This is a genomic window from Exiguobacterium abrahamii (assembly GCF_015645365.1).
Lineage (GTDB): Bacteria > Bacillota > Bacilli > Exiguobacteriales > Exiguobacteriaceae > Exiguobacterium_A > Exiguobacterium_A abrahamii.
The window spans coordinates 1765402-1872748 of the sequence record NZ_JADOYC010000001.1; the positions used below are offsets into that span (position 1 = coordinate 1765402).

At 48.5% G+C, this 107347-nt stretch carries 104 protein-coding genes, 2 pseudogenes and 1 other annotated feature (1 of these 107 cut by a window edge); of the genes and pseudogenes, 25 read left to right on the forward strand and 81 right to left on the reverse strand.

Annotation, left to right across the window (positions count from 1 at the left end; all coding sequences use genetic code 11):
- On the forward strand, positions 1–837 hold the 3' portion of the coding sequence (locus tag ITJ88_RS09170) for an MFS transporter (protein WP_195865436.1). The gene continues 432 nt to the left of window position 1, outside the view; the window shows 837 of its 1269 coding nt (coding positions 433–1269); its start codon lies beyond the left edge, outside the window; the stop codon is at positions 835–837.
- A 19-nt stretch (positions 838–856) separates the two neighbouring features.
- Here the strand turns inward: ITJ88_RS09170 and ITJ88_RS09175 are convergent, their stop codons facing one another.
- Positions 857–1867, reverse strand: a complete 1011-nt coding sequence (locus ITJ88_RS09175; protein ID WP_023467737.1) for an LLM class flavin-dependent oxidoreductase — start codon at positions 1865–1867, stop codon at positions 857–859.
- 163 nt (positions 1868–2030) lie between these two features.
- Between ITJ88_RS09175 and ITJ88_RS09180 the strand changes: the two genes are divergently transcribed.
- The 3 genes from ITJ88_RS09180 (at position 2031) to ITJ88_RS09190 (ending at position 3900) form a co-directional block, all read left to right on the forward strand.
- Complete coding sequence (locus tag ITJ88_RS09180; RefSeq protein WP_023467736.1) at positions 2031–2516, forward strand: pyridoxamine 5'-phosphate oxidase family protein; 486 nt, start codon at positions 2031–2033, stop codon at positions 2514–2516.
- 122 nt (positions 2517–2638) lie between these two features.
- Entirely contained in the window at positions 2639–3607 is a 969-nt protein-coding gene (locus ITJ88_RS09185; RefSeq protein ID WP_195865437.1) for a cation diffusion facilitator family transporter, read from the forward strand.
- Positions 3604–3900, forward strand: a complete 297-nt coding sequence (locus ITJ88_RS09190; protein ID WP_195865438.1) for an MGMT family protein — start codon at positions 3604–3606, stop codon at positions 3898–3900. Before ITJ88_RS09185 ends, ITJ88_RS09190 begins: the two co-directional genes overlap by 4 nt.
- Positions 3901–3963: 63 nt before the next feature.
- Here ITJ88_RS09190 and ITJ88_RS09195 read toward each other — a convergent pair whose 3' ends face one another.
- The 10 genes from ITJ88_RS09195 to ITJ88_RS09240 form a co-directional block, all read right to left on the reverse strand.
- A complete protein-coding gene (locus tag ITJ88_RS09195) occupies positions 3964–4485 on the reverse strand; it encodes a pyrophosphohydrolase domain-containing protein (RefSeq protein ID WP_195865439.1) in 522 nt (173 codons plus the stop codon).
- A gap of 61 nt (positions 4486–4546) precedes the next feature.
- Positions 4547–6196, reverse strand: a complete 1650-nt coding sequence (locus ITJ88_RS09200) for an aromatic amino acid hydroxylase (protein WP_195865440.1) — start codon at positions 6194–6196, stop codon at positions 4547–4549.
- A 60-nt stretch (positions 6197–6256) separates the two neighbouring features.
- Positions 6257–6461, reverse strand: a binding site (T-box leader).
- Positions 6462–6531: 70 nt separating this feature from the next.
- Positions 6532–7677, reverse strand: a complete 1146-nt coding sequence (locus ITJ88_RS09205; RefSeq protein ID WP_195865441.1) for an FUSC family protein — start codon at positions 7675–7677, stop codon at positions 6532–6534.
- Between the two features lie 105 nt (positions 7678–7782).
- Positions 7783–9717 carry a PTS fructose transporter subunit IIABC gene (locus ITJ88_RS09210; RefSeq protein WP_195865442.1) on the reverse strand — a complete coding sequence of 645 codons (1935 nt, stop codon included), beginning with the start codon at positions 9715–9717 and terminating at the stop codon, positions 7783–7785.
- A 17-nt stretch (positions 9718–9734) separates the two neighbouring features.
- Positions 9735–10655, reverse strand: a complete 921-nt coding sequence (gene pfkB, locus ITJ88_RS09215; RefSeq protein WP_195865443.1) for a 1-phosphofructokinase — start codon at positions 10653–10655, stop codon at positions 9735–9737.
- Positions 10652–11398 (reverse strand): DeoR/GlpR family DNA-binding transcription regulator, encoded by a 747-nt coding sequence (locus ITJ88_RS09220; RefSeq protein ID WP_023467728.1) that lies wholly within the window; start codon positions 11396–11398, stop codon positions 10652–10654. Before ITJ88_RS09220 ends, pfkB begins: the two co-directional genes overlap by 4 nt.
- Positions 11399–11685: 287 nt before the next feature.
- A complete protein-coding gene (locus ITJ88_RS09225) occupies positions 11686–12510 on the reverse strand; it encodes a fumarylacetoacetate hydrolase family protein (protein WP_195865444.1) in 825 nt (274 codons plus the stop codon).
- 241 nt (positions 12511–12751) lie between these two features.
- Complete coding sequence (locus tag ITJ88_RS09230) at positions 12752–13204, reverse strand: hypothetical protein (protein WP_195865445.1); 453 nt, start codon at positions 13202–13204, stop codon at positions 12752–12754.
- Between the two features lie 201 nt (positions 13205–13405).
- Positions 13406–14848 carry a SulP family inorganic anion transporter gene (locus ITJ88_RS09235; RefSeq protein ID WP_195865446.1) on the reverse strand — a complete coding sequence of 481 codons (1443 nt, stop codon included), beginning with the start codon at positions 14846–14848 and terminating at the stop codon, positions 13406–13408.
- A 72-nt stretch (positions 14849–14920) separates the two neighbouring features.
- Entirely contained in the window at positions 14921–15829 is a 909-nt protein-coding gene (locus tag ITJ88_RS09240; protein ID WP_035398167.1) for a TetR/AcrR family transcriptional regulator, read from the reverse strand.
- A 169-nt stretch (positions 15830–15998) separates the two neighbouring features.
- Between ITJ88_RS09240 and ITJ88_RS09245 the strand changes: the two genes are divergently transcribed.
- On the forward strand, positions 15999–17471 hold the full coding sequence (locus ITJ88_RS09245; protein WP_029341214.1) for a DHA2 family efflux MFS transporter permease subunit: 1473 nt from the start codon (positions 15999–16001) through the stop codon (positions 17469–17471).
- Positions 17472–17491: 20 nt separating this feature from the next.
- On the opposite strand, the gene ITJ88_RS09250 is transcribed toward ITJ88_RS09245, so the two are convergent.
- The 38 genes from ITJ88_RS09250 to ITJ88_RS09435 form a co-directional block, all read right to left on the reverse strand.
- Complete coding sequence (locus tag ITJ88_RS09250; protein ID WP_195865447.1) at positions 17492–17980, reverse strand: 4Fe-4S single cluster domain-containing protein; 489 nt, start codon at positions 17978–17980, stop codon at positions 17492–17494.
- Positions 17952–19781 (reverse strand): anaerobic ribonucleoside triphosphate reductase, encoded by a 1830-nt coding sequence (locus ITJ88_RS09255; RefSeq protein WP_195865448.1) that lies wholly within the window; start codon positions 19779–19781, stop codon positions 17952–17954. Before ITJ88_RS09255 ends, ITJ88_RS09250 begins: the two co-directional genes overlap by 29 nt.
- A 240-nt stretch (positions 19782–20021) precedes the next feature.
- Positions 20022–22061, reverse strand: a complete 2040-nt coding sequence (locus ITJ88_RS09260; protein ID WP_195865449.1) for an ATP-binding protein — start codon at positions 22059–22061, stop codon at positions 20022–20024.
- 101 nt (positions 22062–22162) lie between these two features.
- A complete protein-coding gene (locus tag ITJ88_RS09265) occupies positions 22163–22687 on the reverse strand; it encodes an AAA family ATPase (protein ID WP_195865450.1) in 525 nt (174 codons plus the stop codon).
- Positions 22688–22787: 100 nt separating this feature from the next.
- Positions 22788–23471 carry an LrgB family protein gene (locus ITJ88_RS09270; RefSeq protein ID WP_195865451.1) on the reverse strand — a complete coding sequence of 228 codons (684 nt, stop codon included), beginning with the start codon at positions 23469–23471 and terminating at the stop codon, positions 22788–22790.
- Entirely contained in the window at positions 23464–23853 is a 390-nt protein-coding gene (locus ITJ88_RS09275) for a CidA/LrgA family protein (RefSeq protein WP_195865452.1), read from the reverse strand. The genes ITJ88_RS09270 and ITJ88_RS09275 overlap by 8 nt, the downstream gene beginning before the upstream one ends.
- Positions 23854–24292: 439 nt before the next feature.
- Entirely contained in the window at positions 24293–26125 is a 1833-nt protein-coding gene (mutL, locus tag ITJ88_RS09280) for a DNA mismatch repair endonuclease MutL (RefSeq protein WP_195865453.1), read from the reverse strand.
- Positions 26126–26135: 10 nt separating this feature from the next.
- Positions 26136–28667 carry a DNA mismatch repair protein MutS gene (mutS, locus tag ITJ88_RS09285; protein ID WP_195865454.1) on the reverse strand — a complete coding sequence of 844 codons (2532 nt, stop codon included), beginning with the start codon at positions 28665–28667 and terminating at the stop codon, positions 26136–26138.
- Positions 28668–28729: 62 nt separating this feature from the next.
- Entirely contained in the window at positions 28730–29167 is a 438-nt protein-coding gene (locus ITJ88_RS09290) for a YlbF/YmcA family competence regulator (RefSeq protein ID WP_023467714.1), read from the reverse strand.
- A 111-nt stretch (positions 29168–29278) separates the two neighbouring features.
- Positions 29279–30106 (reverse strand): DNA-3-methyladenine glycosylase family protein, encoded by an 828-nt coding sequence (locus tag ITJ88_RS09295; RefSeq protein ID WP_195865455.1) that lies wholly within the window; start codon positions 30104–30106, stop codon positions 29279–29281.
- The gene (locus tag ITJ88_RS09300) at positions 30103–31371 is read right to left on the reverse strand and encodes a DUF445 domain-containing protein (protein ID WP_294747432.1); all 1269 of its coding nucleotides are present in this window, start codon (positions 31369–31371) and stop codon (positions 30103–30105) included. The genes ITJ88_RS09295 and ITJ88_RS09300 overlap by 4 nt, the downstream gene beginning before the upstream one ends.
- A gap of 105 nt (positions 31372–31476) precedes the next feature.
- On the reverse strand, positions 31477–31764 hold the full coding sequence (locus ITJ88_RS09305; RefSeq protein WP_029341204.1) for a hypothetical protein: 288 nt from the start codon (positions 31762–31764) through the stop codon (positions 31477–31479).
- A 124-nt stretch (positions 31765–31888) separates the two neighbouring features.
- On the reverse strand, positions 31889–33343 hold the full coding sequence (locus ITJ88_RS09310) for a phytoene desaturase family protein (protein ID WP_195865456.1): 1455 nt from the start codon (positions 33341–33343) through the stop codon (positions 31889–31891).
- Complete coding sequence (locus ITJ88_RS09315) at positions 33340–34956, reverse strand: alpha/beta hydrolase (protein WP_195865548.1); 1617 nt, start codon at positions 34954–34956, stop codon at positions 33340–33342. Before ITJ88_RS09315 ends, ITJ88_RS09310 begins: the two co-directional genes overlap by 4 nt.
- Before the next feature lie 146 nt (positions 34957–35102).
- On the reverse strand, positions 35103–36278 hold the full coding sequence (locus ITJ88_RS09320; RefSeq protein WP_023467709.1) for a glycine C-acetyltransferase: 1176 nt from the start codon (positions 36276–36278) through the stop codon (positions 35103–35105).
- On the reverse strand, positions 36278–37366 hold the full coding sequence (tdh, locus tag ITJ88_RS09325) for an L-threonine 3-dehydrogenase (RefSeq protein ID WP_195865457.1): 1089 nt from the start codon (positions 37364–37366) through the stop codon (positions 36278–36280). Before tdh ends, ITJ88_RS09320 begins: the two co-directional genes overlap by 1 nt.
- Positions 37367–37465: 99 nt before the next feature.
- Positions 37466–38332: a 2-oxoacid:ferredoxin oxidoreductase subunit beta gene (locus ITJ88_RS09330; protein WP_023467707.1), complete on the reverse strand. Its 867-nt coding sequence runs from the start codon at positions 38330–38332 to the stop codon at positions 37466–37468.
- Entirely contained in the window at positions 38319–40067 is a 1749-nt protein-coding gene (locus tag ITJ88_RS09335) for a 2-oxoacid:acceptor oxidoreductase subunit alpha (protein ID WP_035398188.1), read from the reverse strand. Before ITJ88_RS09335 ends, ITJ88_RS09330 begins: the two co-directional genes overlap by 14 nt.
- Positions 40068–40256: 189 nt before the next feature.
- Positions 40257–40517, reverse strand: a complete 261-nt coding sequence (locus ITJ88_RS09340; RefSeq protein ID WP_023467705.1) for a stage V sporulation protein S — start codon at positions 40515–40517, stop codon at positions 40257–40259.
- A 29-nt stretch (positions 40518–40546) separates the two neighbouring features.
- Positions 40547–41341: a TIGR00282 family metallophosphoesterase gene (locus ITJ88_RS09345; protein ID WP_023467704.1), complete on the reverse strand. Its 795-nt coding sequence runs from the start codon at positions 41339–41341 to the stop codon at positions 40547–40549.
- A gap of 49 nt (positions 41342–41390) precedes the next feature.
- Positions 41391–42953, reverse strand: a complete 1563-nt coding sequence (gene rny / locus ITJ88_RS09350; RefSeq protein ID WP_023467703.1) for a ribonuclease Y — start codon at positions 42951–42953, stop codon at positions 41391–41393.
- 193 nt (positions 42954–43146) lie between these two features.
- Positions 43147–44190: a recombinase RecA gene (gene recA / locus ITJ88_RS09355; RefSeq protein ID WP_195865458.1), complete on the reverse strand. Its 1044-nt coding sequence runs from the start codon at positions 44188–44190 to the stop codon at positions 43147–43149.
- Positions 44191–44301: 111 nt separating this feature from the next.
- On the reverse strand, positions 44302–45534 hold the full coding sequence (locus ITJ88_RS09360) for a competence/damage-inducible protein A (protein ID WP_195865459.1): 1233 nt from the start codon (positions 45532–45534) through the stop codon (positions 44302–44304).
- A gap of 71 nt (positions 45535–45605) precedes the next feature.
- A complete protein-coding gene (gene pgsA / locus ITJ88_RS09365) occupies positions 45606–46184 on the reverse strand; it encodes a CDP-diacylglycerol--glycerol-3-phosphate 3-phosphatidyltransferase (RefSeq protein ID WP_023467700.1) in 579 nt (192 codons plus the stop codon).
- A 63-nt stretch (positions 46185–46247) separates the two neighbouring features.
- Positions 46248–47147, reverse strand: a complete 900-nt coding sequence (locus ITJ88_RS09370) for a helix-turn-helix domain-containing protein (RefSeq protein ID WP_050678534.1) — start codon at positions 47145–47147, stop codon at positions 46248–46250.
- A gap of 27 nt (positions 47148–47174) precedes the next feature.
- The gene (locus ITJ88_RS09375; RefSeq protein WP_023467698.1) at positions 47175–47957 is read right to left on the reverse strand and encodes a DUF3388 domain-containing protein; all 783 of its coding nucleotides are present in this window, start codon (positions 47955–47957) and stop codon (positions 47175–47177) included.
- A gap of 94 nt (positions 47958–48051) precedes the next feature.
- Positions 48052–48756 (reverse strand): elongation factor P 5-aminopentanone reductase, encoded by a 705-nt coding sequence (gene ymfI / locus ITJ88_RS09380; RefSeq protein WP_195865460.1) that lies wholly within the window; start codon positions 48754–48756, stop codon positions 48052–48054.
- Positions 48756–50027 carry an EF-P 5-aminopentanol modification-associated protein YfmH gene (yfmH, locus tag ITJ88_RS09385; protein ID WP_230088706.1) on the reverse strand — a complete coding sequence of 424 codons (1272 nt, stop codon included), beginning with the start codon at positions 50025–50027 and terminating at the stop codon, positions 48756–48758. The genes ymfI and yfmH overlap by 1 nt, the downstream gene beginning before the upstream one ends.
- Positions 50024–51277, reverse strand: coding sequence for an EF-P 5-aminopentanol modification-associated protein YfmF (yfmF, locus tag ITJ88_RS09390; protein ID WP_195865461.1), 1254 nt, complete (start codon positions 51275–51277; stop codon positions 50024–50026). The genes yfmH and yfmF overlap by 4 nt, the downstream gene beginning before the upstream one ends.
- Positions 51274–51825, reverse strand: coding sequence for a cob(I)yrinic acid a,c-diamide adenosyltransferase (locus ITJ88_RS09395; RefSeq protein WP_029341191.1), 552 nt, complete (start codon positions 51823–51825; stop codon positions 51274–51276). The genes yfmF and ITJ88_RS09395 overlap by 4 nt, the downstream gene beginning before the upstream one ends.
- A gap of 33 nt (positions 51826–51858) precedes the next feature.
- Positions 51859–53586 carry an ATP-binding protein gene (locus tag ITJ88_RS09400; protein WP_195865462.1) on the reverse strand — a complete coding sequence of 576 codons (1728 nt, stop codon included), beginning with the start codon at positions 53584–53586 and terminating at the stop codon, positions 51859–51861.
- Between the two features lie 2 nt (positions 53587–53588).
- Positions 53589–54305, reverse strand: coding sequence for a response regulator transcription factor (locus ITJ88_RS09405; RefSeq protein ID WP_023467692.1), 717 nt, complete (start codon positions 54303–54305; stop codon positions 53589–53591).
- Positions 54306–54475: 170 nt separating this feature from the next.
- The gene (gene ccsB / locus ITJ88_RS09410; protein WP_304999652.1) at positions 54476–55642 is read right to left on the reverse strand and encodes a c-type cytochrome biogenesis protein CcsB; all 1167 of its coding nucleotides are present in this window, start codon (positions 55640–55642) and stop codon (positions 54476–54478) included.
- Entirely contained in the window at positions 55639–57186 is a 1548-nt protein-coding gene (gene resB, locus ITJ88_RS09415; protein ID WP_082486978.1) for a cytochrome c biogenesis protein ResB, read from the reverse strand. The genes ccsB and resB overlap by 4 nt, the downstream gene beginning before the upstream one ends.
- A gap of 22 nt (positions 57187–57208) precedes the next feature.
- The gene (gene resA / locus ITJ88_RS09420) at positions 57209–57799 is read right to left on the reverse strand and encodes a thiol-disulfide oxidoreductase ResA (RefSeq protein ID WP_023467689.1); all 591 of its coding nucleotides are present in this window, start codon (positions 57797–57799) and stop codon (positions 57209–57211) included.
- 126 nt (positions 57800–57925) lie between these two features.
- Complete coding sequence (locus ITJ88_RS09425; protein WP_023467688.1) at positions 57926–58687, reverse strand: pseudouridine synthase; 762 nt, start codon at positions 58685–58687, stop codon at positions 57926–57928.
- Positions 58687–59259: an SMC-Scp complex subunit ScpB gene (scpB, locus tag ITJ88_RS09430; protein ID WP_023467687.1), complete on the reverse strand. Its 573-nt coding sequence runs from the start codon at positions 59257–59259 to the stop codon at positions 58687–58689. Before scpB ends, ITJ88_RS09425 begins: the two co-directional genes overlap by 1 nt.
- Positions 59249–60004 carry a segregation/condensation protein A gene (locus ITJ88_RS09435; RefSeq protein ID WP_023467686.1) on the reverse strand — a complete coding sequence of 252 codons (756 nt, stop codon included), beginning with the start codon at positions 60002–60004 and terminating at the stop codon, positions 59249–59251. The genes scpB and ITJ88_RS09435 overlap by 11 nt, the downstream gene beginning before the upstream one ends.
- Positions 60005–60096: 92 nt before the next feature.
- On the opposite strand from ITJ88_RS09435, the gene ITJ88_RS09440 reads away from it, so the two are divergent.
- Complete coding sequence (locus ITJ88_RS09440; protein WP_023467685.1) at positions 60097–60561, forward strand: DUF309 domain-containing protein; 465 nt, start codon at positions 60097–60099, stop codon at positions 60559–60561.
- A 17-nt stretch (positions 60562–60578) separates the two neighbouring features.
- Here ITJ88_RS09440 and ITJ88_RS09445 read toward each other — a convergent pair whose 3' ends face one another.
- The 11 genes from ITJ88_RS09445 to ITJ88_RS09495 all read right to left on the reverse strand — a co-directional run bounded on the left by ITJ88_RS09445 (position 60579) and on the right by ITJ88_RS09495 (position 69865).
- A complete protein-coding gene (locus tag ITJ88_RS09445) occupies positions 60579–60926 on the reverse strand; it encodes a GNAT family N-acetyltransferase (RefSeq protein WP_195865463.1) in 348 nt (115 codons plus the stop codon).
- 152 nt (positions 60927–61078) lie between these two features.
- Positions 61079–61606, reverse strand: coding sequence for a type 1 glutamine amidotransferase domain-containing protein (locus ITJ88_RS09450; RefSeq protein ID WP_035398198.1), 528 nt, complete (start codon positions 61604–61606; stop codon positions 61079–61081).
- Between the two features lie 97 nt (positions 61607–61703).
- Complete coding sequence (locus ITJ88_RS09455; protein ID WP_023467682.1) at positions 61704–62141, reverse strand: peptidylprolyl isomerase; 438 nt, start codon at positions 62139–62141, stop codon at positions 61704–61706.
- 103 nt (positions 62142–62244) lie between these two features.
- Positions 62245–63249: a S66 family peptidase gene (locus ITJ88_RS09460; protein ID WP_195865464.1), complete on the reverse strand. Its 1005-nt coding sequence runs from the start codon at positions 63247–63249 to the stop codon at positions 62245–62247.
- An 82-nt stretch (positions 63250–63331) separates the two neighbouring features.
- Positions 63332–63991, reverse strand: a complete 660-nt coding sequence (locus ITJ88_RS09465; RefSeq protein WP_195865465.1) for a hypothetical protein — start codon at positions 63989–63991, stop codon at positions 63332–63334.
- A gap of 279 nt (positions 63992–64270) precedes the next feature.
- A complete protein-coding gene (locus tag ITJ88_RS09470) occupies positions 64271–65572 on the reverse strand; it encodes a pyrimidine-nucleoside phosphorylase (protein ID WP_195865466.1) in 1302 nt (433 codons plus the stop codon).
- Positions 65573–65619: 47 nt separating this feature from the next.
- A complete protein-coding gene (locus tag ITJ88_RS09475; RefSeq protein ID WP_029341181.1) occupies positions 65620–66432 on the reverse strand; it encodes a purine-nucleoside phosphorylase in 813 nt (270 codons plus the stop codon).
- 18 nt (positions 66433–66450) lie between these two features.
- Positions 66451–67623 carry a phosphopentomutase gene (gene deoB, locus ITJ88_RS09480; RefSeq protein WP_023467677.1) on the reverse strand — a complete coding sequence of 391 codons (1173 nt, stop codon included), beginning with the start codon at positions 67621–67623 and terminating at the stop codon, positions 66451–66453.
- 118 nt (positions 67624–67741) lie between these two features.
- Complete coding sequence (xerD, locus tag ITJ88_RS09485) at positions 67742–68626, reverse strand: site-specific tyrosine recombinase XerD (RefSeq protein WP_149427012.1); 885 nt, start codon at positions 68624–68626, stop codon at positions 67742–67744.
- 124 nt (positions 68627–68750) lie between these two features.
- Positions 68751–69233 (reverse strand): ferric iron uptake transcriptional regulator, encoded by a 483-nt coding sequence (fur, locus tag ITJ88_RS09490; protein ID WP_023467675.1) that lies wholly within the window; start codon positions 69231–69233, stop codon positions 68751–68753.
- A 101-nt stretch (positions 69234–69334) separates the two neighbouring features.
- A complete protein-coding gene (locus ITJ88_RS09495; RefSeq protein WP_149427011.1) occupies positions 69335–69865 on the reverse strand; it encodes an NUDIX domain-containing protein in 531 nt (176 codons plus the stop codon).
- A 168-nt stretch (positions 69866–70033) separates the two neighbouring features.
- Here ITJ88_RS09495 and ITJ88_RS09500 point away from each other — a divergent pair, with 168 nt between their 5' ends.
- Positions 70034–70888 (forward strand): aldo/keto reductase, encoded by an 855-nt coding sequence (locus ITJ88_RS09500; protein ID WP_023467673.1) that lies wholly within the window; start codon positions 70034–70036, stop codon positions 70886–70888.
- Between the two features lie 67 nt (positions 70889–70955).
- Positions 70956–71615 (forward strand): type 1 glutamine amidotransferase domain-containing protein, encoded by a 660-nt coding sequence (locus tag ITJ88_RS09505; protein ID WP_023467672.1) that lies wholly within the window; start codon positions 70956–70958, stop codon positions 71613–71615.
- Positions 71616–71680: 65 nt separating this feature from the next.
- Here the strand turns inward: ITJ88_RS09505 and ITJ88_RS09510 are convergent, their stop codons facing one another.
- The 11 genes from ITJ88_RS09510 to ITJ88_RS09560 all read right to left on the reverse strand — a co-directional run bounded on the left by ITJ88_RS09510 (position 71681) and on the right by ITJ88_RS09560 (position 81151).
- Positions 71681–72298, reverse strand: coding sequence for a hypothetical protein (locus ITJ88_RS09510; RefSeq protein WP_195865467.1), 618 nt, complete (start codon positions 72296–72298; stop codon positions 71681–71683).
- Between the two features lie 81 nt (positions 72299–72379).
- Complete coding sequence (locus ITJ88_RS09515) at positions 72380–72916, reverse strand: PadR family transcriptional regulator (protein ID WP_023467670.1); 537 nt, start codon at positions 72914–72916, stop codon at positions 72380–72382.
- A 162-nt stretch (positions 72917–73078) separates the two neighbouring features.
- Entirely contained in the window at positions 73079–73663 is a 585-nt protein-coding gene (locus ITJ88_RS09520; protein ID WP_195865468.1) for an NUDIX hydrolase, read from the reverse strand.
- Positions 73660–74241, reverse strand: coding sequence for a CDP-alcohol phosphatidyltransferase family protein (locus ITJ88_RS09525; RefSeq protein WP_023467668.1), 582 nt, complete (start codon positions 74239–74241; stop codon positions 73660–73662). The genes ITJ88_RS09520 and ITJ88_RS09525 overlap by 4 nt, the downstream gene beginning before the upstream one ends.
- 1 nt (position 74242) lies before the next feature.
- The gene (locus ITJ88_RS09530) at positions 74243–75130 is read right to left on the reverse strand and encodes an ABC transporter ATP-binding protein (protein WP_195865469.1); all 888 of its coding nucleotides are present in this window, start codon (positions 75128–75130) and stop codon (positions 74243–74245) included.
- A complete protein-coding gene (locus tag ITJ88_RS09535; RefSeq protein WP_195865470.1) occupies positions 75102–75851 on the reverse strand; it encodes an ABC transporter permease subunit in 750 nt (249 codons plus the stop codon). Before ITJ88_RS09535 ends, ITJ88_RS09530 begins: the two co-directional genes overlap by 29 nt.
- Positions 75848–76606 carry an ABC transporter permease family protein gene (locus ITJ88_RS09540; RefSeq protein WP_064300243.1) on the reverse strand — a complete coding sequence of 253 codons (759 nt, stop codon included), beginning with the start codon at positions 76604–76606 and terminating at the stop codon, positions 75848–75850. Before ITJ88_RS09540 ends, ITJ88_RS09535 begins: the two co-directional genes overlap by 4 nt.
- On the reverse strand, positions 76593–77789 hold the full coding sequence (locus ITJ88_RS09545; protein WP_195865471.1) for an ABC transporter substrate-binding protein: 1197 nt from the start codon (positions 77787–77789) through the stop codon (positions 76593–76595). Before ITJ88_RS09545 ends, ITJ88_RS09540 begins: the two co-directional genes overlap by 14 nt.
- A gap of 19 nt (positions 77790–77808) precedes the next feature.
- Positions 77809–78567, reverse strand: a complete 759-nt coding sequence (locus tag ITJ88_RS09550; protein WP_195865472.1) for an SDR family NAD(P)-dependent oxidoreductase — start codon at positions 78565–78567, stop codon at positions 77809–77811.
- The gene (locus ITJ88_RS09555; protein WP_195865473.1) at positions 78567–79538 is read right to left on the reverse strand and encodes an MBL fold metallo-hydrolase; all 972 of its coding nucleotides are present in this window, start codon (positions 79536–79538) and stop codon (positions 78567–78569) included. The genes ITJ88_RS09550 and ITJ88_RS09555 overlap by 1 nt, the downstream gene beginning before the upstream one ends.
- Positions 79539–79711: 173 nt before the next feature.
- Positions 79712–81151 carry an NADP-dependent glyceraldehyde-3-phosphate dehydrogenase gene (locus ITJ88_RS09560; protein WP_050678501.1) on the reverse strand — a complete coding sequence of 480 codons (1440 nt, stop codon included), beginning with the start codon at positions 81149–81151 and terminating at the stop codon, positions 79712–79714.
- Between the two features lie 218 nt (positions 81152–81369).
- Between ITJ88_RS09560 and ITJ88_RS09565 the strand changes: the two genes are divergently transcribed.
- Complete coding sequence (locus ITJ88_RS09565) at positions 81370–82248, forward strand: chemotaxis protein CheV (RefSeq protein WP_023467660.1); 879 nt, start codon at positions 81370–81372, stop codon at positions 82246–82248.
- A 46-nt stretch (positions 82249–82294) separates the two neighbouring features.
- Here ITJ88_RS09565 and ITJ88_RS09570 read toward each other — a convergent pair whose 3' ends face one another.
- On the reverse strand, positions 82295–82663 hold the full coding sequence (locus ITJ88_RS09570; RefSeq protein ID WP_023467659.1) for an Hpt domain-containing protein: 369 nt from the start codon (positions 82661–82663) through the stop codon (positions 82295–82297).
- Positions 82664–82785: 122 nt separating this feature from the next.
- Between ITJ88_RS09570 and ITJ88_RS09575 the strand changes: the two genes are divergently transcribed.
- Entirely contained in the window at positions 82786–83721 is a 936-nt protein-coding gene (locus tag ITJ88_RS09575) for a magnesium transporter CorA family protein (RefSeq protein ID WP_023467658.1), read from the forward strand.
- An 80-nt stretch (positions 83722–83801) separates the two neighbouring features.
- On the opposite strand, the gene ITJ88_RS09580 is transcribed toward ITJ88_RS09575, so the two are convergent.
- The gene (locus ITJ88_RS09580; RefSeq protein ID WP_035408959.1) at positions 83802–84905 is read right to left on the reverse strand and encodes a PP2C family protein-serine/threonine phosphatase; all 1104 of its coding nucleotides are present in this window, start codon (positions 84903–84905) and stop codon (positions 83802–83804) included.
- A 126-nt stretch (positions 84906–85031) separates the two neighbouring features.
- Between ITJ88_RS09580 and ytzI the strand changes: the two genes are divergently transcribed.
- Both ytzI and ITJ88_RS09590 read left to right on the forward strand, forming a co-directional pair.
- Positions 85032–85205: a YtzI protein gene (gene ytzI, locus ITJ88_RS09585; protein WP_023467656.1), complete on the forward strand. Its 174-nt coding sequence runs from the start codon at positions 85032–85034 to the stop codon at positions 85203–85205.
- Positions 85206–85339: 134 nt separating this feature from the next.
- A complete protein-coding gene (locus ITJ88_RS09590) occupies positions 85340–85891 on the forward strand; it encodes a hypothetical protein (protein WP_195865474.1) in 552 nt (183 codons plus the stop codon).
- Positions 85892–85943: 52 nt separating this feature from the next.
- Here ITJ88_RS09590 and ITJ88_RS09595 read toward each other — a convergent pair whose 3' ends face one another.
- Together ITJ88_RS09595 and ITJ88_RS09600 are read right to left on the reverse strand one after the other, a co-directional pair.
- Complete coding sequence (locus ITJ88_RS09595) at positions 85944–86528, reverse strand: YdcF family protein (RefSeq protein ID WP_195865475.1); 585 nt, start codon at positions 86526–86528, stop codon at positions 85944–85946.
- 297 nt (positions 86529–86825) lie between these two features.
- A complete protein-coding gene (locus ITJ88_RS09600; RefSeq protein WP_064300249.1) occupies positions 86826–87650 on the reverse strand; it encodes an endonuclease I family protein in 825 nt (274 codons plus the stop codon).
- A gap of 355 nt (positions 87651–88005) precedes the next feature.
- Between ITJ88_RS09600 and amyS the strand changes: the two genes are divergently transcribed.
- On the forward strand, positions 88006–89529 hold the full coding sequence (gene amyS / locus ITJ88_RS09605; RefSeq protein ID WP_370567791.1) for an alpha-amylase: 1524 nt from the start codon (positions 88006–88008) through the stop codon (positions 89527–89529).
- Positions 89530–89789: 260 nt separating this feature from the next.
- Here the strand turns inward: amyS and ITJ88_RS09610 are convergent, their stop codons facing one another.
- Positions 89790–90404 carry an NAD(P)-dependent oxidoreductase gene (locus tag ITJ88_RS09610; RefSeq protein WP_023467651.1) on the reverse strand — a complete coding sequence of 205 codons (615 nt, stop codon included), beginning with the start codon at positions 90402–90404 and terminating at the stop codon, positions 89790–89792.
- Between the two features lie 181 nt (positions 90405–90585).
- Here ITJ88_RS09610 and ITJ88_RS09615 point away from each other — a divergent pair, with 181 nt between their 5' ends.
- From ITJ88_RS09615 to ITJ88_RS09650, 10 genes and pseudogenes are all read left to right on the forward strand, one after another.
- Complete coding sequence (locus ITJ88_RS09615) at positions 90586–91275, forward strand: hypothetical protein (RefSeq protein WP_195865477.1); 690 nt, start codon at positions 90586–90588, stop codon at positions 91273–91275.
- Between the two features lie 17 nt (positions 91276–91292).
- Positions 91293–92216 (forward strand): AAA family ATPase, encoded by a 924-nt coding sequence (locus tag ITJ88_RS09620; RefSeq protein WP_029341157.1) that lies wholly within the window; start codon positions 91293–91295, stop codon positions 92214–92216.
- Between the two features lie 6 nt (positions 92217–92222).
- Positions 92223–93290 (forward strand): DUF58 domain-containing protein, encoded by a 1068-nt coding sequence (locus tag ITJ88_RS09625; protein WP_195865478.1) that lies wholly within the window; start codon positions 92223–92225, stop codon positions 93288–93290.
- A 23-nt stretch (positions 93291–93313) separates the two neighbouring features.
- Positions 93314–94174 carry an ABC transporter permease subunit gene (locus tag ITJ88_RS09630; RefSeq protein ID WP_195865479.1) on the forward strand — a complete coding sequence of 287 codons (861 nt, stop codon included), beginning with the start codon at positions 93314–93316 and terminating at the stop codon, positions 94172–94174.
- Entirely contained in the window at positions 94174–95202 is a 1029-nt protein-coding gene (locus ITJ88_RS09635) for an ABC transporter permease (protein WP_195865480.1), read from the forward strand. Before ITJ88_RS09630 ends, ITJ88_RS09635 begins: the two co-directional genes overlap by 1 nt.
- 101 nt (positions 95203–95303) lie before the next feature.
- Positions 95304–95438 carry a hypothetical protein gene (locus ITJ88_RS16395; protein ID WP_255524868.1) on the forward strand — a complete coding sequence of 45 codons (135 nt, stop codon included), beginning with the start codon at positions 95304–95306 and terminating at the stop codon, positions 95436–95438.
- 33 nt (positions 95439–95471) lie between these two features.
- Complete coding sequence (locus ITJ88_RS16310) at positions 95472–95768, forward strand: hypothetical protein (protein ID WP_230088708.1); 297 nt, start codon at positions 95472–95474, stop codon at positions 95766–95768.
- 18 nt (positions 95769–95786) lie between these two features.
- Positions 95787–96329, forward strand: a pseudogene (locus ITJ88_RS09640) (ABC transporter permease subunit); the annotation flags it as partial.
- A complete protein-coding gene (locus tag ITJ88_RS09645; RefSeq protein ID WP_195865481.1) occupies positions 96329–97357 on the forward strand; it encodes an ABC transporter permease subunit in 1029 nt (342 codons plus the stop codon). The pseudogene ITJ88_RS09640 and the gene ITJ88_RS09645, both read left to right, overlap by 1 nt.
- Before the next feature lie 114 nt (positions 97358–97471).
- Complete coding sequence (locus ITJ88_RS09650; protein WP_195865482.1) at positions 97472–98644, forward strand: MFS transporter; 1173 nt, start codon at positions 97472–97474, stop codon at positions 98642–98644.
- A gap of 52 nt (positions 98645–98696) precedes the next feature.
- Here the strand turns inward: ITJ88_RS09650 and ITJ88_RS09655 are convergent, their stop codons facing one another.
- The 5 genes from ITJ88_RS09655 to ITJ88_RS09675 form a co-directional block, all read right to left on the reverse strand.
- Complete coding sequence (locus tag ITJ88_RS09655; protein ID WP_195865483.1) at positions 98697–99806, reverse strand: MFS transporter; 1110 nt, start codon at positions 99804–99806, stop codon at positions 98697–98699.
- 144 nt (positions 99807–99950) lie between these two features.
- On the reverse strand, positions 99951–102506 hold the full coding sequence (locus ITJ88_RS09660; RefSeq protein ID WP_195865484.1) for an ATP-binding protein: 2556 nt from the start codon (positions 102504–102506) through the stop codon (positions 99951–99953).
- Positions 102507–102713: 207 nt separating this feature from the next.
- A complete protein-coding gene (locus tag ITJ88_RS09665) occupies positions 102714–103166 on the reverse strand; it encodes a hypothetical protein (protein WP_195865485.1) in 453 nt (150 codons plus the stop codon).
- Between the two features lie 71 nt (positions 103167–103237).
- Positions 103238–103657 (reverse strand): hypothetical protein, encoded by a 420-nt coding sequence (locus ITJ88_RS09670; protein ID WP_023467641.1) that lies wholly within the window; start codon positions 103655–103657, stop codon positions 103238–103240.
- Positions 103657–105774 (reverse strand): DNA topoisomerase III, encoded by a 2118-nt coding sequence (locus ITJ88_RS09675; RefSeq protein ID WP_195865486.1) that lies wholly within the window; start codon positions 105772–105774, stop codon positions 103657–103659. The genes ITJ88_RS09670 and ITJ88_RS09675 overlap by 1 nt, the downstream gene beginning before the upstream one ends.
- A gap of 44 nt (positions 105775–105818) precedes the next feature.
- Here ITJ88_RS09675 and ITJ88_RS09680 point away from each other — a divergent pair, with 44 nt between their 5' ends.
- Both ITJ88_RS09680 and ITJ88_RS09685 read left to right on the forward strand, forming a co-directional pair.
- The gene (locus ITJ88_RS09680) at positions 105819–106715 is read left to right on the forward strand and encodes a DMT family transporter (protein ID WP_023467639.1); all 897 of its coding nucleotides are present in this window, start codon (positions 105819–105821) and stop codon (positions 106713–106715) included.
- Positions 106716–107131: 416 nt separating this feature from the next.
- Positions 107132–107347 (forward strand): annotated as a pseudogene (locus ITJ88_RS09685) (RNA-guided endonuclease TnpB family protein); the annotation flags it as partial.

The window sequence follows — 107347 nt, forward strand, 5'->3', positions numbered from 1 at the left end:
ACGATCACTGCACCACTCGTTGCGGGATTGCTTATCGCCGCTGTCTCCATCACGCAATTCTTGGTTTTACCGTTTCTCTTGTTTGCTTCTGCTGCCTGGTGGAATAGCCGCCTCCGCTTTCTTGCAGTGGATACCTCTCCTTCAGCTACTACCGACACTCAGTCTTTCGTCTCGGAGTTTAAAGAAGGCTACCGCTATCTGTTCCGTCAACCGGTATTGACGACACTCGTCCTGATGGCACTCGTCCTGAACTTCTTTTTTGTCGCTTTCGAAATCTTGTTACCGATCATTTTACTCGATCGCCTGCAATTCACACCATTTCGGTTTGGAATGGTCGAGTCCGCACTAGGTGCCGGTCTTCTTGTCGCTTCGTTGCTTCTTGCTTTACCTCGCTTTACGGTAAAACGTCCGTTACGCACGATATTCGAGTCGCTTTTTTTAATCGCCTCTTGTTATGCGCTTCCTGCACTTGCGCTACTCGGCTATGTTCCATCTGCTCTACTACTACCTTTTTTCATGATTCTATTATTCATCGACGGCATGCTCGTCTTACGGATGAACATTCCACTACAGCTCATCGTTCAAAAACAGACCGATCCGGCTTACCTCGGACGTGTCATCGGTGTGCTGGAATCGATCGCAATGGCGATGATGCCGATCGGTACCCTATTGTTTGGTTTACTCAGTGATCATGTATCTATCATCGTGCTACTTGGACTCGGTACAGTCGGCTTATTCGGTGCGGCATCATTCGGATTCCTTCGACTTCGTAAAGACATCTTATCCGAGAGCATTCCTGTAGCAGAAGCAAAAAACACGTCCTCCCTCACTTCGTGAGAAAGGACGTACGTATCGGTCAAACCGTCGCTTTGACGGCATCCATGATTAATTTTAATGATTGTTGTTTTGCTTCCTTGTCAGCGATCATCGAAGCGATCATCACTTCGTCTGTGCCGTAGGAATCAGCGAGCTCTTGCAATTGTTTGGCAACGGATTCCGGGTTACCAACGATCATCCGCTTCCGGTTTTCAGCGATCCGGAATTGGTCTTGGAACGTATACGGATACGCCGCTGCCTCTTCTGGAGTTGGCGTTCCTGTCGACGAGACCCCTTTTTCCAGTAAGAGGAGTGACAGATCCAGGCTTGAAGCTAACCGTTCTGCTTCTTCCGTCGTTTCAGCACACGTCACAAAGATCGAAACGAGCGTTTGTGGTGTCTCATTGAACGACGTCGCCATGAAGTTATGACGGTAGTAGTCCATCACTTCTTGTCCACCTTGTCCATTGATGAAGTGCGCAAAGGCAAATCCGAATCCGCGTTGTGCGGCGTTCAAGGCACTACCACCGCTTGATCCAAGCAACCAGCCTTCTGGTGTCGTATCGACTTCTGGTGTTGCGACGAGTCCCGCAAACCGATGTCCGGCAGGTGCCCCGTCTTTCAAGTAATCAACAAGATCATCGAGTTGTTCGCCGTAATCGGCTCCACCAAAACGTGGCGACGATCCTTCTTGCAACGCACGTGTCGCAAGCGGCATACCGCCCGGTGCCCGACCGAGTCCAAGGTCGATCCGGTTCGGTGCTAGCCCTTCAAGGACACGGAAGTTCTCCGCGACTTTATAGGCACTGTAATGCGGCAACATGACACCGCCTGAACCGAGACGAATCTGTTTCGTCACCGCCGCCATGTAGGCGATCAAGACTTCCGGGCTTGAACCAGCCAGTGTTTTCGCAAAGTGGTGTTCGGATACCCACAGGCGATGGTAGCCGAGTTCGTCCGCGATTTTCGCGAGCTCGACCGTTTCATGTAAGGCATCAGATGGGGATTGTCCTTTAGAGACCGGGGATTGGTCTAAAATACTAAGTTTCATGTATGTCTCTCCTTTTTCTTTCGAATGCGTACCTACACTGTACGCCTCCTCGTTGTATGGTGCAACGAAACTGCTTCTTTCTGTCATGGGGACGTTTTCATTTTGAAATTCAGGGAACAATGCCTAAGTGAGCATAAAAATCTAATGAATGAGGTGGAGTTACATGTCAACCCATACTACGAATCAAGAAGCAGTCGAAACGGTCAAGAAACTGATTGATAAAATCGAAACAGCGATGCTGACGACGATTTCAGCAGAAGGACTCGTATCGCGTCCAATGCAGACACAGGATATCGAATTTGATGGCGACCTCTGGTTCCTCACTTCAAAAGAAACAGACAAGTATCAAGAACTACTTAAGAATCCGAGTGTCAACGTCGCGTATGTCGACAAATCATACGTCTCGATTCGTGGGACAGCAGAACTCGTCGAAGACATCGAACGAAAAAAAGAGCTTTGGAGTCCACGCTATGAAGCATACCTTGGAACGACATACGAAGATCCGAAAGTCGTCCTGATCAAGGTCAACACGGAAGCTGCTGAATACTGGGAAACGGGAAACACGACGAAGTCCGTCAAACAAGTATTGAAGAAAGTCGTCGGCAAAGACGATGAGAACGAAATCAATAAAACAGTCGACTTGTCTTGATCATCTTCTTCCCCCACGTTCTTTGCGTGGGGGTTTTTGTATGTTAAAGTAGTCGCTTTGAAAAAAATAGGATAACATAAGAAAATGAATGAGTATGTAACTTAACTAAAAGGAGTACAATCATGGGAGAATTTTTTACGTTATTACGCCGGGGAAACCGGTCGGCGCTGACGGCAGGCATCGTTAACTCCGTCATCGCCATCATCAAGGCAATTGCCTACGTCCTGACGGGAAATGTCGCGATGTTCGCGGAGATGATGCATACGCTCGGGGACGCTGCCAACCAATTTTTCGTCTTCATCGGTTCTGCCCTCAGTAAAAAGGCACCGACGAAACGTTTCCCGAACGGCTTCGGTCGTCTCGTCAATCTCGTCTTGCTCGGTGCCATCCTCTTCGTCGGTATCATGGCGTACGAGACGATTCATGAAGGGATCGCCCATATCATCGAACCGACGGAATCAACTGGCTTTTGGATCACCTTATCGGTTCTGTTCGTAGGTGTCGTTTTGGAGAGTGGCGTTTTCGTGAAAGCGATGCAAGAAATCGCGCACGATGCGAAGTTAGACTCAAAAGGACCACGCTTGATTCTTGACAGCTTCCGCTCCCTCAAACAAGCGAAACCCGCAACACGCCTTGTGTTCTTGGAAGATTTGGTCGCAACGGCTGGTGGCGTCGTCGCGATGATCGCTGTCATCATCTCGCACGTGACACCGTTCCATCAGGCAGAAGGAATTGCCTCGATCTTAATCGGACTGATGATGTTTTACGTCGTCGGGAATGTCTTTCTGCAAAACGCAGCTGGTGCACTGGGTGAAGCCGATGAGACGATGGCAGCACGTCTCGGTGGACTGATCATGAAGGATCCTGACGTCAAGGACATCAGTAAACTCGAAGTCATTAAGGAAGGCGATCATTTTCACGTCGAAGTCGAGATTGAAGTCGATCCGGCGTTGACGATTGCACAAGCGGACGACATCAAGGACCGTCTCGAACTCCAGATTCGCTTGCAGCAAGGCATCATCGATGTGACGATTGGCTTTGATGAAGACGACAAGATTCAACAGTATGTCGTCGCTTCTGACGAGTCATGACTCCGTTTACGCAAGATGTCTTAGCAATCATCCGTTCGATTCCTGCTGGTCGGGTCATGACGTACGGGCAAGTCGCTCGACTCGCCGGTCATCCGCGTAGCGCCCGACAAGTAGCGCGGATTCTTCACAGTATGAGTAAGACGGAACGTCTACCATGGCACCGCGTGCTTGCTGCTGGCGGAAAACTATCGCTTGAGGGCGATGAACAGCGACTGGCGCTTGAAGCAGAAGGGGTCGATTTCCTGACCGCCCGTCAACTCGATTTATCGCGTTATCAAGTCAAAAGTGAATAGATACAACAAGAGAGGGATGACCGGTTCGCAGACCAGTCATCCCTCTCTTTTTATCGTCATGAATCACGCTTTCGACGTACTCGAAGCTACAGCGATTTGCCGACGTACTTCTGCTTCCAGTTGTGGTTCCGGTGGTTGCCAGCCTTCAGGTTTCATGACCTTTTGGTCCGATTCCCGGAAGATTGGTTTTCCGTCCGGTCCAAGCTTCGCCATGTTCGCATGCTGGACGATCTCGAACAATGGAGCCGGATCAAGCCCGATCTCAACGAAGCTTCCCATGATGAAGTAGAGGGCGTCTGTCAAGGCATCCCCTTGTCCGACGAGCCGTTCGACATCTGTTTCAGGTTGTTTCATCTGGAGCGATTTTTCGACCGCTGTATCAAGCCCTGACTTGAAACGTTCGATCGCTTCGAGAAATTCTGCTTCACTCGTCGCTGATTGATGCAGAAACTCAACGACCGCTTCTTCCGCCGTCCAGGTCGAGCGTTTGATCCCACGATCGACCGTCATAGGTGTTGGCGTCGTTGCGCCAGGGTGTGAAAACACACGGTGGAATTCCTTTACGTCTTGATAATAATTTGTCATAACCGATCATCCCCTTTTACCGAATGTCTCCATTCTAACAGGTTCAGAACCGGAGTTCGACTCATTGATGAACGACGTCGAGTAAGGCCATTCCACGTGTGATCAATTCATCTCGCTGCTCAGACGTTGCTTTTAAGCGCTCGAGATCTGCAATCAGACGTGGTTGATCGACTTCATCCGCTAACTCGAGTAATTCAAGACGGAGTAACCAGGCGTCCGGTAACTGGACGAGTGTCTGGTCGATCAGTTGCGGTAACCGTTCCCGACCGGCACGACCTTCGCGAATCTCGCGGACGACTTCGAAGATCGGATCAGCCGCTGTCAACGGACGTTCGATTCGTTCGAACTCGACCGTTTCCGGAATCGGCTTCAGTGCTTCAACTTCCGTTCCCGGGAATGCTGACGTGATGTCACCGACGATCAATTCCATCCGGTCCATCGTCATCGTTTTCCCGTCGTTCGAGAGCGTCGCTGCATCTAAGACGACGAGCGCCCGGTTTCCATTGACGTTTTGAATCGCTGTGATCTCCCCTGTGACATGAACATTTCCTTCCGCCCAGTCGAGACGTTCACCGACTTTGACTTGCATCAATACTTCGTTCAATTCCTTACCGTGAAGGAGTGTAAAGCCTTCCGGATGATCTGCCAGTCCTTGACCTGTCAACACTTCACCGTTCGCAGCAAGCGCTGTCGGACCTGTTAGTTTGACGAGATGCAGCGAATCGTGAATCTCTTGCGTTTCAGGAACACCGACGAGCGAGAGACCACTGTCGAAGACGAGCGTCGATAGGTTACCTGATTCGACCGCTTTCGTCAGTCCGTGGATACCACCGCGGATGTACGACATCGACTGTGCGAATTCTTCGAGAGCATCGCGGAGCTGTTCGAACGATTCACAAACGAAGAGTTCTTTTTGCATGCTCGTCACGTCATGTTTCGTCGCAAGTGCTTTCTCAAGCGAGAATGGATGTTTAACGACCGCGTCCGTCAAACAGTGGCGACTTTCACCGACGGATGATAGAAGACCTGCACCGTAGATTTGTGGGTTGTCGATATCACCAATCAGACCGAATTCAACCGTCCACCAGAACAGACGTGAGATTTCGTTCGCTTCCGAAATCCCTTTGACGTGTGTCCGTGTCTCCGCGAGTTCAACTTCAGCTTGCTCGATGTCGGCCGGCGTCGAGAACGGGCTCTCTTTGACGATCGTCAATTTCTTTAGTGCCTTGAATACATCATGCTCGGCTTTATGGTTAAAGGCATGTGCCCCGATCTCACCGAAGCGTCGAACGAATTCCGCGTAGACCGGATTCATCAAGATTGGCGCGTGCCCTGCTGCTTCATGCAAGATATCTGGCGCTGGTGTGTAAAGAATGTTATCGACCTTCCGGATGTCAGTCGCGATCGGCAAGAGACCGTGCCCTTGGAAATCGAAGAATGCGACACCAGGAATGAGACCATCAACAGCGACTGTTCCCCAGCCTCCACGGCTTAGATTCGCTGTCATCTCACGCACGTCCGGAATCCGTTCCGGGCTGATACCCGATGCAGCAAGCCCTTCGAGGTATGCCGGATGTGCTGTATCTTGTAATGTATTTAAATTCAGTCGCATGACGTATCTCCAAACGGCATGATCCGTTGGTGTGTAGTCTTCGTAGTGCTGTGGTGCGACGTGTGGACGTAGATGACTTGGAATGATTGGTGTAGACATATGAGTTCCCCCTTGAATGAATGTGAGATAACAAAAAAGCCCCTGCCGAACATATTGTTCGACAGGGGCGACGAAAGCCGCGGTACCACCCTGATTACCCAGTCATCGACTGAGTCACTCATGATTGGGATAACGGTGTGCTCCGCTCGCTTACGCAAGAAGCTCAGAAACTGTAATTCAATACCATCTGTGTACACGTTCGCAGCGCCACGTGCTCTCTGAAACAGGGAGATGGTCTTTACTTCGGTTTCATCATCGCTTAATCTTTCGTTCTGTTATGCTGTTATACTGTTATGCTTTTAGCAAGTAAAGTATCGTTAAGGAGGACTATACGCTTACTTTTTACTTTCGTCAATGGCTTTTTTACGTTTAAATCGATTAAATGTTTTATCACGGACTGACTTTTGTTCGATCGTCAGTGATGTGATATGACGACGAAGCGCACCGTTGAGCCGTTTTTCGAATGCTTCAAGCTCTTGGATCCACTCGTTCATCGAGACAACGATCGGTAAGATTTCCATGATGACTTCTTCCTCGAGTTCGTCGCGGTCAAGGAAAGAGTGCTTAACGAAGGCGATGTTCTCTTTGACGAGATCCTCCATCGCGAGTGGTTCTTCCGTCAACAAGAGATCATATGTCAGCAAGACCTTCTCCTGGCGCTGGGCGATATGCATCAAATGATAAAACAGTTCACTCCGAAGATCGTCCGCAATCGAGTCAAGGGCCTTCTCTCGCTCTCTGAAGCGCTCTGCCGTCGCAACACCACGTTCGAGGCACGATTGCATATGTTTGAGAATCAACAGGTTCCGTAAGAGCGAGGCGTGCTTCTGACGCGTTCCTCGAATCTCTTCCTTGTGTAGGTTGAACAAGTTTTGTGTCTCAAGGATCGAATTTGACATTTTATCAATCGCTGCCCGATATGGAGCAACTTTTCCTTCGAAGGCAATCGCTCGCGTGACGACGAGCAGCTTTTCGAAGAGTTTCGTCGCTTTTTGATAGTAGACATTGCCATAGCGCGGCGGGAAGATCAATGCGTTGATGCCGAGCGCACAGCCGATCCCGAGCATGACGAGCAAGTAACGGATCAAGACGACTTGCCAAAGCGGTTCGGTCGCTGTCGCCACACTTTCGAGAATGACGATGATCATCAAGACAACGTGTGGAATCGTCCGCCCGAAACCAAAGGCTAGCAAAATCGAGATTGCTGCCATGATGACGATTCCGATCGCGAGCGGATTAGCTGGATTATCCCCTAAAATCCAAAGTGCAAGTAACGTCAAAAAGGCACCAATCAAGTTAGCCTCTGCTTCCTCGAGAAATTGTTTCCATGTCTGATAGACCGAAGGCAGGAGTGTCGTCGCTGCCGAGATTGCAGGCAGGATCGGGCTGAGGTTGAACAGATTACTGATCAACAGCGCCAAGATGACCGCAAGACCTGTCTTGATGGTCCGTGGTCCGATTTGTAAGGATTGTCCACCCATGTCCATCCCTCCTTCTTATTCAGTATGCCCTCTATTCTTCACCGTTAGCCGTCAAAATTCAACAAAAAATCCCCTCCGCTTGAAAACGGAGAGGATTTAGATGAATTATGATGCTTTCGTACCGGTTCCTTCTGTCATTTCCGCTTTCGCGACCGATTGGTCAACAAGCGGTTTTTTGAGGAAGGATAGGATTGCCGCACCGACGAGTGAACCGATGAGGATCGCACCCGCGTAACCGACGATTGCCATGACCGTACCTGATGGACCATCAAGTAACGGGAAGACGAAGATACCGCCGTGTGGTGCTGGGAGCAAGACGCCGAAGACGATCGTCAACGCACCAGCGATCGCTGAACCGATGACGCTTGACGGAATGACGCGGAGTGGATCGGCTGCTGCAAATGGAATCGCACCTTCTGTGACGAACGATGCACCCATTGCGTAAGCAGCGATACCTGCTTCACGTTCTTGCGGTGTGAATTTCTTACGTGCGAACAATGTTGATGAGAAAGCCACGATGAGTGGTGGAACCATCCCACCTGCCATGACGGCTGCCATGACTTCTGTGTTACCTGCTGTAAGAGCAGCTGTACCGAAAACATATGCTGTTTTGTTGATTGGACCACCCATGTCGATTGCCATCATACCTGCGACGAGCATACCGAGGAGGATTGCGTTCCCGCCACTGAGTCCGTTCAATGAATCCGTGAGCCATTTCATGAATTGTGCAATCGGCTCATTGATGACGAGTAACATGATCATCCCTGTGATGAATGAACCAAACAATGGATAAAGCAAGACTGGTTTGATTCCTTCAAGTGCTGCCGGAAGACCTTTGAAGACTTTGACGAGCAGAAGAACGACGTAACCAGCAAGGAAACCGGCAATCAATCCGCCAAGGAAACCAGCGCTACCGTTGCTTGCAAGGAAACCAGCGATCAGACCAGGAGCAAGACCTGGTTTATCAGCGATCGACATCGCGATGAATCCAGCGAGGATCGGAATCAAGAGACCGAATGCGGCTTTCCCGATCGTCATCAATTGTGCAGCAAATTCATTGTACGATGGATCATCCGGGTTTGCGGAGTTGATGCCCCAGAAGAAGCTGATCGCGATCAAGAGACCACCAGCGACGACGAGTGGCAACATCGCGGATACCCCACTCATCAAGTGTTTGTAGAATCCACCACGAGCTGGTTTTGAACTTTCGCTTGAACCGCTCGCTTTGTACACAGGTGCGTCTTGCTTGACGGCACGGTTAATTAATTCTTGTGGTTTACGAATTCCTTGTGCGACCGGTACTTCAACGACGTGTTTCCCGTTGAAGCGATCCATCTCAACCGCTTTATCCGCAGCGACGATGATCGCTGTCGCATCGTTGATGTCTTGTTGTGTCAAACCGTTCTTGACGCCTGTCGATCCGTTCGTCTCGACTTTGATGCGGACACCCATCTCTTCTGCTTTTTGACGAAGGGCATCAGCCGCCATATACGTGTGTGCAATCCCTGTCGGACAAGCTGTGACAGCAAGGATATACGGTGCGTCTTGGTCAACGTTGTCGCTTGAGACGTCAACTGGACCTTCTTCTTCACGTTCCTTCGCTTCGATTGCTGCGATGACTTCGTCTTTTGTTTTAGCCGCAAGGATCGTATCGCGGAAGTTCATATCCATCAGATAAACGGATAGTTTCGAAAGTGTTTCAAGATGCGCATTATCTGCGTTCTCACCCGCAGCGATCATGAAGAACAACCGACTTGGTTGACCGTCGAGTGCTTCGTAGTCAACACCTGCCGAACGACCAAAAGCGATCGCTGGTGTTTTGACTGCTGCTGTTTTTGCGTGCGGGATGGCAATGCCTTCCCCTAAACCTGTCGTGCTTTGCGCTTCCCGTGCGAGAATCGCTTCTTTATATGCCGAGCGATCGTTCAGTTTTCCTGCCCGATCGAGGACGTTGACGAGTTCGTCGATGACAGCGGCTTTAGATGATGCTTGTAAATCGAGCTGAATCGTATCACGTGTCAAGAGATCAGTAATTTTCATGAGTAGTCACACTCCTTTTAGGATTGAATGAGTTCAACGACGTTGACGTCTTTGATGAGACGATCGATATCTTCCTTCGTACAAAGGCCAAAGGAATAAGCAGACGCGCTACCAGTCGTCACCGCATAGCGGAACGCTTCTTCTGGTGATTTACCGAGCGCGTGGCTGGCGACGAATCCAGCGACGAGCGAATCTCCGGCACCGACGGAATTGACGAGCTTCCCTGCCGGTGTGTTTGCCGTATAGGCACCTTGACGATTGACGAGCAGTGCTCCGTCTCCTGCAAATGAGATGACGACGTTCTCGGCACCACGCTCGACGAGCTGTTGGGCGTATGGAACGGCCATCTCCTTCGACGTAATTTCGACGTCGAAGATTTCACCGAGTTCATGGTGATTCGGCTTGATTAAAAATGGACCGAGCGGTAAGACTTCAAGCATCGCTTCCTTCGTCGTATCGACTGCGAAGCGGACGTTCCGTTCATTCAGGATCGTCGCGATATGACGATAGAGATCATGCGGCAGACTGCTTGGGATACTACCTGCGAAGACGACGATGTCACCGGCTTGCATCGTCTTGAATCGGGATAATAAATGCTCCAGCTCTTCCGGTTGAATCTTCGGTCCCGCTGCATTCAGCTCGGATTCTTGATCGGCACGAATCTTTACGTTGATCCGCGTCTCATCTTGAATCGGTGTGAAGTCCGTCAACACGCCTCGTTTCTCGAGTTCCGTCCGGATGAATTGTCCGGTACTTCCTCCAAGGAATCCGAGTGCTTGTGTTTCCACCTCATAGTTTTTTAGGACGAGAGAGACGTTGATCCCTTTCCCTCCGGCCACTTTTTCCGCCTGTTCGACACGATTGACTTGTCCTGCCTCAAATACCGGTAACGTGACATAATAGTCGATTGATGGATTGAGTGTCAGTGTATAAATCATTTCGCGTTCACCACCTCTGTGTATTGACTGTATTTCGCTTCTTGCTCACTGGATGTCGTCGTGATGATCGTCGCCGCTTGCAAGGACGCCACCCGACTGAAACTGATTGCATCCAGCTTCGTCTCATCGACGAGTACATACGATTGTTTTGCTAATTCGATCGCTGTCTTCTTTACGAGTGCCTCTTCCGGATCTGGTGTCGTGAAGCCTTGTGCCGGATGAACACCGTTCATCCCAAGGAAAGCGACATCAAAATGGTAAATCAACATTCCTTCACGTGCGTTGTAACCGACGAGTGCCTGCGTTGAATGCTTGAGTTGCCCTCCGACGACGAACGTCGGGATACGGTGATAGAGTAACGTGTTCGCTAGAGGAAGACTGTTCGTTACGACCGTAATCGCCTTCTCTTCGAGATACGGAACGATGGCAAGCGTCGTCGTTCCAGCATCGAGATAGACATACATCCCGTCTTCAATCAGGTCGGCAGCCGCTCGCGCAATCCGTTCCTTCTCTTCGACGTGTTGATCACTCTTCTCGAAATAACTCGGTTCTTCAATTTGCAAATGGTTCGCTGTTGCGCCCCCGTGCACCCGACGCAGATGACCTGCTGTCTCGAGTTGTGATAAATCCCGACGAATCGTGGATTCACTCGCACCGGTTTGTTCGACGATCTTTTGCATCTTGACGACTTCTTCTCGGGCTAAAAGCTCAAGGATGAGTTGATGGCGTTTTTTGGTTAACATAAGGTTTCCCTCCGCATCTTTAATATAAAGCGTTTACATCTAAAAATCAATCAAAAACGTTCAAATTTTATATAAATTCTTTATGAAACGTTCAAAATACGACTTTTTTCGACATTAAACCGTTCTTATAGTTTCATTATACATCAAAAACGGTCATTTGATGACTGTTTTGTTGGTTATAATCAATCATTTTTTAAATTTTTGATGACTTTCACAAAATAAAAAACCACTTTCCAAAGTAATTTGGAAAGCGGTGAATGAAAATCGGTCATTTCAGTCATCTTCGTTCACTGGACTTCATTTTGTAAGCGACCGATTCCTTCAATCGATACTTCAACGACATCCCCTGCCTGAAGATAGACCGGTGGTTTCATACCGTGCCCCACACCAGCTGGAGTGCCTGTCGCAATGATGTCCCCTGCTTCAAGCGTCATCCCGCGTGACACTTCAACTAAAATCGTTACGACATCACGCAACATCAAGGCAGTTGATCCCGATTGACGGAGTTCCCCGTTCACACGCGTCTCGACGAGGACGTCACGCGGATCAAAGCTGTCCGCCGAGACGATGACCGGTCCGAACGGACAGAACCCATCGAGTGATTTGCCACGGAAGAACTGGACGTGTTCTTTTTGCAGATCCCGCGCTGTCACGTCATTGACGATGCTATAACCAAATACGTGATCAAGTGCATTCTCAGGTGTCAGATCACGCCCCGTCGTGCCGATGATGATGGCGAGTTCTCCTTCATAATCGAGTTGCTGCGTCAAATCCGCATGCCGCTCGATTGGTTCAAACGGACTAACGATTGATGTCGGTGCTTTCGTGAACAAGACGAATTTCCCCGCTCCCGCCGTATCCATCTCCTTGATGTGATCGGCGTAGTTCTTGCCGACACAGATGACGTTTCGTGCCGGAACATACGGTGCCAGTTTTCGAACATCTCTTTTAAGTAGTGGCGCGATATCTAAATCAAGATCAACATCGAACTCACGTGAAATCACTTCAAGCAATGAATCCGTATAGACTTGTGCCGTCACATCATATGTAGAGCCATCCCGTTCAACCCCGATCCCTACTTTTCCTTCTTGCTCAAATCGAAACCATTTCATCTTAACTGCCCCCTTTTGTTTTTAGTATAGCGAAACTGAAAGCACGTCGCACTTATCCTCTATAGCACATGTTGAATCCTGAAATCGTTTTACTATTATTTTTAGTGATAAAACATAATTCATACAGGTATTCAGTCATTCTTTGACTTTTAGTTCGTTTCAACAGTTGAAGATCATGTAGATATCTTATAAATCATATCGGACGAGTAATAGGTTTGAATGTTAAAACATCATACTTCATTTATTCTTGTGATAAGAAGCTAAATTTTTCTATAGGAATATGATGAATGTTTATAGGACGGTTGTATTTTTCTAATACATTTTGGAGTAAAGGAAAAATGTCATCCAAATTATTTTTATGTTTAAAATCATCAATAACTTCAATATCCAAATTCCATCGACACTCTTCTTTATCCTCTAAAAAACCACCTGCCACGGTACATAATTCATCATACGTTTCTTGAGTAACTTCCTCAGGTGAAATAATGATTGCTTTTATAAAATTATCATATCCAAAGTCGTCTTCCGAGATTCCATCAATATTTTTTAAATAAGGAAAATCGTCAATAGTGCTAGGACGTTGATAGTCAATGAGTATTAGGCAATACATAGGTGGTGTTAAATAACCATCTCTCAAAAAATATGCTTCGACTGTCTTTAAATTGAGTATTCTATTCAAATGGTAATTTTTCATTTAGTGAACCTCGTTTACTTATTAAAGTGAGTTGAATTAAAGTTTTTAACGTTAGTTCATAATAACTTTCTTTTTTAATAGCTTACACCTTATCACATCATACAATTGTTGGATACATAGTGCGTAAATGACTCGTCGAGACAATAGAAAGAGGTGGCATTCCCAATGTACCTAGGAATGCCACCCCTTTTATAAAATTCGTTACGCAATCCGCTGAGCTAGTCGATCAACAAGAGCCTGCGACTCTTCATTCAATCCAACGAGTTCGACTTTTTTTCCAAGTCGTTCGTATTTCAAGACGACGTTTTCAATCGCTTCGATAGCAGAATCATCAAACAAGTGACACGCTGAGAAATCAAGCGTGATGACAGACGATGGATCAGCCTCGAGCTGGAACTGTTCTGCAAATGCTGTCGTCGATGCGAAGAACAACGGTCCACGAATCGTATAACGGACTCGATCTGTTTGCTCCTTGCGCTCGACTTGAATACGAGAAATTTTAGACGCGAATAATAACGCAGCAAGCAAGATCCCGACAAGAACACCCATTGATAAATCGTTCGTCAATACGGTGACGAGAACGGTTGCGAGCATGACAGCAGAATCACTCTTCGGTGACGTCTTGAGCATCTTAAATGAGCCCCAGTCAAACGTCGCATACGAGACGAAGAACATAACACCGACGAGTGCTCCCATCGGAATCGTCATCAATAGATCATTCATCGTAAACATCAACAGCATTAAAAACACACCCGCTGTCAACGTCGACAAGCGACCACGCCCACCAGACGTGACATTGATGACCGATTGACCGATCATCGCACAACCCGGCATGCCACCGAACATACCCGCGATGATGTTCGCAATCCCTTGTCCGCGTGATTCCATCGCTTTGTTTGACGTCGTATCCGTCATCTCATCAACGATTCGTGCCGTCAGCAACGATTCGATCAAACCGACGAATGCAAGTGACAAAGCATACGGGAAGATGATTTGCAGCGTCTCAAGCGAAAACGGAACATCCGGCAAGAAGAAGCTTGGTAACGCCGCTTCGATTTGTCCCATATCCCCGATGACTCGTGTATCGAGTGAGAAGACGACCGTCAACACTGTCATGATCGTGATCGCAACGAGTGGTGCCGGGATTGCTTTCGTCACGCGTGGGAATAACAAGATGATGGCGAGTGATGCGGCAACCATCGCGTACATGATCCAGTTCTGTCCTTCGAACTGCGGTAGTTGTGCCGAGAAAATCAAAATCGCTAAAGCATTGACGAATCCGACCATGACGGATCGAGGAATGAATCGTAATAACTTAGCAATTCCTAAAAAGCCGAACGCGATTTGTAGAATTCCGGCAAGGATACCGGCAGCTAGCAAATAATCGACACCATGGTCTTTGACGAGCTGGACGACGACGAGTGCCATTGCACCGGTCGCAGCTGAAATCATTCCGGGACGACCGCCGGCAATCGAGATGACGATCGCAATGATGACGGAAGCGTATAACCCGACCATTGGGTTAACGCCAGCGATCAGCGAAAACGCGATTGCTTCCGGAACGAGTGCCAAGGCAACAACGATCCCGGACAGCAAATCCGCTTTTGGTTGCAGGAACCACTCTTTTTTCCATTGAGTAAACATATGATGATTGAGACCCCTTTTCTAACATGAATGGTCTCAGTGTAATCGCCTTAGTTTCAAAAAGCAACCCTTTTAGGAAGTTTTGGTTCGCACACGGGCAATCTCATCGACCATTGCTTTATAGGTCGCCATAATTTCCTGCCCCGCAAAGACCGGATCTTCGTCCATCGTCTCGAGTGCACGCCGCAGAAGATGAATTTTCGGTTTCTTCCGTTCGAGTAGTTCTTCATAGATGAAATCAAGCACCTCTTCATGGGCTTCCTTCGATTCATCGGAAATCGATGACAGAGTAATCAAGCGTTTCATATGCGCACTCGTCTTCTCGAACAAATCCTTCCGAATGACGACTTCATCTTGTGGACGATCGAGCCAAACGGATAGGAAACGCGGCGGAATCAACTGTTCTTCAGTCCGACTGACGTCTTCGACGAGATGCGTCAATCGATTGAATACGTAACGGACGACCCGTTCCGGCTGCGTGTTCGGTTCGGATTGGCGGAAGAAGTACATCGCATATTGCAACATCCCTGTATAAATGACCGCTAAATCTAGAAGATATGGTTCTTTCGTCTGACCGAATAAATCACGTAATCGTTCAAACGTCCATTCGATCTCGAGAAGACGGTTATTCTCCATGAACGTCTTCAGTTCTTTTTCATTTGAAGCAATCGCCTCTTCGAACAACGTATACAATTTATATTTTTGCATCAGTTCCAAGTAACAGTTCCCTTGCTGGATGAACGTCTCATAATCCGAGACATCTCGTCCGACGAGAATTTCCTTGCGCGCCGTCCGCATCTTCTCAAAGACGGTATTGAATACATCGATGAATAATTCATTTTTAGAGGAGAAGTAGTTATAGAACGTTCCTTTGGAAACGTTACTGTGCTCAAGAATGTCCTGGATGGATGTCGATTGATATCCTTTTTCGACGAATAGCTGATAGGCAGCATCTAGAAGTTGTTTCTTTTTTGGATTCATGGTCTTGTCCTTTTCTGTTCAAATGATTGCAATGGTTTAACAATCACTTATTTTAGTGTATGAAGCAAATAATTTGAATTCATTCGACTTAGCCTGGTAAGATAGCCAGGTTAGTCATAGAATTCAAGTCTAACATTTTAGACTCACAGTACAAAAGGAGCATAACGAAATGCAATCAAGCAAGCAATCATCACGACTTTATTTAATTTTAACTGTCCTTATGGCAGGTGCGTTCGTTGCGGTCCTGAACTCAACGTTACTTAATATCGCCTTACCGTCGATCATGGGATCCTTCGGTATTCAGGCAAGCACCGCCCAGTGGTTGACGACGGGCTATATGCTCGTCAACGGAATCATGATTCCGACGTCGGCCTTCCTTGTCCAGAAGTTTTCGACACGTCAACTGTTCTTGACGGCGATGACGCTGTTCTCACTCGGTACGATCATCGCTGGACAAGCACACGTCTTCCCGCTTCTACTCGGTGCGCGGATGATGCAGGCGTCAGGTTCTGCGATCATGATGCCACTATTAATGAACGTTCTTTTGACCGGTTTCCCAATCGAGAAACGCGGACAAGCAATGGGGATCTTCGGACTTGTCATCACATTCGCCCCAGCTATCGGACCTACATTGTCCGGCTGGATTCTTGAACACTATGAATGGCGGATGTTGTTCCATCTCGTCACACCGATTGCATTGCTCGTGCTCTTCACGGGTGCCTTCTTATTGAAGAAAGAGACAGTTCGTAGCACACTCAAACTCGATTTGTTCTCACTCGTTCTCTCAAGCTTTGGTTTCGGTGGTTTGTTGTATGGATTTAGTTCCGCTGGTTCTGCCGGATGGGGATCTTGGACGGTCATCGGATCATTGATCATCGGTGTGATCAGTCTGACTTCCTTCATTATACGTCAATTCATGCTCGAAGAACCGATGCTTGAGTTCGGGATTTTCCGTTATCCGATGTTCGCCTTATCGCAAGGAATTTCGATGGTCTTGAACATGTCGATGTTCTCCGCAATGATCTTGATGCCGATCTACATCCAAACGATTCGCGGTATCTCACCGTTCCACTCTGGTCTTTTGATGTTACCGGGTGCGATCGTCATGGCGATCATGTCACCGATCACGGGTCGTCTGTTTGACCGATTCGGTGCCCGGATTCTTGCCATCATCGGCTTATCACTGACGGTCTTAACGACGTTCTCGTTCAGTCAGCTCGCTGCGGATACGTCATACGCGTTCCTTGTCATCATGTATACGCTACGTTTCCTTGGAATCTCGATGGTCATGATGCCCGTCATGACGAACGGATTGAACCATATTCCGCAACACTTGACGCCCCACGGTACGGCATTGAACAATACGTTGTCACAAGTATCGGGTGCGATTGGTTCAGGTCTGCTCGTAACGATCATGACGTCGCGGACGAAACACCACGTTCCGGAACTCGCTTCACAACCTGAAGCCGCTAATCCGGAATGGTTGCAGATGCAGGCGATGATCGAAGGAATCAATGATACGTTCTTCATCGCGACGTTACTTGCACTCGCGGCATTGATTTTATCGTTCTTCATCAAAAAACGACGGACGACGACACTTGCAGTCGTCGAATCCGTCGATCAAGAACAAAAATATGCATGATTTGCTTCTCCCCTGTCTATTCAGACGGGGGAGTTTTTGTTTTTGTGTAACACTCTTTTTTGCAACTGCTGTCGATCATAAATTCGTTGATTCGTGCTGCCCCGAAAACGTGTCGTTCGGTCGAGTTTCGACAGGATGAACGGACCATCGATGAGTCCTTCTAGTCGCAGTATTAGTGGATGCCAGCGTCGACGTCGTAAGATTTCCTCTAGTTCATAGCCCGTATATAAAATGACGTCATAGTCTGGTCCAAGTCGTTCAAGTAGTTGCACCAGTGCTGTTGCTTGAAGCATCGGCTCCCCGCCGGACAATGTCAAACGACGATTTCCGATTCCCTGAATCCGTTCTACTGTTTCTTCAATCGTCCACTCCACTCCACCTGTCGGGTCCCAGGAGGATGGATTATGACAGCCGATACAGTGATGTGGGCAACCGGCAAGAAACAGAACCGTTCGCAGACCGGGACCGTCGACGACGGAGTCAGGAAGAAGGGAAAGAACGCGTAGCATCGTGCTTCACCCGATTCTGCTCTTCAGTCCGTTTCGCTTCATTCCAGCGGTCCAGCGTACCAACGAGATATCCGGTGATGCGTCGAATCCGTTCGATCGACTTACTCCCGCAAACCGGACACTGATCCTCAATCGTCTGCTCCGTTCGGCAATCAAGACAACGATCGACAGGATGATTGATTGATCCATAGCCGATTCCAGCTTCCGCCATTAAACGAACGATGTCTTCAATCGCTTGCGGATTTCCGGCAAGGGCGCCATCTGTCTCAACATAGGTGATATGTCCACCATTACATAATGCATGAAACGGAGCTTCGAGTTGAATCTTCTCACGGATCGTCACGGGCGCGTCGACAGGGATATGAAAGGAATTCGTGTAATACGGCTGATCGGTCACTCCTTTGATTTCACCGAAGTCACTGGCATCACGACGTGTGAACTTACCCGACAACCCTTCAGCTGGAGTTGCCAGCAAACTAAAGTTTAATCCCGTCATCTCACCATAGTTGTCGACGACCGTTCGCATCGCTTGAATCAATGCAAGACCAATCCGGTGCGCCAGTTCGGAATACCCATGATGACTCCCTGTCAAAACGGTCAAACATTCCGCGAGACCGATGAACCCGACCGCTAACGTCCCGTGCTTGAGGACCGGACCCACAGGATCCGTACTTTTTAGCGTCTCACCGTCTTTCCAGACATGCTGATATAAAAATGGAAACGCGTCAGCTGTTTGGCTTGCCTGGAACTCATAACGCGCGATGAGTTGCCTGCATGCAAGTCTTGTCGTCTCTTGGACCGCTTCGAACATTTGATCGACGGTTTGACATTGAAGCGCCAAACGGACGAGATTGATGCTCGTAAACGATAAGTTCCCTCGCCCTGTAACGGACGGGATATCTCCACGATCTTCAAACACACGGGTCCGGCATCCCATGTACGCGACCTCGGCTCCCCCTGGTTGTTCCTGACGGTTGAATGGTGCATCAAGAAACGCAAAGTTCGGAAACAGTCGTTTTCCTGTCACGCGGGTGGCAAGCTGAAACAAATCGTAATTCGGGTCTGTCGGTGACAGGTTGACGCCTTGTTTGACTTTAAAGATTTGAATCGGAAAGATCGGCGTCTCCCCTCTTCCTAACCCGCGTTCCGTCGCTGTCAGTAAGGCGCGCTGGAAAAGTCGCCCTGTCTGCGTCGTATTCGTTCCATAATTGACGGATAAAAACGGCACTTGTCCCCCTCCGCGTGAATGCATTGAATTCGTATTATGGATGAACGCTTCACATGCCTGAAACGTCTTTTCATACGTCTCCTGCCACGCGCGCCGTTCCCGCTTGCGTCGCTTCCAATGCGGTACAAGGTCATGTAGTTTGGTCCATTCGCGTTGGTAGGTCTTTTCGACGAATGGTGCTAGATCATCGTCAAAGGTCGCAAAGGCTTGTCCGCCATGCTGCATGTTTTGATTCGCCTGGACGATGATTGCTGCAAGAGCAAGGGCCGAACGGATGTCTTGCGCCGGTCGGATTGAACCGTGTGTCGTCTGAAATCCGTTTGAGAGTAGCTGACCGAGCGGAATCTGGGCACAAGTCGTCGTCCCGGTCACGTAATAATCGGCGTCGTGGATATACAAGATGTTGTCGTCAAGCGCCTGCAAGACATCCGCTTCAAGATGTTGTCGCATCATCTGCCGCGCTGCTTCCCCAGCAATCCGCTGTAATTTCGCTAGTGGTGTTTTGCCATCAATGTTTGCATTCTCTTGTTCGATATCTTGCGGTGGTGTGAGTAACGCTTCTAAGCTCTCCATGATTCTTCTTCCTCCCACGTTTTTTTGTAATCACTATAGCGAGAGTTCAGAAACGTTCGCAATCCCTGCACAACTTACGATTTTTTCAACTGTTTCAGTCGTTCTGTCATCAATCTGTTCGATTTATCGTTCAAATGTCTGCATCTTACTCGTTTTAGCCAATCGCAGGAATTTGGACGAATCTCACACGAGGCACGACAAAAAAGAAGAGGCGCATGATATCACCTCTTCTTCGTCTCTTCATTCTGCTTCGAGTAACGCGTCTGTCGCACTCGGCAATTTGACCCGGAAGACCGTTCCTTCTCCAAGGATCGATTCGACTTCGATATTGCCATCATGTGCGCGAACGATTTCCTTACAGATCGATAATCCAAGTCCCGTCCCGCCAATCTTTCGGCTGTCTGAATTGTCGACCCGGTAAAACTTACTGAATAGATGCGGCATCGAATGACTCGGAATCCCGATCCCGAAATCGCGAACGCTGAGTTCGATTTGATTATGCTGGTGGGTCATCGTCACGACGACATCCCCGCCGTCCGGTGAGTACTTCACCGCGTTATTCAAGAGATTACCGAGTAACTGTTTCATGCTGTTCGCATCTGCCTCGACCATGAAGTCCTGTTCATCATTCAAATCAAGCTGCAGACTGTGTTGCTCCGTCGCTGCTTGATAAAACTGAATTTGTTCCTTGACGATTTCCTTCAGGTCAAAGATTTGTTTGTCGTACTCTTGCTTTCCTGACTCCATCCGCTGGACGTTCAAGAAGTCGCTGACGAGATCAGTCAGACGTTTCGATTCATCATGAATCGTCTGCAAGTATCGCTTGTTCCGCTCAGGATCCAAATCCCGTTTCAACATGAGCTCCGTAAAGCCATAAATCGAAGAGAGTGGTGTCCTGAGTTCATGCGAGACCGTCGAGACGAGTTCCGACTTCACGCGGTCGACTTCTGTCTCAGCCGTGACGTCACGGAAGACAAGAATCGTTCCTTTTGAATGTCCTCCGTGCGCGATGGCTTCGGCATAGACTTGAATGAAGTACTCCCCTTGGTCGATCGACAAGGAGAACATGCCCTCCGGAATCTCACCCGATAAGACTTCTTCAAAGTACGCTTCAAACGCTTCCTTCTGATCCATCTGCTCGAACATCGTTTCCGGTCGGACTTCGAGGAAGGTCATCGAATCGTTGTCTTCTTCGACTTGTAACGACTGGAAGATATCAAATAATGCCTGATTTCCTAAGATCGTCTTCTCTTCGTGTTTGATGTAGAGAATCGCTTCCCGAACGGAATTCAGCAGTTGTGCCGTCTCTTTTCGTTCGTATTCCATCTGTTCGTAGAGTGACATGCGCATCAATGAGATCGCAATCTGTTTCGAGAACGATTCCAGTTCCGCTAAATCCTTTTGATTGAATGGTGCGTCAAACCGTGCTAGATAGAGACAGGCAATCAATTCTTCTTTTGCCGGATCCATGATCGGAATGACACCTTCATAGACGTGATACGGATACTTGATCAGATCGTCGTTCGCAACCTTTTTTGAGGAATGTGCGGTTTCCTTTGAGATCATGACGCGCTTTAGTAGTAACGACTCCGTCTTCAGACTCTCTTGTTGTTCTTCTGTCATTTCTTTTGGAACGACTTGCGCGATTTCATTATTCTTAATCAATAACAATGCCCCGAACTCTGTTTTCGTCAACCGGACGATCGTACTGATGACAGACGAGTAATCGAATAAACTCTCCTTTGAAGCAAGCGTTTCGATCAGTTCATTCCGATCCTGTAAATGAAGTTCATTCGTCCGCGTCACTTCAAGAGCACGCTCAAGCTCATTTTGTTTTTGCTTCAATACTTCCTGATTGTGTTCCATTTCTTGATTCTTTGTTGACAATTCCGCATGTTGTGATGAGATCGACCGTGCCATCTGGTAAAACGATGCCGTCAATTGACCGACTTCATTATGGCTGTCGACATCATGTTCGAGCGAAATCGACTTGCCTTCTGCAAGGCGGCGACTCTTGACGTTCAATTCGCGGAGTTGTGACGTCACCCGATGAATTAAGGGACGGACGATGAACAATAGACAAAATAAAAAAATCATCAAGTTCAAGAACCAGAACCATTGTGTCTTTTGTAACTGGTCAAGTACTTGCTCCTTCGTCCGACCGTCTGCATTATCCACGTATAAATAACTGGCAACCGATGTGATGACACTTAGTGCAAAGACACTATAAAAAATCGCCATCAACTGTCTGCCTAATTTCTCAGTCATCCAGTGTTTCATGTTCATAAATCCTCCTAGCAATAAGTTGCCCTTCGTTCAAGATTGTTTCCTCCTCATCTATTATCATCTAATGATTCCCGGAAACCTCTTTCTTGAACCCTTCACGATCGGGCAGGCGAGAGTCCAATCCCGGTCACGAGAGCAATCGCATCAATGACTTGCCCTTTCGTCAGATCATCCGTCTCAATCTGTCGACTGAACAGCGGATCGGATAATTGCCGTAGTCGTTGTTCCGCTTGTTGACCGCCCCACGAGTTTGGACGCTCAAAGCGGCTGATCAGGCGGCGTTTGACTGTCGTCTCTTTCGCCATAAGGGCGATATGACGGACGTCATGACCGTTCGCTCGTAACGTGCCGATGATTTCCTGAAAGTACTCTGGATTCGTCAAGGTCATCGGTACGATGATCCGCGCATCTTCCGTATCGAGCTGTTCGAGGAGCTGTCGGTTAAACGTGCGCCACAACGGCTCATCCTGGAAATCGTCCTTGTTTTCCGGCAGTTGCGCCCGTAGAAAATAACCCGTCTCTTCCGGGTCAAAAATGTATGATCTGCTCCAACGCTTTTGTAATCCTTTTGCTGCCGTCGTCTTTCCGACGCCAAACGTACCGTTAATCCAAATGATCATCATATTCTCCTCCACCCTGTTTTCTGTTGTACTATACTGCTAAAACGGTCGACAAGTTTCAATCGGTTACAAAAAAACACTCCGTAAAAAAACAGAGTGTTTATCCATATAACCATGTGATTAAAAACGGTGCGATGACGCTAGCACAGACTGCTGTCAAGACCATCGTCAACAGACCGACCGCCCCTTCGCGCTGATCAAGACTCATCGATTTCGTCGCGCCCATGACGTGGGCAATCGATGCCAAGCCTACTCCACGGCTGACGAAGTGCCGAATTTTCAAGCCCGTCATTAATTTTGGTCCGACGATGGATCCTGTCAATCCGGTCAATAAAACGAAGGCAGCCGTCAGCGTCGTTGTCCCGCCTGCTTTTTGTGAGATCGCTAAGGCAACGGGTAACGTGACCGATTTCGGTAACAAGGCAAGGTTCGTCGTCCGCTCGAGATGAAGCAACAGACCGAGTAACAGATCTGAACTCATTGCAATACAGGTTCCAAGCAACACACCAAGTCCGATTTCCGGTAAGAAACGCCGGACGTGATGTCGGACACGATAGAGTGGAATCGCAAACGCCGTGATCGCTGGACCGAGCATCTTCGACAAGTATTGTCCCCCTTGCATGTATTCTGCATGTGAGACGCCGCTATAGACGAGAATTACGATCAGGACAGCCGTCACCGTCAGGATCGGTAACGTCCAGACACGAGGATGACGTTGATAAAGGAACATCGCTACGCTAAACAATAAAATGGTCAAAATGATCCAAAACAATGTCTCACTCATGTGGGGTCACCGCCTCTTTCCGGTGCGCCAAGCGATCGACGATGTACGCTGAGCCGACTAACGTCAGCAGGCTGCTGACGACGACGATCAACACGACTTGAAGACCAGATGTTCGAAGGAATGACGTATAATCCATGATTCCGGACAGTGCTGGAACGAAGAATAACGGCATGACGAACAGCAGAAAGGTTCCGCCCCGTTCAACAGCGACGAGAGGAAGCAGTCGACTTTTTAACGTCACGTACAGCAGAATCAAGCCGATGATATTACCGGGTAACGGTAACTGGAAAGTTTCGCTCACCCAGTCCCCACTGAGTGAAAAACAAAAAATAAGTGCGATTTGAGCAATGATTTGAATGATACGCATAACTCGTGAAAGCATGATAAAGGTCCCCTTGTTAACAGTTTCGGGTCTTATTATCCGCCTCTTTCCCTCAACAATCAATGAAATCTAGTTAATCAACTGAAGTAACCGTTCTCATGAAAATCCACACCTTTTTTGTATTAACACAAACAAAAACCAGTCAGTCGTGTATCAGTACAAAAAATGATTCGAGACGAACAAAAAGGGGCTGACTCCAAAAAAAGAATGACGTGTCTGTTCACGCCCTTTCCTCAGGCGAGACACAAGCCCAGTTTTCCTGCTTCATTCAAGCAGGAAAGCGGGTCTTGTTTGTCTCTGACAGCGCATAAATGCGCTTTTTCCTGTAGGAGTTGCGTGTGACACGTCATTCTTTGCAGAAACTGACTTTTAAGTTTTGAGTCAGCTCCCTTTTTAATCTGAAAGATGACTCCTTAGTGTAATCGTCTCCTCATCTTGATCACATGACCCGTTTAAATAACTTCTCGAGTTCATACGTCGTCCATTCGATGATGACTGGACGTCCGTGTGGACATGTGAACGGCATTTCCGTTTTCGCTAGATCGTCAATCAACCGGCGCATCATCTCATCGTTCAACGGATGATTTGCCTTGATCGATTTCTTACATGCCATCATGATGGCAGCGTCCTCCCGGTACGTCTCAAGATCGATTTTTCGCTTCATCAAGGCTTCATCGAGTAATTCCTGAATCGTCTCTTCCTGCCGATGGGACGGGAACCACGTCGGAACTTCTCGGACGATGAAGCTTTGTGGACCGAATGCTTCGAACTCGATGCCGACGTCTTTTAGCAACGGAAGGACTTCATCCATCCGTTTCATGTCATCCGACGAGATTTCGAACGTATACGGTAAGAGCAATTGCTGTCGTTGTTCCGGTGGTCGACCGAACATGACCTTATACGTCTCGTATTTGATTCGTTCCTGTGCTGCATGTTGATCAATCATATACATCCCGTCTTCCCCGGCACAGACGATATAGGACGAATGGAGTTGACCGATGACGTCGAGATGCGGAAAGCGCGGACGCGCGGGTGGCTCCTCAATCGGTTCAGTAAACTCCTGCTTGACTGGTGCGATGGGCTCGAACAGATCATCCTCGTTGCTAAACGGTAATGATTGCACTTCAGATGGTCGATCGTCCTCTTGCGGCTTTTTCGGAATCGGATAATTCCAGACCGCTCGCGATGACGTTTCTTCGACCGGTTCAGCGACATAAGAAAAATCGAGTTTTTCCTGGCTACTCGGATCTTTTTTTGGTTTCGGTGGCGTCACTTTCGGAATCAGTGTCTCCCGGCTGAGCGTCATCTTGATCGTCTCCTGAATCAACTGGCAGAGCTCCATCTCTTTTGAAAGACGGACTTCTCGTTTCGCCGGGTGAACGTTGACATCGATCAGGAGAGGATCCATCGTCACCTCGATGACTGCAATCGGATACCGCCCGATCGGCAAGAGTGTATGGTAACCGTTTAAGACCGCTTGCGTCAGGGCGAAGTTTTTGACCGAACGTCCATTGAGAATCAACGTAATGTAATTCTTCGAGGCACGGGTCACTTCCGGTTTGACGAGATGACACGTCAATTGATAATCGGCATTCGCGCCCTTGGCGACCAACGTTCCTTGGATCGTTTGATGACCGTAGACACTCGCCAGCGCTTGCCGAACGTCTCCTGATCCGTTCGTCTGGATCAATGTCTTTCCTTCATGGGTAGCCCGAAGCTTGACGTCTGGATGAGCAAACGCCATTCGGTTCAGCACGTCCGTGATCGCCGCAAGTTCCGTATGCGTCGTCTTCAAATACTTCAGCCGTGCCGGTGTATTGAAGAAGAGGTGCTCGACCGTCAATTCCGTTCCCCGGTTCATTGCTGCTGGTGTCCGTTCGACGACCGTCCCGTACTCAAGCGTCACTTGAATCCCTTCCGCGTCCTCACGTTTCGTCTTCAACGTCACTTTACTGACGGACGCGATCGAGGCAAGTGCCTCTCCGCGAAAACCAAGTGTCTTGATTCGGAATAAGTCATGCTCATCCTTAATCTTACTCGTCGCGTGACGAACGAAAGCCAGTTCAGCGTCATCCGGGTAAAACCCGTGTCCGTTGTCGCGGATCGTCATCCGTTTCATTCCAGCTTCTTCGAGTTCGACATCGATTTGGGTCGCACCGGCATCAAGTGCGTTCTCGACCAGTTCCTTGACGACCGATGCTGGTCGTTCGACGACTTCTCCCGCCGCGATCCGGTTCGCTAAACTATCGGATAATTCACGAATGATTCCCACTGTATTCTCCTCACTTTCTCGCTTCGGCTTGTAGACGGTACAGCGTATTCAATGCTTCGAGTGGCGTCATGTTGATTAAATCAAGACTCGCCATCGTCTCACGCAGCGGATCCGCTTCTGAGAACAGACTGAGTTGATCAACCGGCTCCTCCTGAACAGGAGCTTTGACAGGTGCTGCGACCGGAACAGGCTCAACCTGCTCGAACTCGGACAAGAGGACTTGCGCCCGCTCAATCAAGCTGTCCGGTAAATCAGCTAACCGCGCGACATGGATTCCGTACGATTGGTCGGCTTTTCCGTCGCGTACTTCATGCAAGAAGACGACACGCCCATCTTGTTCAACGGCACGGACGTGAACATTCGCTAATCGATCAATCGATTCTTCGAGCACCGTCAGTTCATGATAATGGGTCGAAAATAGCGTCTTCGCTCCGACGTGTCGGGCAATGTGTTCAACGATCGCTTGTGCGAGTGCCATTCCGTCGTACGTCGAGGTCCCGCGACCGATTTCATCTAGCAGGATCAACGACCGGTCCGTCGCACGCGTCAACGCTTCTTGTGTCTCGACCATCTCGACCATGAAAGTCGACTGTCCACTGACGAGGTCATCTGCCGCCCCGATCCGCGTGAAGATTTGATCGAAGATCGGCAGTTCCGCTTGAGCAGCTGGGACGAACGAGCCGATTTGATGCAATAAGGCGATCAAGGCGAACTGTCGCATATAGGTCGATTTACCGGACATGTTCGGTCCAGTGATCAACAGCATCTCGCGTCCTTCGTTTAAGGTAATCCCGTTCGCGACATATTCACCGCGCGGTAAGACTGTTTCGATGACCGGGTGACGTCCTTGCTGAATATCAACCGTTCGTCCCGTCGTCGTGATTGGTCGGACGTAGTCGTGCGTCTCGGCAATCTCAGCCAGTGCGACGAGAACGTCGAGTTCTGCGATCCTGCGACTGACCCGTTGTAAGCTTTCGATGTGTCCTTTGACTTCATCGCGCACTCCACAGAAGAGATCGTACTCGAGTGTGACACTCTTCTCTTCCGCACCCAGAATCAACGCTTCTTTTTCCTTCAGTTCCGGTGTGATATAACGTTCGGCATTGGCAAGTGTCTGCTTCCGTTCATACCGTCCTTCCGGCAACAGCTTGGCATTGGCACGTGAGACCTCGATGTAATAACCGAAGACGCGGTTGTAGCCGATCTTCAACGTCTTGATACCGGTTGCTGCCCGTTCACTGGCTTCAAGTGTCGCAAGCCATGTCTTCCCATCTTTTGAAGCGACGAGTAACTCGTCGAGGTCTGGGGAATAACCGGACTTGATCATTCCGCCCTCTTTCGTTGAGATCGGTGGGGCTTCGACGAACGCACGATCGAGCAAATCACTCAACTCATCGTGCGGATCGAGTCCGAGACTGAGTTGACCGAGACGTTCACTCATCATCTCCTCAAGCGCTGATTGAATGCGGGGAATCAATCGCAACGTCGACTTCAATTGAACGAGATCGCGCGCTGACGCTGTTCCATACCCGACTTTTGCAACGAGTCGCTCGAGATCATAGACTTCGCGTAACGTATCTTTTAGTTGTTGACGCTCGAAATAGTGCTGCAACAATTCCTCGACAGCGTCGAGCCGTTCCGTGATGACACGTTCCGATAACAACGGTTTTTCTAACCAGCGTTTCAGCATCCGTCCGCCCATCGCTGTACCTGTCACGTCAAGCAGACCAAGCAACGAACCTTTTTTATCTCCTGTCCGTGCCGAGCGAACGAGCTCGAGATTCTTGACCGTATTCGGCTCGAGTTGCATGAAGTCGCTCGCTTCATAGACGACAGCCGGTTGCAGATGTGTCAACGCTCGTTTTTGTGTATCGTGCATGTAGGCATAGAGGACCGCAAAGGCTTCCGCTTGGGCTGTATCAATCGCACGATCGCCGTGCGGATGCGTCTCGCGCCGTGAACTACGCGTCAGTGGAATCCGTAAGTGTGCGAGCGCCGTCTCATGTTCATCTGTCGTGACGATGATTTCCCGTGGCAGGATGATGCTCAGTTCCTTGACCACACCGTCGAGTGTCGCAACGCTAGTCAAGGCACTCTCACCGGTCGAGACATCTCCGCGGGCAATCCCAAAGCGACCGTCCTGTTCGACGACCGCGACTAAGTACCGATTCTCTTTTTCCGTCAAGGCAGACATCAACGTTCCCGGCGTGATGACTTGGATGACTTCGCGTTTGACGAGTCCTTTCGTCAACTTCGGATCCTCGACTTGATCGCAAAGTGCCACTTTATAACCACGCTCGATCAACTGTTCGATGTAGCCGTTCGCTGCGTGATGGGGCACGCCGCACATCGGAATCGGATGTTCCGCGTTCTTGCCGTTTTTCGCCGTAAGCGTCAACTCCAGCTCATGGGCGACCTTTTTGGCATCCTCAAAGAATAATTCGTAAAAATCTCCGAGCCGATAAAACAAGAAGGCATCCGGATAGTCCGCCTTGATCGAGAAGTATTGTTTCATCATCGGAGTGTTGTGTACTGCTTCCATTCTTCCACCTCATTCGTAGAAAAAGCCGACGGATGTCCGTCGGCTTTTCGTTCATTTCGTGATTAGTAGCCGCAACCGCCGCTTTTGTTTTCTGCTTCCATGCCGCTACCTGTCTTACCAGCGAGAACATCTCCGTCCGTCGCTTCGATGATTTGATCCGTAATCCCGTTCGAGATCGTCACCGTGATGTATTGGAGAAGTCCGTTGACTTCTTCTTGTGTTTCTTGGAACTGTTGGACGACAGGCATCTCATCGAGCTCAGCGAACAATTTATCGAGCTTCGCTTCGACACGTGCGAGTGCTTCTGTTTTGCCGTAATGTTGGCAGTTGACTGCCTCTTTTTGAAGGAACTTGATTTGTTTCATCATCTTTTGGACTTTTTCATTCCCATTGATGTTGGCTTCTGCCGCTTTAAATCGTTCTACTTCCGGTGTCTCTGAAATCATTTTGGCGATTTCATTGGCTTTTTCGATGATTTGTTCATCTGTATACATCCACATTCGTCCCCTCTATCGTTAGCGAACACGTCGCTTCCCTTAGCATTCTGAACGATTCCTCGTTCTGTCGCATTCATTATACCGTTCTCGCGATAGAGTGACAAGAATAGTTCCTTATTCAATCGAACGCCATAATAGATAGGCGGCGTGACTACGGACAGGGGCAAATTCCTCCGCCAGTCGCGTCGCTTCTTCAACAGTCGGTCGGTAACCGAGTAACCGTTCGAAAGCCCGTAATATCCCGATGTCCGATGCCGGAAACAAATCTGGACGACCGTACCCGAACATCAGGACGTTTTGGACCGTCCATGGTCCGACGCCTTTCAGTGCTATCAACGTCTCAGCGATTTCTGCGTCGTCGGCTGACGTCAATGCATCATAATCAATCGTTGCCGTCGCTACGCCAAGCAGATAATCGACTTTACGTCCTGATAGTTGCAGAGCAAGCAAGTCCTCGCGACGCGCTGCCGCTAATTGACGCGGTGTCGGCGGAAGGATGATCCCGTCCTTAACCGTTCCGAATGTTCGAAAGACACGTTCCGTCAACGTATGGGCAAACGAGAGATTGATCTGTTGATGAATGATCGAGCGAATCAAGGCCGTGAACGGTGAATGATCAAGCACGAGTCGTTCGTCACCGAACCGTTCGACGATCGCGTGTAACGACGTCGCCTTGAGACGCTGCGCAGGATTTGGCTCATTGAGTCGAAAGCGTCGATTGATTTGCGTCAGCACCGCTGTTTGCGGTCCTGAACCGTCAATCCGTAACGTGTAACCATCGATGGCTTCCATCGTCGTGATGTATGCCTGATCGTTGATGAAGATCGGAACGACGAGTCGCCCATCCTGTTCGATTTGTAACGGGTCTCCCGTCAAACGAGACGCGACTCCTTTAAAATCAAATGCTTCCGACAACGTCACATCATATGTCCACCGGCTCATCCGACGAACACCTTGATCGCACCGAGAATCAAACCGATGATGAATCCACACAATGCCCCGTTGACCCGAATCCATTGCAAGTCACTGCCGACCTTATCCTCGATCATATGAATCAGTGTCTCCGTATCGAACCGGTTTAAGTTCTCGCGGACGAGTCCACCGATTTTTTGGTGATTTTGTTCAACGAAACGAACGAGTTGCTCCTTCATCCATTGATCACTGCTATCCTTGAACGTCGGATGCTGTTCCCAGTCGTCTAAAGCGCGCGAAAGCATCGGCATCGCCCGTTCCGTCCAGAAGGCATCTGACGTCAAGTAGCGTTCGAGTTCGATCAGACCAGCATCATACGCGCGTTCAATGACCGGCACGAAGTCAAACCGGTCGACCTCGCTTGCCTTCCAGGCATCGATTTTCGCTAGACGCTCTTCATCAATCGACAACTGTGCCAGATTTCGACGCAGATGATCAAGAATCGCTAAACGATTCGGGTGATGGACGTGTCGCATATCTTGAATGACCGTCAGCAAGACACCTTGAATGACCAGACTGAGTTTTTCTTCTGAATAGACTTTTTGGACGGTTCGCGCCGTCACCCGCAAGAACGTATTCTTTTCTTGATCGATCATCGCCGTATAGGCAAGGCGGCCAATCTGATCGCGGATGACGGGGTCTTCGAGCAGACGTTGCCCATAATCGAGTAACTGGTCCATCAGCCACTCGTCGAGGCGACGTTCCTCGTTCAATTGCATTGCTCGGACAGCCAGCCGTTTTGACGGATACGCTTTGATCGTCTCCGTCACCCGTGTATTCGCAAACTCAAGAATCGCCTCTTTCGGTAGTTTCCGTATTAAACCAATCAACAGCTCGGTGACGGTCGCTCGAAAAGCAGGCAGTACGAGAATCGAACGTAAGATTTTGATGACACGGTCTGCGAGCGTCATGTGCTGGAGTTTCGCGACGATACTCTCTTTATTAAGCAAGTCCGTCTCAAGCATATGAACGATTGATTCGATGACCCGTTCCCGATTTTTCGGCAACAGGTTCGTATGGGGAATCTTTAAGCCAAGCGGATGGCGAAACAACGCCGTGATCGCGAACCAGTCGGCAATCCCACCGACGAGTCCGGCTTCAAAACCACTCTGAAGCCAAAAGACCCACGCATTTTCTTTAAATGGTAATGAGACGACGAATCCGACCGCCATGAAAATCAACGAGACGGTCGCAAGCCGCCGTGTCGATGTTTTAGGTTGTTCAAGTGATGACACATCGTTTCCTCCTTCAACTGAGTCACTTATCTACCTTACGAACGGGACAAGGATTAGGTTTCGACACGAAAGAGCCCCAGTCATCGACTGGGACTCCCTATGTACTTAAAACGTGTATTCACCAAAACGGTCGCCATCCCATGTCGCGGTTGCCGTTGAGACAAAATAGACCAGTCCGTTGCCGAATGTATTTTCCATTAATGACACGAGTTGTTGACCATTCGTCTGCTCGACGAACGCTAATCGGACTTCCTCTTTCCCTTGATAAATCCGTTCGTAAACGCTTAAACCGCGTGCATTGAGAAACGTACGCGCCGACTCGAATTGAATCGGACCGACTTCAGGTCGTCGTTCCTGAATGAACGACTGACATTTTTGCTCGAATGTCTCCATGGTTCTTCACTCCTTCTCTCTTTCTGTTCATGGATATCATGTTCCCGACTCTTCCTCATCATAATCCTCAAATGTGAAAAAAGCGACAGATGCGTCGCTTCTTTCATCATTTTACGATGATTTCTCATAATCTGACATCAAACTGTCGGGCGGCATGAATCGCAGACGTCGTCGCCCCGATCGTCCCGGCACCCGGAAAGATCGTGTCGCCGATCGCAAAGAAGTGATCGATGCCTGTTCGAAATGGTGCTGCGAACAAGAGACTCGTGCTCGGACGTTGCGGATATCCCCCGACTCCACCGTCCGGACGGAACGTATAGCGAACCCACGCACCGGGTCCACCTGGATGACGTTCGATTACCTGTTGACTGAAACCCGGAAACTGTTGTTCAAGAATGGCTTCGAAGATTGCCGACATCGTCTCGACTTGTTCGTCGTAGCGTTTTCGGTCCGTCTTATCGAATGTACCGATTGGAACATGACATGACATCGTCAGCGTCCGCTGACCGGTTGGTGCACGTAACCGGTCATCCGGACGGGAGAGAGAGATGAAGGCATGACCTGAAGGCAGGGACGGATCATGGACTTGCCGGAATGCTTCATCAGACAAAATGATCGACTCCGGTATCGCCGCATAATACGTAAAGGTCGCCCATTGCTGTAGCTTTTCCTGTCGCTGGTACGTCCGTCGTAACGTTCGTCGCATATCCGCGCTGACGACTTCCCTGATGCCTTCAAGCGGAACCGCACAGATGACAGCATCTGCAAGCGTCAAGCGCCCGCGACGGTCTTCGATCAAAAATCCATCCGGCGTCTTACGAATCGACGTGACTTTCCGTCCAAGGAGACAGGTTGCCCCGCTCGCCTCGGCTGTTTCTTTCAATTGTTCGGCCAGCCGGTACAGTCCGCCTGGAACATAATAGGCACCTTCATGATAAATCGATAAGGCGACAGCCCCTAGCAAAGCTGACGCCTCCTGCCCTGTCTGCATGCTGTCGAGTAGGATCCCGTCGATCACTTGTGCGAACAACGTATCTGCTAGTCGATGTTTGCGTAACAGATGACCAATCGTCAGCGGAAAATACGGTAAGAGGACGACACTTTTCGTGTGACGAACTAACCGCCTGACATCAGCTAAATCTTGAAGTGGCAATGCCGGCAGTTCTGCCATCAATGGTCGAATCGCCTCGTGTATCTGCTCGATTTCAGCAAAGAACGCCCGAATCGACGATGCTTGCTCCGGAAAATGTGACGTCAATTCGGCTAGAAATGCATCACGATTTTGATAATAATGAATCAATCGTCCTTCGATGCGAATCGTCATGACGACGTCGAGCGACTCGACTTGGTGCGTCACTCCGAGATGATCGAGCACACGGGCATGAATGCCACCCGGTTCAAATCCCATCCCAAGAGTCGCTCCAACGGGATACGTCAAGTCCCGGCGTGTGAACTTCCCGGCTGACCCTCCCCATTCACGGCTTCCCTCAAGTACCGTGACGGCATGCCCTTCTTGTGCGATCAATGCCGCAGCCGTTAGACCGGCAATTCCTCCGCCGACGATGACGACCTGTTTCATGATGGTTCCTCCTCCGTGACTTGATTTTCTTTAAACAGGAAATTGCGGATTTCGCGGAATACCGGCTCCCGGCGATGAATCGTAAAGTGATCATACTTATAGGATTTCGTCTGGATGTTATCTGTGTAGTTCTCGAGTGCAAACGAACTATTTAACGAAATCAGATTGAAGTCGCCTCCTTTGGCACCAAACGAATAGACGAGTACGTCGCGTGGCCACGTCTCAAGCCTTTGGGTCAGATTGTTCATCGCTGGTGAGCCCTTCGCAAGATCGCGGATCGCAGGACTATTTGTATTCGTGCCGAGCGGTGCGAGCGTCAAGCCAAGTTTCGCGTAATCGGAACCGGCGATCGGTGAGTCGAGCGTCACGACTTTTCGGACGTGGTACGGCATCTCCTCTTGAACCGTGTAGGCGACGACATCGACACCACCCATGCTGTGCCCAACGAGCTGAATATCGGCAAAGGTCGCTTTTTGTTTCGCATCGTAAGCGGCAATCGCCGCATTCAACCACTTTTGCTGATCGGCAAGACTTGCCTCATCATCGGCGAAGACGATTCGGACAAGTGGGTAGCCCGTCGGCGAGGGTTTGACGCTACAGGTTGCTTTCCCGGAACGGGTCACGTCACATCGACCACCATCATCGGCGACTTTTTTATTCGTGAAGTTTTGAATCATCGGCACGAACGTCCGCTCCGTCCCGAATAACCCGTGGACGAGGAATGTCGGCACGATTTCACTCTTTCCTTGTGTGACGATCTGACGCGTTGGTGGCGGCGCACTTGACGTATCTTCCGCGAACACCCACCACGCGCCTCCCCCAACGATCAAACAGACGAGGAGCGAGATACTGATCGTCTTCAACTGTTGCCGGCGCAAACGGCGGACACGGTGAAAGACCCAGTAGAGGAATAATCCGACACCGATTAATAACACGATACCGGTAATGATCCAACCTGTCGGATTCGGTACATACGCAATCAACTGTAGCTGGTTGGCTTTCGTTCCGTATAATTTCCATGACACATCATGGTAATTCGACCAGTCGATCTTTTCTCCATTTTGGAGACCAATCACTTTCGGACCGTGGAGCTTGATCTCAATATCGGCTTGACGGATATACCGATCGGCGAGTTTCTTGACCTGTCCTGTCGGTTGGTAGCCTTTGATATTCAATCGATCGATACTGAGATCGATGTTCGTATCCAGTCGATACGTATCAAACCAAAAACCGTCCGATTTTTTCATGTCGAACTTCGTATCAGGTGGAATGAGAATCCCTCCGATACCTGTCTTCCATTCGTCCTTGATCGACGTCATGTCCTTGAAGTTCGCGAATGTCTTCTGCATCCGGATCCCTTCATAGTCATCCTTCGTCTTGAACGTTTTCGCCGCATAGCCGTTCTTTTCTGCCTGTTTGACATAACTACTCCAATTCGGATTTAGGTTCAGTAAACGAGCTACCGGGTGTTCCTTTGCGGCATATGTCGTTTTTAAGGTGACACTCTGATCGGTATGAATCGTCGCATCATATTGGATGCGAATACAACCCCCAAGGAGCAGCGTCAGCATCAAAAATGAGAGCAAAATCCCTTTCTTCTTCGTACTCATCAGGTCACATCCTTTCCTCATCTGTTATTCCCTATCTCGCAAAAGTAAAAACGGTCGACGTTGATTCTTTCGCCCGTGACGCACTTCAGGCAGCGAATCGCTGATCCGCTGCCTGAAAGTATGCGGACGCATTTCGTCCGTGATCGATATCAACCGATCAAGTTTAATTCACGACCGACTTTTTCGAAAGCTGCAAGCGCCGTCGTTAAATCTTCACGCGTATGTTCCGCCGTCACGATCGTCCGGACACGTGCTTTTCCTTTTGCGACCGTCGGGAAGGCGATCCCTTGAGCGAAGACACCTTCTTGACGTAAGCGGTCCGATAACTCGTGGCAACGTGCTTCATCCCCGACGATGACCGGTGTGATCGGCGTCGTCGATGTACCGATGTCGAATCCAAGATCACGGAGTCCTTGTTTAAAGAATTCCGTGTTTTCCCACAGACGATCGAAGAGTTCCGTCTCTTCCTCCATGACACGGAGCGCTTCGCGATTCGCTTCAACGACTGCTGGTGGATGTGATGTCGAGAACAAGAACGGACGCCCTTTATGGATCAGATAATCTTTGACGTGCTGTTCACACGCGACGTATCCACCGAGGACACCAATGGCTTTTGAGAGCGTACCAACTTGAAGAGCAACACGTCCGTCAAGACCGAAGTGATTGACCGTACCGCGTCCCGCTTTCCCAAGCACACCTGACGCATGGGCATCATCGACCATGACGAGTGCGTCATAACGCTCGGCTAATTCAACGATTTCTGGAAGTGGTGCGATGTTTCCGTCCATCGAGAAGACACCGTCCGTGACGATAAGGCGTGTCCGCGCGTCTTGTGTTTCTTGTAAGGCTGCTTCAAGATCCGCCAAGTCGACGTGTTTATAGATCCGGCGTTTCGCTTTCGTCAGACGAATCCCATCGATGATCGAAGCGTGGTTCAACTCATCCGAGATGACGACGTCTTCCGGACCGAGCAGTGCCGATAAGACACCGAGATTCGTTGCGAATCCAGACTGGAAGACAAGTGCTGCTTCCGTATGCTTGAATGTCGCGAGTTCCCGTTCGAATGCTTGGTGCATCTCGAGTGTTCCGGCAATCGTCCGAACGGATCCTGTTCCAGCACCGAACGTGCGCGCTGCTTCCGCTGCTTGTTCAGCGAGACGCGGATGTGCTGCGAGTCCAAGGTAGTTGTTCGACGACAGTTGAATGAGTTCCTTCCCATCGATCGTCACGCGGTTATGTTGCGCGCTCTCAAGTGCTACAAGGTTGCGGAACGTGCCCGCCTGTTTCATCTCTTCTAGTTCTGTCCGTAAGTGTTCAAATCCCATTAATTCGTCCCCCTTGGTTGTAATACGACTTTCCCGCATTTCCCTTGACGCATCAATTCAAATCCTTCTTCGAACCGCTCGAGCGGCAACGTGTGTGTGATTAACGGTCGGACATCGACTTTTCCGCTCGATAAGAAAGCAGAAACCTGGCTCCATGTCTCATACATCTTCCGACCCGTGATTCCTTGGACCCGGACACCTTTGAAGACGACGTGGTTCGTCAAATCGATTTCAACCGGTTTGACCGGCAGACTGAGGATGTTGACGTCTCCACCTGCTGTCACCATCTCGAAGGCTTGACGAATCGCAACCGGATGACCACTCATCTCACAGACAACATCAATTCCATCTCCGTCCGTCATGCGCTCGATCCGCTCCAAGACATCGTCATGACGTGAATCGATGACGACATCCGCCCCCATCGTCCGCGCGAGTTCAAGACGATATGGATTGACGTCGATCGCAACGACTTCCGCCGCACCAGCGGCTTTAGCGACCGAGACCGCCATCAGACCAATCGGACCACAACCGACGATTGCGACCGTTTTTGCACTGACGTCGCTCGCAAGAACCGTATGGACGGCATTGCCCATCGGCTCTTGGATCGAAGCGATTCCTGCTGGCATATCTTCCGGGTTGACCCAAAGGTTTTCTTCCGGCATGACGACGTATTCCGCAAAACACCCTTGTGTATCGACGCCGATGATCTTTGTGTTCTTACAGATGTGATATTGTCCACGAAGACATTGTTTACATTGATGACAAACGATATGCGTCTCCGCCGAGACACGGTCACCGAGCTTCAAGCGTTTCGTGCCTTCTCCGAGCTCGACGACTTCGCCTGAGAACTCGTGACCGAAGACATAAGGTGGATTGACACGCGAAGCTGCCCACGCGTCCCACTCATAGATATGCACGTCCGTCCCACAGATCGATGTTGCCTCGACTCGAATCAAGACTTCTCCACGACTCGGTACGGGTACCGGTACTTCTTTCAGTGTTGCACCAAACCCACGCTCTTCTTTGACGAGTGCACGCATCGTTTTCGTCGTTGTCGTCTCTTCTACCGTCGTTACTAATTTCGTCATCTTTCCCCGACTCCTTCGCGGAAGTTCCCGTTTATTTATATGTGGCGAACTTCCAAATGTTTAGCATCCCCAAAAAACCAAACACATCTTTCCTCTATCTTACATGAATTCTGCTGCCAGTTTACCGAATGTTTCTTCGTTCAGCTCAAGATCCGCATACGCGAGACCCGATTCTTGATACCCATCGATTTGCGACTGGTAATCAGGACGTGTTTCATCCTGATAGATCAATCCCATGACGAGTCCGTCGTGCGCATGAACAGTTTGTTTCGCAAGATCCAAGTTCGACGGATCGTATCCTTCGATATCGGACAGCTTCGTCAAGTTTTGTTTGAACCAATCGTACGTATTGACCTTGTTGAACGTGACACACGGACTGAAGACGTTGATGAAGGCAAATCCTTTATGTGCCGTCGCTTGCTCGATCAGTTGCGTCAAGCCCTTCAAATCGTTCGAGAAGCTTTGGGCAACGAACGTCGCTCCTGCCGTCAAGGCAAGCTCGACCGGTGAAACACTCTTTTCGATCGACCCTTTTGGCGTCGATTTCGTCTTGAATCCAGGTGCAGAAGTAGGTGACGTCTGTCCTTTCGTCAAGCCGTAAATCTGATTGTCCATGACGATATACGTCATGTCGACATTACGCTTGAATGCATGAATCGTATGTCCCATGCCGATTGCAAATCCATCCCCGTCGCCACCAGACGCGATGACCGTCAATTCGCGGTTCGCCATCTTGACACCTTGGGCGATCGGAAGGGACCGTCCATGAACGCCGTGGAAGCCATACGTATTGATATAACCGGAAATCCGACCAGAACAGCCGATCCCGGAAATCAATGCCAACTCTTCTGGTTCGAGCCCGACGTTCGCGACAGCACGCTGAATCGCTGCTTGAATCGAGAAGTCTCCACACCCTGGACACCAGTTTGGTTTAACATCATTTCTAAAATCCTTAAAGGTTGCCATGATATACCCCTCCTACGACCTGCTCGACGACCTCTGCTGGGTAGAACGGGTCGCCATTGAATTTCAGGATATGCTCGATCTTCGATGCATGTCCACAGTTCATCTGGATCAGCTTCGCCAGTTGTCCCGTTGCGTTGTACTCGACGACGATGACTCGTTTTGCCCGCTCTAAGTGCGGCGTGACGAGCTCACTTGGGAACGGATGGACTTGACGGATATGCAAGTGATCAACCTTGATTCCTTGTGCTTCGAGTCGTGGCATGATCTCTTCAATCGTTCCACGTGTCGAGTTGAAACCGACGAATAAGATATCCGGTTCTGCATGATGCTCCGTTACGAGAACGGCATCCTGTAAGCGGAACGTGTTCAGCTTCCGAAGTCGCTTCGTCATTTGATCGACTCGGTTCTTCGTCGCTTCCGACGGACGTCCTTCCTCATTGTGCTCAACACCCGTTACGTGATGAATTCCGTGCTTGACGCCTGGAATGACACGTGGGCTGATTCCATCTTCCGTCACTTCGTAGCGTTTGAAGTACGCTTTTCCTTCAAGTTCCGGTAAGTCTTCCTGGATCAACTTTCCGCGACGGATCTCAACGCGTGACATATCCGGTGGCTCGACCGATTGTTTTCCAAGCGACAGCATCAAATCCGTCAAGAGAATGACAGGACATTGGTATTCCTCTGCGATATTGAATGCCTCTGCTGCATCGTAGAACGCTTCTTCGACCGTTGACGGTGCCAGAACGACCTTCGGAATTTCACCATGCGTGCTGTAGATCATCGCCATTAAGTCAGACTGTTCCTGTTTCGTCGGTAGACCGGTTGACGGACCACCCCGTTGTGTATCGACGATGACGAGCGGTGTTTCCGTCATCCCGGATAACCCGATCGCTTCCGCCATCAATGACAATCCTGGACCAGCAGATGCTGTCAAAGCACGGACACCTGCATAGTTCGCCCCGATTGCCATCGTGACTGCTGCCAGCTCGTCTTCCGTCTGAACGACCGTTCCGCCGAACTGCGGCAGTTTCTTGATTAAGTATTCCATGATCTCAGATGATGGTGTGATTGGGTAAGCTGCCATCAGACGCGCTCCACCGGCGATTGCACCAAGCGCGATCGCATCGTTTCCGATCATGAACATCCGTTGTTTTCCGTCCGCCGGTTCCAAGACGAACCGTTCGCCCTCTCCTGCGAGTGCTTCGAACGCTGCTGCGCCTTCACGAATCGCTGCTAAGTTTTTCTCGACCATGTCTGGACCTTTTCGACCGAAAATTTGTTCGACGACCGCTTGGAAACGCTCCGGTGCAATGCCGAGAATCGCACTCGATGCACCGATCGCGACCATGTTCTTCATCAAGGCCGTACCGAGATCAGCTGCGATCTCCGTAAATGGAATCGCATACAAGGAAGCGCGTGCTTCGTCTGGATTCGTCGGATTGAATTTCGCATCCGCAATGATGATGGCACCTTGACGCAATTCATGGAAGTTAACATCGATCGTCTCTTGATCGAACGCGACCAAAATATCGAGATCATCGGAAATCGTCCGGACTTCCTGTGTCGCGACACGAATCTTATTGTTCGTATGTCCTCCCTTGATACGTGACGAAAAGTGACGGTAGCCGTACAGGTAATAGCCGAGTCGATTCAAGGCAATCGCAAAGATTTCGCCTGTTGATTCGATCCCTTCTCCCTGCTGACCGCCAACTTTCCATGATAACTGATTATACATCGACGTTCGCTCCTTCTCTGTCCCCTGAAATGATAGTTCTCTCTATCCTCCCTCATGATACCGATTTACCGGAAGTAGTACAATGCTCCCTCGGTGGAAAGGTGAGAAAATTTCGCAGACGCAGCAAAAAGACCATCTACTCCAGTCGAGTAAATGGTCTACTTGCAAATAGGACCTATGTCCAATTCGTCATCGTGGTTCGATGATGAGTTTGATGGCGGTTCTCTCTTCCCCATCAATCAAAATGTCTGTGAAGGCTGGGATACAAATCAAGTCGATGCCAGAAGGCGCCACGAATCCGCGTGCGATGGCGACGGCTTTGACAGACTGATTGAGCGCTCCCGCACCAATGGCCTGAATCTCGACGGAACCTCTCTCTCGAATGACACCCGCGAGTGCACCTGCTACCGCGTTTGGATTCGACTTAGCTGATACTTTCAGGACGTCCATGCGTGTACCTCCCCATCCAGAAATGGCAATCAGTCGAAGAATACTGACTGATCCGTCAGATGAATCCGTTCAATCTTCGTTGCTTTTTTGGTTGTGTCATCGATATGAATCAAGACTCCATTAAGTTGTTCCCGTCCTTCGGCAACTTCAAACCGTGTTGGGAGCTGTGTCTTGAATTTTCGGAGGACATCTTCCTGGCGCATTCCGAGCACGCCGTTCAGCGGACCTGTCATCCCGACATCCGTGATGTAAGCCGTTCCTCCGTCAAGGACACGCTCATCTGCTGTCTGAACGTGCGTATGTGTGCCGACAACAGCTTGTACTCGACCATCGAGGTGATAGCCCATCGCAATTTTCTCACTCGTTGCTTCCGCATGGACATCAACGAAGATGGCATCGACTTTTCCTTCGACTTCCGCAATCAGTGCATCGACGGTACGGAACGGATCACCGAGTGGTGGTAAGAAGACCGTTCCTTGGACGTTGATGACGGCAATCTTTTTATTACCTGCTTTGACGATCATCATCCCGCGACCTGGCGTACCTTCCGGATAGTTCGCCGGACGGACGATTCGGTCCGCGTCGTCGATCCAGTCAAAGATGTCGCGGTTATCAAACGTGTGGTTCCCCATCGTGATTCCGTGGAATCCGAGTTCAAGGAATTGATGATAGATCGACTTCGTGATGCCGCGTCCGTGTGCTGCGTTTTCGCCGTTGACGAGCATGACGTTCGGGTTGTACTTCGCTTTCAAGCGTGCTGTGAATTGTTGTAGGATATGTCGACCGGGTGCACCGACGACGTCTCCGATGAATAAAATCTTCATTGCTGTTCCTCCGTTCATTAAAAAAAGTGGCGGTCGCCCGCCACTCCACTTATTTCGCGTATTCGACTGCTCGTGTTTCCCGAATGACCGTGACCTTGATGTGTCCCGGATAATCGAGTTCTTCTTCGATTTTTTTCCGGATGTCACTCGCCATCTTGTGAGCCAGTACATCATCGACGACGTCAGGTCGAACGATGATACGGACTTCACGACCCGCTTGGATCGCAAATGATTTTTCGACACCGTCGAACGATTCCGAGATTTCCTCGAGGCGTTCAAGACGGCGGATATAACTTTCGAGTGTCTCTTGACGTGCACCTGGGCGAGCAGCAGATAATGCATCCGCAGCTGCAACCAAGACGGAAATGACAGATGTCGCTTCCGTATCCCCGTGGTGGGACGCGATCGCATTGATGACGGTTGGATGCTCTTTGTACTTCGTACCGAGCTCGACTCCGATCTCAACGTGACTGCCTTCGACTTCGTGGTCGATCGCTTTCCCGATATCATGCAGAAGACCCGCACGCTTCGCAAGCGTGACATCTTCTCCAAGTTCAGCTGCCATCATACCTGCAAGGTGGGCAACCTCAAGTGAGTGATACAGGACGTTCTGCCCGTAACTCGTACGGTACTTCAAGCGACCGAGAATTTTGACAAGGTCCGGATGAATGCCGTGGATTCCGACATCATACGTCGCTTCTTCCCCGATTTCTCGAATCCGCTCGTCGACTTCACGACGGGATTTGTCGACCATCTCTTCAATACGGGCCGGGTGAATCCGACCATCCTGAACCAATTTCTCGAGCGCCATTTTAGCGACTTCGCGACGAATTGGGTCAAAACCAGACAAAATGACGGCTTCCGGCGTATCATCGATGATCAAGTCGATCCCAGTCAAGGTCTCGAGCGTACGGATGTTGCGGCCTTCCCGTCCGATGATCCGACCTTTCATCTCATCGTTCGGTAAGTTGACGACCGATACAGTCGTCTCTGCGATATGTTCAGCGGCGAACCGTTGAATCGCAAGTGACAAGATGTTACGTGCTTTCTTGTCGGCTTCTTCTTTTGCTTTTTGTTCGATTTCTTTTTGAAGAATGGCTGCGTCATGTAAAGCAGCCTGTTTCGTCTCATCCATGATGATCGTTCTTGCCTCGTCTTGCGATAAATTCGCGACGCGGACAAGCTCTTGACGTCCCTGTTCATACAGGTCCTCTACTTTGCGCTCTAGTTCTTCAGCTTGATGCTTCCGTTTCGCGATCTCTGCATCACGTGTATTGATTTGATCTTCCTTACGGTCGATAGCGTCAACACGGCGATCGAGTGTCTCTTCTTTCTGGAGCAACCGGGCTTCTTGTTTCGCTAGCTCTTGGCGACGTTCACGCAATTCTTTTTCCACTTCGTTACGAAGTTTGAATGCTTCATCTTTCGCTTCGAGTACTGCTTCTTTTTTCGTTGCCTCAGCCGATTCACGCGCACGTTCGACGATTTTGTTCGCTTCCGTTTCTGCGCCTTGAATTTTCGCTTCTGCAATCGATTTCCGCAAGAAGTAGCCTACGATGAATGCGATCAGCAAAGTGAGGAGAAGTATGACAATCCAAGTCAGTGTACTCATGGGTTCACCTCCCCTTTGCAAGGTGTTTCTTAGTTCATTTCGGTATTTCATCGAAGCTGTCTAAAAAACGTACATCTATATTGTAAGGATAGCACTCGTTCATTGTCAACGAACGGACGGGAAAGAATTCCACTGTTTTCCTCTTTTACACTAAAAAAGAGAGGATTCGCATGCGAATCCTCTCTGAAACGGTTTATTCAGCAAATAGATCTTCTGGTTGTTCTGCTTCGAAATCAACCGGCTCTTCGCGATCGACGAGACCGTGATGTTCACGAATCAAACGTTCGACCTCTGCTGCGACTTCCGGATGCTCGACCATGTATTGCTTCGCGTTCTCACGTCCTTGACCGAGACGCTCTGAGTTGTACGAGTACCATGCACCACTCTTTTGAACGATATCGAGGTCTGTTCCGATGTCGATCAACTCACCGACCTTCGAAATCCCTTGACCGTACATGATATCAACTTCTGCTTGTTTAAACGGAGGTGCGATCTTGTTTTTGACGACTTTAATCTTCGTTTTGTTACCGACGACGTCCGTACCGTTTTTCAACGCTTCTGCACGACGCACTTCTAAACGTACAGACGAGTAGAATTTGAGTGCGCGACCACCTGGAGTTGTTTCCGGGTTACCGAACATGACACCGATTTTTTCACGGATTTGGTTGATGAAGATGACGATCGTCTTCGATTTATTCGTTGCACCAGACAACTTACGAAGCGCTTGGCTCATCAAACGTGCTTGAAGACCAACGTGTGAGTCACCCATCTCACCCTCGATCTCTGCTTTTGGTACGAGTGCCGCAACAGAGTCGACGACAAGAATATCGACCGCACCAGAACGAACGAGTGCTTCCGCGATTTCAAGTGCCTGTTCCCCAGTATCCGGTTGTGACAAGAGGAGTTCATCGATGTTGACACCAAGTTTGTTTGCATATGCTGGATCAAGCGCGTGCTCCGCATCGATGAATGCTGCTTGTCCGCCTTGTTTTTGAACTTCTGCGATTGCATGAAGCGCAACCGTTGTTTTACCTGACGATTCAGGTCCGTATACTTCGATGACCCGTCCACGTGGGTATCCACCTGCACCTAGGGCAATATCTAATGTAATCGATCCAGAAGAGATTACTGATACCTTCTGATCCGCATTTTCTCCGAGTTTCATGATAGAACCTTTACCGAACTGTTTCTCTATCTGGCGTAACGCCATCTCAAGTGCTGCTTTACGATCACTCACGTAGCAGGCCTCCTTTTAATTATCTTACTGAGATTATTGTACTTCTTTTGAGACCGAATGACAAGCATTTTACGAACATTTATTCGCATACTTGCACTTTGATCATTTTTCTCACTCTGGTGCTTTTTCGAGATGTTTCAGTAGAAGGAAATAGGTATCCTTGACGGCGCGCAGTCGAATCATACCTCTGTCGAACGATGGATATTGCCATTCGACGATTCGTGTTCCATGTGCGTCCGCAACAGCACAATAGACCGTTCCTACCACTTTTCCACTGTTGCTCGTCGGACCTGCTTCCCCCGTCAAGGCGACAGCGATATCGGATTGATACAGTTCTCGTGCCCCTTCAGCCATCGCAATCGCGACCTCTTTACTGACAGCAGTATGCTCTCGTAATAAATCCTCTGATACCGATAACACGGCTTGCTTCGCTGCATCATCATAGACGACGGCGCTTCCGCGCAACACTTGACTCGCACCGCTGACATCAACGAGACCACTCGCGACAGCTCCTCCCGTCAGTGATTCGGCGAGCGAAAGTGTCAATCCTGCTTCTTGATACCGTTTTAGGACGACTTCCGGCAGACTCGTCTCCCCATATCCATAAAAGTACATGCCGACTTCAGCAAGGACGTGTTGTTCGAGTTCATCGAGCATACGATCAGCTTCCTGTTGATCGAGTGCTTTAGCCGTCAGGCGCAACCGGACTTCAGCAAGCTCCGCATACGGTGCGACCGATGGATTGGTCGCTTCTTTAATCAACGTTTCTAGACGGTCGTTTAAAGCCGATTCCCCGATTCCAAAAAATCGTAACGTCCGAGAACGAATCGTTTCTTGACCGAATAGATGGCTGAAGTGATCTTTGAGAATTTGCTTCATCTCGCGCGGCACACCGGGTAAGACGATATATTGGTGATGCTCCGTCTGGACCGACATACCCGGTGCAAGCCCTGCATCGTTACGCAAAACCGTCGCACCATCGATGACGAGAGCTTGTTTTCGTTCGTTGATCGTCATCTCCCGTTGACGTGTCTTTAAAAACCCTTCGATTCGCTCGTACGCTGCTTGATCAAGGATGAGATCACGTCCGAGGAGATCAGCGAGCACCTCTTTCGTCAAATCGTCTTCCGTTGGTCCAAGACCTCCTGTGATGACAAGGAGATCCGCCCGCTGTTGTGCCTGGCGGAATGTCTCTTGCATCCGTTCGCGATTGTCACCGACGACTGTATGATAATGAACGTCAATTCCGGCACTTGCTAACCATTCGGAAAGGTACTGTGCATTCGTGTTCGCGATTTCCCCAAGGAGAAGTTCGCTTCCGACTGCGATGATTTCTGCTTTCATGTTGATTCCTCACCTTCTTGAAGTATAAGAAAAGACTGTTCGGTATGACGAACAGTCTAAATTGATCCATCTTACATGGATTTCGTAATTAACTTAATGTTTTTCGAGAAATATTCGACGCCTGAGTAGATCGTCAAGATTAAAGCAAGCCACATCGTAATATCTGCGAACGGAATGTTCCACATCGCAAAGATGATATCGTGCAACAAGTATGCCGTGATCGATGTCAGCTGGACCCATGTCTTGGCTTTGCCAGAGTTTCCGGCAGCAAGGACGATCCCTTCGTCAGATGCGACGAGACGAAGACCCGTGACTGCGAACTCTCGACAAAGAATGATGACGACGATCCATGCTGCGACGAATCCAAGTTCCACCAAGTAGACAAGAGCAGCAGCGACTAACATCTTGTCGGCAAGTGGATCCATGAATTTTCCAAAGTTCGTTACTAATTTTTGTTTGCGAGCGATATAACCATCGAGCCAGTCCGTCAGTGAAGCAACAAGGAAGATGATAGCTGCAACGAAGTGTGAGACGGGAAGCTCAGCTCCCAACACATCCCACTGTCCCCAGTTCGGATCAATCGCAAGTACGATGACGAACACGGGAATTAATAAAACGCGTAATACTGTCAATTGATTCGGTAAGTTCATGTAACGCCCTCCTCCTTCATTTCATATGTAAATGACATGCCATCTAAAAGAAGGCACGCCGTATTACGGCGTGGCTACTTTCTTTAGATAGATGTTTTGGACGAGAAGCGAACGGTTCAGTTTCAGTTCTTGGTCATTGACGACGATTTTATCAATCCCTTTAATCGAACCGATCCGGATCCGGATCAAGTCCGTCTTCGCGTCCTTCACGACGATCGGATTCGGATCCGATGCGTTGATGTGGTCTGGCGCGAGTGCTTCTCCTTCAAGTGATGTATCACGTACACCAACGAATGGCGACGGAGAGGCATCTTTCTTGATTTGAATCGAGACACTCATCGTATCTTTCGTTGCGACTTCATACGTGACATCTTGACCAGATGTCGACTTCGCAGCAAGTGCCTCTTTTTTAGGTTCTTCTTTTGTTTCTTCCTGCTTTGCCGGTTCTTCCTTCGGCTCTTCTTCTGTCTTCGCAGGCGCATCCGTCTCTTTACTTGGCGCGTCCCCTTGATCGATCGTGACATCATTTTGCTTCGGTGCGGACGTCTTTGCCTCTTCGTTACCGTCGAGGAACGTCTGCAGACCATAATACAAGGCAGCACCGATTGCAAAGATTAGAACGATGATGATGATGTTCGGAATCCAACGCTTCGCAACGCTCTTCTTCGGAGCACTTGATTTCGAATACGTCGCGCGTCGTGACAGTTCGACGACCGGTTGTGCTTCCGGTTCCGGAAGATCACGTTTATAGGTCGTAAAGACTTCATCGACGTCAAGACCGAGTGCTTCAGCATATGTCTTGATGAAGGCCCGGGCGTAAAAAGCACCCGGCAATTGATCATAATTTCCTTCTTCGATCGCGACGATGTAACGCTTTTGAATCTTCGTCGTCGTTTGAATTTGTTCGAGAGAGACACCAAGTGCCTCCCGTTGTTCTTTTAAGTAGGTTCCGAGCTCGGTCATCGGTAACACACCTTCCATTTTTCATACTTATTCAAAGTTGAACCAATCATTTCCCCCATGGGAACGAGGCAGTTCAGTCACAATGATTTCTTCAGTCGTGTTGCGTAATTCAATGATGTAGTCAAAATCATCCCACGTATACTCACTCGATTTGACGAACGCATCCGGATGTTCGACAATCTTCGTCGCCGGTAGACGCATGACTTCACGCAGGATTTGCCAGTGTCGCTCATCGAAATTACGTTGTGACACTAACGCATCGATGATGTAGACGTAATCACCCGTCCGTTCATCATCGAACAACGATGTTCGAACCGTCTGTTTAATCAACGTCGACGATAGGAACAGCCATTTCTTATTCGCACTGACACTCGCTGCGACGATCGATTCCGTCTTACCGACGCGTGGCATGCCGCGGACACCAATCAACAAGTGCCCATCCTGTTTACATAGCTCTGCCATGAAATCGACGAGAATCCCTAAGTCTTCCCGAACGAAGCGGAACGTCTTTCGTTCATCACTGCTTTGATCGATATAGCGCCCGTGACGAATCGCGATTCGGTCACGTAGTTTTGGTTTTCGTAGTTTGATGACCTCTATGGTTGACATCGTCTTGAGAATAGCGGCGAGTCGTGGAATTTGATCCGGTTGTTTCGTTTGGAGCAACATACCGCGTCGTTGATGATCGACACCATTGATCGTTACGATCGAAATATGTAACATTCCCATCAACGAAGCAATGTCCCCGAGTATACCGGGACGGTTGACCTTTAATTCATATTCGAGATACCATTGCTCGAACTCACTCACGCGCCCATCCTCCTCTATCAATACGATTATCCATTCCTCATGTTAAATGATTTTTTGAAAAATGAAAAGCATTCCTGAACTGAAATTCCATCACCTACATCCACGCGCCATCTATTTTAAGGATGGCTCCCGACACATAACTTGATTCGGGTTGCACTAAGTAACGGATGGCAGAAGCCACTTCCTCTGCTTTTCCGAATCGACCGACAGGGATTTCAGCGATTGCTTGTTCCTTTTCATCTTCCGAGAAAATCGCGTTCATCGGCGTATCAATCCATCCCGGCGTAATCGCGTTGATACGTCCGTGCATCGGTCCAAGTTCCTTACTGTATGCTTTGACGAATCCGAGCTGTGCCGCCTTGCACGTCGAATAGACGACCTCACCCGCGACACCTTGTTCCCCTAGTACACTACTGATGACGACGATCGCAAGCTTCGACGTAAACGGTTTCGTCCGTGTTACGGTTTGGCTGATGCGCATCAATGCCTCGACATGGATTTTCCAAAGTTCATGCATTGATGTTGCCGATTGATCGAGCAACAGACCGCTATAACTCGTTCCGGCACAATGGACGAAAGCATCGACAACAGGTAATGCCGCACAAAATGCCTGCAAGTCCTCCTCGTCTGCTAAGTTCGCAGTCAGGATGTGGTGCTCGCCTTGCCACTCCTCTATCATCCGTTCTAAAACCGCTTGCTGTCGATACGTCTGAAGCACCAATTCATGTCCGGCGGCAGCGAGTTGTTTTGCTGCCGCAAGACCAATGGCGCCACTCGCACCGGTGATGAGGATTCGCATCACGCGTACGGTTTGACGATTGAGATCGCCCGGTTTTCAATGGCGAACAACTCGTCAAAACGAGCTTCAATCTCTTCTTTCGTAATCGAAGCAATCAACGTCGGAAGCGTGAATAGGTTCGTACCGGCAAGTGCGTGACGCGAGAACTGATTCGCGATGAATTCCGGTGAATTCAAGGCACGGAGGAACTTCCCTTGCATCATGTTCCGCTTGCGCGTCACTTCGTCTTCCGTAAAATCCGGTCGTGTTTGCAGGAGCATCTCATACGCTTGGATGAACTTGTCTGGATCTTCTGTCTCCATTCCAAACGTCGCAAAGGCGAACTCTTCCTCACTCGAGTAATCAAAGCTGAACGTATCGTCAATCAGACCGTCTTCATACAGTTCCAAATACGTCGATGATGTCTGATCGAACAAGAGGTGTAACAGCAGTTCACTCGTTAACTCACGGCGGACTTGTGCTTCGCCGCGAAGCGATTCGTCCTTATAACCGATCAATACCTTTGGTGTCTTCACGTCGAGCTCGAGTTCAAAGCGTGGACGATGTACGCCGTGCGGCTCTTGACCGTAATCCCGTTCGATTGCCGGGCGATCCGTATAGTCTTTCTTCGCCTGGTTCGCCTTGATCAATGCCAGTGTCTCTTCCGGGTCGATGTTTCCGACGACGAACAACACCATGTTCGATGGATGATAGAACGTACGGTAGCACGTGTACAAGTCATCGGCCGTGATTTGATTGATTGATTCCGGAGTTCCCGCGATATCGATCCGGACCGGATGCGATGTATACATCGATTCGATCAGACCGAAGAACAGACGCCATCCCGGATTATCTTGATACATCTGGATTTCCTGCGTGATGATTCCCTTCTCTTTTTCAACGCTTTCCGGCGTGAAGTAGGGATCTTGTACGAAATCGATCAACGTCTCGAGGTTTTGTTCGATCAGCGACGTCGCTGAGAACAAGTACGCTGTCCGCGAGAACGAGGTAAAGGCGTTCGCAGAGGCACCGAGACGACCGAACTCTTGGAAGACGTCCCCTTTTTCAGATTCGAACATCTTATGCTCGAGGAAATGGGCGATGCCGTCCGGTACCGTGATCCATTCCTCCCCTTTTTTGAATCGTTGATCGATCGAACCATAACGCGTCGTAAACGTCGCATACGTCTTTTCGTATCCTTTTTTTTGCAACAAATAGACGGATAAGCCGTTATCGAGCTGCTCGTGGTATACCGTTTCGTCTGTATCGTGATAGGTTAGTTGTTCCATCATGCTTCACCTCGCAATAGATATACGGCATCAAGATCGATTGCCGCTGCTAATCGAACGACGTCTTCACGTGTCGCCGTTTCAATGATATGAATCTCATCCTCCAGTGTCAGTCCACGCATCTTCGAACCATTCAACCAACCAATCAATTGGCCCGGTTGATCAAGGATTTGACGGCGCGCATTGATCAACATCGCCTTCGTCTGTGTCAATTCTTCATCCGTGAACTGTCCTGCTTTCAAATCAACGAGTTGTTCCAAGATGATTTTCTCGGCACGTTCCGCTTCTTTCGTGTCGACCCCGGCATAAACATAAAGTGCACTGTTCAATGCCGCATACCGTGAAGCCGCATAATACGCGAGACTCTCTTTTTCACGGACATTCATGAACAGTTTTGAATGCGGGAAGCCGCCGAACAGACCATTGACGATTTGCATCCGAATCGAGTCAGCGGAAGTTGGGTCGACCGCTACCCGGTAACCGAGATGCAATTTACCTTGTTTGATCGGTTGCGTTTCGCTCGACCGTTTCACACCATTGACTGTTTTTTGGGCCGGAATGTAATGACTGATTTTTTCAGAATGCGATGGCAAGAAGGACAACGCGTCTTCCATCTCCTCCTTCGTCACATGCCCGACGACGAAGACATCAATCCGGTCGTCTTCAATCATCGAACGGTATGTATCACGCAAGGATGACGGGGTGATTTGCTCGAGTTCTTCGAGTGTTCCAAGCGATGGCAACGCGACGGCTTCACCTGGTGCCATTAATTCAAGAAGACGTTGCTGTGCATAGCGCATTTTGTCATCATATAATGAACTGATCCGTAAGGCATGCAGTCGTTTTTCTTGTTTGACGAACTGTTCACGGAAGCCACCTTCCGTCAAATCCGGATACAGCACCATTTGCTCGAGCAATTCGAGTGCTTCTTTTAACAACGACGGATGATGGACGAGTTCTCCCCGAACGACATCGAGTTGGAACGAGATGACATGCTCTTCTCCGAACTTCGACGCGTCCGCATAAAGTCCCGCATCATACAGTGTTTCAAGCGGCTCACGTAACGCTTTCATCGACGGATAAGCGGCTGTCGATTTTTCCATGATGTACGGTAAGATTGCACGGCTTGTCAGCGTCTTCGCTTCTAACGGTGCTGAAAATGTGACGAGAATCGTCGTCGTCTTGAATTTATCGGTCGGAACGAGATGATAGCTCGTTCCTTCCTTTTTCCATGTGCTAAATGACTGACTCATTGCTCTCCATCCTTTCGTTTGAATACATGCGCACTGCGGACATATTCAATATCTGCTTTTTGTTTGACGGCATTCTCGTAACGGGCTGCTGTAAAGAAGAAGTCACTGAGTCGGTTGATGAACGGTAACAAATGAGCCGCTTGAGGGACATCGATCATCGAACGTTCAACGCGACGACAGACCGTCCGTGCCACGTGTAACGTTGCAGCTGCTTCCGTTCCGCCGGGCAAGATGAACTTATCGAGCGGCGGCGATAACTCCGTTAACGTGTCAATCCAACTTTCTAAATCAACCGTCGCTTCTTGACTCAAACGTGACGGGCGCGGCTCGACATACATCAAGTCACTACCACAATCGAATAGCGCGTGCTGGATCACTGTCAGTTGCTCACGCACCTCGATTGATGATGCTTTCGTCCGGGCAAGTCCGACGAAACTGTTCAATTCGTCGAGTTCTCCCATCAAGCTGATCAACCGATCATTTTTTTTGACTCTTCCACCAACGAGAGATGTTTCTCCTTCGTCACCAGACTTCGTGTAAATTTTCATGTTTCATTCACTCCTATAGCGAAAGGAAGCGACTCATAATGTTCGCTTCCCTTGTTTTTTCGGTAATCGGATCCGGAAGGTCGCTCCCTCTCCCAAGCGGCTATCGACTTCGACTTCACCACCATGAGCTCGGACGACATTCGCCACGATCGCAAGACCGATTCCTGTACCCGTCTTGCCACGTGTCCGCGCTTTATCCGCTTTATAAAAACGGTCAAAGACGAACGGTAGATCTTCTTCTGGAATTCCGTCACCCGAATCAATGACGGATAATGTAATGTTTTCCCTATCTTCGTCAATCTTAATCTTGATTTCACCGTTCTCCGTATAACGCAGGGCGTTCCCAAGCAGGTTCGTCAAGACTTGCTCCATTTGATCAGGGTCTGCTTCAAACGCGATGTTCGGACCAGAAACCGAGAAGGTAACTTGTTTATCGCGTCCCATCTGTTTGAACTTCTTGATCACCCGATTCGCAAAAGGTATTGCTTCGACGGATTCAATCCGTAACTCCTGATATCCCGCTTCCATGCGCGCAAGATCAAGAAGATCGTTAACGAGTCTTGACAGTCGCTGGGACTCGTCGTAAATGATCGAAGCGAATTCCTTTGTTGCTTCATCACTTTCGGTCATGCCATCGACAATCGCTTCTGAGTACCCTTGCAGCATGACGAGTGGAGTCCGCAGTTCATGACTGACGTTCGCAACGAAATCAGCGCGCATCTTCTCGAGTTGCTGTGCTTCCGTCATATCACGCAGGACGGCGACCGCTCCGATCTGTTCTTCTTGTTCGAGTAACGGACTGACGATGATGATGTAGAAGCGTCCTTCTCGTTCGAAGGAAACCGTCATCTCCGTCTCTTCCTGCATGACCGTCTGGAACAGTTCAATCAGTTCATCCGGTACAGGAGAACCTGCTAAAAATGCTTCAGCTGGTGGATTCGTCGCGAGGAGCTCACCTGATTTTGAGAACGTCAACACGCCGTCTGCCATACAGCGCAGAATCGAGGAGAGTAAATGTCGCTCCTTGTCGAGATCCGTGACGTATTGATTGAGTTGACTACTCATTTCATTGAACGCAAGCGCTAAGTCACCGATTTCATCCCGCGAACGTTGCGTCAGGCTCTGATCGAACTTTCCTTCACCGGCCTCAACGACAGCTTGACGAATCGTCCGCAGTGGTGCCGTGATCCGTGTCGAGAGGAAGAAGGCAAAGACGGTCGTTCCGATGATCGCTAACAGGACACAGAGCTGAATGATTTGACGTGCGCCTTCATTCGCCTGTTCGATGTTCGTCAATTGCTCGATCAAGTAGATCGTTCCGTTGCCACTGTCCGTAATGAGCGGTGCCCGATACGCGAGTGCCGCCTTTCCATCGAACGTCTCATAGTTGCCGATCGCTGTTTCGCCTTCTTCACCATCAATCGCTTTCCAGTTCTGACGTTCGAGTTCTTTGATGATCCGGTTCGCCTTCGCTTGTGAGATGTTCGCTTCGACGGAATCGTCCTGGGTCTTTGCGATCAGTGTCGCCCCGTAGATATCCGTGATTTCAACCGCAGTACTCGACCCTTCCTCGATGCCGGAGTGCGCCTGAAAGACAGTCTCGACTTGTTGACCGAGCTTTGCCAAGTGCCCCCGTTCCTGTTCGATATGGAACGAGTTGAAAAATTCAAGTAACAAGATCGTCAAGGCAATCAAGACGACCGAAACGAGTAACAAAATCGTTCCCCATAGTTTGATGACAACGCTTTGCAACCATTTCATCGTCAGGTCGGACTATTCTCGAACTTGTATCCGACACCCCAGACCGTCGTGATCATTTGAGCGGCGTTCGGGGACAAACGATTCAGCTTTTCACGCAGACGTTTGACGTGTGTATCGACCGTCCGCAGATCTCCGAAAAATTCATAGTTCCAGACTTCCTTGAGTAATTGTTCCCGCGAGAATACCTTATCCGTTTGTTTTGCTAAGAAATACAAGAGTTCGTATTCTTTTGGTGTTAAATTGACTTCTTGCGACTCGACCGTCACGCGGTGCGCGTCATTGTCGATCGTCAAGTGCGGGAAGACGATGACATCTTTTGTTTTCGCATCCGTGTGGAGGAATTTCGTTGCACTTGCCCGACGAAGAATCGCTTTGACACGCAAGACGACTTCACGTGGACTGAATGGTTTGACGATATAATCATCTGCCCCCATCTCAAACCCATGGACGCGGTTCGTCTCTTCGCCTTTTGCCGTCAACATGACGATTGGCGTCGCTTTCGTTTTCCGCAATTCTTCACAAACTTGCATCCCGTCCATCTTCGGCATCATCAAGTCGAGGAGAATGACATCGTATTCTGTCTCAAGCGCCATTTCAAGCGCCGTCTCTCCATTGTCTGCTTCCTCGATCGTGAAATTTTCCCGCTCCAGATACATCTTCAACAGGCGACGAATCCGTTCTTCATCGTCGACGACTAAAATACGTGCTTCTTCTGACATGCTGTCTCCTCCTATAAACTAAACTCTACTCCTCTATCCTACTACTCTTTTAGTATACTATGAAACGAAAAGAATGGCTTGCTCTGGCTGATTTCTCCGAAAAGGCACACTTCGGTCAGACGCACACGAAAAAGCAGCGGACCATTTCCGGGTCCGCTGCTTACTTTTTCTTATGCGTATGAGTGTAATCCTGCTACGACAAGGTTAACGAAGACAAGGTTGAACATGATGACGGCAAATCCGCCGACACATAACCAAGCTGATTTTTTACCAATCCAACCACGCTGGATGCGCATGTGGAGATAAAAGACGTAGAAGAGCATCGTGATGAGTGCCCATACCTCTTTCGGATCCCAGCCCCAGTATCGGCTCCATGCCATTTGCGCCCAGATCATCGCGAAGATCAGACCGCCCAGGATGAAGATGGGAAGACCAATCGCAACAGAACGATAGCTGATCTCATCTGCTGTCTCAAGATCAATCTTGCGCGCAATCGGCTTCAAGCTCTCAGCAAGACGCTTGCGAAGAATGACGAAGCGAAGCAAGACGTATAAGACGACGCCACCAATGATCGACCATAAGACCGTATTGACTTTGTTCGCGTTCAAGAAGTTCGGTAATTCGATGACGGCACCTGAACCCGATAAGACTTTTCCGCCTTCAGGACCTGTCAAGACTGGCATGGCATAGTCATGCGTCATCGTTGCACCGTTTTTCGCCACGTATTCGATCGTCGACGCAGAACCTGTCGCTTTGAACAACAGCCCAACTAAGATGTACCCGACGACACACGCGAGTGAGAACATAACGACTTCAAGCCACGTCCGTGTTTTCGATTCCTTGCTGAAATCCGTCGCGTGAATCAGATACAGTAAGCCCGTCGCGAAACTGACGGCAAGAATCCCTTCGCCGAGCGCTGCTGTCGTGACGTGGATTTTGAGCCAAACACTTTGTAGTGCTGGGATCAACGGTTGGACTTCATCCGGGAACATTGACGCATAGGCGATGACGAGCAATGCAACTGGCATCGCAATCAAGCCAAGGACATTGTTTTTGTAGATGGCATAAACAATCAAGAAACCAAGCACCATCATCATGCCGAAGAATGTCGTGTATTCATATAAGTTCGAAACTGGAACGTGCCCAGCTCCAGCCCAGCGCGTGAAGAAATATCCGAGCTGCGCGAGGAAACCGATGATCGCGAGCGTATAGGCGATCTTACCAGAACGCGTCGGTCCTTTTTTACCACTCGTCGCTACAGCGAAGAATCCTGTACTGACGAGGTAGACGATGAATGATGTAAGGAGCAGGTTACTGCTCAACTGAAGCAAATTCATTTAGCTTCCCCCTCTTCCCGCAACTTTTGTCGATCCTCAAGTTCTGGCAGACCGACTTCTGTCAACGCGAGATTAGCTTCTTTTTGAAGCCCTAATGCATTTTTGTTCGTAAATCCAGCAATCTGGATGCGACCGTTCTTCTCGCGTAACCAGAGACGACGGTGCGGCCAGTACATTCCGATCAACAGACCTGCCATGAAGATGATACCACCTGCAAACAGGAACGGTAGCGTCAGATCTTTTTTAATCCGGACACCCGAGATGTTTGAGAGTTCCGTACCGGCGAATGCCATTTTGTACTGGTTCTCATCTCCACCAACGTTCAGTTTGATCCCAATCAAACTCCGCTCACCTTTCGGGTGTTCAGGTGACTTGATACTGAAGACGAAGGCAGGATTGACTGGACGTCCCGAGTTCGTTGTTGGCTGACCATCTTTGACGACGAAGTCCGGAAGGAAGTCCTTCAGTTCGACTTCATATCCATCTTTTAAAGCATATGTTTCTTTCGGATCACGCAAGTCGACCTTGATCGTATCGACGACTTTGTCCGTTTTCTGGTTGACGATATTAAACGACATCGTCTTGAATTCCGGATCTGCCGCGTACTGTTCCTGGAAGACTTGATAATCATCGAATTCGAATGGACGGTTGACTGCCGTCTCACCTGACTTGATTTCTTCAAGCTTCGGTTTGAAATCGGACGTTTCGCCGACTTTCTTGTACAGCGTCATCTTCGTATCATAGTTCTTCGGTACATTTCCGCCTGCTGCTTCAAGTGATTTCTTGAACTTCTCATCGACCTTCTCAGGATCATAGAATTCGATGTTGAACGCTTCATTTTTCAAGTAGTACTGATTGTCCGTCGCTTCGATCGGCAACGTCTCTCCTTCACGGAGCCAAAGCAATTCATCTTCGTGCATCCCTGGTACGACTCGAAGCATCGCACCACCAAAGAATAAGACGAGTCCGATATGATTGATGTATGGACCCCATCGTCCGAAACGTTGCTTTTCCGCTAAGAGTGCCCCATCTTGACGACGGACTTTATAGCCTTTTTTCTCAAGCAACGGTGCGATCGCATCGATTTTTTTAACATCCCCAGTCGCTTCCGCGCCAAATCGCTGACCGTTCATGAAACGGTCCGACTGGATGACCGGTTGTTTCTTCAGTGCTCGGTAGAGCGGGAAGAATCGGTCAATCGACACGATGATGATCGAGAGTAATAAAAGCGTGATTAATCCGATATACCACCATGATTCAAATAGATTATGGAATCCTAACGTATAGTAGATGTCACCTGCTGTGCCATATTCCTTTTGGTAAAACTCTTCTGGTGGTGTTGCCTGTGGAATATACATCTCTTGCGGGAAGATCGTTCCGACCCCGCTTGCGATGATGATCAAGGCAATCAACCATAATCCGACCTTGACGGACGAGAAGAACGTCCATGCCCGGTCGATCCAAGATGGATTTTTACGTTTCGATCGAAGCTCCGCTTCCTCGTAACGCATGTCCAGTTGTTTGAAATCTTCTTGCTCCTGCATCCTTAAATCCCCCTTCGATGCGTTACTCGTTCGCCTTCTTCACCATCTCTTCGAGCTTCGCTTGATCAATCTCACCTTCATACTTCTCGACGACTTCACCTTTTTTATTGATGATGAACGTCACAGGTAAGTTATAGATCCCGTAAGCCTTCTCGACCGAACTGTTCGTATCCATGAGAATCGGATAGTCCGTTCCGCCAATATCCTTGATGAAGCTTGAAACACGAACTGGTGTTTCACCGACATTGACCGCTACGAAATTGACGCCTTGGTCTTGCATCATCTGATAGTTGTCATTGATCAATGGCATCTCTTTCTTACATGGCTCACAGAATGTTCCCCAGAAATTGAGTAAAAGTCCTTTTCCTTTGTACTCGTCCATCGAGTGCTGTTTCTCACCATATAGATCGACGAGTGCGAAACCAGGGGCATCATCGCCTGCCATGACACGACCGTTTTTATCACGTGTCGCTTGATCGACGAATTGCATGATGACGACTGCTCCAGCGAACAAGACGATCGTCATGATCATTAGACGCCAGAAGGAGCGTTTCTTCTTTTTTTGCTGGGCCGCTGCTAAGCGTTCTTCCGGATTTTGTTTCGTTTTTTTCATATTTTACCGCCTCCACCCATATTGTACTTGAAATCGCTTTAACGTTGACAAAATGTGAAATTCGTTAATCGTTTTGTCACAAAAAAAGAAAACTCAACCCGGAGGATGAGCTTCTCGCTTTACAAATTAACGTTTTTTTGTGTTCTTACGTCTTTTCGTAGGTGGAGCGGCTGGATCCGCTAGCTCACGCAATTGATTGACTTCTTTTTTTGAAAGTTCACGCCACTCGCCAGAAGTAAGACCTGCCAGTGTCAAGAAACCGAACTGTTCACGTTTCAACTTCAAGACTTCCGAACCGAGTGTCTCGACCATTTGACGGACTTGACGGTTATGTCCCTCGTAGATGACCATTTCAAGAATCGCTGTATTTTTCTTCTTATCGATATCGCGCATCTCGACACGTGCTTTACCTGTCTTAAAGCCGTCCGGTAAGACGACGCCTTTTTCAAGACCTTTGACGTGGAAGTATTCTGGTACACCTTTGATTTTGACGATGTAACGCTTCGGTACCTTATACTTCGGGTGAAGCAAGAGGTTCGAGAATTCACCGTCATTCGTCATTAAAAGAAGACCGCTCGTATTGTAATCGAGTCGACCGACTGGGAAGACACGGTGTCCGGGTGGTACGAGATCGACGACCGTCTTACGTCCTTTGTCGTCTTCAACCGTCGAAACGACACCTGTTGGTTTATAGAGCATGTAGTAGACGTGTTCTTCCCGTTCGAGCTTCACACCGTCTACTTCGACTTCGGCACGTGCTCCGACTTTCGTTCCAAGCTCCGTGATGACTTTTCCGTTGACCTTGACGCGACCTGCTGTGATCAATTCCTCTGCTTTACGCCGCGAAGCGACACCTGCTTGTGCGATGATTTTTTGTAACCGTTCCATTAATTCACTCTCTCCTCTAATGAAGGATCATTCCGGAAGAAGAGATCTCCATCCGATTCGAACGTTTCTTCGAACTCGAGTGGCGGCAACTCTTCAATACTGTTCAAACCAAAATGGTCCAAGAAATGATCCGTCGTTTTATACAATTTCGCGCGACCGACGCCTTTGGCGCGTCCCGCCTCTTCAATTAGACCTTTTGCACTTAACGTATGGATGACACGCTCCGTCTTCACACCACGAACAACTTCGATGTCAGCACGTGTGACGGGTTGTTTGTATGCGATGATGACGAGTGTCTCCATCGCTGCTCGAGACAAGGAATCTTCTGCGAGCGAACCGGCATATGCCTGAATATATGGCGACATCTCTTTTCGTGTCACCATCTTAAAGACACCACCCGACTCCACGATTTGCAACACACGCTGCTCTGCTTCGAATGTCGTTTGAAGAGCCAGCAACTGTTCACGTGCTGCCGCTTCACTGATCTCTAGCGCTTGACTGAGACCACGTGGATCGATCCCATCGTCTCCGACGACGAATAACAGGCTCTCAATGATTTGTTCATACGCCAATCTGACTCTCCTCCTTCACCATGCTCCGCAATAGGATATCATCGGTCATCTGTTCACAATCAATGACCCGTTGCTTCACGAGTTCTAGAACAGCGAGGAAGCTGACGACTAGTTCTTCGACCGTCGGTTGCTCCGCAAAAAAGCCGAAGAATGTCGTCCGTTCACGGGTCGCGACGTACCGGGCAACGGACTCCATCTGTTGCTCGAGTGAACGTTCTTCCCGTTTGACCGTCTTCGAACGACGTACCTTCCAGGCTTCCCGTTGGCGCATTTTTTCATAGGCACGTAATAAATCACTCAGTGATAACGTACCGTTATACTCTTGTGCATCCGTATCGAGATAACGCATCAAATCCTCTGGTTGTTTCGAGAACAGCTCAAGGCGTGCCTCTTCCTTTTCTTTCAGGACGAGTGCCGCTTCCTTGTACGCTTTATACTCGATCAACTGTTGAATCAGACCTTCTCGCGTCGGTTCCTCCTCGAAATCGGGAATCTCATCGTATTCCGTCTGTTCGATCGGCAAGAGTTGTTTGCTTTTCAGTTGCAACAGCGTCGCTGCCATGACAAGATATTCACTAGCAACATCTAGTTCAAGATGCTGCATCGCACGGATATAGGACACATATTGATCCGTCACCATGGAAACGGATATATCATAAATATCGATTTCTAATTTACCAACCAAGTGTAACAGCAAGTCCAGCGGGCCTTCAAACGCATCCATCTTTACACTGTATGATTCCATGATTCTCCCTGCCCATCAACGTTTTTTGCGCCTTAGTATACCATACAACGGATGGGTTCGACTATGTTATATTCAAAGGAAGAGGTGATTCCATGAATCCAATCGAGCGATTCGTATTTGAATTCAACATTCGGCATGATTACTTCGAGTGCCATGAAATCTTAGAGGAAGTCTGGCAAGAAGGACAACGCCAGGACGAGGCGCTTGTCGGTCTGATCCAACTGGCCGTCGCCCGCTATCATCACCGCCGCGGAAATACGACTGGGGCACAGCGGACATATGCGAAAGCATTCGATAAAATCGAACGTCACCGGGCATCACTGATTGCGTCCGGGATCGACGTCTCATATTTGCTCGATCATCGCGACCATTTTACGGATAAGGTCTATCGACACATCCCGTTACCTGTCTTCTCGGACGTCATCCGGGCCGTCGCACTTGAAGCGACAGCACCTGATCTCGACTATGTGACACATAAACACCGTTTGCGCGATCGTACGGATGTCGTCACGGCACGACAAGAAGCGCTACAAAACCGAAGAGACCGGTCCATCTGAGCCATGGACCGGTCTTTTTATTGATTTTTCCATTTGTCGACGAGGCGTTGCGTCTCTTCGGTCGCACCCATAATATCCGTTCGAAGAAGCTTGGCTGCTTCATCGAGTAGGAGATACGACATCCGTTCTCCACGGAAAGACGGTGATAAGGCGATATGTTTCAATTCAGCATGGCCATCCATTAATTGAAACCCGATGACACCGACGAAATCCTCATCTTGTTTGTACAAATACAAGCGTTGGTCTTCTTCCTGTTCATAGGCTTGAACCGTTTCAAGCAAATACTTCGGATCCTTCACTTCGCACGAAAAGGCGATCAGCCCCATCGCGGTCCGTTCATTCAACTTCTTATATTTTACTAGCATGTGATTCTACACCTTCCTAATTTCAACAACTCTCAGGAGCATGAACGACTGAGACTCATTCATTCTACACCTTCTCACACAGAATTACTGCATTTTTTTCATAATCCACTAAAAATGCAGGAGACTGTCACGTGACGTCCCCTGCATCTGAATCACGCTTGTTCTTCCATCACTTGGATGAAGGCACGCATGTAGTCCGGTAGATCGGGTGGACGACGACTCGAGACGATATGTCCGTCGACGACGACAGCTTCATCATGCCAAATCGCACCCGCATTCGTCATGTCATCCTTAATCCCTGGCGTACTCGTGACGTTGACACCTTTTAAGATGCCAGCAGAGATCAGCACCCAACCAGCGTGGCAGATTTGACCAATCGGTTGTTTGTTCTGGTCAAAATGACGCACCATGTTTAAAACAGAGTCAAAGCGGCGTAACAGATCGGGCGACCAACCACCTGGAACAAGAATCGCATCGTATTCTGCTGGATTGATCTCATCGAACGTCTTATTCGATTTGATCGGGACACCGTACTTCCCGATATATGTCTCATCCGCTTTCTCACCGACGATGTCGACGATTGCGCCTTCTTCACGTAAGCGATGGACTGGATACCATAATTCTAAATCCTCGAAGTCATTGCTGACGACTTGGATGATTCGTTTTCCTTCTAAACGCATGACAAACACTCCTTTTCGAGTTGAGTTCCCTTACTGAATGTACCCGGTTCTAAAAAAAGAAAAACTCCTCTTCGAACGTCCGAAGAGGAGCAAGAACTTACGCTTCGACGCGGATTTCTTTGATGCCAGCGCCTTGCTTCATTTTTTGTGCATGTTCGAGACCTGAAGTCACTTGACCGAAGACCGTGTGTACGCCGTCGAGATGTGGTTGTGGCTCGTGTACGATGAAGAACTGGCTTGATCCTGTGTTACGACCAGCGTGTGCCATCGAGAGTGAACCCGCTTTGTGTTTGTGTGGGTATGATGTTGACGTTTCACAAGGAATCGTTTTTCCTGAACCGCCTGTACCGTTTCCGATTGGGCATCCGCCTTGTGAGACGAAGCCTGGGATGACACGGTGGAAGTTCAATCCATCGTAGAAGTTCGAGTTTGCAAGGTTTTCGAAGTTTTCAGTCGTGATCGGTGCTTCATCGTTGAACAATTCGAATTCAATTTTATTTCCATCTTCTAATAAGATATGACCAGTTTTTTGCATGTTTGACCAACCTTTCGTGCTTTTCAGCATGAGATTCGTCACGATTCAAGATCGTGATTCCATGGTACAGTGTACCAAATTTCAGGACGTCGTGCAGACCTTTTTACTCGACGGCTGCCTCTAACACATCGAGTGTCACCGAATCCGTTGCTTCGACACGAATCTGAATTCCATTCGCCAGTGTCGCAACAGGATCCGTATGCCCGAAGTCCGCATCGAGAATGATCGGGAAATCATAGCCCCGCGTCGCGCGCAGAATGATGTCCTTGAGCGGGAAGTCCGGGTCAAAATCGACTTTTCGCGGGAAACGTCCGACGACGAGTGCCACAATCTTGTCATACGCACCCATGTGTCGCAATTGCGTGAAATACCGGTCAATCGTTTCTGGTGTCTCACTTTCGTCATCCTCAAGCATCAAGACGACACCGTCAAACGATGGCAAGTATGGAGTTCCAGCAAGCAGTAAAAGTGTTCCCGTGTTCCCCGTTAGAATCGGACCTTCTGCGACGCCGGTCTTAACGATCGTGTATCCTGCGTTCACTTGATGTTCTCGTCTTCGGTCGTCCGCGACATCCCAGCGTAAAACCTCATCTGTCCACTCCTCAGACGCTTCGATCCGACCGATCGGCTCCGTCTGCATGAACGTACGTTTGAACGATTCTTCGGTATACGGATCAAGACCATCGAATTGACCGAACTGCGTCAGCAGTGCGGGTCCAACGAACGTCGTCAGTCCTGTCTGCTGATAGATGCCCGCAAACAGTGCCGTGATATCACTGTAACCTACGAAGATCTTCGGATTATTCCGAATCAATTCATAATCGAGTTCGTCGAGTAGCTGGTGCGAGTTAAACCCACCGATCGTCGAGATGATCGCTTTGATCGATGGATCAGCGAACGCCATATGTAAATCTTGTAGCCGTTCCCCGATCGTTCCTGCCGTATGACTATGAACAGCCGTTGCGTTCGGCATCAAGACGACTTCGAAGCCCATTTTTTCAAGTGTTGCGATACCGCGGGCGAGACGACGCGGTACGTATGCTGCGACAGCAGACGCCGGTGAGACGATAGCAATCTTATCCCCTTTTTGTAAGCGTAGTGGTTTCATGAAAGTTCCCCCCTTTTCATTACAAGTATTTCCAGTATAACAAATCGAAAGGGGACCGCGTACTTTCATTTTTTAATCCATTTTATAGCGTTACAAACAACGAATTTCCGTCCTCTAGTAACTCACCTTTTTTTGAGACATAGTCAATCTTGACCGTCATATGTTGAAGAATTTTTTGTTCGCGTAATGACTTTGTCCACTCCTCAATTCGTACTTTGTCCAGTTTATGTCGTTTACGATGAACATCAATTAAGATTGTCGGTGCCACGTCTTCACGTAAGTATGCTTCTGGGTCAAAACGCGCGTCACCAAGTTGTTGGATCTCTTCGTTATCATATAAAACGTATACTTCCAATTCCTCATCAATGTTTTCAAGCGCAGGAGGCATGATACGTCTTTCTAACTGATCTTCCCAAAGTGACGCATGATACGAATCAACGAACGTTTCCGATTCTTCAGTCTGATAGATTAAAAACTCCGTATTCGTTTTTTTATCAACAGCTTGTGCCGCATAGTCAAATGAAAAATTCCCCATACTATCGTAAACACTACCGGTCACTCGCGCTTCATTTAGATACTTTTGCTTTTCTAAATAAACCTTGGCTTCGTTTTTTATTTTCGCTTCTTCTGCTGCATCCGGCTTTGTACTTTGCCAAAAGGAAAAAACTAGTATGACAATGCTGCATCCAATAACTCCGATTAGACTGAAGAACAGGATGGTCAAACGTTTCATAAGCTTCATGGCAGTAAGCCCTCCTCTTTTTTAAATACCATTTTTTTACACTTTAGATTTTACCATAAAAAAAGAGTAGTGTACAAAAGGGCTGACTCAAAAAATAACACGTCTTTTCTCGCCTTTTCCTCAGGCGAGACACAAGCTCGTTTTCCCGCTCCATTCGAGCAGGAATACGATTCGAAACGAAAAAAAGCGCAATCCTTCTCGTTAGAGAAAAATTGCACTTTATCTTCAGTCTCAAGTAGCGGACGAAGTCCACTACTCAAGTATTGCTGATTGGATTGCTTACTGGATGACAGCGTGAACGAGCGGACGTTCTGCCGGTTTCGTTTCACTGATGTGGTACGCGTGATCCATTTTTTCGATTGCTTGATCGAGTGTTTCTTTGTTTGAACGAAGTGTTGCGATGACATCGCCGACTTCGACACGGTCGCCGACTTTCTTGTGCAACGTGACGCTTGCTGCGTGATCGATCTCATCTGCTTTCGTCGCGCGTCCTGCACCGAGGATCATCGCTGCAACACCGACTTCGTCAGCGATGATTTCAGAGACATAACCTGCTTTTGAAGCAACGAATGTTTTTTCGAATTTCGTTTCAAGTGCTTTTGTCATGTCGTCAACGAGTGACGCGTCGCCACCTTGAGCTGCGATGAACTTCTTGAAGACGTCAAGTGCTGCTCCGTTACCGAGACGTGTTTCGAGATCCGCATATGCTTCGTCGAATGTCGGGTAGAAATCACCGAGGACTGCCATGTGTGATGCAATCGTCAAGGCGATGACTTTCAAGTCACGGACGTCTTTCCCTTGAAGGACTTCGATCGCTTCCTTGACTTCGTTTGCGTTTCCGATTTCAAAGCCGAGCGGCTGATCCATGTCTGTAATGACAGCAACCGTCTTACGATTGACACTCTTACCGATCGAAACCATCTCTGTCGCGAGTGCTTTTGCATCTTCGAACGATTTCATGAAGGCACCAGAACCCGTCTTAACGTCGAGTACGATGCTGTCCGCTCCCGCCGCAATCTTTTTCGACATGATCGAACTTGCGATCAACGGGATCGAGTTGACCGTCGCCGTAACATCACGAAGGGCGTAAAGTTTTTTGTCTGCAGGCGTCAGGTTACCCGTTTGACCGATGATTGCCATCTTAATGTCGTTGACTTGTGAGACGAACGCTTCTTCTGAAAGCTCGACGTCAAAACCAGGGAACGCTTCGAGTTTGTCGATGGTTCCACCTGTATGACCGAGTCCACGACCGCTCATCTTCGCAACCGGAATACCGATTGACGCAACGAGTGGTGCGACGATCAGACTGATCTTGTCACCAACACCGCCTGTCGAGTGTTTGTCGACTTTTTTCCCGTGGATACGTGAAAGGTCGATCACGTCGCCCGAGTTGACCATCGCCATCGTCAAATCAGCGATTTCACGATCTGACATTCCTTGATAGAAAATCGCCATCGACATCGCTGACATTTGGTAATCTGGAATCTCACCATTCGTGAATCCTTCTACCATTGCTTGAATATCAGCTGTTGCGAGTTCGCCACCGTCTCGTTTTGTTGCAATCAAATCTACCATACGCATAATCTAGTTCCTCCTCAGGAGTGTTTTGTGAGTTTTATAAACAGTCGTTACATTTTTTTGATCGAACCGCGAACGAGTGATAGGAAGTGTGCCCGGACACGTTCTGTCGTTTCGATGACTTCATCGTGGTGTAACGGTTGGTCGAGAATGCCTGCTGCCATGTTCGAGACACATGAGATCCCAAGGACACGCATATCTGAATGACGGGCAACGATGACTTCAGGGACCGTCGACATACCGACGACATCGCCACCAAGCATCCGTGCCATCTTGACTTCTGCTGGTGTCTCATACGTTGGACCAGTGTTTCCGAAGTAGACACCTTGACGGACACGGATTCCGAGCTCGTCCGCTGTTTCCTGTGCAAGACGAAGTAATTCTGCATCATACGGCTTCGACATATCCGGGAAACGTGGTCCCATCTCATCGACGTTCTTCCCGATCAAGGGGTTCGTACCGAAGAAGTTGATGTGATCCGTGATCAACATCAAATCACCCGGTTCGAACGCTTCGTTACATGCGCCCGCCGCGTTTGTGACGATCAATGTCTCGACACCGATCGCTTTCATGACACGGACTGGGAACGTGACCATATCCATCGAATATCCTTCGTAGAAGTGGAATCGGCCTTGCATCGCAACGACTTGTTTCCCTTCAAGAGTACCGAAGACGAGTTGTCCCGCGTGTCCTTCGACCGTCGATACCGGGAAGTTCGGGATTTCATGATATGGAATTGCGATCGGGTTTTCAATCTCATCTGCGAGGACACCCAGTCCTGAACCGAGAATCAATCCGATCTCCGGTTTTGCCTGCATCTTGCTTTCTAAAAACGAACGTGTTTCATTCCAGTTGACTGTCATCTGAATCGCTCCCTCGAATTATAGTTCTGTTAAAAAGCTTGTTCCATGTGCCGGCATCTTGACGGCGAAGTTTTCTGCGACCGTCGCTCCAAGATCAGCGAACGTTTCACGGATACCGAGCGGTTTTGCAACACCATTTTTATGGTAGGCAAGCAATGGTACGTATTCCCGTGTATGGTCAGTCCCAGCATGAACCGGATCGTTTCCGTGGTCAGCCGTGATGATCAAGAGATCGTCTTCGTTTAAGCGAGCAAACACTTCCGGAAGACGCGCATCGAACTCTTCGAGTGCTTGTCCGTAGCCTTGCGGATCACGACGGTGTCCGAACAACGCATCGAAATCGACAAGGTTTAAGAAGCAAAGTCCGTTGAAATCACGATCGAGTTGTTTCACGAGCTGATCCATCCCGTCCATGTTCGACTTCGTCCGGATTGCATCCGTGACACCTTCTCCATCGTAGATATCAGCAATCTTACCGAGCGAGATGACATCAAGTCCTGCTGTCTCGAGCTCGTTCATGACCGTCCGGTCGAATGGTTTAAGGGCATAGTCGTGACGGTTCGCTGTCCGGACCCACGCTCCTGCTTCACCAAGGAATGGACGTGCGATGATACGACCGAGCATGTACGGGTCATCCCGTGTGATATCACGTGCGTATTCACAAATCCGGTACAATTCTTCTAATGGCACGACTTCTTCGTGTGCTGCGATTTGAAGAACAGAGTCTGCCGACGTATAGACGATCAAGGCGCCTGTCTCGACATGTTCTTGTCCGAGTTCGTCGAGAATTTCCGTACCAGAAGCCGGTTTGTTCCCGATGATTTTCCGTCCTGAGAACTCTTCTAGGCGATGAATCAAATCATCCGGGAATTTTTCGAAGACACGGAATGGTGTATCGATCCGGAGTCCCATGATCTCCCAATGCCCTGTCATCGTATCTTTCCCTGCAGATACTTCCTGCATTTTTCCGTATGCTGCAAGCGGTGCTTCTTCAGCTGAGACACCTTCGATCGGTTCGATATGCGAGAGACCGAGTTTTGCCATGTTCGGCATATTGAGTCCGTTGCGTTCACGCGCGATGTGACCGAGCGTATGCGAACCAAGATCTCCGAACTGTTCAGCGTCCGGTGCTTCTCCGATTCCTACGGAGTCCATGACGATCAAAAATACACGTTTAAATGATTGAGCCATTTGCTGTTCCTCCTATATACGAGCTGTAGTTGTGCGATTCCCGTTACGATTTTTCCCGGAAAGGGACTAGACAAAACGCATCATTTGTCTGAAGTCAGACCTTTAAAAGATAGAACCATCACGCCCGTGGATGATGTTTCTTATACACGTCGTGGAGTCGTGCTTTGTTGACGTGTGTATACATTTGTGTCGTCGACAAATCAGCGTGTCCTAGCATCTCTTGTACGACGCGTAAATCGGCACCATTTTCAAGTAGATGGGTCGCGAACGAATGACGCAGGACGTGCGGCGTGATCTCTTTTTCGATACCCGCTTCCTTTGCCCGTCGCTTGATCATCTTCCAAAATCCTTGCCGTGACAAACGATCACCGCGACTGTTCAAGAAGACGTCGTCCGTCTGTTGACCGCCGAGACTGTTGCGCGCGAGATCAAGATATGTTCTGACGCTCTCAATCGATGTCGTACTCATCGGGATGATCCGGGATTTATTCCCTTTCCCAAGACACGACAGATACCCGAGTTCGAGTTGCAAATCGTTCAACTTCAGTTGGAGCAGTTCGCTGACGCGCATGCCTGTTCCATAGAGAAGCTCAAGCATTGCTGCATCTCGTCGTGTAAGCGGATCGACACCGACGACCGAATCAAGCAAGCGTTCGACGTCCGTTTGACTCCAGACGACGGGCAACTTTTTCTCCGGTTTCGGTAAATCAAGATGACGAGACGGATCATGTGTTACCAGTCTCTCTTCGACCAAATATTGATGGAACGAACGGATCGAGCTCGTCGCCCGGCGAACCGTCGATCGTGACTTTCGTGCTTCAAGCAATCGTTCAATATGGTCGACGATATGATGTCGGTGAACCTGTTCGAACGAGGAAACTTCCGCTGTTTCAAGCGTCTGTAAGTATTGATTTAAATCATTTCGATACGCAGCTGCCGTATTCGCGGACATTTGCCGTTCAATCACTAAATAATTGATAAATGCTTCCAGTTGTTCACGCACTGAACTCATCCTCTTCGTTTACGAAATCGCTTACTTTCCCATCATATCAAAGGTGTAAACCGTTGTGAAGAGGTCTGACCTATAAAATTGAAAAAGAAAAACCATCCGAAATTTCGTCGGACGGTCAGACTGTTTGTGTTTGCGATTGTTCCAACGCTTCCCGAGCATGACGCTCTTGGCAGACACGGCAGACGCCATGGAATGTCAGGCGATGATCCTTGATTTTAAAGTGGAATCGGGACACGATTTCTTTCTCTACTTCTTCCAGCATATCGTCTAAAATCTCTTCGACGGATCCGCATTCGATACAGACGAGATGGTGATGCGAATGACTCGCGCCTTCTTGTCGTAAATCAAACCGGGATACGCCATCTCCGAAGTTGACCTTATCGACGACTTCAAGCTCCGTCAATAATTCGAGCGTCCGGTAAACCGTCGCAAGTCCGATGTCGGAGTTCTTTTCTTTTACAAGGAGAAAGACATTTTCGGCACTGAGGTGATCCGACTCGTGTTCGAGCAGGACACGCACAGTCGCTTCACGTTGGGGAGTCAGCTTATATCCTTTACCGCTTAGCTGTTTTTTGATGCGTTCTACACGACTTTCCATCATAACGCCCCCTTTGTTCGAACTGATGCTATTATCATAGCTGATAATCAGTCTTTTTTCAAATTAAAATGATTATCAACTGAAAATCATTTAAATGAGAATCATTTTAAAGTACGAATTTGCCAATGCTGGATTGCCATGATCGTCTTCGCGTCGACGATTGTTCCGTTTGCAACGAGTTCGAGTGCTTCTTCGAGCTTCAATGTCTTATTCTCAAGGAACTCATCCTCATCGAGTTGACGATCACCGGCAGTGAGACCAACTGCTTCATAGATATGTACACGCTCACTGCAGAAACCAGGCGCACCGTAGAAATCAAAGACATGCCGTAACTCTTTCGCGACGTATCCTGTTTCTTCCTTTAATTCGCGTCCGGCACAATCGAGTGGATCTTCGCCTTTCTCGAGTTTTCCTGCTGGAATCTCGATCGATAGACTCTCGAACGCCTTCCGGTACTGTTCCACGACGATCAAATCACCTTGTTCATCAAAAGCAATGATGGCGACGGCACCATTATGATAGACCAATTCACGGACCGAGGTATTGCCGTTCGGTAACGTGACGACATGTTTTTCGACATCAAAGACTTTTCCTTCATAGATCACTTCACGTTCAATCGTTTTTTCTTCCATCGGATGTGTTCCCCTCTTCTATCTTAGTTTACGTTCTCTGTCATGATTAGTATGCCGTTTCCGACGTATTGCCGCAAGACTTCGAAATCGTCTTTTTCATCAGATATGATACACTAGAATGCAGAAGTTCCAAACTTATAGTTCATCTAAGAAAAGAGGGAATTGAACATGTCATTAGGATTAGGTACGATGACGATCTTAAAGCGCGGTCAGGAGGAAGCAACAGCAATCCTGCGGACGGCACTTGATGCTGGAATCACGCACTTCGATACAGCGGACGTCTATGCGAACGGAGCGGTCGAATCCATCATCGGTCAAACCTTCTCACAAGAGGATCGCAGTCGATTGTTTCTCGCCTCAAAAGGTGGGAATCGGATGAACGCGACCGGAACCGGTTGGACATGGGATCCGAGTTATGACTATCTGAAGCAAGCTTGTCTTGAAAGTTTGAATCGTCTGGAAACACCTTATCTCGACCTGTATTACGTCCACGGCGGCACGATCGATGATGACATCGATGCGTCGATCCGCGCAATGGAAGATTTAAAAGCAGAGGGGAAGATCAAGGAATATGGTCTGTCGTCACTGCGCCCGAATGTCATCGAATATTGGCTCGAGCATAGTAATTTCTCTTACTTGATGACGCCTTATTCGTTGCTCGATCGCCGCATCGAAGAGTTGTTGCCACGCTTAAAAGAGAAAAACATCCAAGTCGTTGCCCGTGGTCCACTGGCAAAAGGACTCTTGACACATGAGAGTGCTTCACGCCTGCAGTCGGTTGATCGGTTCGAACAATTCGATAAGGAAACGCTTGAGGCGAGTCTACAAAAACTTCAAGATTTCCCGCTTCCGGCGCTTGCGTTGCAAGCCATCGATCAACAGGTCGACATCGTCCTTCCCGGCGCATCGAGCGTGTCACAGCTTCAGGCAAACGTCCAAGCGATGAAAGAGTCGATCTCACAAGCTCAAATCGACCAGGCACTTGCCACACTACCGGTTCATCACTATACGGAACACCGGTGAGGTTTAACTCTTCATTTCTCCGGGAAACTCCTTCTTTGTAACGTTCATACAGAGGAGGAGTTTTATTATGGCTCGTATTTTAATCGTATCAACAAGTGCAGATGACATGAATGGTCACAAAACAGGATTATGGTTCGAAGAGTTCGCAGCACCATACAACCTGTTTAAGGATGCCGGACATGACGTGACGGTCACTTCAATCAAAGGTGGCGACGTCCCGATCGATAAAGCATCGATCGTCAAAGAAATCTTGCCGAAATTCCAAGATGCACGCCGTGCGTTGCACGACACGAAAGCACTCTCGGAAGTCGATCCAGCATCATTTGATGCCGTTTACTTCCCAGGTGGTCACGGTGCAGTCGTCGACTTCCCGAATAACCCGCAAGTGGCTGGTGCCATTGAAGCTGTCATCAAAAAAGATGGCGTCGTCGCATCAGTCTGTCACGGTCCAGCGGCCTTCGCGCACGTCATGATCGATGGCAAACCTTTCGTTTCAGGTCGTCAAATCAACGGCTTCACAGACGAAGAAGAAAAATCGACAGGTCTCGAAGATAAAGTACCATTCTTGCTTGAGACGACACTCCGTGGCGAAGGCGCTACTTTCCTCACATCGGATGCCGGTAAGGAATTCGCCGTCATCGATGGCAACGTCGTCACAGGACAAAACCCAGCGTCAAGTGAAGCAGTCGCAAAACTAGTCCTCGCGAAACTGGCGACACAAGCGTAATAGATAGTATTCATACAAAATGGAGCACGCGACATCATGTCGCATGCTCCATTTTTTGTCGTACATTATAGACGGTGAAGTGAATCCAATCGTTCGAGATTTGCTTCTGTCTCACGTGTTTTTTGTTCGAGTCGCTTTAACTCGTCCTCGAGTTGTTGCTGTTGGGCTTGCAATGCAGATCGTTCTTCCTCCGTATAGGAACGTGCTACTTCTTTTTCTTTGAGATACCACCATTTTTTGACCTTTTGAGGTGGCGGTCCGAGTTCAATCTGTTGCTCGTGTTGTTTGACCTCATCTATTTGTTCAGCATGCGCCAATTGAAGCTGCTTCAATTCCGCCTCATAAGTAGCTTGTCTCGCTTCAAGAATTGGTGTGAGGTACGCGAGGATATGCGCAGTAAAGTCTCGCTCGACGACCCGTCGTAACACATCTCGCCGAAGCGAAGCTTCCGAATGACCTGAGGCATTCTCCCAAACGATTGAATCCGCCCGTTCTAGAATCTCCTCTTCTTCTGCTTCTCCGAGCCAACGTAGTTTCAGTAACAATGGTTCAAGGAGTGCCTCTTCTACATACGCCGTAAATTGTGAATACGAGATCGCTTCTCGTATCAACCGTTCTTCATGTAAGTGAAATAAGGCTTCCGCCTCTTCCTCAATCCAGTCTTCATAGTCATTAAAGTACATCGATTCTCTCCTTACTAAGTCCTATTACAAAAATAAAACTGGCTCGAATCCGCCATCTACATGACAGTCGAGCCAATTTGGTTAGACGTTCGCTTCGTTCTTTTTGATTTCGGCGATTGCCCAGTCACACCAATCCAAGTAATTCAACATCATACGCAAGCCGTACTCACTCGTCAAGGTCTCCCCTAGTGTCGCACCGTTCTCAAGGTGGTCGTGACGCCAACTATGCATCATCTCGACGGCAAATTGATGGTGGCGCTTCGACTCTTCCAAATAAGCAACGGCTTCCTCTGGTGGGAGCAGATGCAAGAGCGACACCCGCATCAAGTTCTCATCCTTCATCTTCGGTTTGAATTCATTCGGTGTCCGTAACCATTCAACGAGCTCTGTCCGTCCTTTATCGGTGATGGAATAGACTTTCTTGTCCGGCAAGTCTTCTTGGACGATATGGACACTCGTCACGAGCTCTGCCTCTTCCATCTTTAACAACTCTCGGTATATTTGAGTATGATGTGCGGTCCAGAAGTGGATCATTTGTTTTTTAAAAGTCGCGCTTAAATCGTAACCGGTCGCTTCCCCTTGGGTCAGCAGCCCGAGTAGTGCAAATCGTAATGCCACTGGCTGCACCTTCTTTCCTTCTTTTGTATATATACTTAATTATCTCAAATATATCTTAATTTCGCTACTCTTGCGTCGAACGAATGTACGATTAAAAAAAGACCTACGAGCGAAATCACATTCGATCGTAGGTCTTCATGCGTTATTGCTTTTCCATTCGTTCTATTTACGTAATTGCTCGATTCCTTGTCGGACATGTCTCCAGTAAGAAGAAGGATGTGGAACGAATTGACGACGATCGAACCATTCGCCTGTCGTGTCCTGAATGCGCTCGATGGACATGTCCGCGATTCGTTCAAACTGCTCGATTGAAAAAGCAATCAATCGCTTCACTTCTGTTTCCTGGAGGACGTATGCGTCTATCTCTTGATCACTTCGAGCAAGAAAGACATGGCATCGCTCACAGTCCCAGAGCGACGCATCCCGAAACTCCTCTTCCTGGATGCCAAGCGGTATCAATTGATCAAAGGTACATGTCAAACCAATCTCTTCCTCGAGTTCCCGGACACCATCCTCGACTGTCTCATTCGCAAGCAAGTGACCCGCTGCCGTGATATCAAGCATTCCCGGGAAGTCCTTCTTTTGTTCAGACCGTTGCTGGAGCAACACGACGTCCCGCTTTGGATCATAGACGAAACAATGAAACGTTTCATGCCACAAGCCGTTTGCGTGGACTTCTGATCGTGGACGAGGTCCGAGCAGGTTGCCCGCTCGATCCACGGTCATGATCATCTCTTGTTCACTCATCGCAACACCTTCGAAGCTTGATGGAACCGCTCCCCGACCGTATAGAGTTCAGCAATCAAGAAGACAATTGCGATCCAAATGATGGCGCTTGGGAACAGGATCATCGCTGTTAGGAATAAGAACCCTTCCGTCCGCTCGACGAGTCCCGGTTGATATTGAAACGACTTGTAGCCGTAATTCTCACTGACCGCTCCGATTGCAAGGAACATCGTCATCCCAATGACGAATGATGCGACGAGCAACAGAATAACGACCTGCGTTTCCGGAAACCGAAGCGCAAGACCAATCAATACTGACAGCTCGACGATCCGGTCGAGAACAAGGTCCAGAATCGTGCCGATTGGCGTCGTCTTTTCTTTTCGTGCCATCGTTCCATCGATGACATCAAGCATGCCCGAGATCCACAACAAGACAATCGCCGTTCCCATCATGTCGTTATAGACGAAAAAGCCCGTCGCACCACCGATGATGCCGGAGATGATCGTCACCTGTGTCGCCGATAATCCAATTTTCTTAAATAAGGTCGCCCCTTGATCAAATAGGGGTTGAACGATTTTACGCGCACGCGTATCTAACATGTCACCCCTCCTTTCTAACGATATAGCCTTCTTTCTCATGAATCGTCTCGTCTGAAGAGAGCACGAGTCGTTCTCCGGATGCTCGTTCGACTTCGTAGAATCGAACACCGTATTGAATGAGTTCTTTCGTAATCGTAACACGTTCATCCGTCTCCTTCGTCGGTCTTGAGACCAAGTTGACTGCCGTCAACGGATGCCATGTTTCTTCAATTTGAATGCCTTCGCCAAAAAACGGGCTCGTCTGGCTCAGCGTAATCGGCGTGCCATGATCGACGATTCGCCCCTGTTCCAAGACATAGACGATATCCGCCATCGCCATTGCCTCTTCCCGGTCGTGTGTGACAAGGAGTGTCGTGACACCTTGTTCCTCGGTCAACTTCCGAATCAATGTCCGTAGTTCCCGTCGTCTCGGTACATCTAGACTCGAGAACGGTTCATCGAGCAACAAGAAGTCCGGTTGACTCGCCAGCGCACGAGCTAGGCTCGCCCGCTGTTGTTCGCCCCCTGACAATTCGTGAACAGCACTTTTTCCTCTTCCCTCGAGTCCGACGCGATGTAACCAGGATTCGAGCTCGATCGGTGTTAATTGTTTGGCACCGAGACGGATGTTCTGTTCGACGTTCAAATGTGGGAACAACAGCGACCGTTGAAACATCATCGTCACACCTCGCTGATTCGGCGAAAGAACAGTCACATCTCGATCACCGAACTGAATCACTCCGCTCGTCACACGTTCAAGACCCGCAATCAGGCGGAGTAGTGTCGTTTTCCCACTACCACTCGGTCCAACTAAAGCCACACATTGTCCAGACGCAATACTTACATCGATATCAAATAATACATGCTTCGTTCCAAATCGTTTATTGACTTGTTGTATCGTGACTTCCATTTAAACGCCTCCGTACGATTCGTATCCAACTAGAAAAAATAACGGCTTGTCCAGCATAAAAGAGGATAGGTAAACCAATCAACCAGAGTGTCGCTAGACGCGCCGCCCCTTGCGAATTACCAGAATACGCCGGGAATACTTCGAGTGATATCATGCGGACGATCCCACCACCAATCAACGCAACGAGTGCATACTGACTGATCGTGATCACCGTGACGAGCAGCGTCACGGATTGTAACGTCGACCGAAGCATCGGTCCCGTCAAATAGAACCAACGCTTGAAGCGGTTCCCCTCAATCAAGACCATCTGTTCAAGCATCCGTTCCCCGAGCGCTTGAAATCCGTTCGTATACAAACGAACTGTATACGGCAAGGTCGGCAGAAGCAACACGAGCAGGACACCAAAAAATCGATCGGCCAAACCAAGACGGATCCATGTCAAATAGAGACCGAATGATAGCAATAACACGGGAACGAACAGCGGCAAACTAATTAAGAACTCTGCTATACGAATCCGTTTCCCCGTTTGAAAGGCAATCGCTTTTCCTGCCATGTACCCGAAGAGATGATTTAACAATACGACGGCACAAATCATGGCGACGGTTGTGCCGAGCGTCGCTTCAAGACGCGGATTCCAATTCCACTCTCCTGGAATCAAACCGATTAAAGGAACGATGAACAGGAGTACAACGAATACAGTCACACTGATTTTTTTTATCATTCACTTCGCCCCCTACTGATCTTCGTTGCCAGTGGGCGTGTCAAACCAGTCATAAGCAATAGCAGGAGGAAGAGCCCTCCCGTCAAGACGACACTCATTGCAAAAGCGAGTGGTTGCTCCGATAAATCGCCTTGTGTATACAAATCGAACGCATAGACGCCAAGTAATTTTGGATAGGTCACGCCGAGCAGTGCTGGGATCTCATATGCGAACAGGATGAAGGCAAGCAAGATAAATGCTGCCTCAAGCATCGGAACGAGTAGGAAGACGCCCCGCGCATGCCAGAATCGGCGTACTGGTGATAAACCGAGCATCATACCGAGTTCTTGATAACGCGAATCAAGACGCCGGACCACCGGTAAGAGATAAAAAAACACGAACGGAATTTCTTTATACAGATACGTCAGGATGACACTAAAATAATTCCCTTCATGCGGTCCGATGACAGGCACATCACTCAAATAGAGGATCGCGAGGTAAGCCGCTCCTAGATGAGGGATGAATAAAGGAATCGCAAGTAACGCAGCTAGTCGTGTTCTGCTCAAGAGCCTTGCGAGCACCACACCAATGATCAGCGCGAGCACCGTACTGACGATGGCAACATAACTACTGACGGCTAGACTCTCTAAAAAGACCTCATCCGTCAGTAGCTCGCGGTAATCAGCAGATGTCGTCATCGAGATACTGACCCATAACCCGTATAAGACCATCCCTGCCATCAAGAGTGCAGCAGGATACGCGTTACCGCGCCACACGAGACGGCCATTCCTTACGGATCATCTCGAAAATGGATGGGTCGAGTTCCGTCCGGACCTTTCCTTCAAAGACGCTTGGCTTTGGTGTCGACGGTGCAGCCGGTACATCAGCGAATTGTTTTTGTTCTGATGAATTCAGTGTCGATAAATCAAGACTCGTTCCGTCTCCCCAATACGTCGCATCGTATTTTTTCAACTGTGCTTCAGGTGATAACAACGTATTGATCGCTACGAGTGCGCCCTTCGGATTTGGTGCGTTGAACGGTACGGAAAGGAAATGCGTCGACGCGATTGATCCATCCTTCAAGACGATCGGACGTGTTTGTTTCGGAAACGTTCCTGACTTCACTTCTTGTTCAGCCCGTCGTTCGTTGAAGCCCATCGTGAAATCAACGTCTCCCTTCGCGTATAACTGATCGAGTTGGGCAAGTGTCTTTGGATAGGTCTTCCCTTTTTTCCAGAGATACGGTTTGATTTCGTTCAAATAAGCCCATGTCTTCTTGAAGTCTGCTTTCGGGTCTTTTAAGGTTTCATTCGATTCGACACCATACATGACGTGGCGGACGAAGGCATTCCCCGTAAAGTCCGTCACTTCCGGATACGTGAAACGTCCTGGATTTTCCTTGACCCATGACTTCAGTGCTTTCAAGTCGGTCGGTGGCGACTTCACGTCAGCTGCATCATAGTGCAACGTATATTGAACTTTCCCCCATGCGGCTTCAAGTCCGTCTGTTTTCGTACCACTATCTGAACTCTGGGCGGCAGCATCAACATATTTCATGTTCGGGAGGACTTTTGTGATTTCTCCATACAGTAAATCATCTTTTTTAGCATTTAAAAAATTATCGCCATTGATCCAGACGACATCGATGACACCTTTTTCCTTACCTGCCTGTTTCTCAGCACGCAGTTTTTGAATGATATCCGCCGTCTCGATCGGGACCCGTTCTAACGTGATGTTGTGTTCCTTCTTCAGACGCGGTGCTACGTATTCATCGATGTAGGCATTGATACCGTCATCGCCGCCCCACATATACATCCGAACCGTTGACTTTTCCGCTTCTTTTTCGATCGTCTGATAAGAAGTCCCTAAGACATTCTTCGGTTCCGGTGTCGCATCCGGTGTTCCACAGCCTGCGAGCAACGTACCTAGGGCAAGAAAGCTGATTACCTTTGTTTTCATTTATCGTTCTCCTCCGTCATCACTTTTTATCGAAGCCCGGTTTTCCTAACCACTCGATCAACCGTGGCATCACGCCGTACCCTTTTGCCGATAGCTCCATCCACCATGGTGCATTGACTTCACGTTTACGCCGCTCTATTGCTCGGACGACAGTCGAAGCTAGTCGTTCTTTCGATAGGACGATAGAAGCGACATTTTGCTCATACTTCCGGTCGACATCCGCACGGACAAAAAATTCTGTCGCGATTGGTCCTGGATTGACCGTCATGACGTGGATGCCTTTTGGACGTAACTCGAGACGTAACGCGTTCGAAAACTGCAACATCGCAGCTTTCGTCATGCAATAGATCGTTGATTTCGGCGTCGGCAACTTCCCCGCCTGACTGGCCACGTTGACGATCATGCCACCCTCTTTGAGTAACGGCAGACATGCCTTCGTTAAGCGAACGGGACTTAAGACGTTGATCCGGTGCATCGACTCAATCGTTTCAATCGAGGTATCGTCTAAGAAGCTGAATTCCCCGAAACCTGCGTTATTAATCAAAATATCAATCCGCCCATAACGATTTGCGAGTGTTTTCGCAAGAATTTCAGGCGCCTCTTCCAAATCGTAGACCAGGTAGTCTGCCTGAAGTTCAGATGCTAACGTTTGTAATCGATCCTCGCGTCGGGCAATTAAAATCAAGTTTGCGCCTTCTTTATGCAGAGTGCGTGCCAGTGCTTCTCCGAGTCCACTTGAAGCACCCGTGATGACGATTGTCCGGTTGATGAGTTGCATTAGACTTCCTCCGCTTTTGAATAGTAGAGGATACCTGATCGTTTCTCGACCGTGATCGCACCGCGGGCGACGAGTGTATCGAGGCGTGCTTTCATCTCACTCATGACAAGAGGAAATGATTTTTTTAATCGGTTTCCATACGTCACTTGTGCTAATTCGAATAACGTATGTTCTCCCGTAAAATACTTCAAGAGCTGATCACCACGCGCCTTGCGTTGCATCAATCGTTCTTCGACAAGTACCGCAACATCTCGAATCGGAGCACCATGTCCGGTGTAGGCGATTCGAATCTGCTCACTTTGTAATTTTTCTAAGGAGTCAAGATACGCAAGAACGGGTCGTTTTACGAGCACATCATCACCTGGTTGCGGTTGTTCCAGCAATGGATTCGGCTCGACCCGGTCGAGCAGGTGATCGGCCGCGAACAACACACCATCGTCACTTAGAATTCCGATTTGGTCACTTGCATGCCCCGGTAGTTCAATGACACGGTATCGCCCAGACGGCGTAATCGCGTCGCCTTCTTTTAATGTGAAATCAAGTTGACCTTTACCAAGCCATTTCAAGGCAGATTGATAGCTTGGTAACATCTCTTGAATCGCTTGCGGAACGCCAAACGATGTTGCCAATCGACGCAAGAATGCGTCCCCGTTGTTCAAGAAGGTCTCGTCCTGTTCCAAGTATGGGCGTAATCGCGCATGTCCATAGACGGGAATGCCTTTCTCTGAAAAGCGATGTGCCATCCCAGCATGATCCGCATGGTGATGTGTCACGATGACACGATCTAAATCCTCGACCTGAAGTTCATGTCGTGCAAGCGTCCGTTGCATCGTTTGCCATGCTTCAAGCGTATCCGGTCCACAATCAATGAGGATGTTTTCCCCTTCCGTTCGTAGTACATAGCAGTTCACGTCTCCAACCGGAAATGGTGTCGGAATCGGAATCGGGATGATTTCGTCTGATACAGTCATACCTACACGCCTCTTTTCTCTCGTCCATTTTCTTTCATTATAGAGAGAATGAAGCTATAGCGCCAAACTTTGTGCGTCAAAGGGTGACATTTGTTTTCTAGCTTACGTTAAAGCGCGAGAAATGGATGCACAAAAAACCGACCTTTCCGCAGATTGAAAGGTCGGTCAGAAACTTATTTTAAGTTGAGGACTGTTAATTTGTCGCGTGTCATCGAAGCTAAGCTACGTCCGACGCCTTGAACGCCAAGACCCGATGATTTCACACCGATGAATGGGAAGTGGTCAGGACCACGTTCCGTCCGACCATTGATTTGAACAGAACCTGTTTCAAGCGCATCCGCTACTGCAAACGCAGCATCGATGTTCTCTGTGAAGACACTTGCTTGAAGACCGTATTCTGATTCGTTTGAGTATGCAATCATTTCGTCGACCGAGTTGACACGGATGATTGGAAGAACTGGTCCGAACGGCTCTTCCCAAGCAACGCGCATGTCGCGTGTCACGTTGTCAAGAAGTGTTGGTTCGATCAAGTTCGCCGTACGTCCGCCACCTGAGACGAGCGTTGCGCCTTTGTCTGTTGCGTCCGTGATCAAGCCTTCGACGAAGTCCGCTGATTTCGTGTCGATGAGCGGCACGACGACACTGTCTTGTTCAGGTGAACCGACTGTCAATTTCGCGATTCGTGTCTTGAGTTCTTCGATGAGTGCATCCGCTTGGTGATCAAGAACGAAGACGCGTTTGATTGCTGTACAACGTTGACCTGAGTAAGAGAACGCCCCACTGATGATATGATCTGCCGCAAGTGACAGATTCGCATCTTCAAGAACGAGTGCTGGGTCTTTTCCACCAAGTTCAAGGACAAGTGGAATCATTGCCGATTGACGCGACAAATGTTGTCCTGTGCCTGTACCACCTGTGAATGTGATCATGTTGATACCCGGGTGAGCCGTCAAGTAATCACCGATGACCGATCCACGACCTGTGACGATGTTGACGAGTCCAGCTGGAAGACCTGCTGCGACGAGTGCTTCGACCATCAAGATGCCGCTGATCGAACCTTGTGTTGCTGGTTTAAAGACGACGGCGTTTCCTGTCATGAGGGCAGGTGCGAGTTTCGCCGCTGCCAAGTTGACTGGGTAGTTGAACGGTGAAATCGCAAGCACGACGCCGAGTGGTGCTTTTTTGATGACCGCGATTTTTTTCGCGCTACCACCAGGGAACGAATCCCCTTGCATCATCTGACCGTCGAAACGGAGACCTTCTTCCGCTGTGTAACGAATGATTTCAGCTGTTCGTTTGACCTCTTTGACGCCATCTGCACGTCCTTTACCGACTTCGCGCATGATGACTTCACCGATTTCGTCCGCACGTTTTTCGAGTTCCGTTGCCCAAGCGTGAAGCAATTCAGCCCGTTTATTCGCTGGTTGTTTTGCCCACTCTGCTTGTGCCGCTTTCGCTGAAGCGATGGCACGATCGACTTCCGGTTTTGTCATCGCTTGGACGCGACCGACAAGATCCTCTTTATATGGTGAAGAGATTTCAATCGTCTCTTTTGATTCACTTTCATGCCATTGTCCATCTAGTAAAAATGTGTAGGTTGTTGCTGTAGTCATTCCACTCTACCTCCATTTATTTTTATCTCTCTCATTTCAGTGTGTGGCTGCATAGCTTATTGTAATCAATTGGTCTGACAAATGCCAAACTTTTTGCTTAACATATTATGAAAGCGATTACAACACTTTTTTTGTCAATTCAGAACTAGAATTTTTAGCGTAGCATGCCGATAACTAGTCAGAAGTGAAGTGAAGGTAATGGAAAGGGGCACAACCATATGTATAATCAGCACGATATTTTATTAGAAGCCGGCACGAACGAACTCGAGATCGTCATCTTCCATTGCGGACCATACACGTTTGGAATCAACGTCATGAAGGTTCGGGAAATCATCGTTCCGCTCCCGATGACACCACTCCCAGGTACACCGGACGCTGTCAAAGGATTGATTGAACTGCGTGGCGAAGTCATGACAGTCATCGATTTGCCGACGGTCATTGGTGTTCCCCACGATGAAGCAACCGAGGATCGATTGATCATCTGTGAATTTAATGGGGAAAAAAGCGTCCTGCGTGTCGATTCCGTGACGGAAATCCGTCGTATCTCGTGGGAACAGATCGATACACCAAACGAACTCGCTCGTGGCATTGAGGGATTAACGAACGGTGTCGTCAAAACGGGCGACAAAATGATCATCTTGCTCGACTACGAAAAAATCGCACTTGAGCTCTCACGCAAGGATATCTTTGCCCGCGAAGAAGGGCGTCGCGTCCAGTCCCGTGACCGGTCCGACAAAGTCATCTGGATCGCCGAAGACTCGGAAATGCTCCGGACGTTGATCATCGAAACACTTGAGGAAGCCGGTTATCACGGACTGAAATGGTTCATCAATGGTAAGGAAGCTTTTGATGCGTTTGAGAACGGAAGCAACTGTGACCTCCTAATCACCGATATCGAGATGCCGAAGATGGATGGACTACACTTGACGAAACGACTTCGTGAAGATGATCGTTATGCGGAATTGCCAATCATCGTCTTCTCTTCCTTGATTTCCGACGATTTACGCCATAAAGGTGAATCCGTTGGTGTCAATGCACAAATCACGAAACCGGAAATCGGTCGTTTGATCGAAACGGTCGATTCATACGTCTTATAAGAAAAAAAGCCGACAGCATGTCGGCTTTTTTGATCTATTCGATTGCTCAACGCAGCGCGTCAAGATTTTTTCCAGTAAACACATCGAGCCAGACGACACGGAATTCCACCATGCATTGTTCAATCCGATCGACGATTTCTTGTGTTCCGGTCATTGAACCAGATTCTGCTTCTTTTTCAAGCAGTTCGAAATCATCAGCTAAATCATCAGCGGCAACGGAATAGGAAGCACCTTTTAGCAAGTGAGCGAGCTTTTCAGTTTGCTCAGCATCTTGCTTGGCGACGGCATCTTTTAGTTCAGGAAACTTTCGATCGAACTGCGCGATATACGTTTCTCCGATTTTTTGAAGGAACGCGTGATCCCCACCCGCGATCGATTGAAGTTCTTCGAGCTTCTTAGCATTAAAAAAAGGCATGTCTTCCCCTCCTCTGTTTTCATCTTATCACTAATCTTCGTAAAAAAAAATCGGAGAATCATTTACACGCCATCGTTTCTATTTCTATAATGAGACAGTGAAGAGCAGGAGGGATAGACAATATGTTGACGATTTATCGAAGCGATGTCACCGGGGCAGTCAACGAGATACAGGAGTTCACGAAGGGTTCCTGGATCCATCTTGTCAATCCGACAAAGGACGAAGCCGACCAAGTCATCGCTGCTACGAATATTCCAGAGGATTTCATTTATGACCCTTTGGACGTGGAAGAAAAACCACGTTTTGAAAAAGATGAAGAAGGTCTACTGATGATCGTCGACGTTCCCTACATCGAAGAAGAATCATCAGGACGCCGTTATAATACGATTCCGCTCGGTATCATCGTGACATCCCGTCATTTCATCACCGTTTGTTCGCAACAGCTCGATGTCCTGACGTTATTCTCGAGTGGTAAGTTGCGAGGATTCCGGACGAATTACCGATCGCGCTTCGTATTCCAGATTCTCTATAAAGTCAGTTCCTCGTATTTACGTTTCCTACGTCAAATCGATCGTCGTATGGACGAACTTGAGGAAGAACTTCAACGTTCGATGCGAAATCAAGAAATCTTTCAATTGATGAACCTTCAAAAATCATTGGTCTATTTCATGACGTCCTTGAAATCGAACGATGGTGTGCTCGACCGAATCATTAAGACTCCGAGTCTTGAGAAACATGAAGATGATGAAGATTTACTGGAAGACGTCTTCGTCGAACACCGACAAGCGATGGAGATGGCTCAAATCTATAAAGACATCATCAGTTCGACGATGGATACGTTTGGTTCTGTCATCTCGAACAACGTCAACTTCGTCATGAAGTTCCTTGCCTCGATTACGATTGTCATCTCGATTCCGACGATGATTTCCGGGATGTTCGGGATGAACGTCCACGTTCCATGGGAAGGAGAAGTCATCGGATTCTGGATTGTTTTCGGTATGATGATCTTCTTCTCTGGTCTTGCCGCCTTCATCTTATGGCGGAGAAGGTTCTTTTAGTCCAAGTAGATCCAGAGCTTGTATGACTCAAAAAAGACTCAGCGACGGTGCTTCCGTCGCTGAGTCTTTTCATTTACAGGTTAATTGATTTCGACCGTCACGAGACATAGGTCATCCGCTTCATCGCTCTGATCCGGTTGAATCAACTGATGGATGTTCGGTCCTTGTTGTTCGATCAGATTCTGGATGGCATGGATTCCTTCATCAATGCCTTTACTGTAGAGTTCCATGAAACCATCCGTGTACAGGTAAACACATCCTGGTGAGACGATGTCGATCGTCTTGCTCGAATACGTCGAGTCTTCGAACATACCGACAGGAAGTCCCGTATTCTCAAGCGGAATGATTTGATCATTCATGCGTAACAAACCAGGTGGGTGCCCTGCGTTCGCATAGCTGAGCTTCATCTCATCTAGGTCGATGTAGAGGTAAACGGCAGTGAAATAGATTTCTGTCTCGTCTCCCGGGAACAAACGACTCATCTGCTGATTCAATTCTTCAAGTACTTGTGCTGGATCACCAATCCGGTGCACGAGTTCGAACAAAATCGAACTCATTCCCATCGTGATTAGCGCAGAAGAGACACCGTGTCCCATGACGTCAAACAAGATGATGCCGTATTTATTCTGAGAGATGCGGTACCAGGCGTACATATCTCCCGCGAGCTTTTTAGAAGGGATATACGTCGCCATGATGCGGATCTCATCGTCTTCGATATTGGCACTGAGCACACTCTGTTGCAGTTTTTGCGCCAAATCAAAGTCTTCCTGTAATACTTTTTCATATCGTTTTCGCGCATCGATTGCTTGCTTCAGACCAATCGCGTTACGAACTCGCGCGAGCAATTCCGTTTTACGGATCGGTTTCGTTGTATAATCCGATGCTCCTGCATTCAGTCCATCAACGATATCTTCTTCGTTTGATCGCCCGGAAACGATCAGAATCGGTAATTCATCAAGACCAAACCGTTTTCGAATCAAACGTGTCGCCTCGATTCCGCTGATTCCTGGCATTTCGACGTCGAGGAGAACGACGTCCAACTGTTCGATGAATAACGGATCCTCCATCAATTCGATTGCTTCTTCCCCACTCATCGCCTTGACGACGTCATAGCCTTCATTTTCTAACAATCGCTCTAGGAGCATTAAATTCGTTAACTCATCATCTACGACCAAAATACTCATACGCCGTCACCTCGTTCCGTTTAACATGTTTATCTGACATCAGTTTAGCACACAACCTACAATTTCGTTTAGACGGAAGCTGCGTTTTCCGTCATACTAGAAAGTGAACGAAAGGAGGAGTGGACTATGTGGTTATATGTCGTCTCCATTCTCATCATCGTATTCGTCTTGGTCGCCTCGATCATCGTCATTTCGAAAGGATATGGCTACAAAGGCAACAAAGATGATATCGAAATCGATTATGATGAAATCAACCGAAAACTTCGTCACGAAAATGATGATGATTCATCCAACAAATGAACCTCTTAGACCATCATATCACGATGGTCTTTTTTATATTCATTTCAAATACATGTTATTTTTAAATGTTTTTTATTCACTCACAAGGGTATATCCATATCATGGTTAAATATTATCTCAAGGGAGTGTTCATCATGGAACCGAAGCTTCAACATGATCCACACGTAGCACACGCAGAACATCCGAATCGCCAGTTCGATCAGGAAGAATCATCAGGTCGTCAAATCAATCTCGTCACAGGGATGTTGCTCGGTGCCCTTGTCGGCGGTCTATTGACGCTACTTAGTTCTTCGTCTCGCCAAAATACGAAACAGAGTTTACGGGGAGCGAAAGATTCCGTCTCTACCCTCGCGTCTTCTATTAAGGAAGATCCGTCAGGCAAAGCGTCACAAGTCATCAATCAAGTGAAGAGTGCTTCAAGCATCATTCAAGAAGTCGCATCTGACGTTCAAAATGTCTATGACAAAGTGAACACAGAGCTTGAAACGGTGAAATCAGATGCCTCGACGGTGAAAGAGACAGTAAATGAGACGAAAGGTGACTTGAATGCGATCAGCAATAAAGTCGTCGAAGCGAAGGATGTCGCACTCGGCAAAGAAGAACCACCTGCTGAGCATGATGCTTCCGACAAACAAGCAAATGATTCTCAATCTTCTGAGGAAAAACATAAAGGTGAAGGCATCTAATCATTCAATGCACTTCTTCTTTCTCCCCGACATGTTCAGCATGTCGGGGTTTTTAGCGTAGGAATTGAACAACGATCGCAACGCGTTCGCGCATTCCAAATCGAAGGACTCCTGAAAGTGGCGTTTCAGCCGGAATCGCATCCGTCTGTAAACCAAGTTGTTTCGCCTCTTGTCGCGCACGGTACAGATGAAAGTCTGACGTGACGATCGAGACGCGACGAACGTCCTTTGGCAACAACGCTTTTGAAAATTGTAGATTTTCCGTCGTTGATGTCGAGTCGGCTTCAAGGATCAACCGCTCTTCAGCAATCCCAGATGCCACCATCCCGCGACGCATCGCCTCTGCTTCTGAAATATCTTCATCTGGACCTTGTCCACCACTTAAGATGAAGCGGACATTCGGATGTTGTTTCCCATATGCCGCAGCCGCCTGAATCCGGTTATGTAGGATTTGCGACGGTTTTTCTCCTTTGACACCCGCACCGAGGACGATGACATACGGTGACGTCCCATCAGCGAGTGGCCGTTCCCCTTTATTAACGAAAATACCGACACTATACCAGAAGGCGACACAAGCGACTAATCCCCCACCAACCATCCATTTGATGTTTCGTTTGTTAAACGTGCGTTTGATCATACCGTACGACCTCTCTACTAAAAAATGGCTTACGGTAGGCAATACGAATGGTTCTCCAAAAAAGTTTCAGCATAACAGGTTCGGACTCCATGAAAAAAGGCTGACTCAAAAAAGAATGACGCGTCTTTTCACGCCCTTTCCTCAGGCGAGAAACAAGACAGTTTTCCCTGTAGGAGTGGCGTGAAACGCGTCATTCTTTTTGTTACAAGATAAGGGTGGCAGATCATCATTCTGCCACCCTTATCTTTGTAGAGACTGACTGTTGAATCAGCCCCTTTCCTATTTATTGACTCGTTATCAATTTCCCCAAATTGATGTTACGTATTCCGGATGATCGATGAACGGATTCCGGTTTTTTTGCCACTTCTCGAAGATGACATCGTTGCGACGTTTCTCGAAGCTATCAACTGGGTCAAGCTTATTCCATGCTTTCAGCGTCGACAATTTGCCGTGTAACGGGTTCGTACCATTATTGACGTTTTCTGAAGCTTCGAGATCGATTTCTCCGCCACCTTCATAACGAACCGCCATGTAGAAGATCATCCGCGCGATATCACCTTTGACACGGTTCGGTGGTTCCCACGAATCACTATCGCGGTAGCAATCGCATCCACTGTACTTCGTACCGCCATTATCGAAGTCAAGATTGCCCCGTGCACTATTGACGACGACATCTTCCGGACGCAAGTGATGCAAGTCTGTTCCAGGACCGTTCGTCGTACCAAAGTCACCGTGCGACTTTGCCCAGACGTGCTCCCGGTTCCACTGACCGACATTCCCACCGTTGTTACTTTTCGCAATCGATTTCCCCGTGTATAACTCGATGACGTTATTCGCATTGTTTGGATCTTGATCCGTTTCTTTCAGTGCTGTCCATACCGTGTCGTATGACACTTGTGTATGATTATCGATGATATCGTGCAGCGATGCCTTCAACGCTGCCCCTGTCTTGCCCGCTGCTGGTAAATAGTACGCATCGATCGTCGATTGTGACGTGACCATCTGCGGACCTGCTGAAACTTGTTTTGGATCAACTGTTTTTGCTGTGACCGGTGTAAAGACGATTGACCCGAGTGCAAGTGTTGCGGCAAGCGCACCTGTGACCTTTGACTTCCAGTTCATGTGTGTTCCCCCTTAAATGGTATGTATGAGAGCTGGTGTTACACGCTCATTTTCACACCGAATCCATTCCTGGTGGAAGATGGACGATAGACCTGCTTTTTTAAAGGTGAGTCGTCATTCAGAATATCCATCGAAAGGCAACGGTTAGATGGTCCTGATTTTTTTCATTTATGACGTCAATCCCATCAAAATAGTTCTTCAGAAGAAATATTCTAGGGTCAAAAGTCACGAACAAAAGAGACTTACAAATAAGAATCCGGGACGATATTCCTCCTGTCTAAAGCTTCCCTATAATAAATAATGCAAGCGCTTTCACAAATCATAAGGAGGTCTTTACGTGAAACAAAAAAGATGGATTTTAGCAACCGTCGCATCCGCTGCTTTTTTAGTGCCACTTGCGCGACCGATTGCAGTCGGCGCAACGGCAGACAACGGAACGATGATGCAGTATTTCGAATGGTATGTGCCAAATGATGGTAACCACTGGAACCGTCTCGGGAGTGACGCAACAAAGCTTGATCAGCTCGGAATCACATCGGTCTGGATTCCGCCTGCTTACAAAGGGACTTCGCAAAATGATGTCGGATACGGCGCCTACGATTTATACGATTTAGGTGAGTTCAATCAAAAAGGAACGGTCCGTACGAAATACGGCACAAAGGCGCAATTAAAAACGGCGATCGGACAATTGCATACCGCCGGAATCGATGTCTATGGCGATGTCGTCATGAACCATAAAGGTGGCGCCGATTTCACGGAAGCCGTCACGGCAGTCGAAGTCAATCCGGGTAACCGTAATCAAGAAGTCTCTGGTGATTATCAAATCCAGGCATGGACGGGCTTCAATTTTGCAGCGCGAAATAACCTCTACTCGAACTTCAAATGGAAATGGTACCACTTCGACGGCACGGACTGGGATCAATCGCGTTCAAAAAGCGCCATCTATAAGTTCCGCGGTACCGGTAAAGCGTGGGATACGGATGTCTCAACTGAAAATGGTAACTACGATTACTTGATGTATGCGGATCTTGACTTCGATCATCCAGAAGTCCAGCAAGAAATGAAGAACTGGGGAAAATGGTACGTCAACGAACTTGGTCTTGATGGATTCCGTCTTGATGCCGTCAAGCATATCAAACATGGTTACTTAGCGGACTGGCTCGCGAACGTTCGTCAGACGACAGGCAAACCATTGTTCACAGTCGCAGAGTATTGGCAGAACGATCTTGGCACGTTGCAAAACTACTTAAGCCGGACGAATTATCAACAATCCGTCTTTGATGCACCGCTTCATTATAAGTTCGAACAGGCAAGTAAAGGTGGCGGGTACTACGACATGCGGACAATCTTTGATGGTACTCTCGTTAAGAGTAATCCGGTTCAAGCTGTCACACTCGTTGAGAACCATGATTCACAACCCGGACAATCACTTGAATCAACGGTTCAGTCATGGTTCAAACCACTTGCTTACGCGATGATTCTGACACGTGAACAAGGGTATCCGTCGGTCTTCTATGGTGACTACTATGGTACAAAGGGTACGTCGAATCGCGAAATTCCAGCACTCGCTTCGAAGATTGATCCGTTACTTAAAGCACGGAAGGACTTCGCGTTCGGGAAACAAAATGATTACCTCGATAACCAAGACATCATCGGTTGGACACGTGAAGGTGTCTCAGACCGGGCAAAATCAGGTCTTGCGACAATCCTTTCGGATGGTCCTGGCGGTAGCAAGTGGATGTACGTCGGGCTTCAGAACAAAGGAGAAGTCTGGACAGACATCACTGGAAACAACACAGCATCGGTCACGATCAACCAAGATGGCTACGGTCAATTCTTCGTCAATGGTGGTTCAGTCTCCGTCTATCGTCAACAATAAGCAATCAAAAGAGGCTGACTCAAAAAAAAGAATGACGCGTCTTTTCACGCCCTTTCCTCAGACGAGACACAAGCCAGTTTTCCTGCTTCGTTGAAGCAGGAAAACTGGCTTGTTCGTCTCTGACAGCGCATAAATGCGCTTGTTCCTGTAGGAGTGTCGTGTGACGCGTCATTCTTTTTGTTACGAGATAAGGATGGCAGATTATCATTCTTCCACCCTTATCTTTGTAGAGACTGACTTTTGAGTCAGCCCCTTCTTCATCATTCAGCGAGACCGACACTCGATTTGATATGATCTTCTGTTTCAATCGCTTGTAAGAGGAAATGCGCCACATCTGCGCGATTGATCTGTTTCGCATCTTCCGGTACACCTGTATCTGCTTGACGATAAAGTCCCGTCAACGGACCGTTCAGTAAGCGAAGTGGTCGGGCCACCGTATAGTTCAAATCTGCTTGTTGCAAAAGCGCGATCGCTTGGCGATGATCCTTCAGTGGATTTTTCAGAATCCGCTGAGCAAGCATCCCTTGTACACCCGGTAATTCATCATCAACACCGGCAGACGCAACATAACCAATCCGGTCTACCCCCTGTTTTTTCATCGCTGTCACGATCCGAACGAGACTTCGTTCTAAAAAGCCACTGTAAGCAAGACTTTCCGTACCGAGTGCTGTCAGGACAGCCTCTTGCCCGGCAACAGCAGCCGTCACCGCTTCTTGATCGAGCACGTCGCCTTTAACGACGTGTAACCGTTCGTCACGTAGTGTCAGTTTTTCCGGACTACGGACGAATGCTGTGACCTCATGCCCGTGATCAATCGCTTGTTTGACCAGTTCTTGCCCCGTTTGACCCGTCGCTCCAAAAATAATCAATTTCATACAAAACACCCTTTCTCTTTCAAGAACCACTGATTTCATCATACCCTCACCACTTGAAAATGAATCGTCTCACCTTGTCTTTATTTTCAGAAAATTGTTTTTATTTGTTAAGTGTGTATGCTAAAATCTTCCTAAGTACATATGGATATTTTTTCCTTAAAAACAGGAAGGAGGATCGCTTGTGTTACGGCAACGCTTTATCATGTCGCTTGGTGTCATTCTGATTGGTCTGTTCTTGTTTCAAACTACCGCGACGTACGTCTATACGCATTACATCATGCCGGATCCTGTTAAAAATCCATCAGACTGGCGATACGTAGATGGAGATATTGATCGTAAAAATGATTCTGGTCCCTCTCAAGTTACAAGAGATAAGATGCCATTTAGTCCAATCGAACGAATACCTGGTCCAAAAGAGCTCTGGAAATCCCTTAAAGCGGATGCTTCTGACTCCCCCTTTTCTTATCTGCAATACATCATTTTAATCAGCTTGTTTAGTTTCATGGTCTGGAAACTCGTTCAGTCGCGTCGCGTGAAAAAACGACGCAGGTCTACAGGAGAAGTAACGGATGACGTTCCATTTTCTCAATCGGTCTTTCGTCCTGCTTCTTTAAGAAAATCGCCTTACCTGTATGCATCGTATTCGTCTTCACGTGTCCGTGATCTCGTCATCCGCTTTGAGCAACACTTACCGCGCTGTCAGCAACGTCGTCCGAACGAAACGCTCGAAGACTGGTTACGTCGGATTGAAGTCCCTGTCGATTTTCAGTTATATCGGAATATTCGCTACGGTGATATGTCGGAAACGATCGTCACGGACGATGAAATTCTACGCTTCGAACAACAACTAGCACGCTACTCAACCATTTAACCTTGGAGGGATTTCCTATGAAACTACAACAATTAAAAGACCAACTCAATTCAATCTATCTCGGTAAACCGGACGTCATTGATCTCTGTCTGACGGCACTCATCGCAGAAGGACATATTCTATTAGAAGATGTACCGGGAACGGGGAAAACGATGCTCGCGAAGGCGCTCGCTCAAAGCTTCGAGAGTGCCTTCTCGCGGATCCAGTTCACGGCGGACCTTCTCCCGTCAGACGTCATCGGTTCGGACTTCTTCAACTTAAAGACGCAGGAGTTCGAGAATAAACGCGGTCCATTGTTTGCGAACGTCGTCTTGATCGATGAGATCAACCGTGCCGTTCCGCGGACACAATCGGCATTACTTGAAGCGATGGAAGAGCGTCAGGTCTCGATCGGTGGAACGACTTATCAGATGCCAGCACCATTCTTCGTCATCGCGACACAAAATCCGATTGAATCGGCAGGAACGTTCCCGCTACCAGACGCCCAACTCGATCGATTCATGGTCGCAATTGAAGTCGGTTATCCGGATTTCGAGAATGAACGCCGCTTATTGTCTGAGATTCTGACGAACGTCCGTCGATCAGCCGTCGGCATCGCGTCAGGTGGCGACTTGATTTCCTGGCAGGAAGAGGCACGCCGCGTCCATGCATCGCAAGACGTGCTCGATTATCTATTACACATCGTTCAAGCGACACGAAATCATGAACTCATTGAAGTCGGCGTCAGTCCGCGTGGAGCGATTGCATTACTTCGCGCCTCGCAAAGTTACGCGTTCTTGAATCAACGCGACTTCATCATCCCGGAAGATATCAAATATCTTGCAAAACACGTCCTATCCCATCGCCTGACACTGACACTCGAAGGTGGAATCAAAACGACGAAAGCGGCTGTCTTGACGCATATTCTGGACGACGTGCCGGTTCCGGTCGAGATGGGGTGACGAATCATGCAGATTGAACGTTCCGTCCCGTTTTGGCTTGAACGCCGACTTTTTCCACTGTACGTCACGATGACATTCATCTTCCTCTTCATTCCGCATCTTTCCGTCCTCGGATTTCTGTTCGCAGCTTTGGCGACGATTCATTTCGTCGTCGGGCGAACAGAAAAGCAGTTACGACGGGATGTCGCCATCGAATGGAAACATTATGAATCATTGATGTTCAACCAGGAGAAGACATCGCTCCATTTGCAAGTCTTCGGCGTCGAATCCTTGAGTCAGCTTGGGCTCGAAGCGACACTTCGTTTGCACACGGATGGCGGAGTCATCTTCCCGGAGATGGATCCACTACACCCGGCGACGTTTCATGCAGTGATTGACTCTGAAGACGCAGTGACGATTCCGATTCAGACGGTTCGCCGTGGACCAGCCGAATTCGATGAAATCATCTTGACGATTCGCCTGCCGTGGAAGATGGGTGTCTATCTCTTTACGTTCGATACGTATCCGTCGTTTACAGTCTTACCGTCCTTGACGGCGCAAGCGACACCATTGCTTTTACAGCGCTTACGGATCGGCGATCGACCGGACCGCTACTCACCGCTCAAGAACAAACTCGTTCAACTTGGTGCAAAACCTTATACGGCGGAACCGTCAAAAGAAATTGATTGGTATGCGACGGCGAAGACCGGTCGCCTGCAGGCGAAAGTGTTCGAAACAAGCAATCAGGATACGTTTACGATTGCCTTGAATTTATCAGCCCCGAGCGGTTACGGTCTCCATCAACAATTTGAGACGTTCATTGAACAAGCCGCATTCCTGATCAGTGAATTAATCAAGGAAGGCTGTAAGATCGAACTATTCCTCAATCGACTCGACGGAGCGAACCGAATGACGCATCTCTCATTACAAGAAGGACAACCACAATTAAAACATGTCCTGATGACGCTCTCGACGGTCTCGACGCGTGATTCGTTCATCGCAACGCAACAGTTCGAACGCTACGTACTGCGCCGGAAACATATGAACAGTCAATTGATCCAAATTGGTAATGACCGGATCCTCGCCATTGGATGACTTTAATGAAAGGAGTCTCGTTCATGATTTTTTTTGCTCGAAAATCACTACAGCTCATCATCGCTTTTTTCGTTTTGATCGCAATCAGTGCGCTTCCATCACTTGTCGTCCGTATGCATTTCGTTCCCGAAAGTTACTGGACTGGCTTACAGGAACAGTTCCATCAACTCACTAAGCTGAATGAAATTACGTACTATAACGTCACTGCAGAACGAGAAGATCTGCTACTCCCTGCCTTACAACCATTGATTCAGGAAACTCTGATTCTGTTTTTGACTTCGCTTGCCGTCTCATTTATGGTTGCGATTTTATACGTCTCTCTTTTTTACCGAAGTGGTAAATGGATGCGAACATTCTTGAGACAAATGAGTCGCACGCTCGAAATGGTCCCTGATTTATTTTGGGTCATCCTTTCTCAATCCCTTGTCATTTATCTCTTTAAAACGACTGGTTTTGACCGGATCGAGGTCGCCGGAACGTATGCTGACTCTATTCGTTTTCTACCGATTCTATGTTTGACTTTGACGACAGTCTTTTTCTTTATCAAATGGCTGACGACACAAATCTTAGATCAAGAGGAGTCCTTGTTCCTCGAACTTGCGCGTGCGAAGGGTCTTAAGAACAGCACACTTTTTTGGAAGCATTTGTTACCGACGATGTTCTATCGCTTTTACTTATTCTTTAGATCAAATATCATCACGGTGTTATCGAGTTTATTAATCATTGAATATACTTTCGAAGTACAAGGACTATTCCGCTTCGTCCTCTATAATTCACAAATGCCGATTCTGCTTGTTATTTTATTTTTAGTCTACCTTCCGATTTTCGTATTGGATCTCCTAGCAGAATGGCTTATTCCAAATGCATGGAAAGGAGAACTCTAATGCGACGGACTCTTGTGCGTGATCCGATTTTTTGGATATGTATCCTCATACTGACCAGTCTGCTTTTGATGAGTTTTGGAAACACGATTTTTCGAGATGGACAAGTGGATCGTATTTCAAATCGCTATGCTGATGATGGCACCTTCATTGCCACCTCTCCGCTAAAACCTTCATTGGATCAATGGCTTGGAACCGACCGTTCAGGAAACGACTTGTTCCAAATGATGATCGAAGGGTTCAAATGGACTTTTGGTGTCTGCGCGTTTGTTGCGTTAGGACGCCTCATACTCGGGCTGATGATAGGTATTCCATTAGCCTTTCGTGGAAAACGGCTGCACGGTGTACTAAAAGTTGTCATGGATGGGTTTTTAGTGCTACCTGTCTCGCTACTTGCCTTGATGCTTATGTTATCCTCTCTTATATTTCCTGAGATGTTGGCTGTTCCTTACCTTTCAGATCGTCTGACTTTCGAATTCACGATTTTGATCGCACTGGGTTTACCCTCACTCGTCCTCTATATCATTGGCGAGACACGGCAAATTTTAACGCAAGAGTTCATGGTCGTTGCATCAACGCTCGGGGGTGGGACATGGCATCGTTTCCGTCGCCACCTTTGGCCACATCTTGTTCCGACGTTATCGATCATTTTCATGCAACAATTCATTCAAACTTTGATGCTCCTGGTGCAATTATCGCTATTCGGAATCTTCTTCTCAGGTACGATCATCTTATATGAAGGCATCACTCCACTGATTTTCGAATGGGCGTCGATGTTTGGATACTATTTCAATCAGTTTTCTGCTGTCTCTTGGATCAATCATATGTTCCTTGTTCCAACGATTGGTATTGCCTTGTTGATTTTCTTATGTAATCTATTAACGAGTCGACTCGAACGCGCGTATCGTATTCGCCGTCACGATCAACCTGTCATCGAAGAGACATCGATTGTTCAACACGAGGCAGCGGTCACATCACTCGATGATCCATTCGCTCCCGTTCGCCATCACATCAAGCAAGAAACACGTTGACAATCCATTTTTTCCCTCTTAAACCAGAAAAAACATGGATTGAGGGCGTCCAATGTAAGTCATTCTGAATTCTCACTCCTAATCAATTAAAACATGTCCTGATGACCCTTTCGACGGTCTCAACGCGTGATTCGTTCATCGCAACACAACAGTTCGAACGCTATGTACTGCGCCGAAAACATATGAATAGTCAGTTGATCCAGATGGGTAATGACCAGATCCTCGCCATCGGCTGAGGATCCAAAGAAAGGAGTTTTTCACCTCATGGTGTGTTTATCGCCCGAAAATCAATTCAGCTCATCGTGGCTTTTTTTGTCTTGATTGCGATCAGCGCTCTTCCGGCGCTCGTCGCGCAAATGAAATTCAACCCAGCAAGCTACTGGGAAGGTCTGAAACAGCAATTTGCTCAATTAACGAAACTTGATGAGATTACCTATTTCAACGTAACCGCTCAAAAGGAGTTCTTATTGCTTCCTACCATCAGTCCCTTTATTAAAGAGACATTAATCATCTTTACGACAGCTATGTTAGTCTCCGCTGTGTGTGCGATTTTTTATGCTTATTAGTTTTATCGGAGTGGCCGCAAAACACGCATGATGCTGAAACAGACAACGCGGACGCTTGAGATGGTTCCGGATTTGTTCTGGATCATTCTTTCACAATTCCTTATCCTTTATCTGTTTAAAACGACCGGGTATGACAAAATCGAAATTGCGGGATCCTATGCTGAGCACATTCGTTTTTTACCGATTCTTACCCTAACGTTGACAACACTATTCTTCTTCATCAAATGGTTGACGACGCAAGTACTCGAACAGGAAGCTGCTCCTTTCCTTGAACTCGCACGGGCTAAAGGCATTCATCCTGCTGCTCTTTTCTGGAAACACTTGATTCCGACAGTGATCTATCGGTTTTATCTGTTTTTCCGAGCGAATATCATTACGGTCTTATCGAGTCTCGTGATCATTGAATACACATTCGAAGTCCAAGGTATGTTCCGGTTCGTCTTTTATAATGGACAAATGCCGATTTTGATGGTCATCTTGTTTTTAATCTATCTGCCGATCTTTATCATTGATTTACTGGCAGAATGGCTAATTCCGAACGCCTGGAAAGGAGGCATTTGATGCGTCGTACTTTGATGCGAGATCCTATCTTCTGGCTATGTTTAGTTTTACTCACTGGTTTACTGCTCTTTAGTTTTGGAAATACGATCTTCCGTGATGGTCAAGTCGATCAAATCTCGAACCGGTATGCTGAAGACGGTACGTTCCTTGCGACGTCACCACTAAAACCGTCAAGTGATCAATGGCTCGGTACAGACCGCTCTGGCTATGACCTCTTTCAATTGATGATTGAAGGATTTAAATGGACAGCCGGTATTTGTATGATTGTTGCGCTCGGTCGAATGTTTCTTTCGCTAGTGATTGCGATTCCGCTAGCTTTTAGAAGTGCTCGCGTCAATCGATACTTAAAACTTATTCTTGATGGATTTTTAGTTTTACCGCTCTCTCTTGTCGCGTTGCTCCTTTTGCTTCCATCACTTACGTTCTTTGATTCGACTGCTATCCCACCGTTGTTCGACCGTGTATCGTTCGAGTTGATCGTCTTGATTTTGCTTGGTCTCCCCTCTTTATCGCTTTATCTGATTGCTGAGACCCGTCAGTTACTTAGTCAAGAGTTCATGATTGTCGCCCAGACGCTTGGTGGCAGTCCGTGGCATCGGTTCAGACGCCACATTTGGCCACATCTTGTTCCAACGTTGACAATCGTTTTTATGCAACAGTTCATCCAAACGTTGATGTTACTCGTTCACTTATCACTTTTCAAAATTTTCTTCGCTGGAACGGTTAATTTACATGTAGGAACTGCCCCAACGATTTTTGAGTGGTCCTCGATGTTCGGTTATTACTATAACCAGTTTTCAGCGACGTCTTGGCTCAATCATATGTTCCTTGTTCCACTGATTGGGCTAGCATTAGTCGTCTTTTTCAGCAATCTATTCATGAGTCGACTCGAACGGGCTTTCCGCTTCCGCCAGCAACTAAAACCAATCAAGCTATCGGCATCTCGTGCTCAAGACGAAGCCGCTGCGACGTCGATGGTCGATCCCTTTACACTCGTTGCCCGGAACTCCCGTCAAGATTCTGATTGACAATCCATTTTTTTCCTCTTACACTAGAAAAAAACATGAAATGAGGGCGTCCAATGTAAGTCATTCTGAATTCTCACTCCTAACTAAATACGTACGATATGGAGGTCATTCAGAATGAACCGGTTTACGCTTTTATTGGTCAGTCAATGGATTGCGAATGCGGGAGATGCGCTCTATATCGTCTCCCTGATCGCGATGATCTATCAAACGACAGGGCAAGCGAGTCTCGCTGCCCTGTTTCCCGTTCTCGTCACAGCAGGCATGACAGGAAGCGGCTTCTTATTCGCCCAAGTCGCTCAACGTGTTCCCCATGCCTCGTTGTTGTTCGGCAGTCAACTCCTCAAGACGATTCTATTAGGCATCATCTGGGGATTTGATTTACCACTGCCACTTATCCTCGCACTCGTTGGGTGTATCGCTTTCTTCGATGGATTTGCTCGTCCGATCGAAAGTGCCTTCATCCCTCGACTGTGTCAGGATGTCCAGAAAGCTAACAGTCTCGTACAAGGTTCGAATCAAGTGATTCAACTTATCATGTGGCCGCTCGGCGCCATCCTGGTCAGCTGGTTATCGCCTCTTTCCGTCTTGTCCGTCTCGGCTGGTCTGTTTTTAGGTGCCAGTCTCATCAGCTATCTGTTCTATCGAAGCGTCCGCTCTCTACCCGACCCTTCGATGGAAGAAGAAGACGTCTCCTTCCGGTCGAGTATTCGCTACACGCGATCGCATTCTTTCGCGAAAGCCAACACCTACCTCGTCGGAATCGATGCGTTCGTCAGTACGGCGTGGATTTCTGCTCTGTTTCTCGTCTACATCGATACACATTTCCAGCTATCGGAACGCTGGTGGGGCATTCTAAATGCCTTCTATCTGCTGAGCATGATTGCCGGCAGTTACATGATGTTACGTCGTCGTGGAACGCGTTCGTTGCTTTATCGTAGTATCGGCTTTTCGATTGTTGCGACCTTCTTGTTTGCTTTCGCTCCAATCGTCACACTTGCCGTGATCGCTTGTCTGTTCCAAGGGTTTGCAAGTCAAGTCCGAGCGATCGAGCTGAATACGTTGTTGCAGACGACGACACCACTCGAACGGTTACCGTATGTCTATAGCGTGCAACAAACCGTGTATGCACTCTGCTTCTGTCTCGGTAGTCTGCTGTTCGGATGGCTTGCCGATCTGTTTGCGATCGAGATTGTCTATGCGCTCGCAGGAGTCCTCTCCTTGTTGATGTGGCAACCAGCTCGCCAGGTATTGGCACGTTCTTCTCAGGAGCAACGACACGTGTCGTAATAAATGACAGTCAAAAGGACAAAGGTCAATGCACCTTTGTCCTTTTTTTGATTCAGTTCTGACGCATTCGCGTCACACTATACAACAAAAGCAACATAAGTGAGACGAGACCGAGCGCGGCATAGGTCATCTGAAGCGAGAAGACACGTTCGACGAAGACGAACAGCGTACCGGTTCCAAGCACAGCTAACCGTTCAATGACTGAAATCAGCGACGTAAACGTTGCGCGTCCATTTGGCGGTGCAACTTCTTGGATGACAGTGGTCAAATAAGGCTCAGCCCAGCCATAGCACAAGTACAGCGTCCCGAGTAACCCGATACTGACGAGCGGTGAGGCAACCGACAATCCGGCAAGACACACGATATAGATCATCGCCCATCCGACGGGCGATCGGAACCGCGATAATGACGCACCGATCGCCTGCATGATTTGGAATAACACGAAAACGAATCCGAAATGGACCATCGGTATCGTTTGATCCCGTAGATAGAGTTGCCAAAACTCATCGACGAAATCAATCGTCGCCCCGTATAACAAGACAAGACAAAGAATTCGGACGTAGACGCGTCGAAACGAAAAACCGTTTAGTAATGTCTTTAATGAACTCGTCTCTCCGTCCTGTTCTCGCGATGCTTCCTTTAAGAAAAACGTCAGGAGTACTGTTCCGAGCAATACCCACCAGGACACGTGATAGTGCCAAATCAAGTCTACCGATCGCACAGCGTAACTTCCCACAAGTGCTGCAAGTCCTGATGTCAATAACCCACTAATTGAAATCACTCGCCAGACCGTCTCGAATCGCTCTTCTATCCTTTGCATGCGCAATGTTTCATAGACGTGGGCTTCAAGCGATCCACTAAGTGCTGCGCCACCGATGCCGGCAAGGACCATTGCCAAGAGGAAGGTTGGTAATGAGTAGGCTTCAAGCAACACCGTAAACGATAACCACTCACATACGAAACCAGTTAGAATGAACGGCTTTCTGCCCCACCGGTCGGATAACAAACCGAACGGGACCTCACCAATCAACATGACCCAAGCAAAGACGATTTCTGCGATGACGACGTCGGCAATGCTCATTCCCCGGTCTTCCCAGTAAAATCGCTCAATCACATACGCTGGAATGAACGAACTACTGGCTTCGATCAGGATCCAAAGCATGAGTGATCGTCGGACTTAACAAGGCCATCTGCTTCGCCGCATCTCCTCACTTCCTTTCTATTTGATAGTAGTTAATTCCCTTTTTGCAGATGAAACCAACAAAAAAACGCCCTTTGATTAAAAAATCAAAGAACGCTTTTGACATTAACATTCATCTGCCGATTCCGTGACCGGTACGACGGACTGGACGATTGGTAATTCGACGATGAACGCGGACCCGACACCTTCAGTTGATTCGACATGAATCATTCCTTCGTGCGAACGAACGATTTCCTGACAAATCGCAAGACCAAGACCGGTACCGCCGATTTTTCGACTATCCGAATTATCGACTCGGTAAAACTTACTAAACAGTTGTGGTAACGCGTGACGCGGAATGCCGATTCCCTCATCTTCGATTTTCAGCTGGACACGATCTTCGACTTGACGCATCGTGATCGTGATTTGACCACCATCCGGTGAATACTTGATCGCATTGTTGATCAGGTTCGTGAACAGTTGACGCATTTTTTGTTCGTCAGCATGAATCCGCCCTGTCGTCGTTTCTTCAAAATCAAGGACTAACTCGTGATCTTTTGCCGAAGCCGTATGGAACTCGACCGTTTCCTGAATGACTTTCGTCAAATCAAGCGGTTTGAAGTCATATTGTTGCTGACTCGATTCCATGCGTTGGACATCAAGGAAGTCGTTGACGAGATTCGTCAACCGTTCGGTTTCTGCATGAATCGTCTCGAGATACCGTTGACGTTTTGATTCCTGGACGTCGCGCGCGAGCATCAATTCCGTGTAGCCGTAAATCGAGGCAAGCGGTGTCCGCAACTCATGCGAGACGGTCGAGACGAATTCCGATTTCATCCGGTCGATTGCTGTCTCTGCCGTCACGTCACGTAAGACGAGCATCGTACCGCGGAAACAACCACCGTAATGAATTTCCTCTGCATACAGCGTGACGAATCGTTCTTCCTTGTTTAAGGACAACGCCAAGCTCTCCGTCGGAATTTCCTGACTGCAGACATGATCCATGTAGGTTAAGAACGCCTCATGTTGATCGACCTGCACTGCCAACTCTTCGATTTTGACGTCGAGCGTCATCAATCCTTCTTCCGCCACTTGATCGTGCGCCGGATGATGGAATAAAGCGAGCAATGGTTTATTGGCAAAAATCGTCTCTCCTTCGATATAGATGACCGCTTCCCGAATCGAGTGGAGAAGTTTTGACGTCTTTTCCCGTTCTCGTTCGACTTCTTCGAAGACACGCATCCGGAGTAAGGAGAGTGCCAATTGACGGGAGAACGACCAGATTTCGTTCGTCTGGTCTTCCGTAAAGGCATCCCGGTAACGAACGAGGTAAATGCTTGCAATCATCGTGTTCGTCGCTGGATCCATCACCGGTACGACGATTTCGTACATCGTGTACGGATATGGGAGCGGATGATGACTCGCGACTTGTTTCGTCGAGCGAACAGCACGTTTGTTTAGACGTGTGCGTTCGAGTAACGACGTCGAAGCATGGAGTAACTGATACTCTTGCTCCTTCGTCATCCCGTACGAGACGAGATCCGTATAACGGTCTTGCTCTAAGAAGACGATCGCTCCGAGCTCGGCATCGGTGATCGTGATCAACTTTTCGATGATCGCCGGATATGCCGTCAACGTTTCGCGAGAAGCGAGTGTCTCGGTCAACTCATTGCGATAACGCAAATGGGTCTCATTGCGTAACGTGATGTCGAGTGCCTCTTCAAGCTCTTCCTGTTGCGATTGAAGCTCTTCTTGCTGGGCAATTAATTCTTCCTGTTGACTTTGTAGTTCGTCGTTACTTGCGACGAGTTGATGTTTTTGCCCGGAAATGGCGGCTGCCATCTGGTTGAACGTCGTCGTCAACTCACCAATCTCATCTTGACGATTCGTGATGACGATTGGTGTCGCATCCTCACCTTTAGCGAGTCGTCCACTTTCCCGGTTCAACTGACGCAACTGACGCGTCAAGCGGCGGACGAATGGTCGGACGAAAACGAGAGTAATCAACAAGAGGATTGCAATATTGACTGCTCCGAGAATTTGCGACGAGTTGACTTGTTTACCAAGCCGCTCTTGCGCTGCCATCTCTTGATCGTTTAAAGAATTACGATATTTCGTGAAGACCGTCTCCATATCAACGATACTTGAACTCATATCAGCCGCACTCTTCGTCTTGATGTTGAACTTTCGCTGTGGATCAAGTGGTTTTGATTTCGTCACTTTTCCGAGCGTCGGCATCTTCAAGAACGGCTCCGTCACTTTGCCGTCTTTTTTCGCCGCGACATAATTGACGAGGCTCGGCATGACGCGTTGGGTATACGCTGTATAGAGTTCCCGTGCGTCCGTTGCATACTGTCGTTCTTCTTTAAAACGTGCATTTCGCTCGAACCACGTCGTTTGTTGATTGATACCATTTTTCTTTTCTTCGATTTCCTTTAGCATTTCTTCGTCACCAAGCAAGACGAAGCCACGCATCTCGTACTGCATGCTTTGCCATGATTCGTACAAATCCGTCGCCCGTGTCCGATGTTCGTTTAACATCTTTAACTCTTCGCGTGATTCATCCACCTGTTGTTTCGTATATAGGTAGACACCACCTGTCGTTAGCAGCAGTGTCAGAAAAATCACATAAAACGCAGACATGATTTGCCGTCCAATCGTTCGATTCAGCCATGTTCTCATTAAAGAAATTCAACTCCTTTCCCTTTATCCTTCTCCAGCAATAAAGGTATTCCCGTCCATTCATTGTAAACTTTTTTCAATCGATACACAGCATTCTGCTCAAAAAGATTTCAATTTCATACAACTTTAATCTAAATCGTTGTATATGACAATTAGATGTCACGATTCGATCGTTTTCAACAAAAAAAGAGCCCCTCAGGACTCTTTTTAATGATGATGGTGATGGCTATGACTATGGCTCCGGACCGGCTGTTCGTCTGCTAAATGATCCGCATCCAAAATGCCGAGCCGTAAGTATTGGGCGACGACTTGTTTTTTCGTCGTTTCGGAAATCTGATCTGTTCCCTGAATGAGCCTTAAGATACCGGTCGCAATCCGGAACGGTTCGAGATTCGTCTTTTCCACCGGAAAACTTGTCAACGTTTCTAAGTAAGCGATGTAATTCAGTGCATCCGATTCATTCGGACTGACGAGACGCGCCGCATGCTCGCGCAGTTGTTGCGTCAATGAATTCGTTGAGATTCCCTTGGAGGCTGCAGAGATAACTCCGAACAGAATGAATCCGATGATGAGAACGAAAAATCCGACCATGAAAATCGGCATGCCCGAGAAGAAGCCGTCGCCTCCCAGTTCGCTTTCCATGAATGCTAGTGTGAACATGATGAACCCTCCAATTGAACAGTATGATGACGTTAAGTTATATTACGTCATCCTGATCAAGAAAGTTTCACCTAGTTAGGTAGTTTTTGCAAATCAGCTTGGAACCAGTCTTCAACGAAGAAGCGTTCCGTCTCCGTCTCGATTTGATACGAATACAACACTTCGAAGTCGCCTTCCGTCAGCATCGGTAACGTCAATTCGCGCACGAGTTGGCGTAATTCTTCCGTCAGCTCAGCTTCGTAGCGGATGAACCCATCTTCCCGGTGCTCGACTTCCGTCAGATACGGAAGCAGGATATGCTTGCCGAATGATTGTGGATCATCGATCACTTCCGCAGTCACACCAAACAGTTCTTCTGCTTCTTCGACCAGTCCCTCTGCCGACTGTACCTCGATATGATCCGGAAACCAGACCGTCAAGCGGCGCCCTTCCTGTAACAGTCGTTCAAAGACAGGACGAAACGTTTGATTTTGAATCAGTTCGTATTGCATCAGTCTTCCCCTTTCGTGAATTCGAATTTTAATTGATCGCGTTCGAGATAAAGCATCGCCTTGAACTGACGCGCGTTCTTCTTCATCTCAAGTGGCTTTGTCTTTTGACCTGCGAGTACTTTTTTGACTTCCGTTTGTGTCAATTTGGCACCAAGGATCGTTTTCGGTAACGTAAAGCCACAGTTATTCTTCTGATAACCGCTGCAGCCATAGAATTTCCCTCGATCAAGCACTGCTGATTGACACAGTGGGCACGGACCGACCGGACGATTCGTTGCACCCCGCGGAGACTTACTTTTGACTTGTGTCGGATCAACGGCGAGTTGTTCAATTCGTTGTTTGGCATCAACGACGAGATGCTCTGACAATTTTTTCGCCTGTTCAATGAACTGGGCAGCCGACGCTTCCCCTTTCCCGATTTGCTCAAGACGGCTCTCCCACTTCGCTGTCATCTCTGGTGAAGCAAGAATACTTCCTGTCACGGCATCGATCAAGATTCGACCTTTTGGCGTCGGATGGATTTCCTTTTTGACGAGTTTGATGTACTCGCGCCGTTTTAATCCATCGATGATCCCGGCACGGGTTGCTTCCGTCCCGAGTCCCTCGACTTCCTTCATGATTGCTTGCAGCTCATCTTCGAGTAATTTGCCAGCTGTTTTCATGCCGAGGATGAGTGTCCCTTCCGTATAGCGTTTCGGCGGCTCCGTTTGTTTCTCAAGCAGACGACAGCCTTTGATCGGCACCTCTTGTCCTTGTTCGACGGCTGGCAATTCGACTTCTTTTGACTCGATTTGTAAAACCTGTTTAAAGCCCGGATCAATCGTCCGACTGCCGCGCGTCAAAAAACGGTCCATCTCACGCGTCGTCACGATTTCCGTCTTCTCCGAGACGGCGTCCGGTGCAAAGGCAGCAAGAAAACGGCGAACGATTAAATCGTAGACTTGCGCATCGCGTCCCGAGAGCTTCGCGACGGCACCCGCTTCTTCTGTTGGAATGATCGCATAGTGGTCGCTGACCTTTGCCGGATTGACGTAGCGTTTATCGTTTGCTGGATTGTTCGTCAGGACATCCTTGATTGGGCTATATTCCGCTTGCTTCAGTAACCGATCAAGAATGACCGGGAACTGTCCCGCCTCCTCTTTCGTCACGAAGGAAGAGTCCGTTCGTGGATAACTGATCCAACCACGGATATAGAGTTTTTGCGCGATATCGAGCGTCTCTTTTGCACCGAGACCAAACCGTCGGCTCGCTTCTGTTTGTAAGAGCGATAAACTGAACCAAAACGGTGGTCGTTCCGTCTGCCGCTTTTTCTCGATTGATGCGACGACTCCGGTTCCTTTTGTCCGATCCACGATCGCTTGTGCCTGGTCCCGGTCACTCAGCTTCGTCTGTTTCTTCGCATTGATGTATTTTCCTTTGTATCGCGTAAAATCCGCCTCGACTTCGTAGTACGTCTCCGGTCGGAAATTCTCGATTTGTTTTTCCCGTTCGACGATCAGTGCAAGCGTCGGTGTCTGGACCCGTCCGAGGGAAAAGACATCGGCGATGCCCTTCTTCTTCAGTAACGTCGTATACGCACGGGACGCATTCATCCCGATCAACCAATCGGCGCAAGCGCGACTCATTGCCTCGTGAAAAATGTTCTCCGTTTCCTTACCATCGAGCAGGTTCGCAAACCCATGGTCAACGGCTTGAGGTGTCAGACTCGAAATCCAGAGTCGTTGCAGTGGTTTTGCGTTGTTCGCGAGACGTAAGATCAATCGGACGATTGCCTCTCCCTCTCGCTCGGCATCCGATGCTATAATGATGGAAGTCGTCGTCCGCTCATTCAATAATTTCTTGATGACCTGGTATGGTTTACTCTTCCCTTTTGCCAGTCGGTAATCAAATCGTTCCGGGATGATCGGCAGATGATCGTAGTTCCATCGTTTCCATTTGGCGTCATAATGCGCCGGCTCCTGCAGTTCACATAAGTGTCCGACCGCATAAGCGAGTTTTGCTCCTTGCGGAAACCGGTCACATGGTTTGATTTCAATGTAGCCGTCCCGCTTCACCGATGGATACGGAGCTGCCAGTTTTTCCGCTTGTTTTGGTTTTTCAGCAATGATCAATTGCACGCGCTTCACCCTCATTTCCTTACTTCAGACATGTGGAGGTACCCATGCCCTATTTTACGTTATTCATGGCTTTATTCTTTATTTCAACATCGGCAATCTTCGTCAAGTGGGCGGAGACACCGATCGAGGCTGTCGCCTTTTACCGCATGTTGTTTTCGACCTTGTTGTTGCTCCCACTCATTCGATTGAAGGAACTGTTGCAACTCAGTTCGTCGACGATCCGGCATATGCTATTAAGTGGCATTTTGCTCGCCGGGCATTTTTGGCTGTGGTTCCTCTCTCTTGATTATACGACAGTTGCGAGCTCGACGCTCTTCGTGACCGCGAGTCCGATTTTTGTCCTTGCCGGTAACGCGTTATTCTTCAAACAACACCCGTCACGCAAGGCACTCCTGTTCGTAGCTGTCGCCCTATTTGGTGGCGGTCTCGTCGCTTACGGAGATATCGCCGTCGGCATGCGCGCCTTAATTGGGGACGGTCTTGCCTTGCTCGCAACGATTCTCGTCGCTGGTTACTGGTTGCTCGGTCAACATGTTCGCACGAGCGTCTCGACGAACCTCTATTCGTTCGGTGTCTACGCTGTCGCGTCGCTCGTCTTGCTTTTGTTATCGTTGATTCAATCGACGAATCTCGTTGCTGCGTTCCAACAGGATTGGTGGCTGTATATTCTTCTTGCCGTCTTCCCGACGTTACTCGGTCACAATTTATTCAACTGGGCGCTCGCTCGTGTCAGCGCCAGCATCGTCAGTATCACGATCCTTGGCGAAGCGGTCTGGGGGATGATTTTCGGATACTATCTGTTCGATGAGAAGCTGACATGGATTCAAATCACCGGTGCCGCTTTACTGTTGATCGGAATCGGATTGTTCCTCCGACGCAATGAACGTGATATTCGTGAACAACTTGCCCAGCGCGAGAGTGCCACTAGTCAATCCTCCTAATTAAGAAAAGGATGACTAAAAAAAGAACGACTCGTCTCTTCACGCCCTTTCCTCAGGCGAGACACAAGCCGGTTTTCTGCTTCATTTGAGCAGAAAAGCGGGTCTTGTTTGTCTCTGACAGCGCAAAAGTGCGCTTTTTCCTGTAGGAGTAGCGTGTGGCGAGTCTTTTATTACGAAATAAGGGTGGCAGATCATCAGTCTGCCACCCTTTTCTTTGTAGAGATTGACTTTTGAGTCAGCTTTTTCATTACAGAATGTACGAGCGAGAAAGCCCACTCCTTTAGGGGTGGGATGATAGCGAGTTCGGGGACAGGGTGTCTTCAGACACCGCATGTCCCCGACTGTTCTTCCTGATGAAATGCATTTATAGTAAATCTATAATGGAGTTGATTATTAGGATGAAGGAGGTGTCAAAGATGAGTCAAGTCGTTACGGTAGAAGTTCGAATCTATGCCACGCGTCGTCAGGATGCCATCCTAAAAAGGATGGGCAAGACCTATATCCAGACCGCCAACCGAGTCGTGGCGAACATGGTCGCCTCCGAGGACGGGAAGAGGTGGTCGAGCAAGGACATCGACACCCCCCTTCCGAGCGCCGTGAAGAACCAACTCGCAGGAGATGCCGTCGGCATC

Excerpts from the sequence above, each read along its gene's own strand:
- ITJ88_RS09175 (WP_023467737.1), bottom strand. The coding sequence starts at position 1,867 with ATGAAACTTAGTATTTTAGACCAATCCCCGGTCTCTAAAGGACAATCC.
- ITJ88_RS09180 (WP_023467736.1), top strand. The coding sequence starts at position 2,031 with ATGTCAACCCATACTACGAATCAAGAAGCAGTCGAAACGGTCAAGAAA.
- ITJ88_RS09185 (WP_195865437.1), top strand. The coding sequence starts at position 2,639 with ATGGGAGAATTTTTTACGTTATTACGCCGGGGAAACCGGTCGGCGCTG.
- ITJ88_RS09190 (WP_195865438.1), top strand. The coding sequence starts at position 3,604 with ATGACTCCGTTTACGCAAGATGTCTTAGCAATCATCCGTTCGATTCCT.
- ITJ88_RS09195 (WP_195865439.1), bottom strand. The coding sequence starts at position 4,485 with ATGACAAATTATTATCAAGACGTAAAGGAATTCCACCGTGTGTTTTCA.
- ITJ88_RS09200 (WP_195865440.1), bottom strand. The coding sequence starts at position 6,196 with ATGTCTACACCAATCATTCCAAGTCATCTACGTCCACACGTCGCACCA.
- ITJ88_RS09205 (WP_195865441.1), bottom strand. The coding sequence starts at position 7,677 with ATGGGTGGACAATCCTTACAAATCGGACCACGGACCATCAAGACAGGT.
- ITJ88_RS09210 (WP_195865442.1), bottom strand. The coding sequence starts at position 9,717 with ATGAAAATTACTGATCTCTTGACACGTGATACGATTCAGCTCGATTTA.
- pfkB (WP_195865443.1), bottom strand. The coding sequence starts at position 10,655 with ATGATTTATACACTGACACTCAATCCATCAATCGACTATTATGTCACG.
- ITJ88_RS09220 (WP_023467728.1), bottom strand. The coding sequence starts at position 11,398 with ATGTTAACCAAAAAACGCCATCAACTCATCCTTGAGCTTTTAGCCCGA.
- ITJ88_RS09225 (WP_195865444.1), bottom strand. The coding sequence starts at position 12,510 with ATGAAATGGTTTCGATTTGAGCAAGAAGGAAAAGTAGGGATCGGGGTT.
- ITJ88_RS09230 (WP_195865445.1), bottom strand. The coding sequence starts at position 13,204 with ATGAAAAATTACCATTTGAATAGAATACTCAATTTAAAGACAGTCGAA.
- ITJ88_RS09235 (WP_195865446.1), bottom strand. The coding sequence starts at position 14,848 with ATGTTTACTCAATGGAAAAAAGAGTGGTTCCTGCAACCAAAAGCGGAT.
- ITJ88_RS09240 (WP_035398167.1), bottom strand. The coding sequence starts at position 15,829 with ATGAATCCAAAAAAGAAACAACTTCTAGATGCTGCCTATCAGCTATTC.
- ITJ88_RS09245 (WP_029341214.1), top strand. The coding sequence starts at position 15,999 with ATGCAATCAAGCAAGCAATCATCACGACTTTATTTAATTTTAACTGTC.
- ITJ88_RS09250 (WP_195865447.1), bottom strand. The coding sequence starts at position 17,980 with ATGCTACGCGTTCTTTCCCTTCTTCCTGACTCCGTCGTCGACGGTCCC.
- ITJ88_RS09255 (WP_195865448.1), bottom strand. The coding sequence starts at position 19,781 with ATGGAGAGCTTAGAAGCGTTACTCACACCACCGCAAGATATCGAACAA.
- ITJ88_RS09260 (WP_195865449.1), bottom strand. The coding sequence starts at position 22,061 with ATGAAACACTGGATGACTGAGAAATTAGGCAGACAGTTGATGGCGATT.
- ITJ88_RS09265 (WP_195865450.1), bottom strand. The coding sequence starts at position 22,687 with ATGATCATTTGGATTAACGGTACGTTTGGCGTCGGAAAGACGACGGCA.
- ITJ88_RS09270 (WP_195865451.1), bottom strand. The coding sequence starts at position 23,471 with ATGAGTGAGACATTGTTTTGGATCATTTTGACCATTTTATTGTTTAGC.
- ITJ88_RS09275 (WP_195865452.1), bottom strand. The coding sequence starts at position 23,853 with ATGCTTTCACGAGTTATGCGTATCATTCAAATCATTGCTCAAATCGCA.
- mutS (WP_195865454.1), bottom strand. The coding sequence starts at position 28,667 with ATGGAAGCAGTACACAACACTCCGATGATGAAACAATACTTCTCGATC.
- ITJ88_RS09290 (WP_023467714.1), bottom strand. The coding sequence starts at position 29,167 with ATGTGGATGTATACAGATGAACAAATCATCGAAAAAGCCAATGAAATC.
- ITJ88_RS09295 (WP_195865455.1), bottom strand. The coding sequence starts at position 30,106 with ATGAGCCGGTGGACATATGATGTGACGTTGTCGGAAGCATTTGATTTT.
- ITJ88_RS09305 (WP_029341204.1), bottom strand. The coding sequence starts at position 31,764 with ATGGAGACATTCGAGCAAAAATGTCAGTCGTTCATTCAGGAACGACGA.
- ITJ88_RS09310 (WP_195865456.1), bottom strand. The coding sequence starts at position 33,343 with ATGAAACAGGTCGTCATCGTCGGCGGAGGAATTGCCGGTCTAACGGCT.
- ITJ88_RS09320 (WP_023467709.1), bottom strand. The coding sequence starts at position 36,278 with ATGGGATTTGAACACTTACGGACAGAACTAGAAGAGATGAAACAGGCG.
- tdh (WP_195865457.1), bottom strand. The coding sequence starts at position 37,366 with ATGACGAAATTAGTAACGACGGTAGAAGAGACGACAACGACGAAAACG.
- ITJ88_RS09330 (WP_023467707.1), bottom strand. The coding sequence starts at position 38,332 with ATGGCAACCTTTAAGGATTTTAGAAATGATGTTAAACCAAACTGGTGT.
- ITJ88_RS09335 (WP_035398188.1), bottom strand. The coding sequence starts at position 40,067 with ATGTATAATCAGTTATCATGGAAAGTTGGCGGTCAGCAGGGAGAAGGG.
- ITJ88_RS09340 (WP_023467705.1), bottom strand. The coding sequence starts at position 40,517 with ATGGACGTCCTGAAAGTATCAGCTAAGTCGAATCCAAACGCGGTAGCA.
- ITJ88_RS09345 (WP_023467704.1), bottom strand. The coding sequence starts at position 41,341 with ATGAAGATTTTATTCATCGGAGACGTCGTCGGTGCACCCGGTCGACAT.
- rny (WP_023467703.1), bottom strand. The coding sequence starts at position 42,953 with ATGAGTACACTGACTTGGATTGTCATACTTCTCCTCACTTTGCTGATC.
- ITJ88_RS09360 (WP_195865459.1), bottom strand. The coding sequence starts at position 45,534 with ATGAAAGCAGAAATCATCGCAGTCGGAAGCGAACTTCTCCTTGGGGAA.
- pgsA (WP_023467700.1), bottom strand. The coding sequence starts at position 46,184 with ATGAACTTACCGAATCAATTGACAGTATTACGCGTTTTATTAATTCCC.
- ITJ88_RS09370 (WP_050678534.1), bottom strand. The coding sequence starts at position 47,147 with ATGACCGAGCTCGGAACCTACTTAAAAGAACAACGGGAGGCACTTGGT.
- ymfI (WP_195865460.1), bottom strand. The coding sequence starts at position 48,756 with ATGCGAATCCTCATCACCGGTGCGAGTGGCGCCATTGGTCTTGCGGCA.
- yfmH (WP_230088706.1), bottom strand. The coding sequence starts at position 50,027 with ATGATGGAACAACTAACCTATCACGATACAGACGAAACGGTATACCAC.
- yfmF (WP_195865461.1), bottom strand. The coding sequence starts at position 51,277 with ATGAGTCAGTCATTTAGCACATGGAAAAAGGAAGGAACGAGCTATCAT.
- ITJ88_RS09395 (WP_029341191.1), bottom strand. The coding sequence starts at position 51,825 with ATGAAAATTTACACGAAGTCTGGTGACGAAGGAGAAACATCTCTCGTT.
- ITJ88_RS09400 (WP_195865462.1), bottom strand. The coding sequence starts at position 53,586 with ATGAAATGGTTGCAAAGCGTTGTCATCAAACTATGGGGAACGATTTTG.
- ITJ88_RS09405 (WP_023467692.1), bottom strand. The coding sequence starts at position 54,305 with ATGTCAGAAGAAGCACGTATTTTAGTCGTCGACGATGAAGAACGGATT.
- ccsB (WP_304999652.1), bottom strand. The coding sequence starts at position 55,642 with ATGAATTTGCTTCAGTTGAGCAGTAACCTGCTCCTTACATCATTCATC.
- resB (WP_082486978.1), bottom strand. The coding sequence starts at position 57,186 with ATGCAGGAGCAAGAAGATTTCAAACAACTGGACATGCGTTACGAGGAA.
- resA (WP_023467689.1), bottom strand. The coding sequence starts at position 57,799 with ATGAAAAAAACGAAACAAAATCCGGAAGAACGCTTAGCAGCGGCCCAG.
- ITJ88_RS09425 (WP_023467688.1), bottom strand. The coding sequence starts at position 58,687 with ATGGAACGGTTACAAAAAATCATCGCACAAGCAGGTGTCGCTTCGCGG.
- ITJ88_RS09435 (WP_023467686.1), bottom strand. The coding sequence starts at position 60,004 with ATGGAATCATACAGTGTAAAGATGGATGCGTTTGAAGGCCCGCTGGAC.
- ITJ88_RS09440 (WP_023467685.1), top strand. The coding sequence starts at position 60,097 with ATGAATCCAATCGAGCGATTCGTATTTGAATTCAACATTCGGCATGAT.
- ITJ88_RS09445 (WP_195865463.1), bottom strand. The coding sequence starts at position 60,926 with ATGCTAGTAAAATATAAGAAGTTGAATGAACGGACCGCGATGGGGCTG.
- ITJ88_RS09450 (WP_035398198.1), bottom strand. The coding sequence starts at position 61,606 with ATGCGTTTAGAAGGAAAACGAATCATCCAAGTCGTCAGCAATGACTTC.
- ITJ88_RS09455 (WP_023467682.1), bottom strand. The coding sequence starts at position 62,141 with ATGCAAAAAACTGGTCATATCTTATTAGAAGATGGAAATAAAATTGAA.
- ITJ88_RS09460 (WP_195865464.1), bottom strand. The coding sequence starts at position 63,249 with ATGAAACCACTACGCTTACAAAAAGGGGATAAGATTGCTATCGTCTCA.
- ITJ88_RS09465 (WP_195865465.1), bottom strand. The coding sequence starts at position 63,991 with ATGAAGCTTATGAAACGTTTGACCATCCTGTTCTTCAGTCTAATCGGA.
- ITJ88_RS09470 (WP_195865466.1), bottom strand. The coding sequence starts at position 65,572 with ATGCGTATGGTAGATTTGATTGCAACAAAACGAGACGGTGGCGAACTC.
- ITJ88_RS09475 (WP_029341181.1), bottom strand. The coding sequence starts at position 66,432 with ATGACAGTCAACTGGAATGAAACACGTTCGTTTTTAGAAAGCAAGATG.
- deoB (WP_023467677.1), bottom strand. The coding sequence starts at position 67,623 with ATGGCTCAATCATTTAAACGTGTATTTTTGATCGTCATGGACTCCGTA.
- fur (WP_023467675.1), bottom strand. The coding sequence starts at position 69,233 with ATGGAAAGTCGTGTAGAACGCATCAAAAAACAGCTAAGCGGTAAAGGA.
- ITJ88_RS09495 (WP_149427011.1), bottom strand. The coding sequence starts at position 69,865 with ATGGAAGAAAAAACGATTGAACGTGAAGTGATCTATGAAGGAAAAGTC.
- ITJ88_RS09500 (WP_023467673.1), top strand. The coding sequence starts at position 70,034 with ATGTCATTAGGATTAGGTACGATGACGATCTTAAAGCGCGGTCAGGAG.
- ITJ88_RS09505 (WP_023467672.1), top strand. The coding sequence starts at position 70,956 with ATGGCTCGTATTTTAATCGTATCAACAAGTGCAGATGACATGAATGGT.
- ITJ88_RS09510 (WP_195865467.1), bottom strand. The coding sequence starts at position 72,298 with ATGTACTTTAATGACTATGAAGACTGGATTGAGGAAGAGGCGGAAGCC.
- ITJ88_RS09520 (WP_195865468.1), bottom strand. The coding sequence starts at position 73,663 with ATGAGTGAACAAGAGATGATCATGACCGTGGATCGAGCGGGCAACCTG.
- ITJ88_RS09525 (WP_023467668.1), bottom strand. The coding sequence starts at position 74,241 with ATGTTAGATACGCGTGCGCGTAAAATCGTTCAACCCCTATTTGATCAA.
- ITJ88_RS09530 (WP_195865469.1), bottom strand. The coding sequence starts at position 75,130 with ATGGAAGTCACGATACAACAAGTCAATAAACGATTTGGAACGAAGCAT.
- ITJ88_RS09535 (WP_195865470.1), bottom strand. The coding sequence starts at position 75,851 with ATGATAAAAAAAATCAGTGTGACTGTATTCGTTGTACTCCTGTTCATC.
- ITJ88_RS09545 (WP_195865471.1), bottom strand. The coding sequence starts at position 77,789 with ATGAAAACAAAGGTAATCAGCTTTCTTGCCCTAGGTACGTTGCTCGCA.
- ITJ88_RS09550 (WP_195865472.1), bottom strand. The coding sequence starts at position 78,567 with ATGCAACTCATCAACCGGACAATCGTCATCACGGGTGCTTCAAGTGGA.
- ITJ88_RS09555 (WP_195865473.1), bottom strand. The coding sequence starts at position 79,538 with ATGACTGTATCAGACGAAATCATCCCGATTCCGATTCCGACACCATTT.
- ITJ88_RS09560 (WP_050678501.1), bottom strand. The coding sequence starts at position 81,151 with ATGACTACAGCAACAACCTACACATTTTTACTAGATGGACAATGGCAT.
- ITJ88_RS09565 (WP_023467660.1), top strand. The coding sequence starts at position 81,370 with ATGTATAATCAGCACGATATTTTATTAGAAGCCGGCACGAACGAACTC.
- ITJ88_RS09570 (WP_023467659.1), bottom strand. The coding sequence starts at position 82,663 with ATGCCTTTTTTTAATGCTAAGAAGCTCGAAGAACTTCAATCGATCGCG.
- ITJ88_RS09575 (WP_023467658.1), top strand. The coding sequence starts at position 82,786 with ATGTTGACGATTTATCGAAGCGATGTCACCGGGGCAGTCAACGAGATA.
- ITJ88_RS09580 (WP_035408959.1), bottom strand. The coding sequence starts at position 84,905 with ATGAGTATTTTGGTCGTAGATGATGAGTTAACGAATTTAATGCTCCTA.
- ytzI (WP_023467656.1), top strand. The coding sequence starts at position 85,032 with ATGTGGTTATATGTCGTCTCCATTCTCATCATCGTATTCGTCTTGGTC.
- ITJ88_RS09590 (WP_195865474.1), top strand. The coding sequence starts at position 85,340 with ATGGAACCGAAGCTTCAACATGATCCACACGTAGCACACGCAGAACAT.
- ITJ88_RS09595 (WP_195865475.1), bottom strand. The coding sequence starts at position 86,528 with ATGATCAAACGCACGTTTAACAAACGAAACATCAAATGGATGGTTGGT.
- ITJ88_RS09600 (WP_064300249.1), bottom strand. The coding sequence starts at position 87,650 with ATGAACTGGAAGTCAAAGGTCACAGGTGCGCTTGCCGCAACACTTGCA.
- ITJ88_RS09610 (WP_023467651.1), bottom strand. The coding sequence starts at position 90,404 with ATGAAATTGATTATTTTTGGAGCGACGGGTCAAACGGGGCAAGAACTG.
- ITJ88_RS09620 (WP_029341157.1), top strand. The coding sequence starts at position 91,293 with ATGAAACTACAACAATTAAAAGACCAACTCAATTCAATCTATCTCGGT.
- ITJ88_RS09625 (WP_195865478.1), top strand. The coding sequence starts at position 92,223 with ATGCAGATTGAACGTTCCGTCCCGTTTTGGCTTGAACGCCGACTTTTT.
- ITJ88_RS09630 (WP_195865479.1), top strand. The coding sequence starts at position 93,314 with ATGATTTTTTTTGCTCGAAAATCACTACAGCTCATCATCGCTTTTTTC.
- ITJ88_RS09635 (WP_195865480.1), top strand. The coding sequence starts at position 94,174 with ATGCGACGGACTCTTGTGCGTGATCCGATTTTTTGGATATGTATCCTC.
- ITJ88_RS16395 (WP_255524868.1), top strand. The coding sequence starts at position 95,304 with ATGACCCTTTCGACGGTCTCAACGCGTGATTCGTTCATCGCAACACAA.
- ITJ88_RS09645 (WP_195865481.1), top strand. The coding sequence starts at position 96,329 with ATGCGTCGTACTTTGATGCGAGATCCTATCTTCTGGCTATGTTTAGTT.
- ITJ88_RS09650 (WP_195865482.1), top strand. The coding sequence starts at position 97,472 with ATGAACCGGTTTACGCTTTTATTGGTCAGTCAATGGATTGCGAATGCG.
- ITJ88_RS09655 (WP_195865483.1), bottom strand. The coding sequence starts at position 99,806 with ATGCTTTGGATCCTGATCGAAGCCAGTAGTTCGTTCATTCCAGCGTAT.
- ITJ88_RS09660 (WP_195865484.1), bottom strand. The coding sequence starts at position 102,506 with ATGAGAACATGGCTGAATCGAACGATTGGACGGCAAATCATGTCTGCG.
- ITJ88_RS09665 (WP_195865485.1), bottom strand. The coding sequence starts at position 103,166 with ATGTTCACACTAGCATTCATGGAAAGCGAACTGGGAGGCGACGGCTTC.
- ITJ88_RS09670 (WP_023467641.1), bottom strand. The coding sequence starts at position 103,657 with ATGCAATACGAACTGATTCAAAATCAAACGTTTCGTCCTGTCTTTGAA.
- ITJ88_RS09680 (WP_023467639.1), top strand. The coding sequence starts at position 105,819 with ATGCCCTATTTTACGTTATTCATGGCTTTATTCTTTATTTCAACATCG.